This is a genomic window from Streptomyces sp. NBC_00667 (genome assembly GCF_036226825.1).
GTDB lineage: Bacteria > Actinomycetota > Actinomycetes > Streptomycetales > Streptomycetaceae > Streptomyces.
The window spans coordinates 1,348,800-1,462,780 of sequence record NZ_CP109022.1 but is presented as its reverse complement, the minus strand read 5'-3'; the positions used below and the strand labels follow the sequence as shown (position 1 = coordinate 1,462,780).

General features: G+C 72.0%; 108 protein-coding genes, 7 tRNA genes and 1 pseudogene (2 of these 116 cut by a window edge). 88 read left to right on the top strand and 28 right to left on the bottom strand.

Features of this window, described 5'->3' with window-relative positions:
- Both OHA81_RS07060 and OHA81_RS07055 read left to right on the top strand, forming a co-directional pair.
- Positions 1-999, top strand: the 3' portion of a protein-coding gene (locus OHA81_RS07060) for a transcriptional regulator (RefSeq protein WP_329193819.1). It extends 339 nt beyond the left edge of the window; only the last 999 of its 1,338 coding nucleotides appear in the window; the start codon falls outside the window, past its left edge; its stop codon occupies positions 997-999.
- Positions 1,000-1,052: 53 nt separating this feature from the next.
- Positions 1,053-1,583, top strand: coding sequence for an NUDIX hydrolase (locus OHA81_RS07055; RefSeq protein WP_329193817.1), 531 nt, complete (start codon positions 1,053-1,055; stop codon positions 1,581-1,583).
- A gap of 4 nt (positions 1,584-1,587) precedes the next feature.
- Here OHA81_RS07055 and OHA81_RS07050 read toward each other — a convergent pair whose 3' ends face one another.
- Positions 1,588-2,481 (bottom strand): 3-hydroxybutyryl-CoA dehydrogenase, encoded by an 894-nt coding sequence (locus tag OHA81_RS07050; RefSeq protein WP_329193815.1) that lies wholly within the window; start codon positions 2,479-2,481, stop codon positions 1,588-1,590.
- 154 nt (positions 2,482-2,635) lie between these two features.
- Here OHA81_RS07050 and OHA81_RS07045 point away from each other — a divergent pair, with 154 nt between their 5' ends.
- Complete coding sequence (locus OHA81_RS07045; RefSeq protein WP_329193814.1) at positions 2,636-3,907, top strand: glycoside hydrolase family 10 protein; 1,272 nt, start codon at positions 2,636-2,638, stop codon at positions 3,905-3,907.
- Between the two features lie 59 nt (positions 3,908-3,966).
- Here OHA81_RS07045 and OHA81_RS07040 read toward each other — a convergent pair whose 3' ends face one another.
- Positions 3,967-4,164 carry a DUF1918 domain-containing protein gene (locus tag OHA81_RS07040; protein WP_329193812.1) on the bottom strand — a complete coding sequence of 66 codons (198 nt, stop codon included), beginning with the start codon at positions 4,162-4,164 and terminating at the stop codon, positions 3,967-3,969.
- A gap of 56 nt (positions 4,165-4,220) precedes the next feature.
- Positions 4,221-5,126 carry a DMT family transporter gene (locus tag OHA81_RS07035; protein ID WP_329193810.1) on the bottom strand — a complete coding sequence of 302 codons (906 nt, stop codon included), beginning with the start codon at positions 5,124-5,126 and terminating at the stop codon, positions 4,221-4,223.
- Here OHA81_RS07035 and OHA81_RS07030 point away from each other — a divergent pair.
- Positions 5,125-6,585: an aminotransferase-like domain-containing protein gene (locus tag OHA81_RS07030; RefSeq protein WP_329193808.1), complete on the top strand. Its 1,461-nt coding sequence runs from the start codon at positions 5,125-5,127 to the stop codon at positions 6,583-6,585. The two genes, OHA81_RS07035 and OHA81_RS07030, sit on opposite strands and share 2 nt — an antisense overlap.
- A gap of 40 nt (positions 6,586-6,625) precedes the next feature.
- Positions 6,626-7,372, top strand: coding sequence for an N-acetyltransferase (locus tag OHA81_RS07025; RefSeq protein WP_329193807.1), 747 nt, complete (start codon positions 6,626-6,628; stop codon positions 7,370-7,372).
- A 6-nt stretch (positions 7,373-7,378) separates the two neighbouring features.
- On the opposite strand, the gene OHA81_RS07020 is transcribed toward OHA81_RS07025, so the two are convergent.
- Together OHA81_RS07020 and OHA81_RS07015 are read right to left on the bottom strand one after the other, a co-directional pair.
- Complete coding sequence (locus OHA81_RS07020; RefSeq protein WP_329193805.1) at positions 7,379-7,513, bottom strand: hypothetical protein; 135 nt, start codon at positions 7,511-7,513, stop codon at positions 7,379-7,381.
- Positions 7,514-7,628: 115 nt separating this feature from the next.
- Complete coding sequence (locus tag OHA81_RS07015) at positions 7,629-8,882, bottom strand: MFS transporter (protein ID WP_329193803.1); 1,254 nt, start codon at positions 8,880-8,882, stop codon at positions 7,629-7,631.
- Positions 8,883-8,964: 82 nt separating this feature from the next.
- Between OHA81_RS07015 and OHA81_RS07010 the strand changes: the two genes are divergently transcribed.
- The 6 genes from OHA81_RS07010 (at position 8,965) to OHA81_RS06985 (ending at position 14,597) form a co-directional block, all read left to right on the top strand.
- Positions 8,965-9,534 carry a CGNR zinc finger domain-containing protein gene (locus tag OHA81_RS07010; RefSeq protein ID WP_329193802.1) on the top strand — a complete coding sequence of 190 codons (570 nt, stop codon included), beginning with the start codon at positions 8,965-8,967 and terminating at the stop codon, positions 9,532-9,534.
- Between the two features lie 71 nt (positions 9,535-9,605).
- A complete protein-coding gene (argC, locus tag OHA81_RS07005) occupies positions 9,606-10,634 on the top strand; it encodes an N-acetyl-gamma-glutamyl-phosphate reductase (protein WP_329193800.1) in 1,029 nt (342 codons plus the stop codon).
- 43 nt (positions 10,635-10,677) lie between these two features.
- Positions 10,678-11,850: a bifunctional glutamate N-acetyltransferase/amino-acid acetyltransferase ArgJ gene (gene argJ, locus OHA81_RS07000; RefSeq protein WP_329193798.1), complete on the top strand. Its 1,173-nt coding sequence runs from the start codon at positions 10,678-10,680 to the stop codon at positions 11,848-11,850.
- The gene (gene argB, locus OHA81_RS06995) at positions 11,847-12,785 is read left to right on the top strand and encodes an acetylglutamate kinase (RefSeq protein ID WP_329193796.1); all 939 of its coding nucleotides are present in this window, start codon (positions 11,847-11,849) and stop codon (positions 12,783-12,785) included. The genes argJ and argB overlap by 4 nt, the downstream gene beginning before the upstream one ends.
- Positions 12,782-14,050 carry an acetylornithine transaminase gene (locus tag OHA81_RS06990; protein WP_329193794.1) on the top strand — a complete coding sequence of 423 codons (1,269 nt, stop codon included), beginning with the start codon at positions 12,782-12,784 and terminating at the stop codon, positions 14,048-14,050. The genes argB and OHA81_RS06990 overlap by 4 nt, the downstream gene beginning before the upstream one ends.
- A 7-nt stretch (positions 14,051-14,057) precedes the next feature.
- Positions 14,058-14,597: an arginine repressor gene (locus OHA81_RS06985; protein WP_329193792.1), complete on the top strand. Its 540-nt coding sequence runs from the start codon at positions 14,058-14,060 to the stop codon at positions 14,595-14,597.
- Positions 14,598-14,661: 64 nt separating this feature from the next.
- Here the strand turns inward: OHA81_RS06985 and OHA81_RS06980 are convergent, their stop codons facing one another.
- Together OHA81_RS06980 and OHA81_RS06975 are read right to left on the bottom strand one after the other, a co-directional pair.
- Positions 14,662-15,348 carry a L,D-transpeptidase family protein gene (locus OHA81_RS06980; RefSeq protein WP_329202049.1) on the bottom strand — a complete coding sequence of 229 codons (687 nt, stop codon included), beginning with the start codon at positions 15,346-15,348 and terminating at the stop codon, positions 14,662-14,664.
- Positions 15,349-15,354: 6 nt separating this feature from the next.
- Positions 15,355-16,764 carry a HEAT repeat domain-containing protein gene (locus OHA81_RS06975; RefSeq protein WP_329193790.1) on the bottom strand — a complete coding sequence of 470 codons (1,410 nt, stop codon included), beginning with the start codon at positions 16,762-16,764 and terminating at the stop codon, positions 15,355-15,357.
- 181 nt (positions 16,765-16,945) lie between these two features.
- Between OHA81_RS06975 and OHA81_RS06970 the strand changes: the two genes are divergently transcribed.
- Together OHA81_RS06970 and argH are read left to right on the top strand one after the other, a co-directional pair.
- Entirely contained in the window at positions 16,946-18,139 is a 1,194-nt protein-coding gene (locus OHA81_RS06970) for an argininosuccinate synthase (RefSeq protein ID WP_329193788.1), read from the top strand.
- A 121-nt stretch (positions 18,140-18,260) separates the two neighbouring features.
- A complete protein-coding gene (gene argH / locus OHA81_RS06965) occupies positions 18,261-19,688 on the top strand; it encodes an argininosuccinate lyase (RefSeq protein WP_329193787.1) in 1,428 nt (475 codons plus the stop codon).
- 54 nt (positions 19,689-19,742) lie between these two features.
- Here the strand turns inward: argH and OHA81_RS06960 are convergent, their stop codons facing one another.
- Entirely contained in the window at positions 19,743-20,246 is a 504-nt protein-coding gene (locus OHA81_RS06960) for a hypothetical protein (RefSeq protein ID WP_329193785.1), read from the bottom strand.
- Between the two features lie 91 nt (positions 20,247-20,337).
- On the opposite strand from OHA81_RS06960, the gene OHA81_RS06955 reads away from it, so the two are divergent.
- From OHA81_RS06955 to OHA81_RS06945, 3 genes are all read left to right on the top strand, one after another.
- Positions 20,338-20,889 carry a TetR/AcrR family transcriptional regulator gene (locus OHA81_RS06955; RefSeq protein ID WP_329193783.1) on the top strand — a complete coding sequence of 184 codons (552 nt, stop codon included), beginning with the start codon at positions 20,338-20,340 and terminating at the stop codon, positions 20,887-20,889.
- Entirely contained in the window at positions 20,886-22,430 is a 1,545-nt protein-coding gene (locus OHA81_RS06950; protein WP_329193781.1) for an MFS transporter, read from the top strand. Before OHA81_RS06955 ends, OHA81_RS06950 begins: the two co-directional genes overlap by 4 nt.
- Before the next feature lie 68 nt (positions 22,431-22,498).
- Entirely contained in the window at positions 22,499-23,974 is a 1,476-nt protein-coding gene (locus OHA81_RS06945; protein ID WP_329193779.1) for a membrane-associated oxidoreductase, read from the top strand.
- On the opposite strand, the gene OHA81_RS06940 is transcribed toward OHA81_RS06945, so the two are convergent.
- Positions 23,975-24,622 (bottom strand): lysophospholipid acyltransferase family protein, encoded by a 648-nt coding sequence (locus OHA81_RS06940; RefSeq protein WP_329193777.1) that lies wholly within the window; start codon positions 24,620-24,622, stop codon positions 23,975-23,977.
- A 295-nt stretch (positions 24,623-24,917) separates the two neighbouring features.
- Between OHA81_RS06940 and OHA81_RS06935 the strand changes: the two genes are divergently transcribed.
- From OHA81_RS06935 to OHA81_RS06925, 3 genes are all read left to right on the top strand, one after another.
- A complete protein-coding gene (locus OHA81_RS06935) occupies positions 24,918-26,072 on the top strand; it encodes a glycerophosphodiester phosphodiesterase (protein WP_329193775.1) in 1,155 nt (384 codons plus the stop codon).
- A 146-nt stretch (positions 26,073-26,218) separates the two neighbouring features.
- Positions 26,219-26,767, top strand: a complete 549-nt coding sequence (locus tag OHA81_RS06930) for a sigma-70 family RNA polymerase sigma factor (protein WP_443056751.1) — start codon at positions 26,219-26,221, stop codon at positions 26,765-26,767.
- Between the two features lie 37 nt (positions 26,768-26,804).
- Positions 26,805-27,311: a GNAT family N-acetyltransferase gene (locus OHA81_RS06925; protein WP_329193773.1), complete on the top strand. Its 507-nt coding sequence runs from the start codon at positions 26,805-26,807 to the stop codon at positions 27,309-27,311.
- A 24-nt stretch (positions 27,312-27,335) separates the two neighbouring features.
- On the opposite strand, the gene OHA81_RS06920 is transcribed toward OHA81_RS06925, so the two are convergent.
- On the bottom strand, positions 27,336-27,770 hold the full coding sequence (locus OHA81_RS06920) for a hypothetical protein (RefSeq protein ID WP_329202046.1): 435 nt from the start codon (positions 27,768-27,770) through the stop codon (positions 27,336-27,338).
- Between the two features lies 1 nt (position 27,771).
- Positions 27,772-28,140, bottom strand: coding sequence for a hypothetical protein (locus tag OHA81_RS06915; RefSeq protein ID WP_329193772.1), 369 nt, complete (start codon positions 28,138-28,140; stop codon positions 27,772-27,774).
- A gap of 465 nt (positions 28,141-28,605) precedes the next feature.
- Here OHA81_RS06915 and OHA81_RS06910 point away from each other — a divergent pair, with 465 nt between their 5' ends.
- The 8 genes from OHA81_RS06910 to OHA81_RS06875 all read left to right on the top strand — a co-directional run bounded on the left by OHA81_RS06910 (position 28,606) and on the right by OHA81_RS06875 (position 39,390).
- Entirely contained in the window at positions 28,606-29,691 is a 1,086-nt protein-coding gene (locus OHA81_RS06910; RefSeq protein ID WP_329193770.1) for a methionine ABC transporter ATP-binding protein, read from the top strand.
- Positions 29,688-30,356 (top strand): methionine ABC transporter permease, encoded by a 669-nt coding sequence (locus OHA81_RS06905; protein ID WP_329193769.1) that lies wholly within the window; start codon positions 29,688-29,690, stop codon positions 30,354-30,356. Before OHA81_RS06910 ends, OHA81_RS06905 begins: the two co-directional genes overlap by 4 nt.
- Positions 30,357-30,472: 116 nt before the next feature.
- On the top strand, positions 30,473-31,336 hold the full coding sequence (locus OHA81_RS06900; RefSeq protein WP_329193767.1) for a MetQ/NlpA family ABC transporter substrate-binding protein: 864 nt from the start codon (positions 30,473-30,475) through the stop codon (positions 31,334-31,336).
- Between the two features lie 179 nt (positions 31,337-31,515).
- The gene (locus OHA81_RS06895; protein ID WP_329193765.1) at positions 31,516-32,217 is read left to right on the top strand and encodes a GNAT family N-acetyltransferase; all 702 of its coding nucleotides are present in this window, start codon (positions 31,516-31,518) and stop codon (positions 32,215-32,217) included.
- A gap of 79 nt (positions 32,218-32,296) precedes the next feature.
- Positions 32,297-33,529: a precorrin-6y C5,15-methyltransferase (decarboxylating) subunit CbiE gene (gene cbiE, locus OHA81_RS06890; protein WP_329193764.1), complete on the top strand. Its 1,233-nt coding sequence runs from the start codon at positions 32,297-32,299 to the stop codon at positions 33,527-33,529.
- Positions 33,530-33,759: 230 nt separating this feature from the next.
- Complete coding sequence (gene cobT, locus OHA81_RS06885; protein WP_329193763.1) at positions 33,760-36,972, top strand: nicotinate-nucleotide--dimethylbenzimidazole phosphoribosyltransferase; 3,213 nt, start codon at positions 33,760-33,762, stop codon at positions 36,970-36,972.
- A gap of 321 nt (positions 36,973-37,293) precedes the next feature.
- A complete protein-coding gene (gene cobA, locus OHA81_RS06880) occupies positions 37,294-38,505 on the top strand; it encodes a uroporphyrinogen-III C-methyltransferase (protein WP_329193762.1) in 1,212 nt (403 codons plus the stop codon).
- A gap of 63 nt (positions 38,506-38,568) precedes the next feature.
- Positions 38,569-39,390 carry a TrmH family RNA methyltransferase gene (locus tag OHA81_RS06875; RefSeq protein WP_329193761.1) on the top strand — a complete coding sequence of 274 codons (822 nt, stop codon included), beginning with the start codon at positions 38,569-38,571 and terminating at the stop codon, positions 39,388-39,390.
- Between the two features lie 34 nt (positions 39,391-39,424).
- Here OHA81_RS06875 and OHA81_RS06870 read toward each other — a convergent pair whose 3' ends face one another.
- A complete protein-coding gene (locus OHA81_RS06870) occupies positions 39,425-40,603 on the bottom strand; it encodes a serine/threonine-protein kinase (RefSeq protein WP_443056458.1) in 1,179 nt (392 codons plus the stop codon).
- Between the two features lie 552 nt (positions 40,604-41,155).
- Between OHA81_RS06870 and OHA81_RS06865 the strand changes: the two genes are divergently transcribed.
- Complete coding sequence (locus OHA81_RS06865) at positions 41,156-41,341, top strand: hypothetical protein (RefSeq protein ID WP_329193759.1); 186 nt, start codon at positions 41,156-41,158, stop codon at positions 41,339-41,341.
- A 273-nt stretch (positions 41,342-41,614) separates the two neighbouring features.
- On the opposite strand, the gene OHA81_RS06860 is transcribed toward OHA81_RS06865, so the two are convergent.
- The 5 genes from OHA81_RS06860 to OHA81_RS06840 form a co-directional block, all read right to left on the bottom strand.
- Positions 41,615-41,686: transfer RNA gene (locus OHA81_RS06860), tRNA-Val, on the bottom strand.
- A gap of 50 nt (positions 41,687-41,736) precedes the next feature.
- Positions 41,737-41,808 (bottom strand) — tRNA-Val (locus OHA81_RS06855).
- Positions 41,809-41,828: 20 nt separating this feature from the next.
- A tRNA-Val gene (locus OHA81_RS06850) sits at positions 41,829-41,900 on the bottom strand.
- 1 nt (position 41,901) lies between these two features.
- Positions 41,902-41,975: transfer RNA gene (locus tag OHA81_RS06845), tRNA-Cys, on the bottom strand.
- Positions 41,976-42,013: 38 nt separating this feature from the next.
- Positions 42,014-42,086, bottom strand: a tRNA-Gly gene (locus tag OHA81_RS06840).
- A 179-nt stretch (positions 42,087-42,265) separates the two neighbouring features.
- Here OHA81_RS06840 and OHA81_RS06835 point away from each other — a divergent pair.
- The 3 genes from OHA81_RS06835 to OHA81_RS06825 all read left to right on the top strand — a co-directional run bounded on the left by OHA81_RS06835 (position 42,266) and on the right by OHA81_RS06825 (position 45,075).
- Positions 42,266-43,360, top strand: coding sequence for a chorismate-binding protein (locus tag OHA81_RS06835; RefSeq protein ID WP_329193757.1), 1,095 nt, complete (start codon positions 42,266-42,268; stop codon positions 43,358-43,360).
- A complete protein-coding gene (locus OHA81_RS06830) occupies positions 43,357-44,178 on the top strand; it encodes an aminotransferase class IV (RefSeq protein ID WP_329193755.1) in 822 nt (273 codons plus the stop codon). The genes OHA81_RS06835 and OHA81_RS06830 overlap by 4 nt, the downstream gene beginning before the upstream one ends.
- A gap of 72 nt (positions 44,179-44,250) precedes the next feature.
- Positions 44,251-45,075 (top strand): GNAT family N-acetyltransferase, encoded by an 825-nt coding sequence (locus OHA81_RS06825; protein WP_329193754.1) that lies wholly within the window; start codon positions 44,251-44,253, stop codon positions 45,073-45,075.
- Positions 45,076-45,093: 18 nt separating this feature from the next.
- Here OHA81_RS06825 and OHA81_RS06820 read toward each other — a convergent pair whose 3' ends face one another.
- Positions 45,094-45,624: a DsbA family protein gene (locus OHA81_RS06820; RefSeq protein WP_329193752.1), complete on the bottom strand. Its 531-nt coding sequence runs from the start codon at positions 45,622-45,624 to the stop codon at positions 45,094-45,096.
- Positions 45,625-45,812: 188 nt separating this feature from the next.
- On the opposite strand from OHA81_RS06820, the gene OHA81_RS06815 reads away from it, so the two are divergent.
- The gene (locus tag OHA81_RS06815; protein ID WP_329193751.1) at positions 45,813-46,259 is read left to right on the top strand and encodes a hypothetical protein; all 447 of its coding nucleotides are present in this window, start codon (positions 45,813-45,815) and stop codon (positions 46,257-46,259) included.
- A gap of 226 nt (positions 46,260-46,485) precedes the next feature.
- Here OHA81_RS06815 and OHA81_RS06810 read toward each other — a convergent pair whose 3' ends face one another.
- Both OHA81_RS06810 and OHA81_RS06805 read right to left on the bottom strand, forming a co-directional pair.
- Positions 46,486-47,106, bottom strand: coding sequence for a CGNR zinc finger domain-containing protein (locus OHA81_RS06810; protein WP_329193750.1), 621 nt, complete (start codon positions 47,104-47,106; stop codon positions 46,486-46,488).
- A gap of 250 nt (positions 47,107-47,356) precedes the next feature.
- Positions 47,357-47,770: an SsgA family sporulation/cell division regulator gene (locus OHA81_RS06805; RefSeq protein ID WP_030011909.1), complete on the bottom strand. Its 414-nt coding sequence runs from the start codon at positions 47,768-47,770 to the stop codon at positions 47,357-47,359.
- Positions 47,771-47,958: 188 nt separating this feature from the next.
- On the opposite strand from OHA81_RS06805, the gene OHA81_RS06800 reads away from it, so the two are divergent.
- The 4 genes from OHA81_RS06800 (at position 47,959) to OHA81_RS06785 (ending at position 49,341) form a co-directional block, all read left to right on the top strand.
- Positions 47,959-48,396, top strand: a complete 438-nt coding sequence (locus tag OHA81_RS06800; protein WP_329193747.1) for a TIGR02611 family protein — start codon at positions 47,959-47,961, stop codon at positions 48,394-48,396.
- 56 nt (positions 48,397-48,452) lie between these two features.
- Positions 48,453-48,524, top strand: a tRNA-Val gene (locus OHA81_RS06795).
- Positions 48,525-48,742: 218 nt separating this feature from the next.
- On the top strand, positions 48,743-49,231 hold the full coding sequence (locus tag OHA81_RS06790; RefSeq protein WP_329193745.1) for an SRPBCC family protein: 489 nt from the start codon (positions 48,743-48,745) through the stop codon (positions 49,229-49,231).
- A 38-nt stretch (positions 49,232-49,269) separates the two neighbouring features.
- Positions 49,270-49,341 (top strand) — tRNA-Val (locus OHA81_RS06785).
- 67 nt (positions 49,342-49,408) lie between these two features.
- Here OHA81_RS06785 and OHA81_RS06780 read toward each other — a convergent pair.
- Positions 49,409-50,134 carry a 3'-5' exonuclease gene (locus OHA81_RS06780; protein ID WP_329193743.1) on the bottom strand — a complete coding sequence of 242 codons (726 nt, stop codon included), beginning with the start codon at positions 50,132-50,134 and terminating at the stop codon, positions 49,409-49,411.
- A gap of 211 nt (positions 50,135-50,345) precedes the next feature.
- Here OHA81_RS06780 and OHA81_RS06775 point away from each other — a divergent pair, with 211 nt between their 5' ends.
- Positions 50,346-50,936 (top strand): DUF4365 domain-containing protein, encoded by a 591-nt coding sequence (locus OHA81_RS06775; RefSeq protein WP_329193741.1) that lies wholly within the window; start codon positions 50,346-50,348, stop codon positions 50,934-50,936.
- Positions 50,936-52,141, top strand: coding sequence for a hypothetical protein (locus tag OHA81_RS06770; RefSeq protein WP_329193739.1), 1,206 nt, complete (start codon positions 50,936-50,938; stop codon positions 52,139-52,141). The genes OHA81_RS06775 and OHA81_RS06770 overlap by 1 nt, the downstream gene beginning before the upstream one ends.
- A 75-nt stretch (positions 52,142-52,216) precedes the next feature.
- On the opposite strand, the gene OHA81_RS06765 is transcribed toward OHA81_RS06770, so the two are convergent.
- On the bottom strand, positions 52,217-52,693 hold the full coding sequence (locus OHA81_RS06765; protein WP_329193737.1) for a GNAT family N-acetyltransferase: 477 nt from the start codon (positions 52,691-52,693) through the stop codon (positions 52,217-52,219).
- A gap of 238 nt (positions 52,694-52,931) precedes the next feature.
- On the opposite strand from OHA81_RS06765, the gene thrS reads away from it, so the two are divergent.
- Positions 52,932-54,908, top strand: a complete 1,977-nt coding sequence (gene thrS, locus OHA81_RS06760) for a threonine--tRNA ligase (RefSeq protein WP_329193734.1) — start codon at positions 52,932-52,934, stop codon at positions 54,906-54,908.
- Between the two features lie 12 nt (positions 54,909-54,920).
- Here thrS and OHA81_RS06755 read toward each other — a convergent pair whose 3' ends face one another.
- On the bottom strand, positions 54,921-55,607 hold the full coding sequence (locus OHA81_RS06755; protein WP_329193731.1) for a potassium channel family protein: 687 nt from the start codon (positions 55,605-55,607) through the stop codon (positions 54,921-54,923).
- A gap of 67 nt (positions 55,608-55,674) precedes the next feature.
- Between OHA81_RS06755 and OHA81_RS06750 the strand changes: the two genes are divergently transcribed.
- Positions 55,675-56,235: an HIT family protein gene (locus tag OHA81_RS06750; RefSeq protein WP_329193729.1), complete on the top strand. Its 561-nt coding sequence runs from the start codon at positions 55,675-55,677 to the stop codon at positions 56,233-56,235.
- Positions 56,236-56,392: 157 nt separating this feature from the next.
- On the opposite strand, the gene OHA81_RS06745 is transcribed toward OHA81_RS06750, so the two are convergent.
- Positions 56,393-58,042 (bottom strand): hypothetical protein, encoded by a 1,650-nt coding sequence (locus tag OHA81_RS06745; RefSeq protein WP_329193728.1) that lies wholly within the window; start codon positions 58,040-58,042, stop codon positions 56,393-56,395.
- A gap of 177 nt (positions 58,043-58,219) precedes the next feature.
- On the bottom strand, positions 58,220-60,415 hold the full coding sequence (locus OHA81_RS06740) for an elongation factor G-like protein EF-G2 (RefSeq protein ID WP_329193727.1): 2,196 nt from the start codon (positions 60,413-60,415) through the stop codon (positions 58,220-58,222).
- A 242-nt stretch (positions 60,416-60,657) separates the two neighbouring features.
- Between OHA81_RS06740 and pgsA the strand changes: the two genes are divergently transcribed.
- The 18 genes and pseudogenes from pgsA (at position 60,658) to OHA81_RS06650 (ending at position 80,357) form a co-directional block, all read left to right on the top strand.
- Positions 60,658-61,323, top strand: a complete 666-nt coding sequence (gene pgsA / locus OHA81_RS06735) for a phosphatidylinositol phosphate synthase (RefSeq protein WP_329193725.1) — start codon at positions 60,658-60,660, stop codon at positions 61,321-61,323.
- Positions 61,323-62,225, top strand: a complete 903-nt coding sequence (locus OHA81_RS06730; protein ID WP_329193723.1) for a phosphatidylinositol mannoside acyltransferase — start codon at positions 61,323-61,325, stop codon at positions 62,223-62,225. Before pgsA ends, OHA81_RS06730 begins: the two co-directional genes overlap by 1 nt.
- Positions 62,225-63,385, top strand: a complete 1,161-nt coding sequence (locus tag OHA81_RS06725; RefSeq protein WP_329193721.1) for a glycosyltransferase family 4 protein — start codon at positions 62,225-62,227, stop codon at positions 63,383-63,385. The genes OHA81_RS06730 and OHA81_RS06725 overlap by 1 nt, the downstream gene beginning before the upstream one ends.
- A 115-nt stretch (positions 63,386-63,500) precedes the next feature.
- Positions 63,501-65,999 carry a hypothetical protein gene (locus OHA81_RS06720; RefSeq protein WP_329193719.1) on the top strand — a complete coding sequence of 833 codons (2,499 nt, stop codon included), beginning with the start codon at positions 63,501-63,503 and terminating at the stop codon, positions 65,997-65,999.
- Positions 65,996-66,985: a phosphotransferase family protein gene (locus tag OHA81_RS06715; protein ID WP_329193717.1), complete on the top strand. Its 990-nt coding sequence runs from the start codon at positions 65,996-65,998 to the stop codon at positions 66,983-66,985. The genes OHA81_RS06720 and OHA81_RS06715 overlap by 4 nt, the downstream gene beginning before the upstream one ends.
- Positions 66,986-66,987: 2 nt before the next feature.
- Entirely contained in the window at positions 66,988-67,989 is a 1,002-nt protein-coding gene (locus tag OHA81_RS06710; RefSeq protein ID WP_329193715.1) for an aminoglycoside phosphotransferase family protein, read from the top strand.
- A gap of 61 nt (positions 67,990-68,050) precedes the next feature.
- Positions 68,051-68,590, top strand: coding sequence for a hypothetical protein (locus OHA81_RS06705; protein ID WP_329193713.1), 540 nt, complete (start codon positions 68,051-68,053; stop codon positions 68,588-68,590).
- A 158-nt stretch (positions 68,591-68,748) separates the two neighbouring features.
- Entirely contained in the window at positions 68,749-69,666 is a 918-nt protein-coding gene (gene pdxS, locus OHA81_RS06700) for a pyridoxal 5'-phosphate synthase lyase subunit PdxS (RefSeq protein ID WP_030157377.1), read from the top strand.
- Positions 69,666-70,256, top strand: a complete 591-nt coding sequence (pdxT, locus tag OHA81_RS06695) for a pyridoxal 5'-phosphate synthase glutaminase subunit PdxT (RefSeq protein WP_329193710.1) — start codon at positions 69,666-69,668, stop codon at positions 70,254-70,256. Before pdxS ends, pdxT begins: the two co-directional genes overlap by 1 nt.
- Before the next feature lie 57 nt (positions 70,257-70,313).
- The gene (locus OHA81_RS06690; protein WP_329193708.1) at positions 70,314-71,066 is read left to right on the top strand and encodes a YebC/PmpR family DNA-binding transcriptional regulator; all 753 of its coding nucleotides are present in this window, start codon (positions 70,314-70,316) and stop codon (positions 71,064-71,066) included.
- A 125-nt stretch (positions 71,067-71,191) separates the two neighbouring features.
- Positions 71,192-71,728: a crossover junction endodeoxyribonuclease RuvC gene (gene ruvC, locus OHA81_RS06685; RefSeq protein ID WP_329193706.1), complete on the top strand. Its 537-nt coding sequence runs from the start codon at positions 71,192-71,194 to the stop codon at positions 71,726-71,728.
- On the top strand, positions 71,725-72,351 hold the full coding sequence (gene ruvA / locus OHA81_RS06680; RefSeq protein ID WP_329193704.1) for a Holliday junction branch migration protein RuvA: 627 nt from the start codon (positions 71,725-71,727) through the stop codon (positions 72,349-72,351). The genes ruvC and ruvA overlap by 4 nt, the downstream gene beginning before the upstream one ends.
- 62 nt (positions 72,352-72,413) lie before the next feature.
- Positions 72,414-73,484 carry a Holliday junction branch migration DNA helicase RuvB gene (ruvB, locus tag OHA81_RS06675; protein ID WP_329193702.1) on the top strand — a complete coding sequence of 357 codons (1,071 nt, stop codon included), beginning with the start codon at positions 72,414-72,416 and terminating at the stop codon, positions 73,482-73,484.
- 163 nt (positions 73,485-73,647) lie between these two features.
- Positions 73,648-74,130 (top strand): preprotein translocase subunit YajC, encoded by a 483-nt coding sequence (yajC, locus tag OHA81_RS06670; protein WP_329193700.1) that lies wholly within the window; start codon positions 73,648-73,650, stop codon positions 74,128-74,130.
- 153 nt (positions 74,131-74,283) lie between these two features.
- Positions 74,284-76,095: a protein translocase subunit SecD gene (secD, locus tag OHA81_RS06665; protein WP_329193698.1), complete on the top strand. Its 1,812-nt coding sequence runs from the start codon at positions 74,284-74,286 to the stop codon at positions 76,093-76,095.
- 1 nt (position 76,096) lies between these two features.
- Positions 76,097-77,152 (top strand): annotated as a pseudogene (gene secF, locus OHA81_RS06660) (protein translocase subunit SecF).
- Positions 77,149-77,700 carry an adenine phosphoribosyltransferase gene (locus tag OHA81_RS06655; protein ID WP_329193697.1) on the top strand — a complete coding sequence of 184 codons (552 nt, stop codon included), beginning with the start codon at positions 77,149-77,151 and terminating at the stop codon, positions 77,698-77,700. Before secF ends, OHA81_RS06655 begins: the two are co-directional and overlap by 4 nt.
- A gap of 200 nt (positions 77,701-77,900) precedes the next feature.
- A complete protein-coding gene (locus tag OHA81_RS06650; protein WP_329193695.1) occupies positions 77,901-80,357 on the top strand; it encodes a RelA/SpoT family protein in 2,457 nt (818 codons plus the stop codon).
- A 92-nt stretch (positions 80,358-80,449) separates the two neighbouring features.
- Here the strand turns inward: OHA81_RS06650 and OHA81_RS06645 are convergent, their stop codons facing one another.
- Together OHA81_RS06645 and OHA81_RS06640 are read right to left on the bottom strand one after the other, a co-directional pair.
- A complete protein-coding gene (locus tag OHA81_RS06645; protein WP_329193693.1) occupies positions 80,450-81,679 on the bottom strand; it encodes a DUF349 domain-containing protein in 1,230 nt (409 codons plus the stop codon).
- 195 nt (positions 81,680-81,874) lie between these two features.
- Positions 81,875-82,654: a peptidylprolyl isomerase gene (locus OHA81_RS06640; protein ID WP_329193691.1), complete on the bottom strand. Its 780-nt coding sequence runs from the start codon at positions 82,652-82,654 to the stop codon at positions 81,875-81,877.
- Between the two features lie 163 nt (positions 82,655-82,817).
- Here OHA81_RS06640 and OHA81_RS06635 point away from each other — a divergent pair, with 163 nt between their 5' ends.
- From OHA81_RS06635 to nusB, 19 genes are all read left to right on the top strand, one after another.
- Positions 82,818-83,528 (top strand): MBL fold metallo-hydrolase, encoded by a 711-nt coding sequence (locus tag OHA81_RS06635; RefSeq protein WP_329193689.1) that lies wholly within the window; start codon positions 82,818-82,820, stop codon positions 83,526-83,528.
- A 10-nt stretch (positions 83,529-83,538) separates the two neighbouring features.
- Complete coding sequence (gene hisS, locus OHA81_RS06630; RefSeq protein ID WP_329193687.1) at positions 83,539-84,798, top strand: histidine--tRNA ligase; 1,260 nt, start codon at positions 83,539-83,541, stop codon at positions 84,796-84,798.
- Positions 84,799-84,961: 163 nt separating this feature from the next.
- The gene (locus OHA81_RS06625) at positions 84,962-85,573 is read left to right on the top strand and encodes a vitamin K epoxide reductase family protein (protein ID WP_329193685.1); all 612 of its coding nucleotides are present in this window, start codon (positions 84,962-84,964) and stop codon (positions 85,571-85,573) included.
- 51 nt (positions 85,574-85,624) lie between these two features.
- Entirely contained in the window at positions 85,625-86,980 is a 1,356-nt protein-coding gene (locus OHA81_RS06620; protein WP_329193684.1) for a replication-associated recombination protein A, read from the top strand.
- Positions 86,981-87,459: 479 nt separating this feature from the next.
- Positions 87,460-88,071 (top strand): 30S ribosomal protein S4, encoded by a 612-nt coding sequence (gene rpsD / locus OHA81_RS06615; RefSeq protein ID WP_030026606.1) that lies wholly within the window; start codon positions 87,460-87,462, stop codon positions 88,069-88,071.
- Between the two features lie 181 nt (positions 88,072-88,252).
- Positions 88,253-88,681, top strand: a complete 429-nt coding sequence (locus OHA81_RS06610; protein WP_329193682.1) for a DUF948 domain-containing protein — start codon at positions 88,253-88,255, stop codon at positions 88,679-88,681.
- An 8-nt stretch (positions 88,682-88,689) separates the two neighbouring features.
- Positions 88,690-89,061 (top strand): DUF6167 family protein, encoded by a 372-nt coding sequence (locus OHA81_RS06605; RefSeq protein WP_329193679.1) that lies wholly within the window; start codon positions 88,690-88,692, stop codon positions 89,059-89,061.
- On the top strand, positions 89,061-91,730 hold the full coding sequence (gene alaS / locus OHA81_RS06600) for an alanine--tRNA ligase (protein ID WP_329193678.1): 2,670 nt from the start codon (positions 89,061-89,063) through the stop codon (positions 91,728-91,730). The genes OHA81_RS06605 and alaS overlap by 1 nt, the downstream gene beginning before the upstream one ends.
- A 2-nt stretch (positions 91,731-91,732) precedes the next feature.
- On the top strand, positions 91,733-92,203 hold the full coding sequence (gene ruvX / locus OHA81_RS06595; RefSeq protein WP_329193677.1) for a Holliday junction resolvase RuvX: 471 nt from the start codon (positions 91,733-91,735) through the stop codon (positions 92,201-92,203).
- Positions 92,204-92,328: 125 nt separating this feature from the next.
- Positions 92,329-94,074, top strand: a complete 1,746-nt coding sequence (gene mltG, locus OHA81_RS06590; protein WP_329193674.1) for an endolytic transglycosylase MltG — start codon at positions 92,329-92,331, stop codon at positions 94,072-94,074.
- 6 nt (positions 94,075-94,080) lie between these two features.
- The gene (locus OHA81_RS06585; RefSeq protein ID WP_329193673.1) at positions 94,081-94,905 is read left to right on the top strand and encodes a shikimate dehydrogenase; all 825 of its coding nucleotides are present in this window, start codon (positions 94,081-94,083) and stop codon (positions 94,903-94,905) included.
- A 134-nt stretch (positions 94,906-95,039) separates the two neighbouring features.
- Complete coding sequence (aroC, locus tag OHA81_RS06580; RefSeq protein ID WP_329193671.1) at positions 95,040-96,224, top strand: chorismate synthase; 1,185 nt, start codon at positions 95,040-95,042, stop codon at positions 96,222-96,224.
- The gene (locus OHA81_RS06575) at positions 96,221-96,739 is read left to right on the top strand and encodes a shikimate kinase (RefSeq protein ID WP_329193669.1); all 519 of its coding nucleotides are present in this window, start codon (positions 96,221-96,223) and stop codon (positions 96,737-96,739) included. The genes aroC and OHA81_RS06575 overlap by 4 nt, the downstream gene beginning before the upstream one ends.
- The gene (gene aroB, locus OHA81_RS06570; protein WP_329193667.1) at positions 96,736-97,827 is read left to right on the top strand and encodes a 3-dehydroquinate synthase; all 1,092 of its coding nucleotides are present in this window, start codon (positions 96,736-96,738) and stop codon (positions 97,825-97,827) included. The genes OHA81_RS06575 and aroB overlap by 4 nt, the downstream gene beginning before the upstream one ends.
- A complete protein-coding gene (gene aroQ, locus OHA81_RS06565) occupies positions 97,824-98,264 on the top strand; it encodes a type II 3-dehydroquinate dehydratase (RefSeq protein WP_329193665.1) in 441 nt (146 codons plus the stop codon). Before aroB ends, aroQ begins: the two co-directional genes overlap by 4 nt.
- A gap of 80 nt (positions 98,265-98,344) precedes the next feature.
- Entirely contained in the window at positions 98,345-99,154 is an 810-nt protein-coding gene (locus OHA81_RS06560) for an AAA family ATPase (RefSeq protein WP_329193663.1), read from the top strand.
- Positions 99,155-99,268: 114 nt separating this feature from the next.
- A complete protein-coding gene (locus OHA81_RS06555) occupies positions 99,269-100,375 on the top strand; it encodes an aminopeptidase P family protein (protein ID WP_329193661.1) in 1,107 nt (368 codons plus the stop codon).
- Positions 100,376-100,434: 59 nt separating this feature from the next.
- Positions 100,435-101,001: an elongation factor P gene (efp, locus tag OHA81_RS06550; RefSeq protein WP_329193659.1), complete on the top strand. Its 567-nt coding sequence runs from the start codon at positions 100,435-100,437 to the stop codon at positions 100,999-101,001.
- Between the two features lie 2 nt (positions 101,002-101,003).
- Positions 101,004-101,432 carry a transcription antitermination factor NusB gene (nusB, locus tag OHA81_RS06545; RefSeq protein WP_136210902.1) on the top strand — a complete coding sequence of 143 codons (429 nt, stop codon included), beginning with the start codon at positions 101,004-101,006 and terminating at the stop codon, positions 101,430-101,432.
- A 186-nt stretch (positions 101,433-101,618) separates the two neighbouring features.
- Here the strand turns inward: nusB and bldD are convergent, their stop codons facing one another.
- The gene (bldD, locus tag OHA81_RS06540) at positions 101,619-102,119 is read right to left on the bottom strand and encodes a transcriptional regulator BldD (RefSeq protein ID WP_030026184.1); all 501 of its coding nucleotides are present in this window, start codon (positions 102,117-102,119) and stop codon (positions 101,619-101,621) included.
- Between the two features lie 259 nt (positions 102,120-102,378).
- On the opposite strand from bldD, the gene pyrR reads away from it, so the two are divergent.
- From pyrR to rpoZ, 11 genes are all read left to right on the top strand, one after another.
- A complete protein-coding gene (gene pyrR, locus OHA81_RS06535) occupies positions 102,379-102,957 on the top strand; it encodes a bifunctional pyr operon transcriptional regulator/uracil phosphoribosyltransferase PyrR (protein ID WP_329193656.1) in 579 nt (192 codons plus the stop codon).
- A 108-nt stretch (positions 102,958-103,065) separates the two neighbouring features.
- Positions 103,066-104,055, top strand: coding sequence for an aspartate carbamoyltransferase catalytic subunit (locus OHA81_RS06530; protein ID WP_030294587.1), 990 nt, complete (start codon positions 103,066-103,068; stop codon positions 104,053-104,055).
- 2 nt (positions 104,056-104,057) lie between these two features.
- On the top strand, positions 104,058-105,344 hold the full coding sequence (locus tag OHA81_RS06525; protein WP_329193654.1) for a dihydroorotase: 1,287 nt from the start codon (positions 104,058-104,060) through the stop codon (positions 105,342-105,344).
- On the top strand, positions 105,341-105,922 hold the full coding sequence (locus OHA81_RS06520; protein ID WP_329193652.1) for a PH-like domain-containing protein: 582 nt from the start codon (positions 105,341-105,343) through the stop codon (positions 105,920-105,922). The genes OHA81_RS06525 and OHA81_RS06520 overlap by 4 nt, the downstream gene beginning before the upstream one ends.
- Positions 105,919-107,076, top strand: a complete 1,158-nt coding sequence (gene carA / locus OHA81_RS06515; RefSeq protein WP_329193651.1) for a glutamine-hydrolyzing carbamoyl-phosphate synthase small subunit — start codon at positions 105,919-105,921, stop codon at positions 107,074-107,076. The genes OHA81_RS06520 and carA overlap by 4 nt, the downstream gene beginning before the upstream one ends.
- Positions 107,069-110,377 carry a carbamoyl-phosphate synthase large subunit gene (carB, locus tag OHA81_RS06510; protein WP_329193650.1) on the top strand — a complete coding sequence of 1,103 codons (3,309 nt, stop codon included), beginning with the start codon at positions 107,069-107,071 and terminating at the stop codon, positions 110,375-110,377. The genes carA and carB overlap by 8 nt, the downstream gene beginning before the upstream one ends.
- Before the next feature lie 84 nt (positions 110,378-110,461).
- A complete protein-coding gene (locus OHA81_RS06505; protein WP_329193648.1) occupies positions 110,462-111,571 on the top strand; it encodes a quinone-dependent dihydroorotate dehydrogenase in 1,110 nt (369 codons plus the stop codon).
- 14 nt (positions 111,572-111,585) lie between these two features.
- Positions 111,586-112,422 (top strand): orotidine-5'-phosphate decarboxylase, encoded by an 837-nt coding sequence (gene pyrF, locus OHA81_RS06500; RefSeq protein ID WP_329202044.1) that lies wholly within the window; start codon positions 111,586-111,588, stop codon positions 112,420-112,422.
- A gap of 299 nt (positions 112,423-112,721) precedes the next feature.
- The gene (locus tag OHA81_RS06495; protein ID WP_030234009.1) at positions 112,722-113,045 is read left to right on the top strand and encodes an integration host factor; all 324 of its coding nucleotides are present in this window, start codon (positions 112,722-112,724) and stop codon (positions 113,043-113,045) included.
- 61 nt (positions 113,046-113,106) lie between these two features.
- Positions 113,107-113,670, top strand: a complete 564-nt coding sequence (gene gmk / locus OHA81_RS06490) for a guanylate kinase (RefSeq protein ID WP_329193643.1) — start codon at positions 113,107-113,109, stop codon at positions 113,668-113,670.
- 61 nt (positions 113,671-113,731) lie between these two features.
- Positions 113,732-113,981: the 5' portion of a DNA-directed RNA polymerase subunit omega gene (gene rpoZ, locus OHA81_RS06485; RefSeq protein WP_030879741.1), read on the top strand. Its footprint extends 23 nt past the window's final position; only the first 250 of its 273 coding nucleotides appear in the window; its start codon is at positions 113,732-113,734; its stop codon lies beyond the right edge, outside the window.

Sequence of the window (113,981 nt, the reverse complement as noted above, 5' to 3'; positions counted from 1 at the left end):
GCGGCCGTGGCGGCGCTCACGGGGACGCCCGCGGTGATCCCGGTCTGGGAGTGGGAGAACCCGCCCGAGGACTGCGACGTGTCCCGCGAGGGCCCCCAGCGCATCGGCCCCGAGCACATCGAGATCCTCGGTGCCGCCCGCGCCCACTACGAGCTGATGTACCGCCGCTCGGGCGGCCTCGCCACCCGTTCCCGCATCGTGCGCTTCCTCGGCAGCGAGACCGCGCCCATGCTGCGCGGGAGCTACCCCGACGCCCTCGGGCGGCAGTTGCACCGGGCGACCGGGTCGCTGGTGGCCGTTGCGGGAATTTGCGCGTACGACTCGGACGCCCACGGCCTCGCGCAGCGGTACTTCCACCAGGCGCTGCGGCTCGCGAAGGCCAGCGGTGATCGGGGGCTCGGGGCGTACGTGATCGCGCTGCTCGTCAACCAGTCGCTGCACCTGCGGGACCACCGGCAGGCCGTCGCCTTCGCCGAGGCCGCGCTGCGCTCCGCCGGACGGCACACCACCCCGGCCCTGGCCGCCGATCTGTACGCGATGCAGGCCAAGGCCTACGCCCGGCTCGGCGACGGCGCGGCCGCGTTGGCCTGCATCCGGCACGCGGAGGCGGCAGCCGAGCGGATCCGCCCCGGCGCGGAGCCGGCCGAGACCGGATACGTACAGCCGGGGCTGGTCAACGTACAGGTGGCCGAGGCGCTGCTCAGCCTCGGCGACCTCGACGCCGCGCACGAGCAGGCGGCGGCGGCCGCCGGGACTCCGGCACACGAGCGCGGGCGCGTCCACCGGCTCGCCATGCTGTGCGAGATCCAGCTGCGGCAGGGGGAGGCGGACCGGGCGGTGGCGTCGGCGGCCGAAATGGCGGAGCGGGCCAAGGGGATGGAGTCGCTGCGGCTGCGCGACCGGTTGCGCGCGGTCCGCGAGCAGCTGCTGACCAGCGGCTGCTCGGGCGCCGAGGAGACCGCGGGCCTCATCGACGGGGCGCTGCGCGTTCCCCTGTGACGCCCCCGACTGCTGCCATGTTGCCACCCGTTCGAAAAGAAGGTGGCAAAGCCGTGCAGTGGACGAACCTGAGTGAGCAGACCGTGTACAAGAACCGCTGGTTCGATGTGAACCTCGCCGATGTGGAACTCCCCGACGGGCGGCACCTGGACCACTTCGTGATCCGGTTGCGGCCCGTCGCCGCGGCCACGGCCGTCAACGACGCGAACGAGGTGCTGCTGCTGTGGCGCCACCGTTTCATCACCGACAGCTGGGGCTGGGAACTGCCCGCGGGGGTGGTCGAGGACGGTGAGGACGTCGCGGCCGCGGCCGCCCGCGAAATGGAGGAGGAGTCGGGCTGGCGGCCCGGCCCCCTGCACCACCTGATGACGGTCGAGCCCTCCAACGGGCTGACCGACGCCCGCCACCACCTCTACTGGGCCGACGGAGCCACGTACACCGGCCACCCGGAGGACGGCTTCGAATCCTCGCGCCGCGCCTGGGTCCCGCTCAAACAGGTCCCCGACATGATCGCCCGGGGCGAGGTACCGGCCGCCAACATGGCGGCCGGCCTGCTCCTGCTGCGCCACCTGCGCCTGGGGTGAGCGGTCAGCCGTACGGGTAGAAGCCCGCGCCCGTCTTGCGGCCGAGGCGGCCGGCGTCGACCATCCGCTGGAGCAGCGGGGGAGCGGCGTACAGCGGCTCCTTGAACTCGGCGTACATGCTGTCCGCGACCGAGGCGACGGTGTCCAGGCCGATCAGGTCCGCCAGCTTCAGCGGGCCCATCGGGTGGGCGCAGCCCAGCTCCATGCCGTTGTCGATGTCCTCGCGGCTGGCGATGCCGGACTCGAACATCCGGATGGCCGACAGCAGGTACGGGATGAGCAGCGCGTTGACCACGAAGCCGGACCGGTCCTGGGCGCGGATCGCGTGCTTGCCGAGCACGTCCCGCACCAGGGCCTCGGCCCGCTTGACGGTCTCCTCGCCCGTGGTCAGCGCGGGGATCAGCTCGACCAGCTGCTGCACGGGGGCCGGGTTGAAGAAGTGGATGCCGATCACCTGGTCGGGCCGCGAGGTCGAGACGGCCAGCTTGACCAGCGGGATCGAGGAGGTGTTGGACGCCAAGATCGCGTCCGGGCGGGTGACGACCTGGTCCAGGACCTGGAAGATCTCCGTCTTGACCTGCTCGTTCTCCACGACGGCCTCGATGACGAGGTCACGGTCGGCGAATTCGCCGAGGTCGGTGGTGAAAGTGAGGCGGGCCAGGGTGGCGTCCCGCTCCTCCTCGCTGATCTTGCCGCGTTCGGCGGCCTTGGTCAGGGAGTTGTACAGCCGGGTACGTCCGATCTCCAGGGCCTCGCCCGTGGTCTCGGCGACCTTGACCTCAAGGCCACTGCGGGCGCACACCTCGGCGATACCCGCGCCCATCTGGCCACAGCCCACTACGCCGACTCGAACGATGTCGGAAGGGAGGTCAGTCACTTCGTGCCTTTCGCTGCTCATCCGTCGGCGGGTCCCCCGTGCTCGGCAGTGGTAACTGCTGCCCGGCGCCCGCCACGCCCCACGACGTTACCCCCGACCTTCCACCGGGTGGCGGCCCGGGGCGGGCATGCTGGGCGAACGCGAGCGATGTCACAGAACGGAACGGAGCCGTCACATGGCGCACATCGGACGACGCAGGCTACTGGCGGGAGCGGCGGGCCTGCTGGCCGCGCAGGCGGCGGCGGGCCCCGCACGGGCCGCACGGGCCGCACGGGCCGCACGGGCCGCGCGGGCGGCCGCGGGCGGGCGCCGCGGGGCCGGCCCGGCGGAGTTCCGGGCCATGTGGATCGCCTCCGTGGAGAACGTCGACTGGCCCTCGAAGGCCGGCCTGTCCGCCGACCGGCAGCGCGCGGAGCTGCTGTCCCTGCTGGACACCGCCGTGGAGCGCCGGCTGAACGCCGTGATCCTCCAGGTCAGGCCCGCGGCGGACGCCATGTGGCCCTCGCCCCCGGAGCCCTGGTCACAGTGGCTGACCGGGACCCAGGGCCGCGACCCCGGCTGGGACCCGCTGGGTACGGCGGTCGCCGCCGCGCACGAGCGGGGGCTGGAACTGCACGCCTGGTTCAACCCCTACCGGGTGGCCAACCACACCGACCCCGACCGGCTCGCCGACACCCACCCGGCCCGCCGCAACCCCGAGTGGGTGGTCCCGTACGGGGGGAAGCTGTACTACAACCCCGGGATGCCCGAGGTGCGGGCGTTCGTGCAGGACGCCATGGCCGACGCCGTGGCCCGCTACCCGGTGGACGGGGTGCACTGGGACGACTACTTCTACCCGTACCCCGCCGAGGGCGAGGAGTTCGACGACGACGCCGCGTTCGAGGAGTACGGCGGCTCGTTCGACTCCCGCGGGGACTGGCGCCGGGACAACACCGACACCCTGGTCCGGGAGATGTCCGAGCGGCTGCGCCGGATCCGGCCGGCGGCCCGGTTCGGGGTGAGTCCGTTCGCCGTCTGGCGCAACGACGACGTGGACCCGCTGGGCTCACGCACCCGCGCGGGAGTCAGTACGTACGACGACCTGTACGCGGACACCCGCAAGTGGGTGAAAGAGGGCTGGCTCGACTACATCGTGCCGCAGGCCTACTGGCAGCTCGGGCACCCGACCGCCGACTACGCCGAGATCGTGCCGTGGTGGGCCCGTACGGTCGCGGGGACGGGGGTGAGCCTGTACGTGGGGGAGGCGCTGTACCGCTGCGACGCCGACAGTCCGACCGAGGCCTGGCGGGATCCGGCGGAGCTGTCGCGGCACGTGAGCTTCGCCAAGGGCTGCCCCGAGGTCCGCGGCCACGTCTACTTCTCGGCGAAGCAGGTGGTCGCGGACCCCAACGGGGCGATGGCCCGGGTGGTCGCCGATCACTATCCGACGCCGGTGCCGCCGCGCTGACCCGGCTGCGGACGGGCTCGGGCTCAGCAGGGTCTTTCAGGAGACGGGGGAAGGAGGGGTCACTGGGTGGTTTCGGTCGGGTGCTTGACCACGCAGTCGGGGCCCGGGGACATCACGGCCTCGTGTCCGTCCTGGAAGCGGACGCGGTAGGGAGGTGTGCCGTTCTCCCCCAGGACCTGCGTGATCTCTCCGACCTTGTCGTGCTGGCCCACGATCCTGCCGTGCTGCACCAGCTGGTCGCCCTCGGTCGCGCGCATAGCTGACCTCCTCGGTGGCGGTCCGATCCGTGCTAGCAGTTTAGGCCGACAGGTACCTATTTGACCCGTTGGGTCACTGCGATGCAGACCAGGACCGCGCAGGCGGCGACCGGCGCGGCCGGCGACAGCCGCTCGCCCAGCAGCGCCACCGACCAGACCAGGGTCAGCAGCGGCTGGGCGAGCTGGAGCTGGCTGGCCCGGACGGCGCCGATCTCCGCCATGCCCCGGTACCAGACGTACAGGCCGAAGAAGGACGACCCCGCCGCCACCCAGACCAGCCCGGCCAGCCCGTGCCAGTTCAGGTGCACCGGCTCGTGGGCGAGCCCGACCGCCGAACCCACCAGTGCGAGGGGCAGGCACACGACCAGCGCCCAGCCGATCACCTGCCAGCCGGGCAGCACGCGCGCCAGCCGGCCGCCCTCCGTGTAACCGGCCGCGCACACCAGCAGTGCGCCGAACAGGTACACGTCGCCGGTCGACAGGGAGCCGCCGCTCTGCCCGAGGGTGAAGGCGAGGACGACCACCGCTCCGGTGACGGCCGCGGCCCAGAAGCGGCCCGACGGCCGGGCGCCGGTGCGCAGCGAGGACACCACCGCGGTGGTCAGCGGCAGCAGACCCACGACGACGGCGGCGTGCGAGGTGGTGGAGGTCTGGAGCGCGAGGGTGGTCAGCAGCGGGAAGCCGACCACGACCCCGCCAGCGACCACCAGCAGCCCGCCCCAGTGCTCCCGCGCGGGAAGCGGCACGCGCAGGGCGAGCAGGAAGCCGCCCGCCACCAGCGCCGCCAGGACGCCGCGCAGGGCGACGAGCGACCAGGGGCCGAAGCTCTCCAGGCCCCAGGCGGTGCCGGGGAAGGTCAGGGAGAAGGCGGTGACGCCGAGCGCCGCCAGTGCGGTTCCGCCCCTCACCGATCCCCGGACCGCTATCGGAGAGGCGAGAGTAGCGCTATTCTGTGCTGTCATGTACGAGCGTAGCAGTGTGGCGGCCTTGGCAGAATCCCTGCGAGCCGAGCTGAACCGCTACTCGATAGGGGGAAAGCTCCCGTCGAGTCGGGCCTTGGTGGAGCGCTACCGGGTCAGCCCCGTCACCGTCTCCCGGGCCCTCGCCCAGCTCGCCGCCGAAGGGCTGGTCGTCACCCGGCCCGGCGCCGGGGTGTTCCGCGCGCCGCCCCGTACGTCGGCCCCCGCACCCGGGGACACCTCGTGGCAGGAGGTCACCCTCACTGCCGAGGGCGCCGGGGACGTCGTACCCCGCTCCGTCGACGCCTCCGGGGTGCTGGTGACCCTGGCTGCGCCGCCGCCCGGGGTGATCGAGCTGCACAGCGGCTACCTGCACCCCTCGCTCCAGCCCGAGCGGGCCATGGCGGCGGCCCTGGCCCGGGCGGGGCGCAGGCCGGGCGCGTGGGGGCGGCCGCCCGTGGAGGGGCTGCCCGAGCTGCGCGACTGGTTCGCCCGGGAGATCGGCGGCGCGGCCCGCGTCCTCACCGCGGCCGACGTCCTGATCACCGCGGGCGGCCAGAGCGCGCTGACCACCGCCCTGCGGGCGCTGGCGCCGCCCGGGGCCCCGATCCTCGTGGAGTCGCCGACCTACCCCGGCCTGCTGGCGATCGCCCGCGCCTCGGGGTGCCGGCCCGTGCCGGTCCCCGTCGACTCCGAGGGGGTCCGGCCGGAGCTGCTCGCCGCCGCCTTCGAAGCGACGGGCTCGCAGGTGTTCGTGTGCCAGCCGCTGTTCCAGAACCCGACCGGCGCGGTGCTGACGGAGGCCCGGCGCCGCGAGGTGCTCCGGATCGCGCGGGCCGCCGGGGCCTTCGTGGTCGAGGACGACTACGCCCGGGCGCTGGCCCACGAGGACGCCGGAGCGCTGCCCCCTGCGCTCGCCGCCGAGGACGAGGACGGGGTGGTGGTCCACGTACGGTCCCTGACCAAGGTCACCTCGCCCAGCATGCGGGTGGGGGCGCTGGCCGCCCGGGGCCCGGTGCTGGACCGGCTGCGCGCCATCCAGGTCGTGGACAGCTTCTTCGTGCCCCGGCCGCTCCAGGAAGCCGCCCTCGAACTGGTCGGCGCACCCGCCTGGCCGCGCCACCTGCGCGCCGTCGCCGCCGAGCTGCGCCACCGCCGGGAGGTGCTCGCGGGCGCGCTGCGCCGGGAGCTGCCCGCCCTGGAGGTGCCCCACCTGCCGCGCGGCGGCTACCAGTTGTGGGCCCGGCCGGGCGAGGGCGTCGACGACACCGCCTTCGCGGCGGCCGCGCTGCGGGCCGGTGTGGCCGTCGCCCCCGGCCGGCCCTACTTCTGCGCCGAGCCGCCCGGCCCGTACGTCCGCCTCAGCTTCGCCGGGGTCGCGGCCGCGGCGGAGCTGACCGAGGCGGTGCGGCGGCTGCGCGACGGCTCGGGGACGGCGGGCCCGAACGGCAGCGGGGCGTAAAGCGCTTGAGGGGGACACGGGTGCGTCCTAGCCTGCGGGCATGACCGGCATCCTGATCACCACCCTCGCGCAGCGGCCCGAACTGACCGGCCGCCTCTGGGACATGGCCAACCCCTGGCCGGAGTTCGCCCGTCAAGACCCCGTCTCCTCGCTGCTGTACCCGTGGATGGTGGCCGAGCTGAACGAGTACGTGTTCATCGCCACGGACGGCGACGAGGTGGTCGCCCGCGCGTTCAGCGTGCCCTTCGCCCTGCACGCGGACGGCCGTGGGGCGCTGCCCGTGCGGGGCTGGGACCAGGTTCTCATGTGGGCCTGCGCGGACCGGCGGGACGGGACCCGGCCCGACACGGTCAGCGCCATCGAGATAACGGTCGCCCCCGGCCGGCAGGGCCAGGGCCTCTCCCCCCTGATGCTCGCCGCGATGCGGGACAACGCCCGCGCGCACGGTTTCGCGGAGGTGGTGGCGCCCGTCCGGCCGAACGGGAAACCGGCCGAGCCGGACACCCCGATGGAGGAGTACGCGTTCCGCACCCGCGAGGACGGATTGCCCTGCGACCCGTGGCTGCGGGTGCACGTGCGGGCGGGTGCCGTCATCGACTCGGTGGCTCCGCTGTCCATGACGATCAGCGGCTCGCTCGCGCAGTGGCGGGAGTGGACGGGCCTGCCGTTCGACGCGCCGGGACCGGTGCGGGTGCCCGGAGCGCTCGTCCCGGTCCACTGCGAACCGCAGCACGACCACGCGGTGTACGTCGAGCCGAACGTGTGGGTCCGCCACCCGCTCGGGTAGCGCGCCTCAGGCCTCGGACGCCTGCTCTGCGGTCACCTCGACGGGTTCGGGGTCCGGCCCGGAGAGCAGGTCTTCGAACGCGCCCATCCCGATCAGGAACAGCATCATCAGAACCGGTACGCACAGGGCTGCGAAGAGCACGAGAGCCTCCCCATGGGAACCCGAAGGAACTCCGCCCGGCTGGGCCGGCCACTGCGGCGGGGCCATGCCCAGTGTGCGTCCGAACGGGGTGCCCTGCATCTCGGCGGCCCCGCGCTCATCCCCGGGGGCCGGAGCGGGCCCGTGCGGTCGCCTTCGCCGCCGGTCGGCGGGGTGGTTGCGGGCGGCTGACGAGCGGGCCGACAACGAGGAGTTGGACGACCGCCAGCGCCAGGCACAGGCCCGCGGTGCCGGCCCACAAGGCGGCGGCCCCGGCGTGGGCGAGGAGCTGGGTGGCGGTGACCGGGGCGGCGGTCGTGGCGATGCCCCAACTGGTCCCGTACACCGCGAGGTAGCGGTCCGTTGCGCCCGGCGGCGCCAGGTCCGCCACGACGCTGAACGCCCGGCCCATGACGAGCACCTCGCCCAGGCTCCACACGACGGTGGCCGCCAGGAGCGCGGGCAGCGTGTGCGCCACCGCGTAGCCGGCCAGGCCGGCCGCCATCAGCGTGTAGCCGAGGGCGAGGGCCGCCGAGGCGGGCAGCGCGGCCGGACGCCGCAGGCGCAGCACCGGCTGGGCGGCGACGGCGGTCACGGCCGAGGCGGTGAACAGCAGCCCCGCGTCGGCCGGGGCAAGGCCGATGCGGGGCAGGGTGAGCGGCAGCGCGACCACGATCTGCAGGCAGACCAGCGCGAAGACGGTGCCGGCCGCCGACACGGCCCACAGCGCCCGGTCCCGCCACGGCCGGACCGGCTCCGGCTCCCGCCCCGGCTCCGGCTCCCGCCCCGGCTCCCCGCTCCGGCCGGTCCGGGCGGACGCGCGGCGGGGGCGGTCGGCGGGCAGGGCGATGCGCAGGAGCAGTGCGCAGGCCAGGCAGGTGAGGGCGTCGGCGACGAACAGCCAGCGCAGGTCCCACCGGCCCAGGGCCGTGGCGATCAGTCCGGCGCCGGTGCCGCCCGCGGCGAGCGCGGCGTTCAGCAGGCCGAACGCGCGCACCCGCTCGGCGGGCCCGACGGCGTCGGCGATCAAGCCCTGGCTCGGCGGCTCGTACAGCTCGAAGGCCAGGCCGAGCAGGATCGCGAAGGCCGCCACGGCGGCCAGGGAGCCGGCGGCCGCGATCCCCAGCTGCGCGAGGGCGCACCCCGTCAGGCCGAGCACGATCGTGCGGCGGCGCCCGAGGCGGGCCGCCAGGCGGCCGCCGGCCAGCCGGGAGGGAATGGTCGCGAGGCCGAAGGCGGCGCAGAGCAGGCCGGCGGTGGTGGCGCCGGCGCCGAATTCCGCGCTGATCAGGACGGTCAGGAAGGGCAGGGAGAAGGCGCCGAGCCGGTTGATCGCCCGCGCCGCCACCAGCAGCCATACGGTCCGCGGCACGCCGCCACCCCTCGCGTAACTGTCGAATCGGCTAATGTCAGTCACAGGAACGCTAGCCAGGGAAGGAGTGACTGGTCAAGTGATGTTCGACAGTCACGTGGCGGTACTGCTGGAGCAGGCCGTGTCGCTCGTGAACACGCTGACCGACGGGGAATCGCGCGGCCGCCCCTACGCCGCGCCCCGCGGAGCGGAACTGCCGCAGGCGATCGACGCCGCCGTATCGCGCCACGCCGCCTCGCTGCCGCGTGACATCGACTCCGCGCAGGCGCAGTACATGGCCGAAGCGGCCGGGCGGATGCGCGAGGTCTTCCGGGCCATGCAGGACGCGGAGCCGGACGCCGCCGCACGGGCCGTGAACGCCCTGCTGCGCGACACCGCTGCCCGGCCCCGGCTGGACCGCGCCGAAGGCGGGCCCTGGCAGGTGCACTTCCACGGCGCGAACGACTCCTTCGCCGCGGGATGCAGCGCCAGTTGCGCGACCGCCCTGGCCCTGGCGGTGGGCGGCGGTCTCGCGGGCCGCCTCGGCGTCTGCCGCGCCGACCGCTGTGACCGCGTGTACGTCGACACCTCCCGCAACGCGGCCCGCCAGTTCTGCTCCACCGCCTGCCAGAACCGCACGAAGGCCGCCGCCTTCCGTGCCCGCAAGGGATAGCCGACCGCGGCAGACGGCTTTGCATAAAACTGCGGTGAACCGTATAGTCATGCCATCGAGGAGGAGGTCCGATGGTGGTACGTGTAGCGGTGGCCGGGGCGAGTGGGTACGCGGGCGGGGAAGTGCTGCGCCTGCTGCTCGCGCACCCCGAGGTGGAGATCGGCGCGCTGACCGGGAACACCAACGCCGGGCAGCCGCTCGGTGCGCTGCAGCCGCACCTCGTCCCCCTCGCCGGGCGGACGCTGGAGGCGACCACCCCCGACGTGCTCGCCGGGCACGACGTCGTGTTCCTCGCGCTGCCGCACGGGCAGTCCGCCGCCGTCGCCGCGCAGCTCGGTGAGGACGTGCTCGTCGTCGACATGGGCGCCGACCACCGGCTCAAGGACGCCGCCGACTGGGACGCCTTCTACGGGGCGCCGCACGCCGGCACCTGGCCCTACGGTCTCCCCGAACTCCCGGGCGCCCGCGCAGCGCTGGAGGGGACCAAGCGGATCGCCGTCCCCGGCTGCTTCCCCACCGCCGTCTCCCTCGCGCTCTTCCCGGCGTACGCGGCCGGCCTCGCCGAGCCCGAAGCCGTGGTCGTCGCCGCCACCGGTACCTCCGGCGCGGGCAAGGCGCTCAAGCCGCACCTGCTGGGCTCCGAGGTCATGGGCTCCGTGAGCCCCTACGGGGTGGGCGGCGGCCACCGGCACACGCCCGAGATGGTGCAGAACCTGAGCCCGCTCGCGGGGCGGCGGGTGTCCGTCTCCTTCACCCCGACCCTGGTACCCATGGCCCGCGGCATCCTCGCCACCTGCTCCGCGAAGGCCCTCCCCGGCACCACCGCCGACGCGGTCCGCGCCGCGTACGAGAAGGCGTACGCCGACGAGCCCTTCGTCCACCTCCTGCCCGAGGGGCAGTGGCCGGCCACCCAGTCGGTCTACGGATCCAACGCCGCGCAGATCCAAGTCGCCTACGACGGCTCCGCACAGCGGATCATCGCGATCAGCGCCATCGACAACCTCACCAAGGGCACCGCCGGCGGTGCGGTGCAGAGCATGAACATCGCCCTCGGGCTGCCCGAGCAGCTCGGGCTCTCGGCGATCGGAGTCGCTCCGTGAACACCGCCGGCCGGAAAGCAGCCACCACGAAGAAGGAGATGCAGTGAGCGTCACGGCAGCACAGGGATTCACGGCGGCGGGAATCGCCGCCGGGATCAAGGCGAACGGAAACCCGGACCTGGCCCTCGTGGTCAACAACGGGCCGCGTCTGGCCGCCGCGGGCGTCTTCACCTCCAACCGCGTCAAGGCCGCGCCCGTCCACTGGTCCGAGCAGGTCCTGCGCGGCGGCGCCGTCAGTGCCGTGGTCCTCAACTCGGGCGGCGCGAACGCCTGCACCGGCCCCAAGGGCTTCCAGGACACCCACGCCACCGCCGAAAAGGTGGCGGCCACGCTGAACGGGCTCCGTCCCGGCGCGGAACACAACGCCGGCGAGATCGCCGTGGCCTCCACCGGGCTGATCGGCGTCCTGCTCCCCATGGACAAGCTGCTCCCGGGCATCGACACGGCGGCGGCCGCCCTCTGCGCCGACGGCGGCGAGGCCGCCGCCATCGCCATCAAGACCACCGACACCGTCCACAAGACGGCCGTCGTCACGGGGGGAGGCTGGACGGTCGGCGGCATGGCCAAGGGCGCGGGCATGCTCGCCCCGGGCCTCGCCACCATGCTGGTCGTCCTCACCACCGACGCCGACCTGGACAGCGCCACCCTCGACAAGGCGCTGCGCGCCGCCACCCGCACCACCTTCGACCGGATCGACTCCGACGGCTGCATGTCCACCAACGACACGGTGCTGCTGCTCGCCTCCGGCGCGTCCGGCCAGGTGCCCGCGTACGGGGAGTTCGCGGAGGCCGTACGGGCCGTGTGCGACGACCTCGCCCGCCAGCTGATCGGCGACGCCGAGGGCGCGAGCAAGGACATCCGCATCGAAGTCATCGGCGCGGTGAACGAGGACGACGCGGTCGAGGTCGGCCGGTCCATCGCCCGCAACAACCTCCTCAAGTGCGCCATCCACGGCGAGGACCCCAACTGGGGCCGGGTGCTCTCCGCGATCGGCACCACCAAGGCCTCCTTCGACCCGGACCGGCTCAACGTCGCCATCAACGGCATCTGGGTCTGCAAGAACGGCAGCGTCGGCCAGGACCGCGACCTGGTCTCGATGAAGGACCGCGAGGTCCGCATCACCGCCGACCTGGCCTCCGGTTCCGAGTCCGCGGTGATCTGGGCCAACGACCTGACCGCCGAGTACGTCCACGAGAACAGCGCGTACAGCTCATGAGCGCCGACAAGGCCGGGCAGCCCGGCACCGGAACCGCGCGCAAGCACACCGCGCTGCCCAAGGCGCAGATCCTCATCGAGGCGCTGCCCTGGCTCACCCGGCACAACGGCAAGGTCGTCGTCATCAAGTTCGGCGGCAACGCCATGATCGACGAGGACCTCAAGGCGGCCTTCGCCCAAGACGTCGTCTTCCTGCGCCAGGCCGGGCTGAGGCCCGTCGTGGTGCACGGCGGCGGCCCCCAGATCAACGCCCAGCTCGACAAGCAGGGCCTGGTCAGCGAGTTCAAGGCGGGCCTGCGCGTCACCACCCCGGAGGCGATGGACGTCGTACGGATGGTGCTGGCGGGGCAGGTCCAGCGCGAGCTGGTCGGGCTGCTCAACCAGCACGGGCCGCTCGCCGTCGGCATGACCGGCGAGGACGCCCACACCATCACCGCCACCAAGCACAGCCCGCAGATCGACGGCGAACGCGTCGACATCGGACGGGTCGGCGAGATCACCGCCATCGACACCGGCGCGATCGAGGCCCTGCTGGCGGACGGCCGGATCCCGGTCATCTCCTCCATCGCGCGCAGCGCCGACGACCACCACGTGTACAACGTCAACGCCGACACGGCGGCCGCCGCGCTCGCCGCGGCGCTCGGCGCCGAGACGCTGATGGTCCTCACGGACGTCGAGGGCCTGTACGCGGACTGGCCCAACAGCGACGAGGTCATCAGCCGGCTGACGGTGAGCCAGCTGGAGAAGCTGCTGCCCGAGCTGTCCAGCGGCATGGTGCCCAAGATGGAGGGCTGCCTGCACGCCGTCCGCGGCGGTGTCAGCACCGCCCGCGTGATCGACGGGCGGGTCCCGCACTCGATCCTGCTGGAGATCTTCACGGACGAGGGCATCGGCACCATGGTCGTGCCCGACGCACAGGGAGGGGAACCCGAATGACCGGCACGTCCGGCGCGACCGGCAACCAGGAGTACGCGGCCCGCTGGCGGGGGGCGCTGACCGACAACTACGGCACGCCCGCGCTGGCCCTCGTACGCGGCCACGGCGCGCAGGTCTGGGACGCGGACGGCAAGCAGTACACCGACTTCGTCGGCGGCATCGCCGTCAACGCCCTCGGGCACGCGCACCCGGCGGTCGTCGCGGCGGTGACCGCGCAGGTCTCCACCCTCGGCCACGTCTCCAACCTGTACGCCTCCGAACCGGTGCTCGCGCTCGGCGAGCGGCTGCTCCAGCTCTTCGGCCGTCCCGGCCGCGTTTTCTTCTGCAACTCCGGCGCCGAGGCCGCCGAGGCCGCGTTCAAGATCGGCCGGCTCACCGGGCGCACCCACATGGTCGCCACCGACGGCGGCTTCCACGGCCGGACCATGGGCGCGCTCGCGCTCACCGGCCAGCCCGCGAAGCAGACGCCCTTCCTGCCCCTGCCGGGCGACGTCACCCACGTCCCCTACGGCGACGTGGAGGCCCTGCGGGCCGCCGTCACCGAGGAGACGGCGCTGGTGGTCATCGAACCGATCCAGGGCGAGAACGGAGTGGTGGTACCGCCGGCCGGGTACCTGAGGGCCGCCCGCGAGATCACCCGGGCGACCGGGACCCTGCTCGTCCTCGACGAGGTGCAGACCGGCATCGGGCGCTGCGGACAGTGGTTCGAGCACCAGGCCCACGAGGGCGTCGAGCCCGACCTCGTCACGCTCGCGAAGGGCCTCGGCGGCGGGCTGCCGATCGGCGCGGTGGCAGCCTTCGGCCCGGCCGCCGACCTGCTCCGGCCCGGCCAGCACGGCACCACCTTCGGCGGCAACCCGGTCGCCTGCGCCGCCGGCCTCGCCGTGATCGACACCATCGCCACGGACGGGCTGCTGGACCAGGTCAAGGCGCGGGGGGAACGGCTGCGCTCCGCAATCGAGGGCCTGTGCGGCGGGAAGGGCCACCCGTTGGTCTCCCATGTCCGTGGCGCGGGCCTTTTGCTGGGTATCGTGCTGACCGGGCCGCTCGCACCGCAGGTGCAGAAGGCGGCCCAGGACGCCGGCTTCCTGGTCAACGCGCCCGCCCCCGATGTCGTACGGCTCATGCCGCCGTTCGTACTGACCGAGGCCGAGGCGGACGCGTTCGTCCGGGCGCTGCCCGGCGTCCTCGACGCGGCCCAGGCCGCGGCGAACGCGGCCGATGGGGCCGACGAGGCCGATGGGGACGGACGAACCGGGGAATGAGACGACGATGAGTCAGGCGCAGGAACACGAGCAGAACGGCAGCCAGTCCGTCCCGCAGACCCGCACCGCCCGCCACCGCCGGATCGTGGACATCCTCAACCGGCAGCCGGTCCGCTCGCAGAGCCAGCTGGCCAAACTGCTCGCCGACGACGGGCTGAGCGTCACCCAGGCGACGCTCTCCCGCGACCTCGACGAGCTGGGCGCGGTGAAGATCCGCAACACCGGCGGCGAGCTGATCTACGCGGTTCCCAGCGAGGGCGGCTTCCGCACCCCGCAGGCCCCGCTCGGCGAGTCGGCGAAGGAGGAGCGCATGCGGCGCCTCTCCGGGGAACTGCTGATCTCGGCGGAGGCCTCCGCGAACCTCGTGGTCCTGCGCACCCCGCCCGGCGCGGCCCAGTTCCTCGCCTCGGCGATCGACCAGGCCGAACTCCGGTCGATCCTCGGCACGATCGCCGGGGACGACACGTTGATGCTGATCAGCCGGGACCCCTCGGGCGGCCAGGCCCTGGCGGACCACCTGCTGAGGCTGGCGCAGAAGGAAAGCTGACAGGGCCGGGGCCGGGCCCTCTGCTGCGGATCCCGCCCGACCGACGGCCCAGGGTCCGGACGGGCTAGTAGCGGGTCACGGCCAGGGCCCCGGACTCCGTACCGACCACGATGTGCGGGTGCCTGCGCGGGTTCGCCCAGCGCAGGACCGCCCGCATGGCGCGCTTCGGGACGGACACGCAACCGGCCGTCGCGCCCTTGCCGTTGACGTGCAGGAAGATGCCCGCGCCCCGGCCGCGCACCGGCCGGTCGTAGTTGAAGCCGATGACCATGGCGTGCGCGTACTGCTGCCCGTAGGCGGCCAGGTGCTCCGCCTCGCCCGGAGCGCAGTCGGCGGGCAGGGACTCCACCCAGCGGTTGTAGCTCCCCGAGGCGTTGTCCTGGCACCACCAGGAGCGGTCCGACACCCTGCGGTACGGGTACTCCGTGGCCGCCGGGGCGTGCGCGAGGCCGAAGGCGTACGGGAGGTCGTACAGCCCGGCCGGGGTGGTGTTCGTGCCCTGGACCCGGCTCGCCCCCTCGGCCAGCCCGTTCGCCCCGAACCGGGCGGGAGCCCGCCCCTCCTCGTACCACCGCCCCGCGCGCCGGTCCCACCAGGTCAGCCACCCGGAGCTGGAGCCCGCCGTGGGCGCGACGGCCACGATGAGCTGGCTGCCCCCGCCGGTGTCGGCGAGCCGGTCCGGCAGCGGCGGACCGGCCTGGGGGAGCAGGGTGGTGACGACCAGTGGGGCGGCGAGGAGCGCGGTACGCAGCACGTGTCAGACGGTACGGGGCGCAAGGGGCGCGGGCGGTGGAGGCAGGCCGGGGGAGCGCGGACCGTGCACCCGCTGGGCGGCGGCCCGGCGCAACCGCGGGTCGGCGTCCGCCAGCAGCTGCACGGAGGCGCGCAGCGCGAGGGCGCCGCCGCGGGAGCGCAGCACCCGGTAGGCGGCCCGGCGGGTGTGCACGGGGCGGCCGGGCGCGATCCGCTCCAGCAGCCAGTCGGCGGGCAGCCGCTCGGCGATCAGGGCCAGGCTGAGGGACGCCTCCCGCGCGACGGCGGCCGACGGGTCGTCGAGCAGGGGCCGCAGCAGGTCCGCGTCGACGGTGTCCAGCGTGCGCAGCCCGGCGACGGCGGCGGCCCGTACCGCGTCGACGGGGTGGTCCAGCAGTCCGCGCAGCAGCGGCGCGTCCGCCCGCCGGGCGCACTCGGCGAAACCGGCGACGGCGTACCGGCTCACCCGCTCCGGGTCCGCGACCAGGGCGCGGCAGTGGGCGTACGGGTCGGCCCCGGCCTGCTTGAGCAGCCAGCGGGCGCAGGCCCGGACCAGCGCGGAGCGGTCGGCCAGGTGGCCGGCCGCCTCGGCGCAGCGCCCGGCCCGGCGCAGGGCGGTGACCCCGCCCGCCCGCACCGTCGGGAGGTGACCGCCGAGCAGGGCGTCGACCGCCTCGTCGTCCGGGCCGTCGGCCGCCAGGGCGGCCAGGGCGGCATCCGCCCAGAGCCGGGCCGTCGCGGGATCCCGCTCCCCGGCCGCCCGCCGGGCCAGCTCCCGTCCGTCGAACAGTCCGGCGGCGAGCGTGATGCGGGCGGCGAACCGGCGGGTCGGCAGGTCGCCGCTGCGCCGCAGCCAGCCGAGGACCGTGTCGGGCTGCTCGCCGGTCATCGTGCGCGCGGCCCGCGCCGGGCGCCACCACCGCCCGGGACGCTCGGGGCGCCACCACGGGGCGAGGACCGGGTCCCCGGCGCCGAGGGCTCCTTCGAAGAGGTCGCGCGCCCAGCGGCCCCGTTCACGCCGGGCGAGCAGCAGGACCAGCGGGGTGAGGTCGACCAGCGTGCGCGCGGGATCGGCGGCCAGCGCCTGCGCGAGCACCTGCCGGGCCCGCTCGCGTACCGCCGGGACCCAGTCGGCGCACCGGATCGCGACGAGCGGGAGCGGGGGACGCGGGTCGTCGAGCGCGGAGAGGCGGATCCGGCCGTCGGGGTGGCAGAGGCGGACCTCGATCCTGGAGGCGGCGCCGGGTTCCGGGCACCATGCGAAGCGGCCGCGCCGGATCTCCGTGTCGAAGGCGGTCCAGCTGCGCGGCAGGCAAGGGCGGCGGACGCCCCCGATCCCGAGGCGTCCGCCGCGCAGCACGGCCGCCGCCGCGGCCCGGCCCGCTGCCGCCTGCTGCTGCGTCCCCACTCCCATGTGCCCTCCCCATCCGGTGTGGACCGCCGATCGTATGCGCGGGCCGGGACCGGCGCCCCTGATATTCGCGCTGGTCAGCCGCGCGCAACAGCGGTCGATTGACGAAACATACGGAGCAGTGCATAGTTATGCCTGTCATCGATCGCATCGTCCCGCCCGTAACCACCGTGAGGAGAAACCCGTGACCGAGCGCGTCGTACTCGCCTACTCGGGCGGCCTTGACACCTCCGTCGCCATCGGCTGGATCGCCGAGGAGACGGGCGCCGAGGTCATCGCCGTCGCGGTGGACGTCGGCCAGGGCGGCGAAGACCTGGACGTCATCCGCAAGCGCGCGCTCGCCTGCGGCGCCGTCGAGGCCGAGGTCGCGGACGCCAAGGACGAATTCGCCGACGAGTACTGCCTCCCGGCGATCAAGGCCAACGCCCTCTACATGGACCGCTACCCGCTGGTCTCGGCGCTCTCCCGGCCCGCGATCGTCAAGCACCTCGTCGCCGCCGCGAAGAAGCACGGCGCGACGACCGTCGCCCATGGCTGCACCGGCAAGGGCAACGACCAGGTCCGCTTCGAGGCCGGCATCGCCGCACTGGGGCCCGGCCTCAAGTGCATCGCCCCGGTCCGGGACTACGCGATGACCCGCGACAAGGCCATCGCCTTCTGCGAGCAGAAGGACCTGCCGATCGCGACCACCAAGAAGTCCCCGTACTCCATCGACCAGAACGTCTTCGGGCGCGCCGTCGAGACGGGCTTCCTGGAGGACATCTGGAACGCCCCGATCGAGGACATCTACGAGTACACCGCGAACCCGGCCACCCCGCGCGAGGCCGACGAGGTCGTCATCTCCTTCAAGGAGGGCGTCCCGGTCGCCGTCGACGGCAAGCCCGTCACCGTGCTCCAGGCCATCCAGCAGCTCAACGAGCGCGCCGGCGCCCAGGGCGTCGGCCGCATCGACATGGTCGAGGACCGCCTCGTCGGCATCAAGTCCCGCGAGGTGTACGAGGCCCCGGGTGCGATCGCGCTGATCACCGCCCACCAGGAGCTGGAGAACGTCACCGTCGAACGCGAACTGGCCCGCTACAAGCGGCAGGTCGAGCAGCGCTGGGGCGAGTTGGTCTACGACGGGCTGTGGTTCTCCCCGCTCAAGCGCGCGCTGGACGGCTTCGTCGACGAGGCCAGCCGGCACGTCACCGGTGACGTCCGGATGACCCTGCACGGCGGTCGCGCCGTCGTCACCGGCCGCAAGTCCGACGAGTCGCTGTACGACTTCAACCTGGCGACCTACGACTCGGGCGACACCTTCGACCAGTCCAAGGCCCAGGGCTTCATCGAGATCTTCGGCCTGTCCTCGAAGATCGCCGCGCGCCGCGACCTCGCCTGAGCCGGGCGCGCGCCGCGACCTCGCCCGAGCCGAGTCGTTCCATGCAGTACGAAGGCCGGCTCCCCGTTCCCTCCGCGACGGGGAGCCGGTCGCACACCCACCCTCTTGAGGAGCAGTAGCTGTGAGCAGCAACAACGGTGACGTCCGGCTCTGGGGCGGCCGGTTCGCCGACGGTCCGGCCGAGGCCCTGGCCAAGCTGTCCGCGTCCGTCCACTTCGACTGGCGCCTCGCGCCGTACGACATCGCCGGCTCCCGCGCCCACGCGCGGGTGCTCGCCAAAGCGGGCCTGCTCACGGCCGACGAGCTCGACCGCATGATCGCGGGCCTGGACCGGCTCGAAGCCGACGTGGCCGACGGCTCCTTCACCGGCACCATCGCCGACGAGGACGTGCACACCGCCCTGGAGCGGGGCCTGCTGGAGCGGCTCGGCGCCGACCTCGGCGGCAAGCTGCGGGCCGGCCGGTCCCGCAACGACCAGGTGGCCACCCTCTTCCGCATGTACCTGCGCGACCACGCCCGGATCATCGGCGGGCTGCTCGCCGGCCTCCAGGACGCGCTCGTCGGCCTCGCCGAGGCGCACGCCGACGTGGCCATGCCGGGCCGCACGCACCTCCAGCACGCGCAGCCGGTGCTCTTCGCCCACCACGTGCTGGCCCACGTCCAGTCCCTGTCCCGGGACGCGGAGCGGCTGCGCCAGTGGGACACCCGCACCGCGGTCTCCCCGTACGGCTCCGGCGCCCTCGCCGGCTCCTCGCTGGGCCTGGACCCGGAGGCGGTCGCCGCGGACCTCGGCTTCGAGCGCGGCTCGGTCGGCAACTCCATCGACGGCACGGCCTCGCGCGACTTCGTCGCCGAGTTCGCGTTCATCACCGCGATGATCGGGATCAACCTGTCCCGGATCGCGGAGGAGATCATCATCTGGAACACGAAGGAGTTCTCCTTCGTGACGCTGCACGACGCCTTCTCCACCGGGTCGTCGATCATGCCGCAGAAGAAGAACCCGGACATCGCGGAGCTGGCGCGCGGCAAGTCCGGCCGCCTCATCGGCAACCTGACCGGGCTGCTCGCCACCCTCAAGGCCCTCCCGCTCGCGTACAACCGCGACCTCCAGGAGGACAAGGAGCCGGTGTTCGACTCCTGCGACACCCTTGAGGTCCTGCTGCCCGCCTTCACGGGCATGATGGCGACCCTCACGGTCAACCGCGAGCGGATGGAGGAGCTGGCTCCGGCGGGCTTCTCGCTCGCGACGGACATCGCGGAGTGGCTGGTCAAGCAGGGCGTGCCGTTCCGGGTCGCGCACGAGGTGGCCGGCGAGTGCGTCAAGGAGTGCGAGACGCTCGGCATCGAGCTGGAGGAGCTCACGGACGAGCAGTTCTCGAAGATCTCGGAGCACCTGACGCCGGAGGTCCGTACGGTCCTCAACGTCAAGGGCGCCCTCGCCTCCCGCAACGGCCGCGGCGGCACCGCGCCGTCGGCGGTGGCCACCCAGCTGACCGAACTCAAGGCGGACCTGGTCATCCAGCACGCCTGGGCCGCGCACAAGCAGTAGCCGCGTCCCCGTGAGGGGCGGCCGGAGCACCCGCTCCGGCCGCCCCTGCGTCGTCTACGCCGCCCACGCCGCCAGCGCCTGGAAGTCCGCCCCCACGAGGCCGGTCCGCTCGTCGATCCGCAGCAGCAGTGCCCGAGCGGGGTGGCGCCGGTCGACGTACTCCCGGTCCCCGTCCGTGATGTCGTCGTCGATCCACGCGAAGGGCCGGTTCCCCGCGTACTCCAGGACGTACTGGGTCTTCCAGAAGGTGCCGAGCGGCGCCCGCCCGTGCATCTGCGGCCAGTCGATGTACGGCAGCCGGGGCAGACCCAGCCCTATCCAGTCGTTGGCCTCGTCCTTCCAGGTGGTCGCCCAGACCGGTTCGTAGGAGTGGGCCAGCGCGAGCAGCTCCACGCCGTGGCCGGGGTGCAGCCACACCCGCAAGGGCTTGCGGCTCTCGGCCGCGGTCCAGCCCGTCGGGCGCACGCGGTGCGTCGTGTAGCCCTCCGGCCGGCGCTGGGGCTGGGCCGCATAGGGGTTCAGCGGTCCGTCGACGTCGATCAGCAGCAGTGGCTTCATGGGCACCGATCATCCGTTCCGGTGACCCGTCGGGCAGCTCATTTACCGGTTCGGTGAGACAGTGATGTCTCATTCGGGTTATGCTTGTCTCATGGCCATGGATCGTGACCAGGTGCTCCGCGCTGCGGCGGCCCTGCTTTCCCGCAAGTCGACCGCGACGATGGACGAGGTCGCGCGCGCCGCCGGAATCGGGCGGGCGACGCTGCACCGCCACTTCGCGGGGCGGGACGCTCTCGTGCGGGCCCTGGAGGAGATGGGAATCCGTGAGTTCGAGGTGGCGTTCGACAACGCCCGCCTCGACGAGGGCACGGCGGTCGAGGCGCTCGCCCGACTCGTCGCCGAGAGCGAGCCCAACGCGCAGCTCCTGGCCTTCCTCGTCACGGAGAACCAGCTCTTCGAGGGCGATCAGGTCCACGAGGGGTGGGCCCGCCTCGACGCCCGCGTCAGCGCCCTGTTCCGGCGCGGCCAGGAAGAGGGGGCCATCCGGATCGACCTGAGCCCCGCCTGGCTCACCGAGGCCCTCTACGGCCTCATCGGCACCTGCGCGTGGGCCGTCATGGACGGCCGGGTCGCGGCCAAGGACTTCCAGTACATGATCATCGAGCTGCTGCTCGGTGGCGCACGACGGAGTGTGGAGAAATGACCCGTACCGAACAGCTCAAGCGGCAGAAGGGGGCGGAGGAGAGCAGCAGCGGCCGTTGGCTCGCGCTCTGCGTACTCGTCCTGGCCGTCCTGCTGGTCGCGGTCGACGCCACCGTACTCGGTCTCGCCACCCCCTCCCTCAGTGAGGACCTCGAGCCGTCCGGCACCCAGCTGCTGTGGATCGGCGACATCTATTCCTTCGTCATCGCCGGTTGCCTCGTCTCCATGGGCTCGCTCGGCGACCGGATCGGCCGCAAGAAGCTGCTCCTCCTGGGTGCCACCGCCTTCGGCGCCGTCTCCGTGCTGAACGCCTACGCGACCAGCCCCGAGATGATGATCGCCGCCCGGGCGCTGCTCGGCGTGGCGGGCGCGACCCTCATGCCGTCCACCCTCGCGCTGATCCGCAACATCTTCCACGACCCGCGCGAGCGCAGCCTCGCCATCGGGATCTGGGGCGCCACCGCCTCGGCTGGCGCCGCCGTCGGGCCCGTCGTCGGCGGAGCCCTGCTCCAGCACTTCTACTGGGGCTCGGTCTTCCTCATCAACCTGCCCGTGATGGCCGTGCTCGTCGTCGTCGGCATCAAGCTGCTGCCCGAGTCGAAGAACCCCGTCGCCGGTCCCTGGGACCTGCTCAGCGTCGCCCTCTCCCTCGTCGGCGTCATCGGCGTGGTCTACGCCGTCAAGGAAGCCGCCACCCACGGCGTCAACGGGGAGGCCGGGGCGGCCGCCGTCCTCGGCGCCGGCGCCCTGTACGCCTTCGTGAGGCGCCAGTTCACGCTGAGCGCCCCGCTGCTCGACATGCGGCTGTTCAAGCACCGCGGCTTCTCCGGCGCGGTCCTCGCCGACCTGCTCACCGTCTTCGGGCTGTCCGGACTCGTCTTCTTCCTGTCCCAGTTCCTCCAGCTCGTGCAGGGCCGCGATCCGCTGGAAGCGGGTCTGGCCGAACTGCCCGCGGCCATGGGCGCCGTCGCCACCGGACTGGTGGCCGGCCGCTACGCCCGCCGCTACTCGGTGCGCGTGATGGTCAGCGGCGGTCTCGCCGCCATAGGGCTGGCCCTGGGCGCGCTCACCCTGATCCACAAGGAGAGCGCCTACCCGCTGCTCGGCGCGGCCCTGCTCGTCGTCGGTCTCGGCGCCGGTTTCTCCTTCACGGTCACCGCCGACGTGATCCTCTCCAGCGTGCCCAAGGAGCAGGCCGGTTCGGCCTCCGCCGTCTCCGAGACGGCCTACGAGCTGGGCGCCGCCCTCGGCATCGCCCTGCTCGGCTCCATCGTGACCGGCGTCTACCAGGGCTTCACCGCCCCGGCCTCGGTACCCACCGCCGTCGCGGACTCCGCGCACGAATCGCTGGGCGGCGCCGTCGAAGCGGGCCGGATGCTGGACCCGCAGACCGCGCAGACGATGGTCGGCGCGGCCCAGGAGGCCTTCGTGGACGGGCTCCGGTTCGCCTCGGGCGTCGGCGCGGCCGTCCTGCTCGCCACCGCCGCGGCCGCCTGGTTCCTGCTGCGCGGCCAGGAGCTCCAGGACGGCACCGAGCACTGAGCCACCCCAAGGGATGGTTTCCCGGACGGAGTTGACACCCCGTCGATCGCCGGGACACCATCCCGGCGATGGAGATCAACGATCTGACGGCCGCCGAACGCCGCGTCTGGGACGCCTTCCCGCGCGGCGAGGGCGTCGACTTCCGCGAGGAGCCCGAGGACAGCTCCGTCGACGGGGCCGGCTGGGGACCGGGCCGCACCCTCCGTGCGGAGGTGCTCCGGGCCCTCCTGCTCGGCGCCGGGCCGGCCGAAGAGGGCCAGGTCCCCGGGCTCAAGGTCAAGGGCGCCCGGATCACCGGCGCACTCGACCTCAGGTACGCCGTCGTCGACCACCCGATCCGGTTGCGGGACTGCTGGTTCGAGCGCAAACCGCTCCTGTACGGGGCCCAGTTGAAGGCGCTCGTCCTCGGCTACTCGACGCTGCCCGGCCTGACCGCCGCCACCGTGCGCGTCGAGGTGGTCCTGCGGCTCTCCTGCTGTCGCATCACCGGGCCCGTCCGCCTCCAGGGCGCCCGGGTCGCCGGAGGCCTCTTCGTCCAGGGGGCCGTCATCGAACCGGCCCCCGGTGAGGAGGCGGGCGAGGCCGCGCTCCAGCTCAACCACGCCGAGATCGGTACCGACATCATCGCCAACGATCTCACCGTCCACGGCCAGCTGCGCCTGAACGGCGCCACGGTGGGCGGACAGGTCCAGCTCGACGGGGCGCGCCTGCTGAACCCCGGGGGGATAGCCCTGCACGCCGAAACCCTCACCGTCGGCACCGACCTGCGCGCGCACCGGCTGCACGCCCGCGGCACGGTCAACCTCACCGGCTCCCGCATCCCGGGCCAGGCCAACCTCACCCGGGCGGACCTCGCGAACCCCGCAGGGACGGCCCTGCGCGCCTCCAGCTGCGCCATAGGCGAGCTGTGGCTGCGCCGCTGCCCGCCGGTCCGGGGTGATGTGAACCTTCGCCGGTCCACCGTCGACATGCTCCACATCGAGCCGCAGACCTGGCCGCAGCGGATCGCCGTCGACGGCCTCACCTACCGCACCCTCGCCCCGCACCTGCCCGCCGGGGAACGCCTGCCCGCACTGGAGCGGGAGGAGTCGGGATACCTCCCGTACGCCTACGAGCAGCTCGCCGCGGCCTACCGCACCGCCGGGGACGAGGCGGCGGCGCGGACCGTGCAGCTCGCCAAACTCCGCCGGCACCGCCGTACCCTGCCCCGGTACGCCAGGCTCTGGGGGCTGCTCCAGGACGCCACCGTCGGCTACGGCTTCCGGCCGCTGCGCGCCACGCTCTGGCTGCTGGCCCTGCTGGTGACGGGCTCGCTCGCCTTCGCCCTCCACCATCCGAGGGAGCTCAAGCAAGGGGAGGCTCCGGACTTCAATCCGGTGTTCTACACGATCGACCTGATGCTGCCGATCATCGGCTTCGGCCAGGAGGAGGCCTTCGCGCCGGGCGGCTGGTACCAGTGGCTGTCGTACCTGCTGGTCGTGACCGGCTGGGTCCTCGCCACTACGACCGCGGCGGGCGTCAGCCGGTCACTGCGACGCCAGTAGCTACGCGGCTTCGGCGACGCCGGCTTCCTTGGCCTTCGTGGCGTACATGTCCACGTACTCCTGACCCGACAGCCGCATGACCTCCGCCATCACCGAGTCGGTGACGGCGCGCAGCACGTAGCGGTCCCGGTCCATGCCCTCGTAGCGGGAGAACTCCATCGGCTCGCCGAAACGGATGGTCACCCGGCCCGGGCGGGGCATGCCCTTGCCGCCCGGCTGGAGCTTGTCCGTGCCGATCACCGCGAACGGCACGACGGGCGCACCGGTCATCAGGGTGAGGCGGGCGATGCCGGTGCGGCCGCGGTAGAGCCGGCCGTCGGGGGAGCGGGTGCCCTCGGGGTAGATGCCGAAGATCTTTCCCTCTTCGAGGATGCGGCGGCCGGTCATCAGGGCCGCGACTCCGCCGTTCGCGCCGTCGCGGTCGACGGGGATCATGCCGGAGCCGGTGAAGAACCACGCCATCAGGCGGCCCTTGAGGCCCTTGCCGGTCACGTACTCGTCCTTGCCGATGAAGTGGACCGTGCGGTCGCAGACGAGCGGCAGGATCATCGAGTCGATGAAGGTGAGGTGATTGCCCGCGAGGATCACGGGACCGGTGCCCGGGATGCTCTCGATGCCCTCCACCCGGGTGCGGATGATCAGCCGCATGACCGGTCCTACGGTGGCTTTGATGAGCGCGGTACGGAACAACGTGAGCCCTCCGGCATCGAAAAGCGGCTTCGCACGACACGGTGGTAGTGCAGGTGAGGACGATACTCGCGGGTCAACCCTGATCGCACATCGGGTTCACGTGTCGGATACGCAGTGTTGACGCGTGTTTGCGCCATGTTCCCCCCGCAACCCCCTCCGCGCCACCGTTCGCCGCCTACCATCGGCGGGCCGGGCAGGCCTCGTGACCTGGGGATCCTCGGGCAGGCGGCCCTCAGACACAGGGAGTGCACTCATGACGCAGGGCGGGGCAGCACGGCGTACGGTCCTGGGGGCCGCGGTCCTGGCGGCGGGCACCGGGATCACCGGACTGGCGGCAGGCCCGGCCGCCGCGGCCGGCGGCCACGAGGGCGGCTACCGGGACCTCCCCGTCCCCCTGATCGTCGGTCACCGCGGGTCCAGCGGCTACCGGCCCGAGCACACCCTGGGCTCCTACCAACTGGCCCTCGACCTCGGGGCCGACGTCATCGAGCAGGACCTCGTGCCCACCAAGGACGGTCATCTGGTCTGCCGTCACGAGAACGAGATCGGCGGCACCACGGACGTCGCCGACCATCCCGGCTTCGCCTCCCGGCGGACCACCAAGTCCGTCGACGGGGTCTTGGTCACCGGCTGGTTCACCGAGGACTTCACCCTCGCCGAACTCAAGACCCTGCGCGCGAAGGAACGTATCCCCGCCGTCCGCCAGCGCAACACGCTTTACGACGGCCGGTGGGACGTGCCCACCTTCGAGGAGGTGCTGCGCTGGGCCGACCAGGAGGGCCGCAGGCGCGGCAAGCGGGTCTGGCTGCACGTCGAGACCAAGCACCCGAGCTACTTCCGGGCACTGGGCCTCGGTCTGGAGGAACCCCTCGCCAAGCTGCTGCGCCGCTACGGCCGCGACGGGAAGAACGCGCCGCTGTTCCTCCAGTCCTTCGAGCCGTCCAGCATCCAGCGGCTCTCCCGGCTGGTCTCCGCGCCCCGCGTGGTGCTGCTCGGGGCCGCCAACACCCGCCCCTGGGACTTCGAGCTGGCCAAGGACCCGCGCACCGTCGCCGACCTCGTCACGCCCGAGGGCCTCAAGTGGATCGCCGGCTTCGCCCAGGGCATCGGCCCCACCCTCGACCTGATCGTGCCGCGCGACGCGGACGGCAAGCTGGGCACCCCGACGGCCCTGGTGCGCGACGCCCACGCGCAGCGGCTGGTCCTGCACCCCTACACCGCGCGCAACGAGAACAGCTTCCTGCCGGCCGAGTACCGCAAGGGCACCGACCCGACCGCCTACGGGGACGCCTTCGGAGCCTTCCGCCGCTACTTCGAGCTCGGCATCGACGGCATCTTCACCGACAACCCGGACACCGGGCTGCTGGCCGCCGAGGCCTTCCGGCCCGGGCGGGGCTCGCGCCCGTAGCCCCACGCCCCGCCCATGGGCCCGCCCGTGGGCCGTGTCCCGCCCGCGGAGCCGACGCGGCGTCAACGAGCGGCCGCTGTTCCTCGTACGAGTGTGCTGTGCCCGGCGGGGAAACCGCCGGGCACGGCCGTCGCGTCCCGCCCGGCATGGACGCGATGAAGGACACCGACCTCTTCGACGAGCTGGGCCCGCTGCTCTCCGCCGAAGCCGCCGCGGAGGCCCCGGCCGCCGGGGTCGACGCCGCCGACCTGGAACAGGCCGTCTGGGTCAGGCTGCTCGAACGCGGCCCCGCCGCCCCGGGTCCGGCCGGCGCCGCGGCGGACGCCTCCGCCGAACGGGCCCGCTGGCTGCGCCGGGCGGTGCGCGCGGAGGCCCGCCGGGCCAGGCGGCGGGCGCTGCGCGAGGTGCCGTACGGGGCGCGGCCCGGCTGCGCCGGCGCCGACCCGGAGGACGCGGTGCTGCACGGGGAGCAGCGGCGGGTCCTCCGGTCGGCGGTCGCCCGGTTGCCCGGACGGTGCCCGGAACTCATAGGAGCACTTTTGTCGCCGAGGGACCTCACGTACCGTGAAATCGCAGGAGAGTTGGGTATCTCACAAGGAAGTTTGGGGCCGGTGCGTTCCCGTTGCCTGGGATGTCTGCGCAGAATGCTGGCTGCAGAGGTTGCGGCTCCACGCCTGCGGGGAATGGAGCGGTAGACCAACGGGCTACCAGGTGAGCTGGAGGCATGCGCACATGGGTATGAGCGTGACCATTTCGGCGGCGGCCGCCGAGGACGTCGAGCAGATCTTCAAGCTCCAGTACCTGGCGTTCCAGCGCGAGGCCGAGCTGTACGGCAACTACCGCATCCAGCCGCTCACCCAGACCCTCGACTCCCTCAAGTCGGAGCTCGCGACCGACACCGTGCTCGTGGCCCGGCTCGGCGACGAGGTCGTCGGCACGGTGCGGGGCAACGTGGACGAGGACGGCACCGGCAAGATCGCCAAGCTGTGCGTCCACCCCCGGCTCCAGGGCCACGGGCTCGGCGCCCGGCTGCTGCGCGCGGTGGAGGAAGCCCTCGCGGGCAACAGCGGCACCAGCCGGTTCCGGCTGCACACCGGCCACAAGAGCGAGTCCAACCTGCGGCTCTACCGCAAGGCGGGCTACGTACGGGTCGGCGACCGGACCGCCTCCGACGGGGTCCACCTCGTCGTCCTGGAGAAGGAAGCGAAGGACGCGGCCGACTTCGCGGTCAGCGCCTGAGCCCCTGTCAGGCCCTCTCGCGCGTCAGCGCTTCGCGCGCAGCCAGAGCATCCCGGTGACCGGCAGGATCACCGGGATGAACAGGTAGCCCATGCCGAACTGCGACCACACGGTCGCGTCGGGGAACGCCTCGGGCCGCACCACGGTCCAGGTCCCGACGACGAGCACGCCGGTCAGCTCGGCGGCGCAGCACACCCGCGCCGCCTTGCGGGCCGTCTCCCCGCCCCGCACCAGCGAGTACGTGATGAAGACGTACACGAGCGCGGCCACCGCCGACAGCGAGTAGGGCAGCGGAGCCCGGTCGAACTCGGTGGAGATCTGGTACGCCGAGCGCGACACCGCGCCCACCGTGATCACCCCGTACAGCCACACCAGCAGCAGCCCCGGCCCGGAGACCAGCCGCTCGCGTCGCGCGGGCGCCCCGGCGGTGTCGGCCGCGGCGGTATCGGTGTCGGGCAGGTCAGGCACCGGCGGTTCCCCAGATGTCGTAGAGGCGTACTTCGAGGACGGCGAGGACGACCGCACCGGCCGCCACCGTCACCGAGCCCCACTTCGTGCGTTCGGTGAGCGAGAGCAGCCCGGCCGCCGGGACCGCCGCGAAGGCGCCGAGCAGGTAGGCGACGAACAGCACCGTGCCCTGCTCCGGCTTCTCGCCCGAGCCCAGCTCGACCAGGCCGACCACCAGCTGGGCCAGGACCAGGACGGTCACCACGGCCATGCCGATGAAGTGCCAGTCCTTGGTCGGCTGGTTCCGCAGGGCGGCGAAACCGCACCAGGCGGCGAGGGCGAGGGCGGCCGCGCCGAGGGCGACCGTCAGGGCGTCGAGCATGCTGCGAGGGTATTACGGGGCGGATGATCCGCTGCGCGCGCCCCTGTGGGGGACCCCGCTGAACGCTCGGTGCCCGCCCCGCCCTCCCGCTGTCCGTCCGGCATGCGACCCGATGGCGTCCGCTATGCGGACAGAATGGAACGCTGAGCCGATCGGTCTGGTTTACTGGGGCCCATGACCACGACGAGCAGCCGCACCCTTGCGACCGAGGCGACGATGACGCCCGGTGCTCGTTGTATGTGTCGAATGTGCGCCTTCTGAGGGCCCCTTCCCCGCAGTCTCGCGCCCCGAAGCGAGACCGGCCGAGCCCCGTGGACACCCTCGTGTGACACCCGGAAACGCTCCCGCCCCGCGCATGCGCCCGCCTCACCCTTTTGTGACGGTGTGACCCGTATCGCGTGCCAGATGTTTGCCCCGTGCCGGCACACCCCGCTGCGCCGCGCACTCGACAGCGACGGAAATCCTGTGATCACCACATCGGGCCTCACGAAGGTCTACCAGTCCCGTGGCCGCGAGGTCACCGCCCTGGACGGCGTCGACCTCCACGTAAAGGAGGGAGAGGTGTACGGGGTCATCGGCCAGAGCGGCGCCGGCAAGTCCTCCCTCATCCGCTGCGTGAACCTGCTGGAGCGCCCCACCAGCGGCACGGTGACCGTCGACGGCGTCGACCTCACCGCGCTCGCCGGTCGCGGCCGCCGCGCCGGCAAGGAGCTCCGCCAGGCCCGCAGCCGCATCGGCATGGTCTTCCAGCACTTCAACCTGCTGTCCTCGCGCACCGTCCAGGGCAACATCGAGCTGCCCCTGGAGATCCTCGGCGTCTCCGGCCGCGAACGCTCCCGCAAGGCCGCCGAACTCCTCGACCTGGTCGGCCTCGCCGACAAGGCGAAGGCCTACCCCGGCCAGCTCTCCGGCGGCCAGAAGCAGCGCGTCGGGATCGCCCGCGCCCTGGCCGGCGACCCCAAGGTGCTCCTGTCCGACGAGGCCACCAGCGCCCTCGACCCCGAGACCACCCGCTCCATCCTCCAGCTGCTGCGCGACCTGAACCGCCAGCTCGGCCTGACCGTGCTGCTGATCACGCACGAGATGGACGTGGTCAAGGCCGTCTGCGACTCCGCCGCGCTGATGAAGGGCGGCCGGATCATCGAGTCCGGCACCGTCCCGGAACTGCTGGCCACCCCCGGCTCCGAACTCGCCGGCGAACTCTTCCCCGTCAGCGGCGCCGCCACCGGCCCCGACCGCACGGTCATCGACGTCACCTTCCACGGCGAGGCCGCGACCCGGCCGGTCATCTCCCAGCTCGCCCGGACGTACAACATCGACATCTCGATCCTGGGCGCGGCGATGGACACCGTCGCCGGCAAGCAGATCGGCCGGATGCGCATCGAGCTGCCCGGCCGCTACGAGGAGAACGTCGTCCCCGTCGGCTTCCTGCGCGAGCAGGGCCTCCAGGTCGACGTGGTCGAAGAGGACGCGGACGCGGCGCGGGACGTGGACGAAGACGTGATCGCAGACGCCGAGCTCGCCGAGCTCGTCAAGGACGGTGCCAAGTGACCTGGTCGGAAATGCAGCCCCTGCTCACCCAGGGCACCTACGACACCCTCTACATGGTGCTGTGGTCGACGCTGGTCACCGTCGCCGGCGGACTGCCCATCGGCATCCTCCTCGTCCTCACCGACCGCGGCGGCCTGCTCCAGAACCAGCCGCTCAACAAGGCGCTCGGCGTGATCGTGAACATAGGCCGGTCGCTGCCGTTCATCATCCTGCTGATCGCGCTGATCCCCGTCACCACCGCCGTCGTCGGCACGTTCATCGGCCCCACCGCCATGATCGTGCCGCTCGCCATCGGCGCCGTCCCCTTCTTCGCCCGGCTCGTCGAGACGGCCGTCCGCGAGGTGGACCACGGCCTCGTCGAAGCCGTCGAGTCCATGGGCGGCGGTGTCCCGACCCTGGTCGGCAAGGTCCTGCTGCCGCAGGCCCTGCCCTCCCTGATCGCCGGCGTCACCACCACCGTCATCACCCTCGTCGGCTACTCGGCGATGGCGGGCGCGGTCGGCGGCGAAGGACTCGGCTCCAAGGCCATCACCTACGGCTTCCAGCGCTTCGAGACCGGGTTCATGGTCGCCACCGTCGTCGTGCTGATCGCACTCGTCACCGTGATCCAGCTGATCGGCGACGGCGTCGTACGTCTCCTCGCCCGCCGCGGCCGCACCACCTGAGCCGTCACGGCCCCCCAGACCCACCCCCACAGAGCCCGCACTTGTCGTGCTTGGGCCACCACCCCGCAAGTCCTGCGCACGATCCGCGCACTTGCAAGCAAGGAAAGGCACTCTTCGTGCGTAAGAACATCAAGCTCACCGCCTTCGCCGCCGCCTCCGCCGCGCTCGCCCTCGGCCTCACCGCCTGCGGCAGCTCCTCGGACCCGTCCTCCACCAAGGCCGACGGCGGCAAGGTCGACGCGAGCAAGCCGCTCGTCATCGCGGCCTCCCCGAGCCCCCACGCCGACATCCTGAACTTCGTCAAGGACAAGCTGGCGGCCAAGGACGGGCTCAAGCTGGAGGTGAAGGAGTTCACCGACTACGTCCTGCCCAACACCGCCACCGAGCAGGGCCAGGTCGACGGCAACTACTTCCAGCACAAGCCGTACCTCGACGACTTCAACAAGAAGAACGGCACCCACATCGTGCCCGTCGTCAACGTGCACCTGGAACCCCTCGGCCTCTACTCCAAGAAGGTCAAGGCCATCGGTGACATCAAGGCCGGCCAGACGATCGCCGTCCCCAACGACACCACCAACGAGGGCCGCGCGCTCCAGCTGCTCGCCGCCAACAACCTGATCGCCCTCAAGGAGGGTGTCGGCACCGGCGCCAAGCTGTCCGACATCACCGACAAGAAGGGCCTGGAGTTCAAGGAGCTGGAGGCCGCCACGGTCCCGCGCGCCCTGAACGACGTCGACGCCGCCGTCATCAACGGCAACTACGCCCTGGAAGCCAAGCTCGCGCCCGCCAAGGACGCCCTGATCCTGGAGAAGGCCGACGGCAACCCCTACGCCAACTTCCTCGCGGTCAAGGACGGCAACCAGAGCGACCCGCGCATCCAGAAGCTCGCCAAGCTCCTGAACTCCGACGAGGTCAAGAAGTTCATCGAGGACAAGTACCAGGGCTCGGTCACCCCGGCCTTCGGCGCTCCCGCGGCCTGACCCGCCGGGGCTCGCGGCCCCGCCCGCCCCCACCGGGCGGGCGGGGCCGGCGCCTGCCCGCATCCGGGCAGCCCGGCCCTGCACATCACCCTGCCGATGCTGCATGCTGTGGCCTACGACCCGCACGAACGGTCCCCCCGCACCACGGTCGCACCACGGTCTCAGGCATGGAGCTGCGCATGACTACCACCTTCCCGGACGTCACCATCAGCACGGACCGGCTGGTGCTGCGCCCCTTCGAGGAAGAGGACGTCACCGCGCTCGCCGAGATGATGAACGACGAGCAGGTCATCGCGTGGACCTCCGCCCCCCACCCCTACACCCGGGCCGACGCCCACGACTGGGCCACCCGGCGTTCGCACGCCGAACGCACCGAGGGGCGCGGCATCGTCCTCGCCGTCACCGAGTTCCTCACCCACCGCCTCGTCGGCGCCGTGCACCTGCGCAACACCGACTGGCGCACCCGCAGCACCGAGGTCGGCTACCTCACCGCCCCCTGGGCCCGCGGCGAGGGCTACGCCAGCGAGTCCGTCCTCGCGGTCGCCCAGTGGCTGTTCAGCGACCGCCACTTCGAGCGCCTCGAACTGCGCACCGCCGCCGACAACGCCGCCTCCCAGCAAGTGGCCCAGAAGATCGGCTGCATCAGCGAGGGCGTCCTGCGCAGCGCGTGCATAGTGCGCACCCAGACCGCGGACGGCTCCTGGGCCGAAACCCGCAGCGACCTCATCGTGTGGGGCCTGGTCCCCGAGGACCTCGACGAAGCCGGCGACTACGACGACCCCGGATACGGCGAGCGGTACGAGTTCCGGGAGCGGGCCGAAGTGAGCGGCCACACGGCCGGCGCCGACCGGCGGCGGTCCTGGGCGCCGGAGGCGCTGTGAACCGATGACCAGGTAGTCTCACCGTGCCCGCCCCGCCCGGCGAAGCTCCGCCTGCCCCCACCCCAGGAGACTGACGACGATGGCCGACCGGGTCACGGTGATCGGCTGGGACGGCTCCGCGCTGACCGCGGCCGCCCGGTCCGCGCTCTCCGCCGCCACCCTGGTGGCCGGCGCCGCCCACCACCTCGCCCTGCCCGAGGTACCGCCCGCCGCCGAACGCATCCGCCTCGGCAGCGTCGGCCTCGCCGCCCGCCGGATCGCCGGCCACCGCGGCACCGCCGTCGTCTTCGCCGACGGCGACCCCGGCTTCTTCGGAGTCGTGCGCACCCTGCGCGCCCCCGAGTACGGCCTCGAAGTCGAGGTGGTCCCCGCCGTCTCCTCGGTCGCAGCCGCCTTCGCCCGCGCCGGGATGCCCTGGGACGACGCCCAGGTGGTCGTCGCCCACCCCCGGACCCTGCGCCGCGCCGTCAACGTCTGCCGCGCCCACCCCAAGGTCGCCGTCCTCACCTCGCCCGGCGCCGGGCCGGCCGAACTCGCCCTGCTCCTCGGCCCGGTCCACCGCACCTTCGTCATCTGCGAGGAACTGGGCACCACCAGGGAACGGGTCACCGTCCTCACCTCCGACAAGGCGGCCGACCACAGCTGGCGCGACCCCAACGTCGTCATCGTCATCGGCGGCCAGGCCTCCGCCGCGGCCGAACCCGCCTGGCTGCTCGGCCAGAACGCGGCCCGCACCGCCGGACGCGGCTGGGCCCGGCCGCAGCCCGGCACCGGCGAAGGCGAGTCCGCCCCGCTGCGCGCCGCGCAGCTCGCCCGCCTCGGCCCCCGCCCCGGCGACCTCGTCTGGGACATCGGCGCCGGCTCCGGCGCACTCGCCGTGGACGCCGCCGCGTTCGGCGCCGCCGTCATCGCCGTCGACGCCGACCCCGGCGCGTGCGAACGCGTAACTGCCCTCGCCCGCACGCGCGGAGTGCTGGTCCAGGTCGTCGCCGGACGGGCACCCCTCGTACTCGAAGACCTGCCCGAACCCGACGTCGTACGCGTCGGCGCCGGGGGAGCGGAGGTGGTCTCCGCCGTCGCCGACCGCCGGCCCGAACGGATCGTCAGCCACGCCTCCACCCGCGACGAGGCGGAGGCCATCGGCCGCGCCCTCACCGAACACGGGTACGCCGTCGAATGCGCGCTGCTCCAGTCCGTCGGGCTCGACACCCGCACCTGGGACGAACAGGACCGTTCCGTCGTGTTTCTCCTGGCAGCCGAACGACCCCGAACTGCCCCGGCAGGCCCCGGCTCCGCCACCGGGGTAGGCTGACCGATCGTCGTACTGCCCTGGCAGGACGTGGGACGTGGCGCAGTCCACAGCGGACCGTGCTGGTTTATGGCCCACACGGCGGCTGACGAGCGCGACAATGCTCAGTAGTTGTCGTGCGGGCGCACCCGAGGCGAACGCGGCTGACGGCAACCCCGCACGGCAACTCCGCGCGGCGGCCCTGTGGGCGACCGGGCGATCGAAGAGGCAACACCGATGGGCGAGGGGTACGCATGACTGACACCGGCCAGGTCCCGGGCGAGGGTCACCCGGACAACGCGGGCATGGTGGACCAGCAGGGCATCCCCGCTCAGGCCCCGCCCCTTCCCCCCGTCCCCCCGCAGGCTCCCGCGGGCTACGCCTTCCAGGACCTCGTGGACGACTCCGCCGAGGGCGAGGACGAGGAGCTCCTGCTGATGCCGAGCGGCCAGGGCGCCTGGAGCGACCCGCAGCCCGTCCCGCCGGCCCCCGTCTTCCCGGTCGAGCCGCAGCAGGCGTACCCCGACTACCCGCAGCCGCTGTACACGGAGCAGACCGGCGGCGTCTACGCCGAGACCCCGTACGCGCAGACCCCGTACGCCGAGACCCCCGCCGCGGACAACGGCCACCCCGGACTCCCGCAGGACGCTCACCCCGCGCCCGCGCAGCCCGAGCCCGCCTACAGCGCCGGCGCGCACGAGGCGGGCGGCCGGGACTCCGGGGCGCTCGGCCTCGGCGGCCTCGTGGTCCCGCCGCCGGCCGCCGCGTCCGCGGCTCCCGCCGCCACGGCCCGGCGCCCGCTGCACATGGGCCCGGCCGTGCCGGAGGCCGGTGGCCTCGTACGGTCCCTCGCGGACCGGGGCCCCGCCACCGCCCCGGCCGCGGCCGCGCCGGTGACGCCGATCCCCGTGCGCCGGTCGGGTCCGCCCACCACGGGCCCGGAGTACCTGGACGTCCCGCAGCCGGAGGAGGCCCCCGAGGCCGCCGTTCCCCCGGCCGTACCGCAGCAGGCCGACGTCCCGCCGCAGGCCGGCACGCCGTGGACGGCGGAGCCGGAGGCCGGGGCCGCCGCCCCGGAGGCCGTTGCCGTGGCCGAGTCGGCGCCCGTCGTGGAGCCCGCGCCCGTCGCGGAGCCGGAGCCCGTGGCCGATCCGGCGCCCGGCGCCGGGGCCGCGCCCGTGGCCGATCCGGCGCCCGTCGCCGAGCCCGCCGGGGAACCGGCCGCCGCCGTGGAGCCCGCGCCGGAGCCCAGCACCGTGGCCGCGCCGGAGCCGGTCGCCGCCGAGGCGGAGCCGCAGCCCGCGCCGGAGCCCGCGGCCCCGCTTGAGCCGGCCGCCGCGGCGGAGCCGGCGCCGGTTGCCGCCGAGGCCGCGCCTGCACCTGCCGCGGAGCCCGCGCAGGTGGAGCCCGCGCAGGTGGACGCCGTCCAGGAGCCCGAGCCGCAGCCCCATCCCGCGCCGGCCGACGTGGCCGCCGCGGAGCCCGCCGAGGCCGCGGCCGCCCCCGAGACACCCGAGCCCCCCGTCGCCGAAGAGGCCGCACCGGCCGGGGCGGAGCCGCTCCCCGCCGAGGCCGCGCCCGTGGCGGAGCCCGCCGCCGAGCCGCAGGAGCAGGCGCAGGTCCCCGTAGCGGTGGCCGCCGAGCCCCTCCCGGCCGTGGACGAAGCCCCCGCGCCGGCCGGGACCCCGGAGCTCCCCGAGGGCCCCGAGCTGCTCGCTCCCGCCGTCGCCCCGGGCGAGCCGGCCCCCGCCTACGCCGACGCCGACCGCGAGGCCATCCAGCGCGTCATGCGCGAGCGCCGCGACATCCGCAAGGGCTTCCGCCCCGACCCGATCCCGCACGACGTCCTGCTCCGGGTCCTCGAAGCCGCGCACACCGCGCCCAGCGTCGGCCACTCCCAGCCCTGGGACTTCGTCGTCATCCGTTCGGCCGAGACCCGCCGGACCATGCACGAACTCGCCCAGCGCCAGCGCGAGGCCTACGCCAAGTCGCTGCCCAAGGGCCGGGCGAAGCAGTTCAAGGAACTCAAGATCGAGGCCATCCTCGACACCCCGGTGAACATCGTCGTCACCGCCGACCCCACCCGCGGCGGCCGCCACACCCTCGGCCGGCACACCCAGCCGCAGATGGCCCCGTACTCCTCGGCCCTCGCCGTCGAGAACCTCTGGCTCGCCGCCCGCGCCGAAGGCATCGGCGTCGGCTGGGTCAGCTTCTTCGACGAGCGCGAGATGGTCCGCGAGCTGGGGCTCCCCGAGCACCTGGAAGTCGTCGCGTACCTGTGCGTCGGTTACGTCGACGAGTTCCCCGAGGAGCCCGAGCTGGCGCAGGCCGGCTGGTCGCAGCGCCGACCGCTGGCCTGGGTCGTGCACGAGGAGACGTACGGGCGCCGCGCGCTGCCCGGCGAGGAGCCGCACGACCTGCTCTCCGAGACGGTCGCCGGCATCCGCCCGCTCGACGCGAAGGCGCTCGGCGAGGCCTGGGAGCGGCAGAAGCGCATGACGAAGCCGGCGGGCGCGCTCGGCATGCTGGAGATCATCTCCGCCCAGCTGGCGGGTCTGTCCCGGGTCTGCCCGCCCCCGATCCCGGAGCCGGCAGCCGTCGCGATCTTCGCCGGTGACCACGGGGTGCACGCCCAGGGCGTCACCCCCTGGCCCCAGGAGGTCACCACCCAGATGGTGGCCAACTTCCTGGGAGGCGGAGCCGTCTGCAACGCGTTCGCCAACCAGGTGGGCGCCGAGGTGTGCGTGATCGACGTCGGCGTCGCCGGGGACCTCCCGGCCACGCCCGGCCTCCTTCCCCGCAAGGTCCGCCCGGGCACGGCCGACCTCTCGACCGGCCCGGCGATGACCCGCGAAGAGGCCGTCCAGGCCATCGAGGTGGGCATCGAGACCGCCCGCGACCTGGTCGCGGCGGGCAACAAGGCCCTGCTCACGGGCGAGATGGGCATCGCGAACACCACGGTGTCGGCGGCGCTGATCTCCGTGTTCACCGGAGTGGACCCGGCCGAGGTCACCGGCCGCGGTACGGGCATCAACGACGAGACGCACGCCCGCAAGGTCGAGGTCGTCCGCCGCGCCCTGGAGCTCCACCAGCCGGACCCGGCGGACCCGATCGGCGTCCTCGCGGCCATCGGCGGCCTGGAGCACGCGGCGATCGTGGGCCTCCTGCTGGGCGGCGCGTCCCTGCGCACCCCGGTGATCCTGGACGGCGTCAGCGCCGGCGCGGCCGCGCTCGTGGCCCGGGCCATCGCCCCCGAGTCCCTGTCGGCGTGCATCGCGGGCCACCGCAGCGCGGAGCCGGGGCACGTGGCGGCCCTGAACAAGCTCGGCCTGCGGCCGCTGGTGGACCTGGACCTGCGCCTCGGCGAGGGCACGGGCGCGCTGCTGGCCCTGCCGCTGGTGCAGAGCGCGGCCCGCGCGATGCACGAGGTCGCCACCTTCGACTCGGCCGGCGTCACCGAGAAGTAGCCGCCGGAACCGCTGCGCGGGGCGGTAGCCCCTCCCCGCCCCTTCCCGAACCGGGACTCCGCCCCGGACCCCGCGCCTCAATCGCCGGCGGGGCTGGGATCTGCTGCGCAGATCCAGCCCGCGCGGCGATCGAGCGCACGGGCGCGGAGCGCACGTACCGGAGGTCCGGGGGCTCGCCCCAGGTTCCGGGAAGGGGCGGGGAGGGGCAACGGCCCCGCGCAGCGGCGGACGCCACGGGTCGTATCGTGGACCCGCACACCCCGACCAGCCGCTCCAGCGCAGCAGCGGCAGACACACCGCCGTATCAGGAGCCGCACCGCCATGGCCGAACACCCCGCGTACCCCGTCGGTCTGCGCCTCGCCGGCCGCCGCGTCGTCGTCATCGGCGGCGGCCAGGTCGCCCAGCGCCGCCTGCCCGCGCTGATCGCGGCCGGGGCCGACGTCCTGCTGGTCTCGCCCTCGGCCACCCCCTCCGTGGACGCCATGGCCGAGACCGGCGAGATCCGCTGGGAGCGCCGCCGCTACGAGGACGGCGACCTGGCCGGCGCCTGGTACGCCCTCATCGCCACCCGGGACCGCGAGGCCAACGACCGCGCCTCCGCCGAGGCCGAGAGCAACCGCGTGTGGTGCGTACGCGCCGACGACGCCGAGGCGGCCACCGCCTGGACCCCGGCCACCGGCCGCGTCGAGGGGGTCACCGTCGCCGTCCTGAGCGGCAACGACCCCCGCCGCTCGGCCGCGGTCCGTGACGCGGTCGTGGAGGGGCTGCGCGACGGCTCCCTCACCGGGGCCCGCACCCGCACCCCCGGCGTGTCCCTCGTCGGCGGCGGCCCCGGCGACCCCGACCTGATCACCGTCCGCGGCCGCCGCCTGCTCGCCGAGGCGGACGTCGTCATCGCCGACCGGCTCGGCCCCCGGGACCTCCTGGACGAACTCCCGCCGCACGTCGAGGTCATCGACGCCGCGAAGATCCCGTACGGCCGTTTCATGGCCCAGGAGGCCATCAACAACGCCCTCATCGAGCACGCCAAGGCCGGCAAGGCCGTGGTCCGGCTCAAGGGCGGGGACCCGTACGTCTTCGGCCGCGGCATGGAGGAGCTCCAGGCCCTCGCGGAAGCCGGGATCCCCTGCACCGTGGTGCCCGGCATCTCCAGCTCCATCTCGGTGCCCGGCGCGGCCGGCATCCCGGTCACCCACCGGGGCGTCGCCCACGAGTTCACCGTCGTCAGCGGCCACGTCGGCCCCGACGACCCGCGGTCCCTCGTGGACTGGGCCTCCCTCGCCAAGCTGACGGGCACCCTCGTCATCCTGATGGGCGTGGACAAGATCGGCCTGATCGCCGAGGCGCTGGTGCGCCACGGCCGCCCCCACGACACCCCCGTCGCCGTCGTCCAGGAAGGCACCACCGCGACCCAGCGGCGCGTGGACGCCACCTTGGCCACGGTCGGGGAGACGGTGCGAGCGGAGGAGATCCGCCCGCCGGCCGTCATCGTCATCGGCGCGGTCGTCGCCGTCAACGCCCCCAAGGCCTGACCACCGTCGCCGGCGCCTGACCGGGCCGTTGGCACCACACCCAGGACAAGGCAGTATCACCCTGTGGCTGATCTCATCACCGTCGAAGACCCCGACGACCCGCGTCTGCGCGACTACACGGGCCTGACCGACGTCGAACTGCGGCGCCGGCGCGAGCCCGCCGAAGGGCTCTTCATCGCCGAGGGCGAGAAGGTCATCAGACGGGCCAAGGACGCCGGCTACGAGATGCGCTCGATGCTGCTGTCCGCGAAGTGGGTCGACGTCATGCGCGACGTCATCGACGAACTCCCGGCCCCCGTCTACGCCGTCACCCCCGAGCTCGCCGAACGGGTCACCGGCTACCACGTGCACCGCGGCGCCCTCGCGTCGATGCAGCGCAAGCCCCTTCCGGCGCCGGACGAACTGCTGGCCGACGAGTCCGAGGGGCGCCGCATAGGTGTCTTCGAGGGCTTCGTGGACCACGCCAACCTGGGCGCCGCGTTCCGCAGCGCGGCGGCGCTCGGCATCAGCGCGATACTGCTCTCGCCGGACTGCGCGGACCCCCTGTACCGGCGCGCCATCAAGGTCTCGATGGGCTCGGTCTTCTCCGTCCCCTACGCGCGCCTCGACCAGTGGCCGGCCGACCTGGAGAAGGTCCGCGAGGCCGGCTACCGGATCCTCGCCATGACGCCCAGCCCCAAGGCGACCCCTCTGGACCAGGTCCCGCCGGCGCGCTTCGCACGCTCGGCGATCATGCTGGGCTCCGAGGGCCACGGCCTGTCGACGTACGCCCTGCGGGCCGCCGACGAGTGGGTCCGCATCCCCATGGCGGAGGGCATCGACTCCCTGAACGTCGCCGCGGCCTCCGCGGTGGCCTTCTACGCGACCCGGCCGCCGTCGGCGTAGCCCCGGTCCGCCCTCGGGCCGCCCTCCCCGGCCCTCAGAGCTTCTGCGCGGCGGCGATGCCCAGGGCGACGATCAGCGTCACCACGACGAACACGATCAGCCGCTGCCGCATCAGTCTCGGGTCGGGCCGGGAGGGCCGGCGGCCCGTCCCCGTCGTCCGGGGCGCCGGGCGGCCCCCCGTACGCCCGCCGGTGGAGCCGGGGTTGCGCGGCGACGAGGGGCGCGAATGGGGGCCGCTGTGCGGGCCCTGCGGCCGCGGGGTGGCACCGCCCGCGGCGCCTCCCCCTCCCGTGCGCCGCTCCGTGTGCTGCTCGGGGTACTGCTCGGTCAGCCGGCCCGTGGGCCGCTCGGTACGGGCGCGCTGCGCCGGAGGCCGGACCTCGCCCAGCCCCTGCGCCTCGCGGGCCGCGATCTCCTTGAGCCGCATCGACAGCTGGAGCGTGCTCGGCCGGTCCTCGGGGTCCTTGGCCAGGCAGGCCCGCACGAGGGGCGCGAGGGCGTCCGGGACCCCTTGCAAGTGGGGCTCCTCGTGCACCACGCGGTACAGCATCACCTCGGAACTGCCGTGCCCGAAGGGCGAGTCGGCGGTCGCCGCGTAGGCGAGGGTGGCGCCGAGGGCGAACACGTCGGTCGCGGGGGTCACGGCCGCGCCGCGCACCTGTTCGGGGGCGAGGAACCCGGGGGAGCCGACCGCCGTACCCACATGGGTCAGCGTGCTCGCCCCGGTGGCCCAGGCGATGCCGAAGTCGATGATCCGCGGACCCTTGGGGGAAAGCAGGATGTTCGAGGGCTTGAGGTCGCGGTGGACGACCCCGGCCTCGTGGACGGCGACCAGACCCTCCGACAGCGCGGCCCCGATCGCGGCGATCTGCGCTGCCGTCAGCGGGCCCTCCTCGGCCACCTTGTCGTGCAGGGAGGGACCGGGCACGTACTGGGTCGCGAACCACGGCCGCTCGGCCTCCAGATCGGCGGCGACCAGCCGGGCCGTGCAGCCCCCGCGGATCCGGCGCGCGGCGGACACCTCGCGCGCGAAGCGCGAGCGGAACTCCTGGTCCTCCGCCAGGTCCGGCCGGATCACCTTCAGCGCGACCCGTTGCCCCCGCCGGTCGGATCCCAGGTAGACGACGCCCATGCCGCCCGCCCCCAGCCGCCGGTGCAGCCTGAACGAGCCGACGACACGCGGGTCCTCGCGCCGGAGCCGCATCATCGCCATGTCCACCCCGCTGCCCGGTCGTCCTGTTGACGTGCCACAGCTTACGGACCATCCGGCACGTGCGCTCAGAGGCCGCGCCCTCGCCGGGGCAATCGATCGTCAGTGCGGAGCACGCCACTTGAGGGTGGCTCAGATGGTTCGCCCGGTTTTCGCACCACACCACCCGACACCTCCAAACGGCCCCCGCACCAAGGCGATTGGCCCCTCGGACGGTTCCCGCGGTGCTCCGCGGGCGAACGGCCGGCCCCGCGGCCGCCCCCGCATGCGCGCACATCTCGTAGGAAGACACGCGTGTGCGGGGAGTGACGGAAGTGAGCGAAGTCACTACCCTCCGGTCATCCCTTCCGGGGAGACCCTCATACCGGGGGAGTGATCTCCACCCTGGGGAGTACACGGGAGGGTGGTCCCTCATCCTCCCGGAGGCCCGGCAAGGGGTACGAGGGCATGAGGCCAGGGCCCCCCGGCCCGCCTAGTGTTGAGCACAAGCGGCGGGCGGCACACTCGTCCCCCGAGGTCACGAGCCCGCCGCTGCCAGACGACAGGGAGAGGACCATGGCGGACTCCGCACGGCAGGGGCGCAAGGCATTCGCGTTCAACAGCCACGAGTCCGGGACGCGCCACCCCTTGGTGGCCGCGGCCATGGTGCTCCCCCTGGCCGTCCTCCTGCTCTTCGTCTTCGGAGGCTTCGATCAGGTGGCGGCACAGGCGTCGTCCGTGGGCGCGATGCTGGGGCGCTGAGCGGCGCTCCAGGCCCGGAAGAGCGGTCCGGGCCGGGACATCGCCCTGTCGTACCCCGTGGGGACGGGGGCGCGACGGACGGCAGGTGAAGGGTGCTGCCCGTACGACTGGGGAGTCGGACGGGCAGCACCCTTTTTCGCGCCCACTTCACTCCTCGCGCCCGCTCTGCCCCGCGCGACGCCCCGCTTCCCCGCACGGCGCCGCTTCTTCGCGCCCGGCGCCGACGGCAACGCGAAAGCCCCGGCCGTTGATACGGCCGGGGCTTTCAGGCGGTGCGCGATACTGGGATTGAACCAGTGACCTCTTCCGTGTCAGGGAAGCGCTCTCCCGCTGAGCTAATCGCGCGGGATCACGGCTCTGGAGCCGCAGGTGGAGCAGGTGTTACGGATGCTGCGTGCGCGATACTGGGATTGAACCAGTGACCTCTTCCGTGTCAGGGAAGCGCTCTCCCGCTGAGCTAATCGCGCGGGTGGTCCTCGCGGACCAGTGGACGATACTGGGATTGAACCAGTGACCTCTTCCGTGTCAGGGAAGCGCTCTCCCGCTGAGCTAATCGTCCTTGGAGGTGGAGACGGGATTTGAACCCGTGTAGACGGCTTTGCAGGCCGTTGCCTCGCCTCTCGGCCACTCCACCAGGAGCTGCGGGGGTTCTCGGGAAGACCCCCCACTTCGAGCGGACGACGAGACTCGAACTCGCGACATCCACCTTGGCAAGGTGGTGCTCTACCAACTGAGCTACGTCCGCAGGTCACCATGTTCGCTCCGGGGTGTTCCCCTTCGCTCCCTGGCGACGTGTTGAACTCTAGCGGATTCCCGGGCCAGCTCAAAAACGCGTTTCCGCAGCGTGCTGCCGCTCGATCACCGTCGGTCACCCCGCCGTCACCTCTCCGGCGCCATCCCGTCACCGGTCATAGACTCGCAGCCGTGCACGACCTGCCTCCCCTGGCCCGCTTCGGCGGCCGCCTCGCGACCGACCTCCGCGACGTCACCAGCGACCCCTGCGCCCTCGACTCCACCGGCTTCTGGGCGGTGACCGCAGACTTCGAGGGCCGTCTGGTGTGCGCGCGCTTCGGGGACGTACGCCCCGACCCCGTTCCCGCGCCCGTCCCCGGTGCCTGGCACGGGCCCGCCGCCGACCAGTGGACCTCCTCGCTCGACCGCGGCGCCTACGTGGCGGGCGTCCGCCGCATCCGCGAGCACATCGCCCGCGGCGAGGTCTACCAGGCCAACCTCTGCCGCGTGCTGTCCGCGCCGCTGCCCGACCCGGTCCGGGCAGACGTCGACGCCCTCACCGCCCTGCTCGCGCGCGGCAACCCCGCGCCCTATGCAGGAACGATTCGGCTCCCGGCCCACGGCGTCGAGATCGCCACCGCCTCCCCCGAACTGTTCCTGCGCCGCAGCGGCCGGCACGTGGAGTCCGGGCCCATCAAGGGAACCGGCCGTACCGTCGCGGACCTGCTCCCCAAGGACCACGCCGAGAACGTGATGATCGTGGACCTGGTGCGCAACGACCTGGGCCGCGTCTGCGTGCCGGGCTCGGTCACCGTCCCCGAGCTGTGCGCCGTCGAGGAACACCCCGGCCTGGTCCACCTGGTCTCCACCGTCAGCGGGGAGCTGGCCGAGAGCGCCGGCTGGCCGCAGCTGCTCAGGGCCTCCTTCCCGCCCGGCTCCGTCACCGGCGCCCCCAAATCCTCGGCCCTGCGGATCATCGAGGCCCTGGAGACGGCCCCGCGCGGCCCCTACTGCGGGGGCATCGGCTGGGTCGACGCCGACCGGGGCACCGCCGAGCTCGCCGTCGGCATCCGCACCTTCTGGATCGACCGCGAGGTGCCCGGCGGCGCCCGCCTGCGGTTCGGCACCGGCGCGGGGATCACCTGGGGCTCGGACCCGGAGAGGGAGTGGGCCGAGACCGAACTGAAAGCGGCCCGGCTGCTCGCGGTAGCGTCAGGTACGCACGAGACGCGCGAGCCGCATGAGGCACGCGATGCGCATGGGCTGAGTGAAGGGACCGTTCGGTGAGGATCTGGCTCAACGGAGAGCTGCGGGACGCTGACGCGGCGAAGGTGTCCGTACTGGACCACGGGCTGACCGTGGGCGACGGCCTCTTCGAGACGCTCAAGGCGCAGAACGGGACCGTGTTCGCGCTCACCCGCCACCTCGACCGGCTGACCCGCTCGGCCCGCGGCCTCGGGCTGCCCGACCCCGACCTGGACGAGGTGCGCCGCGCCTGCGCCGCCGTGCTCGAAGCCAACCCGATGCCGCTCGGCCGGCTGCGCATCACCTACACCGGCGGCGTCTCCCCGCTGGGCTCCGAGCGCGGCAAGACCGGTCCCACCCTGGTCGTCGCGGTCGGCGAGACCACCCGGCGTCCCGACACCACCGCCGTGGTCACCGTGCCCTGGGTCCGCAACGAGCGTTCGGCGCTGACCGGCCTCAAGACCACCTCGTACGCCGAGAACGTGGTCGCGCTCGCCCGCGCCCACGCGGCGGGGGCCTCCGAGGCCCTCTTCGCCAACACCGTGGGGCAGCTCTGCGAGGGCACCGGCTCCAACGTGTTCGTCGTACTCGACGGGGAACTGCACACCCCGCCGGTCGCCTCCGGCTGCCTCGCGGGCATCACGCGGGCCCTCGCGGTGGAGTGGACCGGCGCCAAGGAGGCCGACCTGCCCCTGGACGTACTGGAGCGCGCCGACGAGGTCTTCCTCACCTCGACCCTGCGCGACGTCCAGGCGGTCCACCGCGTCGACGGCCGCGACCTGACGGCCGCCCCGGGGCCCGTCACCGCCAAGGCCATGCGGATCTTCGACGAGCGCGCGGGCTCCGACCTCGATCCGTAGGGCCCGCCCCGCGGGAACGCCCGCCGCCCGCACGCCCTGTCGCGGCGGGCGTGCGGAGGGTAGAACTCGACGATGACCACCACACTGCGGCCGAGCGGGCCGCTCCAGCACGGCGAAGGGGGCGCGCGCTCGCGCCCGTACGAGGTACGCGTCAACAGCAGGCGCGTCGGCGAGCTGCTGATCCGCGCCGGAACCGCGTTCGGGCCGCAGGTCGGCGAAATCGGGGATCTGGTCATCGACCCGCCGGACCGCCGCCGGGGCCGCGCCACCGTCGCCTCGCTCGCCGCCGAGGAGGTGCTGCGCGGCTGGGGCTGCCGGCGGGTCCGGGTCTCGGTCCCGGCGGGATCCCCGGGCGGCCTGCGGCTGGCCGAAGCCCTCGGGTACACCGAGTACAGCCGCTACCTGGCCAAGCAGCTCCCGTCCGGGCCGCCCGCCCTGCCGCAGCAGCTCACCTCCCGCCCGATGACGGAGGAGGAGTACGCCGCCTGGTCCGCGGTGGCTCCGGCCGGCTACGCGGCGGAACTGGCCGAGCGCGGCATGCCGGAGCACGACGCGCACGCGAGGGCGGTCGCCGACCACGCGGCCCGGTTCCCCGAGGGCCGGGACACCCCGGGCGTCACCCTCGCCGTCCTGGAAGCCGCCGGCGCCCCCGTGGGCCACCTCTGGCTCGCCGCGCACGGCCAGGACGCGTACGTCTTCCAGGTCGAGGTCTGCGAGGGGCACCGGGGCCGCGGCTACGGCCGCGCGCTGATGCTGCTCGCGGAACGCGAGGCCCTCGCCGCGGGCCACCGGACGGTCGCCCTCCAGGTCTTCACCACGAACACCCCGGCGCTGCGCCTGTACGAGTCCCTCGGCTACCGGCCCACGGCCCTGAACTACGCCAAGGACCTGCTGTAGCCGCCCGCCCGCGGCTCCTCAGCCCGCGAGCAGCCGGTCGGCGATCTCCTCGATGCGGGCGCGCAGGCCCTCCTGGCTCTTGCCGCCGTCGAGGCGCTCGCCGCCGATCACGTACGTGGGGGTGCCGGTCACGCCGATCGCCTTGCCCTCGGCCTGGTCGGCGTCGACGACCAGGATGTGCCGCCCGTCGACCAGGGCGGTGTCGAACTCCTCCACGTCCAGACCGAGTTCACGTGCCACATCGAGCAGCACCGCCTCCCCGCGCTCACCCAGCTCGGCGGTGCGGGCCAGTACGGCCTCGGCGTACGGCCAGCCCTGCCCCTGCTCCGCGGCTTCCTCGGCGGCCTGGGCCGCGGCGAAGGCGTGCTTGTGCTTCTCCAGCGGGAAGTGCCGCAGCACGACGTCCAGCCGGTCGCCGTAGCGGGCGCGCAGGGCGCGTACGTCCTCCAGCGCGCCGTGGCAGTCCGGGCACTGGAGCTCGCACCACACCTCCAGGACGACGGGCGCGGCGGGTGCGGTGACGGAGTCGGGGGAGTGGGAATCGGTCATGCGCACAGTCTCCCAGCTCGCCGTCGGCCGCACCGACCGGCACCTGCGGAGGAGGCCCGACCCCGAGATCTCCCGGAGATCGGTCCGGGGGCCGCCCGGGACGTGGCCCCCGCGCCGGTGGGCGGTGCACGATGGACGGGGGCGGACCACCGCCGCCCGCCCGACCGCGTCGGCTCCTGGAGGACAGCATGCTCGCCGAGACCATTTGTTCCGCGGTGTCCGCGGCGGGCCTGGGGATCGCCGCGGTGACCGCGTACCGCAGGCGTTTCCTCGCCGCGGCGCGCATCGCCGCTTACGCGCTGGTGCCGGTCGCGCTGGTACTGACCGGTTTCGTGGAGTGGGTCGCGGGGATGGTGTTCGCGCCGTCCGTCTGGATCGGCTTCGGGCTGCTGGGCGTGGCGTGGGTGCTGTTGCTGACCACCCGGGCCGTCGAGCGCCGCGCGCTCGGCCGGCCCGCGAAGCAGAAGGAGCCGAAGGCGGCCGGGGGACGTCCCGGCCGGGAGGCCGTCGCCCCCGACGCCTCCGCTCCCTCCCTCGCCGCAGGTTCCCGGTCCCGTTCGGCGCCGGAGCGGGCCGCCGCCCCGGCGGACGACTTCTCCGACATCGAGGCGATCCTCAAGAAGCACGGCATCTGACGGCCTCTGACGGCGGAGGCCGGCGGCCGCGCGCCGCCCGCCCCGTCACGGGAAAGGGCGAACTCCCGCCATGCCGCTGGCGTGTTGAGGGACGGATCGGGGTCCACTGGGCGATCATCGGCCCGACATGCCGGACACATCACCTGGTGAGCCGCCGGCTCACACCCCCGCCGAAGAACCCCGCGGCTGTCTCTTCGCGCTGTCCCAGCCGCCCCTGATGATCTTCCTAGCGGTGATCGGAACCCTGCTGCTGCTCGCCGCCGTACACGACCTCTTCCTGCTCTGAGCCGTGCGTGTCCGCCTCCTTGCGGCGCGCCCGGTAGGCGGCCACGTGGAGCCGGTTCCCGCAGGTCCGGCTGTCGCAGTAGCGCCTTGAGCGGTTGCGGGAGAGGTCGACGAAGGCCCGTCGGCAGTCGGGGGCCTCGCAACGCCGCAGCCGCTCCTGCTCTCCCGAGACCACGATGAACGCCAGCGCCATGCCGCCGTCCGCCGCCAGGTGGTCGCCCACCGAGGCGCCCGGCGCGAAGTAGTGCACGTGCCAGTCGTAGCCGTCGTGATCGGTCAGCCGCGGCGTGGTGCCGGCCGTGGCCACCAGCTCGTTGATCAGTGCGGCAGCCGCGCGGGGGTTCGGGGCGGCGAAGGTCTGCGCGAACTTCTCGCGGACGGTGCGCACCCCGGCGAGGTCGCGGGCGCCGAGCTCGCCCACGTCGCTGATCGCGTACTCCTGGACGAAAGCGCGCAGGGCGCCCACGTCGGACAGTCCGTCGGGCCTGCCGGGCTCGGCCGCGGTGTTCACCAGCGCGACGACGACGTCGAGCGCGCGACGGGTGTCGTGGGGGATCTGCACGGGGTCTCCCTGGGGGCCGGGCCTGCGGCGATCGGTCACTGCCGCGTGGGGGGCCGACTCTAGTCGCCCCCGGCCGCCGCCGGGAGGTGCGGCCGCTCCCGCGACGCACCGCGGCGCCGCTCCCGCGGTTGGCTTCCGCGAGAACAGCGCCGGCACTGCCACATGTGATTGTTCCTCCCGCACCGTCGCCCCGAGTCGGACGGTGTCGGGTGGCCCCCCGGCCGCTGCCGGGAGGAGCGCTCGTCCTGGGTCAGCTTTCGGCCAGGATGTGGGAGAGCTCCTTGTCGAGGTCGAAGTGCCGGTGTTCGGTCCCGGGTGGGACCGCGGCGTCCGTCCGCTTGAGGAATGACTCAAGGGCTCGGGCGGGTGCTTCGAGCAGTGCTTCTCCTTCCGGAGAGCTGAGGGCGATGCAGACGACTCCCTGACCGTGGCTGCGGGACGGCCAGACGCGGACGTCGCCGGTGCCGGTGGGTCGGTGGAGACCCTCTGCGAGGAGGTCGCGGGCGAATACCCATTCGACCGTCTCCTCGGCGCCGGTGTGGAAGGTGGCGTGCACGGCGTAGGGATCGGCCGTGTCATACCGCAGGCCCGCGGGAACAGGCAGTGAGGACTCGCTCGACACAACGAGGCGCAGGTGCAGCTCGCAGCTGACCGTGGTGTTCATAAGCGCCAGGGCCTTTCGCTCAGTGTGCGCTCGGGGATTCGCACGTCGGCGAAATCGACATGCCACCTACGGTGGCGTTGTAAACCCCTCTGACCGTTTTGCGGACCTCTGGGTCCCTCGTACGGCGGATCCAAACGACCGATCGCGTGTGCTTCCGGCCCGCGTTTCACCTCCGGTAGATTCGACCCATGAATACGGGGAGTGACCGCGAGACCAACGAGTCCGCGCAGGGCGGAACGGATTCCGCAGCCGAGCCGCACGTGTCGAAGGCGCCCGCCTTCGTCAAGGCCAACCGCAGCCTCCACCTGAGCTGGCAGGTCGGGGTGTTCATCGTCGGTCTTGCCGTGATAGCCGCGGGCGTCGCGATGCTGGTCCTGCCGGGCCCGGGCTGGGTCGCGATCTTCGCGGGCCTGTTCATCTGGGGGACCGAGTTCGCCTGGGCCCAGGTGGTGCTGCGCTGGACGAAGCGCAAGGTCGCCGAGGCCGCCCAGAAGGCCATGGACCCCCGGGTGCGCCGCCGCAACCTCATCCTGACCGGCGTGGGCCTCACCGTGGCGGGCGCGCTGATCGGCTTCTACCTGTGGAAGTACGGCCTCGTGCTGCCGTGGAACATCAAGGACCAGTGATCGGCACCTGATGGCGTAGAGCGCCGCTGACATGCGGTAATGTTTGCGGTGCGTCCGGGCGATTAGCTCAGTGGGAGAGCACTTCGTTCACACCGAAGGGGTCACTGGTTCGAACCCAGTATCGCCCACCGGACCGAAGGCCCGGAGACTCGTGAAGAGTCTCCGGGCCTTCGTCGTGCGCGGCCACCGCGGGCGTTCTCGCGCCCTCGTGGCTGGCCGCCGGTCCCGTGCGCCGACCGGGAACCGCGCGGGCGCCAGGGGGCCCCTGGGGCCGCGCCGGGGGGCATCGGGCGGCGGGCGGACGCGCACCGGGATAGCCCGCTCGCGCCCGGGGCAGGCTCGGGGCATGGACCGCAGCCCCTCGCGCCGACCGAATCGCTCCCGTTTCCGTTTCCGCAGCGTGTGGGACCTCGACGCCCCGCCGTCGGCCGTCTACCGCGCCCTGGAACAAGCCGGCGACTACCCGCTCTGGTGGCCCCAGGTCCGCCGCTTCGAGTCCGACGGCGCCGACGGCCGCGCCGGCACCGCCGTCATCCGCTCCGTACTCCCGTACGCGCTGCGCGTCACCGCGACCGAGCTGCTGCGCGACCCCGCCCGCGGCGTGCTGGAGGTCGCCCTGGGCGGGGACCTCGAAGGATGGGCGCGGTGGACGGTACGCCCGCGCGGGGCGCGGACGCGCGCCCTGTACGAACAGGAGGCCGAGGTGTGCCGGCCGTTGCTGCGCTTCCTCGCGGTGCCCGGACGGCCCCTGTTCCGGCTCAACCACGCCCTGATGATGCGCGCCGGGCAGCGTGCCCTCGCGGCGCGGCTGGCGGCCCTGCCGGAAGCGGTTTGAACAGAACCCCGGGGCTCTTGTATTGTTCAACCCGTTCCGGGCGATTAGCTCAGCGGGAGAGCACTTCGTTCACACCGAAGGGGTCACTGGTTCGATCCCAGTATCGCCCACCGGGACAGGCCGGTCCGTCGCAAGACGGACCGGCCTTCCGCGTTCTCGGGTGTCCGCAGGCGCCGTTCACGCGGCGGCCGGGACCTCCGGACGCAGCGGCCAGTGCGGGTCCACGGCTTCCGGGGTGCCCTGCCGGGCGAACCAGGCCTGCAGTCCCCGCGCCTGCGCCGCGTGCCACACCGCCTGGAGCGTGTGCAGTTCCGCCGGTGTCAGCCGCTCCAGCCGGCCCGCGAACCGGCGCCCGAGCGCCCGTACGAGCTCCAGCGAGGCCAGCGCGTCCGCCGCCGCGTCGTGCGCCCCCTCCAGCTCTATCCCGTAGTGCGCGCACAGGTCGCCCAGGGTGCGGCGGCCCTTGCGGTAGCGGTCCAGGTGCTTGTCCAGCACCCGCGGGTCCAGCACCGTCAGCGGCCGGTCGTCCAGGTACCGCGCCAGCGAGGACGCCCGGTGCCTGCGCAACTCCCGGTCCAGCAGCGTCAGGTCGAACGGCGCGTTCATCACCACCAGCGGCCGGCCCGCCAGGCGCTGCTCACCGAGCGAACGGGCTATCTCCTCCACCACCGGCGCCGGCCAACGGCCGTTGCGCTGGAGGTGTTCGTCGGTCAGGCCGTGCACTTCCGTGGCGCCCCGGGGCACCGGGATACCCGGATTGACCAGCCAGCGGGTGGTGCGGACCCGGCCGCCCGCACACTCCTGCACGACGAGCGCGGCGGACACGATCCGGTCCTGCTCGACGTCCACCCCGGTCGTCTCCGTGTCGAATGCGGCCAGCGGGCCCTCGTACCAGCGTGTCATGGCGAACTCCTCGTCCCCGATCGGCAGATGGGGCGCGACGGGAACTCGCCACCCCCTTGCCCGAATCGGTGATACCCGGGCTGTTTGCCCCGTACGCCGTTTGCCGCACCTCTGCTGCGGAGACAACCTCCTTGGGGGACCGCACACCTGATCTGCCATCACCCCCATCACCCCTCACGAGGCAGAGCCCACAAGGCATGGGGAGCCGGCCATGGCGCTCGCGCAGCCCGAACCGGGCGGGGTGCTGCAAGGGCGGATCGGACCGCGGACGGACGCGGGGACCGGACCGCTGCGCGGCTCACTCGCCACCACCGCCTGCATGGAGACCCTCCAGGTGGGCTACCTGCACGCCGTCGCCGCCGCGGCCGGCTGCTCGCTGTCCCAGCCCTTTCCCGACAACGGCATCGACTGGCACGTCAGTCACGGCGCGGCCGAGCACGTCGTCGACGACGAGGTCACCATCAAGGTGCAGTTGAAGGCGACCTACCAGGTACCGCCGCGGCCGGCCGGCGCGACCTTCGGCTTCACCCTCGACAACGAGCACCTCGTGAAGCTGGCCCGCACGCCGGTCGCCGTCCACAAGATCCTCGTGGTGATGCTCGTCCCACGGGAGCGCGGGCAGTGGCTGAGCGCCGGGCACGACCGGCTCGACCTGAGGCACTGCTGCTACTGGACCAATCTCGCCGGGCACCCGGTGACCGGCCGCCGCCGGACCACCGTACGGATCCCCACCACACGGATCTTCGACGACCGGGCGCTCTGCGAGATCATGACCCGGGTCGGGTCGGGAGGGACACCCTGATGAACTGGCACCCGCCGCGCCTCGAACCGCTCTCGTCCCCGCAGTTCACGCCGGACGCGCCCGACGCCGCGCACGTCGACCCGGCCGTGCTCGGCGCGCTCCTGCACCGCCACGGCTGGCTGCGGCGGGGCGGCGCCGCCGGACGGTACGGGCGCTGGACCCCGCCGGGACAGGAGGGCACGAGCCTGCTCGTGCCGGAGAGCCGGGCCTTCCCCGACTGCGCCGACCTCCTGGAGGAGGCGCTGAGCGCCCTCTCGCGCGGCGGGCTGCCCTCGGCGAAGGAAGTGCTGCTCGGGCTGAGCGTGCCGAGCGACGAGATCCGCTGGGAGCGGGAGTTCCCGGAGGGCGCGTACGCGACCGGACGGGCGGAGGCCTGGCCCGTGCAGGAACAGCTCCGCTCGGCCGCCCGGCAGCTGCTGCTGGCCGGGGCCCTCGCCGCCCGCGCCCGCGCCGGATACTTCGGCGCACGGCACCGCGCGCAGGCCGGGCGGTCCCTGGACGGCGTGCTCGTGGGCCCCTCGCCGGGCGGCCGCCGGCTGACCGCGTACCTCCCGGTGGACGGGGGCCGGGAGGTGGTCACCCGGCTGCACCACGCCCTGCACGCGGCGCGCGAAGCGGTGGACTACCGGCGGGCCACCGGCGGCATGGACGCCTTCGACGCGGCGGTGGGGGCCGGGGTCAGCCGGGAGCTCGCGGACGCGCTGATCGCGCTCGTACGGGGTTCCGAAGGGGCCCGCGTCTCGCTTGCCTGGGCCCCGGCGGCCGGGGCCCCCGCCGGATGCGCGGCAAGGCCGGAGCCGGTGGAGTTCTCCCCGGGCGACCTGCCGGTGCTGCGGGAGGCGGCGGCCCGGTACACCCGGGACGAGCCGGCGCCGGCGGTGCGCCTGGCCGGGGCGGTGGTCCGGATGCGGCGCTCGGCCCCCGGGGGCGGCGGGACGGTCCGGCTGCGGGTGCTGGCGGGGGCGGAGGTGCCCTACGTACGGGCCGAGCTCGACGAGGAGGCGTACCGGGTCGCGGGTCACGCGCACCTGGTGGGCCTGCCGGTCCGGGTGAGCGGCCGGCTCCAGCGCCGGGGCGGCTTCCGCCGGCTGACCGACGCCACCGACGTCACCCCCGTCCCGCTGGACGAGGTGGAGCGGGACCGCCTGATGAAATCGCTGGACGAGTCCTTCGACCCGGCGGACGCCCTGCCCGCCGACGACTAGGCACTGTCCGGCCCAGGCCGTCTCTTCCGGATCTTGCCTGGCCCGCGCCGCCCGACAGGATCCGGAAGAGACGGCTTAGACGCCCGGCCCGCGGGTGAAGGAGGCCATCAGCAGGCCCGGCGCGGGGGAGAAGTCCTCGCCGCGCACGAAGCCCAGGCGGTCGTAGAGCCCCACCGCGGGGACGTTGGCGGCGCCCGTGGTGACCTCGACCGGGCGGCCCGGGAAGAGCTCGGTCAGCGCGTGGCGCAGCAGCAGGGAGGCGATGCCCAGACGGAACCGGGCCGGCGCCACGCAGAGCCGGTCGATGCATACACCGCCGTCGGCCCGGTCCTCCCAGGCCAGGAACCCGGTGAGCTCCCCGGACCCGGAGACGGCGCCGACCCAGTGGAGGTCCTGCGCCCGCATCTCGGGGAGGCTCTCGCGCAGTGCCGGGATGCCGTCGAAGCCGATCAGCTCGGCCTCCACCGCGTAGGAGTCGCGCCCGATCCGGAACACGGCGGCCGCGGTGGCCTCGTCGGCCAGGTCCAGCGGCCGGATCTGCGGGTTCGCCATACGGTCCCTCCGGTGGAGTCGGGCGGTCGGCCCACACTACCGGGCCCCTCGGCCCGCCGGCGCCCGCGCCCGGCACCGCGCCGGCCCGCGCCCGGAGGGCCCGGAGGGGGAGGGCAGCCGGGCGGGGGCCTGCGCGGGGCGGCCCCGGCGATAACCGTTTAGCGGCGCGGCCACAACGCTCGGTACGATTCAGGCGCGCAGTGTTCCCTCGCGCACCCCCAGAGTTCAGGAGAGACCGGTGTCAGACGTCCGTGTGATCATCCAACGCGATTCCGAGCGGGACGAGCGCGTGGTGGCCACGGGCACTACGGCGGCCGAGCTCTTCGCCGGCGAGCGCACCGTCGTGGCCGCGCGCGTCGCGGGCGAGCTCAAGGACCTCTCGTACGAGCTGAGGGACGGCGAGTCCGTCGAGCCGGTGGAGATCTCCTCCGAGGACGGCCTGAACATCCTGCGCCACTCGACCGCGCACGTCATGGCACAGGCCGTGCAGGAGCTGTTCCCCGAGGCCAAGCTGGGCATCGGCCCGCCGGTCCAGAACGGCTTCTACTACGACTTCGACGTCGCCAAGCCCTTCACTCCCGATGACCTCAAGGCCATCGAGAAGAAGATGCAGGAGATCCAGAAGCGCGGCCAGAGGTTCTCCCGCCGCGTCGTCACCGACGAGGCGGCCCGCGAGGAGCTCGCCGACGAGCCGTACAAGCTGGAGCTCATCGGCATCAAGGGCTCCGCCTCGTCCGACGACGGTGCGGACGTCGAGGTGGGCGGCGGCGAGCTGACCATCTACGACAACCTGGACGCGAAGACCGGCGAACTGTGCTGGAAGGACCTCTGCCGCGGTCCCCACCTGCCCACCACCCGCAACATCCCCGCGTTCAAGCTGATGCGCAACGCCGCCGCGTACTGGCGCGGCAGCGAGAAGAACCCGATGCTCCAGCGCATCTACGGCACCGCCTGGCCCTCGAAGGACGAGCTCAAGGCCCACCTCGACTTCCTCGCCGAGGCCGAGAAGCGCGACCACCGCAAGCTCGGCAGCGAGCTCGACCTCTTCTCCATCCCGGACGAGATCGGCTCCGGCCTGGCCGTCTTCCACCCGCGCGGCGGCATCATCCGCCGGACCATGGAGGACTACTCGCGCAAGCGGCACGAGGAGGAGGGCTACGAGTTCGTCTACTCCCCGCACGCCACCAAGGGCGCGCTCTTCGAGAAGAGCGGTCACCTGGACTGGTACGCGGAGGGGATGTACCCCCCCATGCAGCTCGACGGTGGTACCGACTACTACCTCAAGCCCATGAACTGCCCGATGCACAACCTGATCTTCGACGCGCGCGGCCGCTCCTACCGCGAACTGCCCCTGCGCCTCTTCGAGTTCGGCACCGTGTACCGGTACGAGAAGTCGGGTGTCGTCCACGGCCTGACCCGCGCCCGCGGCTTCACCCAGGACGACGCGCACATCTACTGCACCCGCGAGCAGATGGCCGAGGAGCTCGACACCACCCTCACCTTCGTCCTCGGCCTGCTGCGCGACTACGGTCTGACCGACTTCTACCTGGAGCTGTCCACCAAGGACCCGGAGAAGTTCGTCGGCTCGGACGAGGCCTGGGAGGAGGCGACCGCCGTCCTCACGCAGGTCGCCGAGAAGCAGGGTCTCCCGCTGGTCCCGGACCCGGGCGGCGCCGCGTTCTACGGCCCGAAGATCTCGGTCCAGTGCAAGGACGCCATCGGCCGCACCTGGCAGATGTCGACGGTCCAGCTCGACTTCAACCTGCCGGAGCGGTTCAACCTGGAGTACACCGCCCCCGACGGCTCCCGCCAGCGGCCGGTCATGATCCACCGCGCGCTGTTCGGCTCCATCGAGCGGTTCTTCGCGGTGCTGCTGGAGCACTACGCGGGCGCCATGCCGCCGTGGCTGGCCCCGGTCCAGGCGGTCGGCATCCCGATCGGCGACGGGCACGTGGAGTACCTGCGGGAGTTCGCCGCCGCGGCGAAGAAGAAGGGGCTGCGCGTCGAGGTCGACGCCTCCTCCGACCGCATGCAGAAGAAGATCAGGAACCACCAGAAGCTCAAGGTCCCGTTCATGATCATCGTCGGTGACGAGGACATGGCCGCGGGCACCGTCTCCTTCCGCTACCGCGACGGTTCGCAGGAGAACGGCATCGCCAAGGACGAGGCGCTGGCCAAGCTGGCCAAGGTCGTCGAGGACCGCGTCCAGGTCTGACCGGCACCGCCCTCAAGGAGCCCCCGGGGAACTTCGGTCCCCCGGGGGCTCCTCCTCGTCCTCCCGCCGGAAGACCTGGATCAGCCAGGACGAGAAGCTGCCCGTCACCGCGCCCAGCAGGGCCAGCCCGCAGACCATCAGCCCGACCGCGATCAGCCGGCCCGCCGGGGTCACCGGGGCCACGTCGCCGTAGCCCACCGTCGTCAGCGTTTCGCACACACACCACACCGCGTCCCAGAAGGTGCGGATGGCGGACCGCGGGTCCCGGTGCTCGTGGTAGTAGAGGCCGAGGGCACCGGAGAAGCCGAGCAGGACCGCCGAGAGACCGGCGTACGTGATCACGCGCTGGTGCAGCCCCCGGCGCGGGCGCTCCCGGCGGGCCTGGATGGCGTCGTGGACCTTGACCATGCGCAGCGGCCGCAGGGTGGGCAACAGCACGATCAGCGTGTCCAGCCAGTGCCGGCGGACGAACCGCAGCGGCCGGCGGCCGCTGAGCACCATGCGCACCACGTAGTCGCCGATGAAGCACAGCCAGGTCAGCAGGACCACGATCCCGGCGCCGTCCCGCCACAGGTGATCCGTGGGGGAGGCGAGCACGCGCACCGCGTACCCGGCGATGAACAGCAGCGAGGCGTAGAACAGCGGCAGCTCCGTACGGCGCTCCCAGGTCTCCTCGCGGGTCGTCGGGTCGTGGCGCATCCGCCCAGCATCGCCGGTCCCGGGGCGGTGTCCGCCCCGGCGACACGCCCGGCGGGGGCAAGGTCATATGCTGCATCCCATGACGAGTGAGCCGGAGCAGCAGATCGGTGTGGGTACGCAGGACGCGTTCCAGCGTCTGTGGACGCCCCACCGGATGGCCTACATCCAGGGCGAGAACAAGCCGACCGGCCCGGAGGCCGGGGACGGCTGTCCCTTCTGCGGGATTCCGGAGATGTCCGACGAGGACGGCCTGGTCGTGGCCCGCGGCAAGCACGTGTACGCCGTGCTGAACCTCTACCCGTACAACGGCGGCCACCTGATGGTCGTCCCGTACCGGCACGTCGCCGACTACACCGAGCTGGACGGCCCCGAGACGGCCGAGCTCGCCGAGCTCACCAAGCGGGCCATGAGCGCGCTGCGCAAGGCCTCGGGGGCGCACGGCTTCAACATCGGCATGAACCAGGGTGCGGCGGCGGGAGCCGGTATCGCCGCACACCTGCACCAGCACATCGTGCCCCGCTGGGGCGGGGACACGAACTTCATGCCGGTGGTCGGCCACACCAAGGTGCTGCCGCAACTCCTCGCGGACACCCGCCGGATGCTCGCGGAGGCCTGGCCGAACGACTGACCGGGCCTGCCGGCCGGACGACCGGCCGCGCCGGACGACCGGGCCTGCCGGCCGAACGACCGACCGGGCCGAACGACCGACCGGGCCGAACGACCGGCCCGGTCCGGGCCTACGCGTCGGGCCCGGTCCGGGCCTACGCGTCGGGCCCGGTCCGGGCCTACGCGTCGTAGACGTCCGCCTTGCGCGGGGCGGGCTCCTGGATGAGGCCGCTCATGATGGACGAGCGGTTCGTGAAGCGCTCGGTGTCCACGCCGTTCTCCTCCAGCACCCGGAACGCGGCGGCGTGCACCGCCCGCAGCACCGGCGTCACCGTGCGCAGCGCGTCGTCGGCCATGAACCGGTGGCGCCACATGGAGCCCGCCCAGACGTGGCGTACGCCGAAGGGCTCCGGCAGGATCAGCTTGCCGCCCAGGTAGTCCAGCAGCGGCGGGTACCAGGTCAGCGGGGCGCGCACGGCCAGGCGTACCACCTCGTCGGCGTCCACCAGCGGCAGCCGGCGCTCGACCGTCTCCCAGAACCGGAGGGACTTGGCGACCTCGACGGTCTTGGGCGCGGACTTCGTGGTGAACAGGCCGTGCACGGGACCGAGCGCGTGGGCCGTGACGTCCACCCGGAGGGTCTTGTACAGCACCGTGACGGTCACCATCATCGTGATCACCAGCTGGCCGTCCCAGAGCGGGTACTGGATGCCCAGGTAGTGCCGGTTGCCGGCGCTGAACTGCTGCTCGTTGCAGATCCGGGTGATCTCGTGCGGCTTCACGAGGAAGGTGTCGACGTCCTCGCCGGTGGGGCGGGCCACTTCGGTGGCGCCCTCGCCGATCGGCGTGACGATCCAGTGCTGGATCGAGGCGGCCGGGAAGCCGCCGGTGTGCAGGGGGCCGCGCTCCAGCTTGCGCAGCTCGGCGTCGACCGCGCGTATGACGTCCCAGCTGCGGAACGGGTGGATCTCGGCGCCGTCCGTCTTCGGGACCAGTTCCTCCGCCATCTGCCAGCTGCCCCAGCGGGTGCCCATGCCGAGGATGCCCTTGGGACCGGCGTAGAAGACGGAGTTGCTGCGGTCCTCGGCGGTCAGCTTCGCCAGCTGGCGGCGCAGGTCCTCGCGGGCCTTCTCGTCGGGGTTGCCGGGCACCGCCTCGGGGATCTTCGCGGCGACCCCGCCGCCGCCGAGCAGCCCGTCCCAGCGGGAGCGCATGTCGGCGGCGGTGGCCTCGCAGAGCCGGCGGGCCAGGAACCAGCCCGCGGCCGGGGCGATGACCATGGCGCGCAGGTAGAGGCCGAAGAAGCCGGTGAACGGCAACCGGAACATCAGCACGGCGATGACGATGCCGACGCCGACCAGGAGCGCGGTGCCCGCCCAGGACCCCCGCTTGCCCTTGGCGAGCCACTTGCGGAGCTGGAACAGGCCGAGCCAGAGCATCAGCCCGGGCAGGAACACCACCCCGCACACCAGGGTGATCAGGCGCAGCTTGCGGTCGCGTTCCTTGCGGATGCGGGACGCGGCCAGGCAGTGCTCCACGACGGTCTGCGGGTCGGCGCCGAACGACTGGATCAGGGGTTTGCGGGCGGGGCCCAGGGTGCGGGCCTCCACGGCCCGGCAGAAGGCCTCGCCGAGGTTGGGTTCGAGCAGGGAGATCTTGCCCGGCTTGACCTTCGACTCGTGGTACTCGTTGTTGGCCTTGAGGATCTCGTCGACCTTGCCGTCGCGGTAGGCGGCGGAGGCGAGCGCGTTGGTCGCGGCGGTCTGCCCCCCGCCCCCCTGCAGCGGAATCTGCGCGCCGGGCCTGAAGTCGAATCCGTCGTCCGCCACCGTTGCCCCCATCGACGTGCCGTCATACGTGCTGCTCCGCCTGCGGTTCGCCCGCCGGCGTGGTGTGTCCGCCCCGCCGAAGAGCCTATCGGCGGAGCCCACCCCGTGGTCATGGGACAGGGAAATACCGCCCACCGCAACAAGGTTGAGTAGGCGGCATCCCGTGTGCTATGTGGATTAACTTCCCTTCTCGGCCTGTTCGCGAACCTTGTCCGCCAGCTGCGGGGGCATCGCCTCGTGCCGGGCGTACGTACGGCTGAACCCGCCCGTGCCGTGCGATACGGAACGCAGCTCCACCGCGTACCGGCCGATCTCGATCTCGGGGATCTCGGCGCGCACCCGGGTCCGCCCGGAACCGGCCTGGTCTGTGCCGACGACGCGGCCGCGGCGGCCCGCGAGGTCGCTCATGACGGGGCCCACGTACTCGTCCGGGACCAGGACGTCGAGTTCCGCGACGGGCTCCAGCAGGTGGATCGGGGCCTCGGCGGCGGCTTCGCGCAGGGCGAGGGCGCCCGCGGTCTGGAACGCGGCGTCGGAGGAGTCGACCGAGTGCGCCTTGCCGTCGAGCAGGGTGACGCGGACGTCGACCAGCGGATAGCCGGCCGCCACGCCCCGGGCGGCCTGGGCGCGCACGCCCTTCTCCACGGACGGGATGAACTGCCGCGGCACGGATCCGCCGACGACCTTGTCCACGAACTCGATGCCGCTGCCCGCCGGGAGGGGTTCCACCTCGATCTCGCAGATGGCGAACTGTCCGTGCCCGCCGGACTGCTTGACGTGCCGCCCGCGCCCGGCGGCCTTGGCGCCGAAGGTCTCGCGCAGGCTCACCTTGTGGGGGACGGGGTCGACCTGCACCCCGTAGCGGGTGCGCAGCCGCTCCAGGGCGACGTCCTGGTGGGCTTCCCCCAGGCACCACAGCACGAGCTGGCCGGTGTGCGGGTTCTGTTCCAGCCGCATGGTCGGGTCCTCGGCGACGAGCCGGGCCAGGCCCTGGGAGAGCTTGTCCTCGTCGGCCTTGCTGTGGGCCTCGATGGCGAGGGGCAGGAGGGGTTCGGGCATCGGCCAGGGCTCCATGAGGAGCGGGCCGTCCTTGGCCGAGAGGGTGTCGCCGGTCTCGGCCCGGCCCAGCTTCGCCACGCAGGCGAGGTCACCAGCGACGACGTGCGTGAGGGTGCGCTGCTGTTTGCCGAAGGGGGAGGTCAGGGCGCCGATCCGCTCGTCGACGTCGTGGTCCTCGTGGCCCCTGTCGGACAGGCCGTGCCCGCTGACGTGCACGGTCTCCTCCGGGCGCAGGGTGCCCGAGAAGACGCGGACGAGGGAGACGCGGCCCACGTAGGGGTCGGAGGAGGTCTTGACCACCTCGGCGAGGAGCGGCCCGTCCGGGTCGCAGGTGACCTCGGGGCGGGCGGCGCCGTCGGGGGCGGTGACGGTGAGGGGGGCGCGTTCCAGCGGGGTGGGGAAGCCGCCGGTGACCAGTTCGAGGAGTTCGACGGTGCCCAGGCCCTGGCGGGCCCCTTCGGCGGCGGGCGCGGCCATCAGGACGGGGTGGAAGGTGCCGCGGGCGATGGCCCGCTCCAGGTCGTCGATCAGGGTCTTGAGGTCGATGTCCTCGCCGCCGAGGTAGCGGTCCATGAGGGTCTCGTCCTCGCTCTCCGCGATGATCCCCTCGATCAGGCGGGAGCGGGCCTCGGAGATCAGCGCGAGCTCGGCGGGGTCGGGATCGCGCTCGGTGCGCTCGCCGGAGGTGTAGTCGTAAACCCGCTGGGACAGCAGCCCGAGCAGGCCGGTGACGGGTGCGTGCCCGTCGGGCCCGGCGGGGCCGTGCAGGGGCAGGTAGAGCGGGATGACGGCGTCCGGGTCGTCGCCGCCGAAGATCTCGCCACAGACCGTGGTCATCTGCGTGTAATCCGCCCGGGCTGCCTCCAAATGGGTGACGACGATGGCCCGCGGCATGCCCACCGCCTCGCATTCGTCCCAGACCATGCGGGTGGCCCCGTCGATCCCGTCGGCGGCCGAGACGACGAAGAGGGCCGCGTCCGCGGCGCGTAGACCGGCCCTGAGTTCCCCGACGAAGTCGGCGTATCCGGGGGTATCGAGCAGATTGATCTTGATTCCGCCCCATTCGACGGGGACGAGGGAGAGCTGGATGGAGCGCTGGCGGCGTTGTTCGATCTCGTCGTAGTCGGAGACGGTGCCGCCGTCCTCGACCCTTCCGGCCCTGTTGACGGCCCCTGCGGTCAGGGCCAGGGCTTCGACCAGCGTGGTCTTCCCGGCGCCGCTGTGGCCGACCAGCACGACGTTCCGTACGGATGCGGGGCGGTCGGCCGTCAGTGCCCTGCCGGCGGCCCCGGCTTGGTGTGATGTGGCTCCCATGGTGATCGTGCCTCCCGGTGTCGCGGTGAGGAGGGTGACTGGGGTTCTTCGAGCTTTGCACCGCCGTCACACTGCGTCCATACGTCGTACCGGGTGCTGTCCGGAGCGTGACGCGGGGGTTGCGCGGGGATTGTCCGGCGCGAACCGGTGGGTGCGGGGCGGTGGGGGTCCGGGGCGCTGGCTACGATGGGCCAGCCGGTGGCCGATGGGGCCGTGCGGCCCAGCGACCCTCCGGGAAGGCCATGCTGAACAAGTACGCGCGTGCATTCTTCACGCGTGTTCTCACGCCATTCGCCGCTTTTCTCCTCCGTCGGGGGGTGAGCCCGGACGCGGTCACGCTGATCGGCACGGCCGGAGTGGTGGCGGGAGCGTTGGTCTTCTTCCCCAGGGGCGAGTTCTTCTGGGGCACGATCACCATCACCCTGTTCGTGTTCTCGGACCTGGTGGACGGGAACATGGCCCGCCAGGCCGGGGTCTCCAGCCGCTGGGGCGCGTTCCTCGACTCCACCCTCGACCGGGTGGCGGATGCGGCGATCTTCGGGGGGCTCGCACTCTGGTACGCGGGCTCCGGCCACGACAACGTGCTGTGCGCGGTGGCGATCTTCTGCCTGGCCAGCGGGCAGGTGGTCTCGTACACCAAGGCCCGCGGCGAGGCGATCGGTCTTCCGGTCGCCGTCAACGGGCTCGTCGAGCGCGCCGAGCGGCTTGTGATCTCGCTGGTCGCGGCCGGTCTCTCCGGGCTGCAGACCTTCGGGGCGCCGCCTTGGATCGGCGTGCTGCTGCCGGTCGCGCTGTGGGTGGTGGCGGCGGGCTCGCTCGTCACGCTGATCCAGCGCGTGGTGACCGTGCGGCGCGAGGCGGCGGAAGCCGACGCCGAGGCGCACCTGTCCGAAGGCGGCGCGGCCTGATGGGCAAGGCGCAGGACCGGCTCGTCGACGGGCTCTACGGGCTCGGCTGGGCGGCCGTCAAAAAGCTGCCGGAGCCGACCGCGGTGGCCCTGGGCCGCCGGATAGCCGACACGGCGTGGAAGCGGCGCGGCAAGAGCGTGCTGCGGCTGGAGTCGAACCTGGCCAGGGTCGTTCCCGACGCGGGCCCGGACCGGCTGCGGGAGCTGTCCCGGGCGGGCATGCGCTCGTACATGCGGTACTGGATGGAGTCCTTCCGGCTGCCGGCGATGGACGCGCGGCGGTTCTCGGCCGACGTGGAGATGGCCGACGAGCACATCCTGCGCGAGGCCATCGCCTCCGGGCGGGGGGTCGTCGTGGCCCTGCCGCACCTGGCGAACTGGGACCTGGCCGGGGCCTGGGCGACCAGCCACCTCGGCATCCCGTTCACCACGGTCGCCGAACGGCTCAAGCCGGAGTCCCTGTACGACCGGTTCGTGGCCTACCGCGAGAGCCTGGGCATGGAGGTACTGCCGCACAGCGGCGGGGCCGCCTTCGGCACGCTCGCGCGCCGGCTGCGCTCCGGCGGCCTGGTCTGTCTGGTCGCCGACCGGGACCTGTCCGCCTCCGGGGTCGAGGTGGACTTCTTCGGCGCGACGGCACGGATGCCGGCCGGGCCCGCGCTGCTGGCGCAGCAGACCGGGGCGGCGCTGCTGCCCGTGACGCTGCACTACGGCGAGACCCCGCGGATGTACGGGCGGATCCACCCCGAGGTGCCGGTGCCGGCGGCCGGGACGCGGACCGAGAAGACCGCCGTCATGACGCAGGCGGTCGCCGACGCGTTCGCGGCGGGGATCGCCGCACACCCCGAGGACTGGCACATGTTGCAGCGGCTGTGGCTGGACGACCTGGAGGAGCGCGCCTAGTGAAGATCGGCATCGTGTGCCCGTACTCGTGGGACGTGCCGGGCGGCGTCCAGTTCCACATCCGGGACCTGGCGGAACACCTGATCCGCCTCGGCCACGAGGTGTCGGTCCTCGCCCCCGCGGACGACGAGACCCCGCTGCCGCCGTACGTGGTCTCGGCGGGGCGGGCGGTGCCGGTGCCCTACAACGGGTCCGTCGCCCGGCTGAACTTCGGCTTCCTGTCGGCGGCGCGGGTACGGCGCTGGCTCCACGACGGGGTCTTCGACGTGATCCACATCCACGAACCGGCCTCCCCGTCGCTGGGCCTGCTGTCCTGCTGGGCGGCGCAGGGCCCGATCGTGGCCACCTTCCACACCTCCAACCCGCGCTCGCGGGCGATGATCGCGGCCTACCCAATCCTCCAGCCGGCCCTGGAGAAGATCAGCGCCCGGATCGCGGTGAGCGAGTACGCGCGGCGCACGCTGGTGGAGCACCTGGGCGGGGACGCGGTGGTCATCCCGAACGGGGTGGACGTGGACTTCTTCGCCTCCGCCTCGCCCAAGGCGGAGTGGGGCGGCAAGACCCTCGGCTTCATCGGCCGGATCGACGAGCCGCGCAAGGGCCTGCCCGTGCTGATGGCGGCGTTCCCGCGGATCGTCGAGGAGTGCCCCGACGTACGCCTCCTGGTGGCCGGCCGCGGCGACGAGGAGGAGGCTGTGGCCTCCCTCCCGGCCGGCCTGCGCTCGCGGGTCGAGTTCCTGGGCATGGTCTCCGACGAGGACAAGGCCCGGCTGCTGCGCAGCGTCGACGTGTACGTCGCCCCGAACACGGGCGGGGAGAGCTTCGGGATCATCCTGGTCGAGGCACTGTCGGCGGGGGCGGCCGTCCTGGCCTCGGACCTGGACGCGTTCGCCCAGGTCCTGGACCAGGGCCGGGCGGGCGACCTCTTCGCGAACGAGGACTCCGACGCCCTGGCCGCGGCCGCGGTCCGCCTCCTCCACGACCCGGCCCGCCGCGCGGAACTCAGCGCCCGCGGCTCCGCGCACGTACGCCGCTTCGACTGGTCGACGGTCGGCGCGGACATCCTGGCCGTCTACGAAACGGTCACGGACGGCGCCGCCGCCGTGGCCACGGACGAACGCATCCCCCTCCGCACCCGCCTGGGCCTCTCCCGGGACTGACGGGGCGAACGGACGTACGGGACAACCTCGTTCGGGTGTATCTCAACCGGGGTGAGCCGTGTTGTGGTGTGGGTAGTCTCGCCTTCGTGCCGCAGGGGTGCGAGGGGGAGTCTTCATGTCCATCAGGCCGCGTTACCGACGGGTTTCCGCATTACAGAGGCAATTCTTCAATCGCGAGGGGTTGCTCGCGGTGTACGACGAGGAGCTACAGGCGATCTCGGAACGCCCCAGGGTCCTCAACATCGTGGGTGTCGGAGGCATCGGGAAGTCCCGTCTGTTGCAGGAGTTACGGCTCCGCACGCCCGAACGCCACCGCACGGCCCGGCTGGACCTCCAACTGCCGACCTTGCGGCAGCAGGAGGACGCCCTGGCCGTGCTCCGCACCGAATACGGTGCCCAGGGAGTGAAGTTCGACCGGTTCGACATCGCCTACGCGGTCCTGTGGCAGCGGGTGCACCCGCAACTGCAGATGGACCGGAAGAACACCCCCTTCGCCGAGGAGAGCGAGGTGCTCTCGAAGATCCTGGACGATGCCATGGGGTTGCCGGTCTTCGGCACCGCGGCGGGCCTGGTGAGGCTCACCGGCCGGGCGGTCGCCAATCGCCAGCGCAGGCAGCGCATCGAAGCGGACCCCACGCTGCGGGAACTCGACGGCCTCTCCAATGCGGAACTGGGTCACGCCGTGACCTACCTGTTCGCCGAGGATCTGCGGCAGTCGGCTCGGGAGCAGCCGTTCGTGCTGTACGTCGACGCTTACGAAGCGATGGTGCCCGCACCGCTCCCGGGCGGCCGCAGCTTCGCCTCGGACGCCTGGCTTCGCGATCTGCTGGGGCAGTTGCACGGTGGTCTCACCGTGCTGGCGAGCCGCGAGCCGCTCGCATGGGCGGCGTACGACAAGGACTGGGACGCGGTGATCCGCCGGGTGCGGGTGGAAGGCCTGCCGATGGACGCCCGGCTCGACTTGTTGCGTCAGGCGGGGATCACGGAGCTCCCGAGGCAACGGTCGATCGCCGAGGCCAGCGCCGGTGTCCCGTTCTACCTCCACCTGGCAGTGGACACACATGTCCAGCATCCCGGGCGTACGGAGGACGCCGGAACGTCTGAGGAGATCGTCCAGCGCTTCCTGCAGCACGTGGCCCCTGACGAGGTCAGGATTCTCGAACTGCTCAGCGTCGCCAGAACCTTCGACCTCGACGTGTTCCGCACCGTCGGGCGACACTTCGACCTGCCCGCCAACTTGCTGACCTGGGAATCCCTCACGGCGTACTCCTTCGCGTACCCGTTGCCCGAAGGCTGGTACCGGCTGCATCAGCTGATGGTCTCCGCGCTGCAAGGGCACCTGTCGCCCGCGGTGAAACGCGAGGTGCACGCGGTGCTGGCTACACATTGGGAAGGGCTCGCGGACCGTATCGAGCGGGGAGCGGAAAGGACGGGCGTGGCCCGGTCGTCCCCCCTCAGGGAGGCGGTGTACCACGGGCTGCGCGCCGGCAACCTGTCGCCGGACGAGATTCTCAGGCACGCCGACCGCGCCCTCGGGATGAGCAGCCGACAGGCCGTGGACGGAATGGTCAAGGACCTGAGGGACCACCTGGCATCCGCGGACCCTCAGCAGGACCGGTCGTCCGTGGCAGTCGTCCGTGACGTCGCCGACTGTCTGGAAGCGGAATCCCGGTTGGAGCTGGGGGACACCGGCGCGGCGATCGCGCTGACACCTGTGCGCGAGACGCCCGCACGGTCGATGGTCGCGGCCAGGCTGGCGCTCGCCGGGGCCAATGCCCGGCGGATCGCCGGCGAGAGCGGACTGGCCTCCACGATCTTCGAACGGGTCTGGCAGGACCACGCGGGCGAGGCTCGGACCTCGGCCGGCTTCTGCGTCGCGGACATCCGCATGTGGCAGGGCGACTTCCAAGGGGCCTTCGCCCTCGCCGAGGAAGTCCACGCCATCTGTTCTCCCCGGGAGCGGGCCGTCCGAGGTGACCTCAAGAGACTGATGCACCTGGGCCATCGGTTCTTGATGGACTTCGCGAGCGCCGAGGACCTGCTGGAGCAGGCGGAAGAGGACTATCGCGCGGTCGACTCGGTGATCGGTATGGCCAACGTCCGGACGAACCGGGCGGAGCTCCTCGCCTTCACCGATCCTGAGGCCGCCGTCGCCGAAGCGGGTGCCGCTCTCGACGTGCAGCGGGAGCTCGGCGCGCAGCATGAGATCGGCAAGGTTTACACCGCCATGGCCCTTGCGCAGATCCGGCTGGGACAACTGGAACGCGCCGAGTTGTCTTTCCGCAACGCCAATGCGGCCCTCGACCGGGCGGGCTACCGCTCTGGCCGGGCGCGCGCCGACATGTTCCGCTCCTTCCTGCTCCTGCGCCGAGGGGAGCGGGATGCGGCGGGAGCGCTGCTGCGTCACGCGACTCGTGAGTTCGAGGTGTGCCAGGTCTATCCCTCACTGATCCTCGCCATCCACCGGGCGACCGAGTTGATCGGTTTAGAGGACGCGTACATCACGGCGGCGGCCGACCGGGCGCGCCCCGCTATCCGACCCCTGGGGGCGGCGCGAGAGCTGGAAGAACGCACGGAGTACGTCCTGTCGATGTTCGTCGAGGTGGACTCATGACCTGGTTGGGCCTTTTCGGGCAGGCACAGAAGGCGGAGGGGGCCGCAGCCGGCTACTACAACCGCAACGTAGGGGTTCGGACTGCCGACGGGAAGGTCAACGTGCGTATTCCGCTGGCGGCCGCCGACACCATGGATCTGCGGCTGTGGCGTGAGGAAGACGTTCTGACCTGCATCGAACCGTACGTCGTGCGGGTGCCGGAGCTGCGCCACGTTTCCGAGGAGCCCCGCTTCCAGGTGCACCACTTCATCGAGGGGCGCGTCCTCGACGTCTTCTCGCCACGGGGTGCAGCGGTTCCCCCGCACGTGATCGGTGATGTGGTCGTGCTGTTGGACCAGCTCCGCCGTATCCCGGCGGAGAAGACACCACCACTGCCGGAGCACTGGCCCGCCTCCGGTGACAGCAGCGGATTCGCACGCCTGTTGACCCGGCTCACCCGTCAGGTCCACACGACGTACCGCGACGAGTACCGGGAGGTTTTCGCCGGGCTCGGCATCCCGGATGATCCCCTGGAAGTCGTGGAGACCCGCTGGGACTCCCTCACGCCGCGGCCGTTCTCGGTGCTCCACGCCGACCTCCACCGGAAGAACATGATCGTGGCGGACGGAGCCACCTGGTTCCTCGACTGGGAGCTCGCCCTGTGGGGTGACCCGTTGTACGAAATTGCCATCCACCTCCACAAGATGGACTATCCGGACGAGCAGCGGACCGAGGTCCTGAGGTTGTGGCGAGAGACCCTTCCGGAGCGGTCCACCGTCGGTCCGTCCGATGACCTCGACCTGTACGCGGCACACGAGCGGATCAAGTCGGCGATCGTGGACACCGTCCGCTACTCGAAGCAACTGGCGGGCTCCACCCAGAAGGAGAGGGACTTCCTCATCGAGCGTCTGACGAAGAAGACCAATGCCGCACGCCAGGTGTGGGCCTTGCTGCCCGACCTGACACCCCGGCGGGTCGGCTCCCTCCTCGCTCCCTGGAAGAAGTGACCATGGACCCGATCGCCCTGTACAAGGAAGCCTGCGAGCGGGGTGCGGCCCTGTCGGGGCACTACCACCGCAACGTCAGGGTGGAGGCGGACAGCGGACCGGTCGTCGTACGCATCCGCACGGGCAAGTCCGAGCCCATGGACCTGACCTTGTGGCCGGAGGCGGAGGTGCTGGCGGCGATCGCCCCCTGGGTGCCGTCGGCTCCGCGACTGCTGTACGAGGGCGCCGATCCCGCGTTCCAGATCCACCGGTTCGTCGCCGGGCGCCGCGTCGACGAGCTGGTGCCCGAGGGCAAGCCGTTGCCCGAGACCGTGGCGAGGGGCATCGTGGGCCTTTTCGGCGAGCTGTCCCGGGTGCCTCGGTCCGCGCTGCCCACCACCCCGCCGGACTGGCCGGCGGACGGCGATGCGCGTGGTTTCGCCGAGCGTCTGCTGGAGCTGGTAGGGGTGATCCGCGGGCGGGCGGACGATCGAGTCGAAGGGCTCTACCGGGCCCTCGGGGTCCCGGCGGACCCCTGTCGGACGCTGCGCGACAGGGTGCGCGATCTGAGGGGACGCCGCTTCGGGCTCCTGCACGCGGACATCCACCGACAGAACATGATCGTCACCGAGGACGGCGGAATCGCACTCCTGGACTGGGAGCTCGCTCTGTGGGGTGACCCCGTGTACGAACTGGCCGATCACCTGCACAAGATGGCTTACGGACCGGCCGAGCGGCGCGCGGTGGCACAGGGGTGGGAGCGGCAGGTTCCCGACGGGTACCGCCAGGGCTGGAGGGCCGATCTCGAGTACTACCTTGCCTACGAGGCGGTGAAGTCCGCTGTGGTGGACACCGTGCGCTGGGGGCGGCGGATCGCCGGGGAGCAGGATGCCGCGGTCAGGCTGGAGCTCTCGCGGCAGCTCGCGGACAAGCTGGCCGCAGCGGCCCCGCACTGGGGCGAGCACGCGTCTGCAGTGCTTCACCCCGGCGAGATCGAGGCGGCAGTGTGCCGTCAAGCGGCCTGAGAAGAGCCTCGAGCCGGAGGCCGGGCATGCGTAGTGTGGCCGGGCGGTAGGCTCGCGGTCCGTGATCGAAACCCTTGTCTGGATCGTCCTCGCGCTCGGTGTCGTCGGCGTGTACCTGAGCTGGACCGCCGGGCGGCTCGACCGGCTGCATTCGCGGATGGACGCCGCGCGGGCCGCGCTCGACGCGCAGTTGGTCCGGCGGGCCTCCGTGGTGCTGGAGGTGGCCACCTCCGGGGTGCTCGACCCCGCGTCCTCGCTGGTGCTGTACGAAGCGGCGCACGCGGCGCGGCAGGCCGAGGAGGAGCAGCGCGAGGTGGCCGAGAGCGAGCTGAGCCAGGCGCTGCGCGCGGTGTTCGCCGACGCGGACCAGGTCGATGCGGTGAAGGCGGCGCCCGGTGGGGTGGCGGCCGCGGAGGAGCTCGCGGCGGCCGTGCGCCGGGTGCCGATGGCCCGGCGCTTCCACAACGACGCCGTGCGGGCCGCCCGGGCCCTGCGCAGGCACCGCAAGGTGCGCTGGTTCCGCCTGGCGGGCCACGCCCCCTTCCCGCTCGCCTTCGAGATGGACGACGAGCCGCCCGCGGACCTCGCCGACCGCCCCTGAGGGCTGCCGGGGACCCGTCGGCGTGCGTACTTGTACCGGATGGCCAAATCGGAAGGAGCCACCGGCTCCTCATTGGCCCTTGCAGTGGACTGGACGCGGGGGGTTTCCTCAGTGCTGTAGTACCGCAGCACCCTTCTTCCTTCGAGTGAGGTCAATCCGTGAGCACGCTTCCCTCCACCCCGCAGTCCGCTGAGTCGGCTATCGGCACCTCCCGCGTCAAGCGCGGCATGGCCGAGCAGCTCAAGGGCGGCGTGATCATGGACGTGGTCAACGCCGAGCAGGCGAAGATCGCCGAAGACGCCGGCGCCGTCGCCGTCATGGCCCTGGAGCGGGTCCCGGCCGACATCCGCAAGGACGGCGGGGTCGCCCGCATGTCCGACCCGAACATGATCGAAGAGATCATCGAGGCCGTCTCGATCCCCGTCATGGCCAAGTCCCGCATCGGCCACTTCGTCGAGGCCCAGGTCCTGCAGTCCCTCGGCGTCGACTACATCGACGAGTCCGAGGTCCTCACCCCGGCCGACGAGGTCAACCACTCCGACAAGTGGGCGTTCACCACCCCCTTCGTCTGCGGTGCCACCAACCTCGGCGAGGCCCTGCGCCGCATCGCCGAGGGCGCGGCCATGATCCGCTCCAAGGGCGAGGCCGGTACCGGCAACGTCGTCGAGGCCGTCCGCCACCTGCGCCAGATCAAGAACGAGATCGCCAAGCTGCGCGGCTTCGACAACAACGAGCTGTACGCCGCCGCCAAGGAGCTGCGCGCCCCGTACGAGCTGGTCAAGGAAGTCGCCGAGCTCGGCAAGCTCCCCGTCGTGCTGTTCTCCGCCGGTGGCGTGGCCACCCCGGCCGACGCCGCCCTGATGCGTCAGCTCGGCGCCGAGGGCGTCTTCGTCGGTTCCGGCATCTTCAAGTCCGGCGACCCGGCCAAGCGCGCCGCCGCCATCGTGAAGGCCACCACCTTCTACGACGACCCGAAGATCATCGCGGACGCCTCCCGCAACCTGGGCGAGGCCATGGTCGGCATCAACTGCGACACCCTGCCCGAGGCCGAGCGTTACGCCAACCGGGGCTGGTAATGACGACTCCCACCATCGGTGTCCTGGCTCTGCAGGGCGACGTACGGGAGCACCTGATCGCCCTGGCCGCGGCGGACGCCGTGGCCAGGCCGGTCCGGCGTCCCGAGGAGCTGACCGAGGTCGACGCCCTGGTCATCCCCGGCGGCGAGTCCACGACCATGTCGAAGCTGGCCGTGCTGTTCGGCATGCTGGAGCCGCTGCGCGAGCGCGTGCGGGCCGGGATGCCGGTCTACGGCACCTGTGCGGGCATGATCATGCTCGCGGACAAGCTGCTGGACGGCCGTGAGGACCAGGAGACGCTCGGCGGCATCGACATGATCGTGCGCCGCAACGCCTTCGGGCGGCAGAACGAGTCCTTCGAGGCGAAGATCGACTTCGCGGGCATCGGGGGCGGCCCCGTCGAGGGCGTCTTCATCCGTGCCCCGTGGGTCGAGTCGGTCGGCGCGGCCGCCGAGGTGCTCGCCACGTACGACGGCCACACCGTCGCCGTGCGGCAGGGCAACGTGCTGGCCACCTCGTTCCACCCGGAACTCACCGGCGATGACCGCGTTCACGCGTACTTCGTCGACATGGTGCGCGCGGGGCTGTAATCAGGTCCCGGTAGGATCGGTGACGAACACTGTTGGTGACGCGAAGGAGACAGGCGGATGTCCGGCCACTCTAAATGGGCTACGACGAAGCACAAGAAGGCCGTGATCGATGCCAAGCGCGGCAAGCTCTTCGCGAAGCTGATCAAGAACATCGAGGTCGCGGCCCGGATGGGCGGCGCCGACATCGACGGCAACCCGACGCTCTTCGACGCCATTCAGAAGGCCAAGAAGAGCTCGGTCCCGAACAAGAACATCGACTCCGCGGTCAAGCGCGGCGGCGGCCTCGAGGCCGGCGGCGCCGACTACGAGACGATCATGTACGAGGGCTACGGCCCGAACGGTGTCGCGGTGCTCATCGAGTGCCTCACCGACAACCGCAACCGTGCCGCCTCCGACGTCCGCGTCGCCATGACCCGCAACGGCGGTTCGATGGCCGACCCGGGCTCGGTCTCGTACCTGTTCAACCGCAAGGGCGTCGTCCTGCTGCCCAAGGGCGAGCTCACCGAGGACGACGTCCTGGAGACGGTGCTCGAAGCCGGGGCCGAAGAGGTCAACGACAACGGCGACACCTTCGAGATCATCAGCGAGCCCACCGACATGGTCGCGGTCCGGACCGCGCTCCAGGAGGCGGGCATCGACTACGACTCGGCCGACTCCAGCTTCGTCCCGACCATGCAGGTCGAGCTCGACGAGGAGGGCGCGCGCAAGATCTTCAAGCTGATCGACGCGCTGGAGGACAGCGACGACGTGCAGAACGTCTTCGCCAACTTCGACGTCTCGGACGAGGTCATGGAGAAGGTCGACGCGTAGGACTTCGCTTCCGCCCAGCGTGTGGTGACGGGCCGACGGGGACACACCCCGTCGGCCCGTCGTCATGTCAGTGCGGCCCGATAGCCTGCACACGGACAGGCGAGCGAAAGAGGGGGGAGGGCGAGGTGCGCGTACTCGGTGTGGACCCGGGGCTGACGCGGTGCGGTGTCGGCGTGGTCGAGGGGGTCGCCGGCCGTCCCCTCACCATGCTCGGAGTGGGGGTCGTGCGGACGCCCGCCGACGCCGAGTTGGGGCTGCGGCTCGTCGCCGTCGAACGCGGCATGGAGGAGTGGCTGGACGAATACCGGCCCGAAGTCGTCGCCGTGGAGCGGGTCTTCAGCCAGCACAACGTCAGCACGGTGATGGGCACCGCCCAGGCCAGTGCCGTCGCCATGCTGTGCGCGGCCCGGCGCGGCCTGCCGGTCGCCCTGCACACCCCGAGCGAGGTCAAGGCCGCCGTCACCGGCTCCGGCCGGGCCGACAAGGCGCAGGTCGGGTCGATGGTGACCCGGCTGCTGCGGCTGAGCGCCCCGCCCAAACCGGCCGACGCCGCCGACGCCCTCGCGCTCGCCATCTGCCACATCTGGCGGGCCCCCGCCCAAAACCGCCTCCAGCAGGCGGTCGCCCTGCATGCCTCCGCCGTGAAAGGCCGCCCCTCATGATCGCGTTCGTCAGCGGCCCGGTCGCCGCCCTCGCCCCCGCCCTGGCCGTGATCGAGGTCGGGGGAGTGGGCATGGCCGTCCAGTGCACGCCGGCCACCATCGCCGGCCTGCGGCTGGGGGAGACGGCCAGGCTGGCCACGTCCCTGGTCGTACGGGAGGACTCGCTCACCCTGTACGGCTTCGCCGACGACGACGAACGTCAGGTCTTCGAGCTGCTCCAGACCGCGAGCGGGGTCGGTCCCCGGCTCGCCCAGGCCATGCTCGGCGTCCACAGCCCCGACGCCCTGCGCCTGGCCGTCTCCACGGGCGACGAGAAGGCCCTGATGGCGGTGCCGGGCATCGGCAAGAAGGGCGCGCAGAAGCTGCTGCTGGAGCTCAAGGACAAGCTGGGTGCGCCGCTGGGCGCCGTCGTGGGGGCCCAGCGGGCCGCCGCCACCGGCCCCGCGCCCTGGACGGAGCAGCTCTCCGCCGCCCTCATCGGCCTCGGCTACGCCTCCCGCGAGGCCGAGGAAGCCGTCACCGCCGTCACCCCGCAGGCCGAGGCCGCCCTCGCCGCGGGCGGCTCGGCGCCGGTCCCGCAGCTGCTGCGCGCCGCCCTGCAGTCCCTGAACCGGGCCCGCTGACCCGCACACCGCCGCGGGCGGGACGATGATCACCGTACGAACCGAGAAGGCAGACTGACACCGTGAACTGGGACGACGAGAGCGACCGCATTGTCGCGGCGGCGGCGGACGGCGAGGACACCGCCGTCGAGGCGGCCCTGCGCCCCAAGGACCTCGGGGAGTTCGTCGGCCAGGAGAAGGTCCGCCAGCAGCTGGACCTCGTCCTCAAGGCGGCCCGCCAGCGCGGCGCCACCGCCGACCACGTCCTGCTCTCCGGTGCGCCCGGCCTCGGCAAGACCACCCTGTCCATGATCATCGCGGCGGAGATGGGCGCGCCCATCCGGATCACCTCCGGCCCCGCCATCCAGCACGCCGGGGACCTCGCCGCGATCCTCTCCTCCCTGCAGGAGGGCGAGGTGCTCTTCCTGGACGAGATCCACCGCATGTCCCGGCCCGCCGAGGAGATGCTGTACATGGCCATGGAGGACTTCCGCGTCGACGTGATCGTCGGCAAGGGCCCGGGCGCGACCGCGATCCCCCTGGAGCTGCCGCCCTTCACCCTGGTCGGCGCGACCACCCGCGCCGGGCTGCTCCCGCCGCCGCTGCGGGACCGGTTCGGCTTCACCGGGCACATGGAGTTCTACGCCCCCGAGGAGCTGGAACGCGTCATCCACCGCTCCGCCCGCCTCCTCGACGTGGAGATCGACACCGCCGGGGCCGCCGAGATCGCCGGACGCTCGCGCGGCACCCCGCGCATCGCCAACCGCCTGCTGCGCCGGGTCCGGGACTACGCCCAGGTGCGGGCCGACGGAGTGATCACCCGGGAGATCGCCGGCACCGCCCTCCAGGTGTACGAGGTGGACGCGCGCGGCCTCGACCGGCTGGACCGGGCCGTGCTGGAGGCGCTGCTCAAGCTGTTCGGCGGCGGACCCGTAGGCCTGTCGACCCTCGCCGTCGCCGTCGGTGAGGAACGCGAGACCGTCGAGGAGGTCGCCGAGCCCTTCCTGGTCCGCGAGGGGCTGCTGGCGCGTACCCCGCGCGGGCGGGTCGCGACCCCCGCCGCATGGGCTCACCTGGGCCTTGTCCCGCCCGGGCAGGGAGCCGGTGGATCAAGCAGTGGATCAAGCGGACAACAGGGCTTGTTCGGGGCGTGACGGCGCGGAGGTTCGACCGCCCAGGAACCGCGGTGCCATGCTGGGCGTTGTTCCATCGGTGCGGACTCGCCTAGACTCCGCCGATGCCGACCCTTCGGGTCGGTATGCCCACCCCCGTAGAAAAGGCCGCCTCCCGCGCGGTCGTGCGAAGGATCTTCGTCCCGTGAATATCGGCATGCTCCTCCCATTCATCGTGCTCATCGGGGCGATGTTCCTGATGACCCGCTCCGCCAAGAAGAAGCAGCAGGCCGCCGCGCAGATGCGCGAGCACCTGACGCCCGGCACCGGCGTCCGCACCATCGGCGGCATGTACGCCACCGTCAAGGAGATCGGCGACGACACCCTCACCCTCGAGGTGGCCCCCGGTGTCCACGCGATCTACGCCAAGAACGCCATCGGCGCGGTCCTGGAGGACGCGGAGTACAACCGCATCGTCCACGGCATCACCGATGAGCCGGTCGGCGACGCGCCGGTCGTACCGGACGACGCCTCCTCGCTGACCGCGGGCGAGACGGACGAGCCGGTCAAGACCGACCTCTCCAAGGACCAGGACGAAGCTCCCAAGCTCGACCTGGGCAAGAAGGACGAGCCCAAGGGCGACGAGCCGAAGGACGGCAAGACCGACGGCGAGGCCGGCGCCAAGTAGCGACCGGCCGGGGACCGCGACGGCGCCTGACCGGCGGCCGGCGCGGTCCCCGTCAGCGACACTTCTGCGGGGGGCAGGGGTCCCCACCACACATTTCGTGGCCGTCCGCGCGCTGACCCGGCGCGGGGCGGTTGGACAGGGAGATACGACAAGGTGGCAGCACCGAAGAAGGGCCGGCGGCCCACGGGGGCTCAGGGGAGGCCGGGGCGCGCCCTGGCCATCATCCTGATCGCGATGGTGGCGCTCACCGCGGGGATGTTCCTCACGAAGCAGACGACGCCCCGGCTGGGCATCGACCTCGCGGGCGGCACGAGCATCACGCTCAAGGCCAAGAGCGAGCCCGGCAAGCCGGACGCGGTCAACGAGACCAACATGAACACGGCGGTCGGCATCATCGAGCGCCGCGTCAACGGTCTCGGCGTCTCGGAGGCCGAGGTCCAGACGCAGGGCCGCGACCACATCATCGTGAACATCCCCCGCGGGATGAACGAGCAGCAGGCGCGCGAGCAGGTCGGTACCACCGCCCAGCTGTACTTCCGCCCTGTCCTGGCCTTCGCCGACGGCGCCCCGATCACCCCGCAGGGGACGCCCAGCCCCTCCACGAGCGGTGCACCGAGCCCCTCCGCGAGCGGTTCCGGCGCCCCCAAGGCGGAGAACGGCAAGCCCGGCTCCTCGGCCACCCCGTCGTCCAGCGCCACTTCCCAGGGACGTGTGCTCAGCGAGGCCCTCAAGGCCCCGGGCGCCCCCTCTCCCTCGCCTTCGGCGAGCGAGTCGAAGAAGGCAGACGACAAGGCGCCGACCCCGGCCCCGACCCCGTCGGGCGCCGACGCCGCCGTCGCGGACCTGCAGGCGAAGTTCGCCGCGCTGGACTGCAACGACGAGAAGCAGCGCGCCACGGTGGGCAAGGACGTCAAGCCCGAGGACCCGACGCTCGCCTGCGGCAAGCGCGGTAACACCTGGGGCAAGTGGGTGCTCGGCCCGGCCGCCGTCAACGGCCAGGACGTGGACAACGCCAAGGGCGCGATCAACCCGCAGAGCGCCCAGTGGATCGTCACCATGCAGTTCACCGACAAGGGCGCCGACAAGTTCGCCAAGATCACCGGTGAGCTCGCCACCAAGCAGTCCCCGCAGAACCAGTTCGCCATCGTCCTCGACGGCGAGGTCATCTCCGACCCGTCCGTGAGCCAGGCGCTGACCGGCGGCAACGCCGAGATCTCGGGCGGCTTCACCCAGCAGTCCGCCCAGGACCTGGGCAACATGCTGTCGTACGGCGCGCTGCCGCTCTCCTTCCAGGAGGACAGCGTCACCACCGTCACGCCCGCGCTCGGCAGCGAGCAGCTCCAGGCCGGCCTCATCGCCGGCGCGATCGGCCTCGCGCTCGTCGTGATCTACCTGCTCGTGTACTACCGGGGTCTGGCCTTCATCGCCATCGTCAGCCTCCTGGTGTCCGCGCTGCTCACCTACACGATCATGGCGCTGCTCGGGAAGGGCATCGGGTTCGCGCTGAACCTGCCCGCCGTCTGCGGTGCCATCGTCGCGATCGGCATCACGGCGGACTCGTTCATCGTGTACTTCGAACGCATCCGCGACGAGATCCGCGAGGGCCGCACCCTGCGTCCGGCGGTGGAGCGTGCCTGGCCGCGGGCCCGGCGCACCATCCTGGTCTCCGACTTCGTGTCGTTCCTCGCCGCCGCGGTGCTGTTCATCGTCACCGTCGGCAAGGTGCAGGGCTTCGCCTTCACCCTGGGTCTGACCACCCTGCTCGACGTGGTCGTGGTGTTCCTCTTCACCAAGCCCGTCATGACCCTGCTGGCGCGGACGAAGTTCTTCTCCAGCGGCCACCCGTGGTCCGGGCTGGACCCCAAGCGCCTGGGCGCCAAGCCGCCGCTGCGCCGGTCCCGTCGTACCGCCGGCGGAGCGACCGCCACGGCCGTGCCCGCCCCCGTCGACGCAAAGGAGGCGTGAGATGTCGAAGCTGGGAGATCTCGGCGCCAGGCTGTACCGCGGTGAGGTCGGATACGACTTCGTCGGCAAGCGCTTTCTCTGGTACGGCGTTTCCATCCTGATCACCATCACGGCGATCGTGGCCCTGGCCGTTCAGGGCCTCAACATGGGCATCGAGTTCAAGGGCGGTGCCGTCTTCACCACCCCGAAGACGGCCGTCTCGGTCGCCCATGTGACCGAGGACGCCAAGAAGGCCTCCGGTCACGAGGCGATCGTCCAGGAGCTCGGCACCGGCGGCATGCGGATCCAGATCTCGGGTCTGGACACCGACGACGCGACCGGCGTGAAGAAGCAGCTCGCCACCGACCTCAAGGTCGACGCGAACCAGATCAACGCCGACCTCGTCGGCCCCAGCTGGGGCGAGTAGATCGCCAACAAGGCCTGGACGGGCCTCGGCATCTTCATGGTCCTCGTGGTGCTCTACCTCGCCATCGCCTTCGAATGGCGGATGGCGGTGGCCGCCCTGGTCGCGCTGATCCACGACCTCACCATCACCGTCGGCGTGTACGCGCTGGTCGGCTTCGAGGTCACGCCGGGCACCGTGATCGGTCTGCTGACGATCCTCGGTTACTCCCTCTACGACACCGTCGTCGTCTTCGACGGTCTCAAGGAGGGCTCGAAGGACATCACGAAGCAGACCCGCTACACGTTCAGCGAGGTCGCCAACCGCAGCATCAACGGCACGCTCGTCCGCTCGATCAACACCACGGTCGTGGCGCTGCTCCCGGTCGGCGCGCTGCTGTTCATCGGCGGCGGTTTCCTGGGCGCGGGCATGCTCAACGACATCTCGCTGTCGCTGTTCGTCGGTCTCGCGGCCGGCGCGTACTCCTCGATCTTCATCGCGACCCCGCTGGTCGTCGACCTCAAGGAGCGCGAGCCGGCTATGAAGGCGCTGCGCAAGCGGGTGCTCGCCAAGCGGGCGGCCGCGGCTGCCAAGGGAGAGTCCCCGGACGACGGGCCCGACGCCGAGGACGGCCCGCAGGTCGTCGCGCAGGGCCAGGGAAGGCGGCGCCGGTGACCGCGTGCACGCCCGAGGTGCGCGAGCTGCTCCTCAGCAGGATCAAGGACGTACCGGACTACCCCAAGCCGGGTGTGACGTTCAAGGACATCACCCCCCTGCTCGCCGACCCGAAGGCCTTCGCGGCGCTGACGGACGCGCTGGCGTCGCTGGCGCTGCGGTACGGCGCGACGAAGATCGTCGGGCTGGAGGCACGCGGGTTCATCCTGGCCGCGCCGGTGGCCGTGCAGGCCGGGATCGGCTTCGTGCCGGTGCGCAAGGCCGGCAAGCTGCCCGGTGCGACGCTGGGGCAGGCGTACGACCTGGAGTACGGGACCGCCGAGATCGAGGTCCACGCGGAGGACCTCGCGATCGGTGACCGGGTCATGGTCATCGACGACGTCCTGGCCACCGGCGGCACCGCGGAGGCTTCGCTCTCGCTGATCCGGCGGGCCGGAGCCGAGGTCGCGGGGGTGGCGGTCCTGATGGAGCTGTCCTTCCTGCCCGGACGCGCGAGGCTGGAGCCCGCCCTCGGCGGCGCCCCGCTGGACGCGCTGATCGTGGTCTGACGGCGCCGAGGCGCCGCGGCGGCGGGTACCCGGGATCTCCCGGGTACCCGCCGCTTTCGCGTACGCGACCGTTCCGCGAACCGGGAGGAGGCTCGGAGAACGGGGGGACGCAACCCTCGCTACCATGGGTTATCCGGACCTGACCGGGGCTCCGGATCCTCCTCCGGACTGCGTCCGGGGGGACCCCCAGAGGAGCGCTCTTGCCAGACGAGGTCCAGCCACTCTCCGCCGCTCAGCCCGACCCGCAGGCCGAGCAGGCCGCGGCGGCCGCCGCCACGCCCCCGCCCGCCCCGCCGGTCAGGCCCGCCCCGCCGGTCAAGCCGGTCCCGCCGGTCAAGCCCGCTCCGGCGAAGTCCGCCGGGTCGTCCAACCGCGTGCGCGCCCGCCTCGCCCGCCTCGGGGTCCAGCGTTCCAACCCGTACAACCCGGTACTGGAACCGCTGCTGCGCATAGTCCGCAGCAACGACCCGAAGATCGAGACGGCCACCCTGCGCCAGATCGAGCAGGCGTACCAGGTGGCCGAGCGCTGGCACCGCGGGCAGAAGCGCAAGAGCGGTGACCCGTACATCACCCACCCGCTCGCGGTGACGACGATCCTGGCCGAGCTCGGCATGGACCCGGCCACCCTGATGGCGGGCCTGCTGCACGACACCGTCGAGGACACCGAGTACGGCCTCGAACAGCTCAGACGCGACTTCGGCGATGCCGTCGCCCTGCTCGTCGACGGCGTCACCAAGCTGGACCGGGTCAAGTTCGGCGAGGCCGCGCAGGCCGAGACCGTGCGCAAGATGGTCGTGGCCATGGCCAAGGACCCCCGGGTGCTAGTGATCAAGCTCGCCGACCGCCTGCACAACATGCGCACCATGCGCTACCTCAAGCGGGAGAAACAGGAGAAGAAGGCCCGCGAGACCCTGGAGATCTACGCCCCGCTGGCGCATCGGCTGGGCATGAACACGATCAAGTGGGAACTCGAAGACCTGTCCTTCGCGATCCTGTACCCCAAGATGTACGACGAGATCGTGCGCCTGGTCGCCGAGCGGGCCCCCAAGCGGGACGAGTACCTCGCGATCGTCACCGACGAGGTCCAGGCCGACCTCCGGGCGGCCCGGATCAAGGCCACCGTCACCGGCCGGCCCAAGCACTACTACAGCGTCTACCAGAAGATGATCGTGCGGGGCCGCGATTTCGCCGAGATCTACGACCTGGTCGGCATCCGGGTCCTGGTGGACACCGTCCGGGACTGCTACGCGGCCCTCGGTACCGTGCACGCGCGCTGGAACCCGGTCCCCGGCCGGTTCAAGGACTACATCGCGATGCCGAAGTTCAACATGTACCAGTCGCTCCACACGACGGTCATCGGACCCAGCGGCAAGCCGGTCGAGCTCCAGATCCGCACCTTCGACATGCACCGCCGCGCCGAGTACGGCATCGCCGCGCACTGGAAGTACAAGCAGCAGACCGTCGCGGGCACCTCCAAGGTCCGCACCGACGTCCCGCAGGCGGCCAAGGGAAGCGCCGGCCAGGACACCGTCAACGACATGGCCTGGCTGCGCCAGCTGCTGGACTGGCAGAAGGAGACCGAGGACCCGGGCGAGTTCCTGGACTCACTGCGGTTCGACCTCTCCCGCAACGAGGTCTTCGTCTTCACGCCCAAGGGCGACGTCATCGCGCTGCCCGCCGGCGCCACCTCGGTGGACTTCGCGTACGCCGTCCACACCGAGGTCGGCCACCGCACCATAGGGGCGCGGGTCAACGGGCGGCTGGTACCGCTCGAATCGACCCTGGACAACGGCGACCTGGTCGAGGTGTTCACCTCCAAGGCCGAAGGCGCCGGGCCGTCCCGCGACTGGCTGGGCTTCGTCAAATCCCCGCGCGCCCGCAACAAGATCCGCGCCTGGTTCTCCAAGGAGCGCCGCGACGAGGCCATCGAGCACGGCAAGGACGCCATCGCCCGGGCCATGCGCAAGCAGAACCTGCCGATCCAGCGGATCCTTACGGGCGACTCCCTCGTCACCCTCGCGCACGAGATGCGCTACCCCGACATCTCCTCCCTGTACGCGGCGATCGGCGAGGGCCACGTGGCCGCGCAGGGCGTCGTGCAGAAGCTGGTCCAGGCCCTCGGCGGCGAGGACGCGGCCAACGAGGACATGGAGGAGAGCGTCCCGCCCTCGCGCGGACGCAAGCGCCGCGGCAGCGCCGACCCGGGTGTGGTCGTCAAGGGCGTCGACGACGTCTGGGTCAAGCTGGCCCGCTGCTGCACCCCGGTACCGGGCGACCCGATCATCGGGTTCGTCACGCGCGGCAGCGGCGTCTCGGTCCACCGCGCCGACTGCGTCAACGTGGACTCGCTCTCCCAGCAGCCCGAACGGATGCTGGAGGTCGAATGGGCGCCCACCCAGTCCTCCGTCTTCCTGGTCGCCATCCAGGTCGAGGCGCTGGACCGGTCCCGGTTGCTGTCGGACGTCACCCGCGTCCTGTCGGACCAGCACGTCAACATCCTCTCGGCGGCCGTGCAGACCTCCCGCGACCGGGTGGCCACCTCCCGGTTCACCTTCGAGATGGGCGACCCGAAGCACCTGGGACACGTCCTCAAGGCCGTGCGTGGCGTCGAGGGCGTCTACGACGTCTACCGCGTCACCTCGGCCCGCCGGCCGTAGGCTCGGTCGCACGGAAGGCGGCCCCGGTACGCGCGTACCGGGGCCAACTTCTTCCGCGCAGGCGCCTTCTTCCGCGCAGGAGGGCGGCGAGATCAGCCGCCGAACTCCTCAAGGCCCTTGAGCGCCTGGTCCAGCAGGGCCTGGCGGCCCTCCAGCTCCCGGGACAGCTTGTCGGCCTTCGCGTTGTTGCCCGTGGCGCGGGCCGCGTCGATCTGCTCGCGCAGCTTGTCGACGGCCGCCTGCAGCTGACCCGTCAGACCGGCCGCCCGGGCCCGCGCCTCCGGGTTCGTACGCCGCCACTCGCCTTCCTCGGCCTCCTGGATGGCCCGCTCCACCGCGTGCATCCGGCCCTCGACCTTGGGCCGCGCGTCACGCGGTACGTGGCCGATGGCCTCCCACCGCTCGTTGAGGGAGCGGAACGCGGCCCGGGCCGCCTTCAGGTCCGTCACCGGGACGAGCCTCTCGGCCTCCTCGGCCAGCTCCTCCTTGAGCCGCAGGTTCTCCACCTGCTCGGCGTCGCGCTCCGCGAAGACCTCGCTGCGGGCCGCGAAGAACACGTCCTGCGCACCGCGGAAGCGGTTCCACAGGTCGTCCTCCGCCTCCCGCTGCGCCCGGCCCGCCGCCTTCCAGCTCTCCATCAGCTCCCGGTAGCGGGCGGCCGTCGGACCCCAGTCCGTCGACTTCGACAGCGACTCGGCCTCGGCGACCAGCTTCTCCTTGGCCTTGCGGGCCTCCTCGCGCTGCGCGTCCAGCGAGGCGAAGTGCGCCTTGCGGCGCTTGGAGAACGCCGAGCGGGCGTGCGAGAAACGGTGCCACAGCTCGTCGTCCGACTTGCGGTCGAGCCGGGGCAGCCCCTTCCAGATGTCCACCAGGGCGCGCAGCCGCTCGCCCGCGCTGCGCCACTGGTCGCTCTGTGCCAGCTGCTCGGCCTCGGTGACCAGCGCGTCCTTGGCCGCCCGGGCCTCGTCCGCCTGCTTGGCCTTCTGGACCTTGCGCTCCTCGCGCCGCGACTCCACCGTCGCGACCAGCTTGTCCAGCCGGACGCGCAGCGCGTCGAGGTCACCCACGGCGTGGTGCTCGTCCACCTGCGTACGCAGGTGGTCGATCGCGGTCTGGGCGTCCTTGGCGGACAGATCGGTGGTCCGCACCCGCCGTTCGAGGAGGCCGATCTCGACCACCAGGCCCTCGTACTTGCGCTCGAAGTAGGCCAGGGCCTCCTCAGGGGTGCCCGCCTGCCAGGAGCCGACGACCTGCTCGCCCTCGGCAGTACGCACGTACACGGTGCCGGTCTCGTCGACTCGGCCCCACGGGTCGCTGCTCACAGCGCCTCCTCCACCTGATGCCTCGCGAGGGGTTCACCCCCGGGCATCGTCCACAGTTTCCTGGGGCGGGCCGCGCCCGCCCTGCACAACGCCAACATAGGCGACCGCCGGGCCGGCTGTCCGCATCCCGCACGACGCAATATCGACGTACGGGCGCCGGGCCGGCCGCGTCCGGCCGCCGCGTCCGAGTCCCGGTCAGTTCTTGGTGACGGTGCCCTTCTCGATGGTCACGGGGTTCTTCGGAGCGCCGTCCTGGGCCCCGTCGGCCGTCCCCGCCTTGGCGATGTCCTCCACGACCTTGAGTCCGGCCGCGTCGATCTTGCCGAAGGGCGTGTAGGAGGGCGCGAGCGGGCTGTCCTTGTACACGAGGAAGAACTGGCTGCCGCCGGTTCCGGGCTGGCCGGTGTTGGCCATCGCCACCGTGCCCGCCGGGTAGATCACCTGGCCCTGCGCGTTCGGCTTGCCCAGGGCGTCGAGGTTCTCGTCCGGGATGGTGTAGCCGGGGCCGCCCATGCCGGTGCCCTGGGGGTCACCGCACTGGAGCACGAAGATGCCGCTGGTGACCAGGCGGTGGCACTTGGTGTTGTCGAAGAAGCCCTTGTCGGCGAGCGACTTGAACGAGTTGACGGTCTGGGGGGTCTTCGCCGCGTCCATCTCGAACGTGACGTCGCCCGCGCTCGTCTTGAGGGCGAAGGTGTACTTCGCCTTGTCGTCGATCGCCATCGCCGGCGGCGACTGCTTGGGGGTCGGGGACGCGGAGGGCGAGGGGGTGCTGGACGCCTCGGTCTTCTCGTCCTTGCCGTCGAAGACGCCGCCCGCCACGAGGCCGACCAGCGTCGCGACCACCACGGCCGCGGCCGCGCCGACCACCGCCGCCCGGCGGCGCGCCTTGCGCCGGGCCTCTGCCCGCCGCTGCTGCTGGCGCTCGTACTTCTCCCTGGCGAGCTGTCGCCGACGCTGATCGCTGCTGACCACCGGTCGTCTCCTTGTACGTCTCTGGTACCGCTGTCCGGGCTGGGGCAGTCCGTACCGTATATGGGTTCGCTGTGTCATGAGCCGCCCCGGTAGGCTCTGATCAGCGGCATCGCGCCCCGTGCGCGCCGCCCGAGCTCACGCCGGACGACGATTGAGGACGAACGTGCTGATTGCCGGGTTCCCCGCAGGGGCCTGGGGGACCAACTGCTATGTGGTCGCCCCCGCCGCCGGTGAGGAGTGCGTCATCATCGACCCGGGCCACCAGGCCGCCCAGGGCGTCGAGGAGACGTTGAAGAAGCACCGGCTCAAGCCCGTCGCGGTCGTCCTCACCCATGGCCACATCGATCATGTGGCCTCGGTGGTCCCGGTGTGCGGAGCACACGACGTACCGGCCTGGATCCACCCGGAGGACCGCTACATGATGAGCGACCCGGAGAAGGCCCTCGGCCGCTCCATCGGGATGCCGCTCATGGGCGAGCTGACCGTCGGCGAACCGGACGACGTCCGCGAACTGACCGACGGAGCGGGCCTCAAGCTGGCCGGGATGGACTTCTCGGTGGCCCACGCGCCCGGACATACCAAGGGGTCGGTGACCTTCCGGACGCCGGAGACCGCGGACATCCCGTCCGTCTTCTTCTCCGGCGACCTGCTCTTCGCCGGCTCCATCGGACGCACCGACCTGCCCGGCGGCTCCCACGCCGAGATACTCCGCTCGCTGGCCCGCGTGTGCCTGCCGCTGGACGACTCGACGGTGGTGCTCTCCGGCCACGGTCCCCAGACCACCATCGGGCGCGAGCGCGCGACCAACCCGTACCTGCGGGACGTCGCCGCCGGCCTGGGGGACGGCGCAGCCGCCCCACGACGAGGAATGTGACGAGACTTCCGTGAGCACCTTCAAGGCCCCCAAGGGCACCTACGACCTGATCCCGCCGGTCTCCGTGAAGTTCCTGGCGGTACGTGAGGCCATCGCCGCACCGCTGAGGAACTCCGGCTACGGCTACATCGAGACGCCCGGTTTCGAGGACGTCGGCCTGTTCGCGCGCGGCGTCGGCGAGTCCACCGACATCGTCTCCAAGGAGATGTACGCCTTCGAGACCAAGGGCGGCGACCAGCTGGCGCTGCGTCCCGAGGGCACGGCCTCGGTGCTGCGCGCGGCACTCGAGGCGAGCCTGCACAAGAAGGGCAACCTGCCGGTCAAGCTCTGGTACTCGGGCTCCTACTACCGCTACGAGCGCCCGCAGGCGGGCCGGTACCGCCACTTCTCGCAGGTCGGCGCCGAGGCCATCGGTGCCGAGGACCCGGCCCTGGACGCCGAGCTGATCATCCTGGCCGACCAGGCGTACCGCTCGCTGGGCCTGCGCAACTTCCGCATCCTGCTGAACTCGCTCGGCGACAAGGAGTGCCGCCCGGTGTACCGGGAGGCGCTCCAGGCCTTCCTGAGCGGCCTCGACCTCGACGCGGAGACCGTGCGCCGGGCCGAGATCAACCCGCTGCGCGTCCTCGACGACAAGCGGGCCGACGTGCAGAAGCAGCTCGTCGGTGCCCCGGTGCTGCGGGACTACCTGTGCGACGCGTGCAAGCAGTACCACGAGGAGGTGCGGGCGCTGATCACGGCGGCCGGCGTCCCCTTCGAGGACGACGAGAAGCTGGTGCGCGGGCTGGACTACTACACGCGCACCACCTTCGAGTTCGTCCACGACGGTCTCGGCTCGCAGTCGGCGGTCGGCGGCGGTGGCCGCTACGACGGCCTGTCCGAGATGATCGGCGGCCCGGCGCTGCCGTCGGTGGGCTGGGCGCTGGGCGTGGACCGTACGGTGCTGGCGCTCGAGGCGGAGGGCGTCGAGCTGGACACCCCAGCGGCCACGTCGGTCTTCGCGGTGGCGCTCGGCGAGGCGAAGCCGGTGCTGTTCGGGCTGGTCACGGAGCTCCGCCGGGCCGGTGTCGCGGCGGACATCTCGTACGGCGGCAAGGGCCTCAAGGGGGCCATGAAGGACGCGAACCGCTCCGGCGCCCGCTTCGCGATCGTCGCGGGCGACCGGGACCTCGCCGAGGGCGTGGTGCAGCTCAAGGACCTGGAGTCCGGTGAGCAGAACCCGGTGGCCCTCGCCGAGGTGGTCGAGGTGCTGCGGGCGCAGCTGGCCTGACGGCCGGCGCCGGGGAGGGGCGGGCCGGGGGAGAGCCCCCGGCCCGCCCCTTCGCCGTGACCGGCCCCCGGGACCGTCCTTATCTCCATCGAACGGCCCCGGGGCTCCCGCGTGCGGCACAATGGCCGGTGCTTGATGACCTTGCAGATGTGGAGCGGGCGGGATGACGACAACAGGCTCTGACGCGGACACCGCCCGGACCTCCGGCGGCAGCCGGGCCCTGGCGCTGCTGCTGGTGATCACGGGCGCGGCCGGGCTGCTGGCCGCCTGGGTGATCACCATCGACAAGTTCAAGCTGCTGGAGGACCCGAACTTCACCCCGGGCTGCAGCCTGAACCCGATCGTCTCCTGCGGCAACATCATGAAGAGCGACCAGGCGGCCGTCTTCGGGTTCCCGAACCCGATGCTGGGGCTCGTGGCCTACGGGATGGTGATCTGCGTCGGCATGAGCCTGCTGGCGGGGGCGCGCGTGCGCCGCTGGTACTGGCTCACGTTCAACGCGGGCACCGCGTTCGGCGTCGGCTTCTGCACCTGGCTGATGTACCAGTCGTTGTACAACATCAACTCGCTGTGCCTGTGGTGCTGCCTCGCCTGGGTCGCCACGATCCTCATGTTCTGGTACGTGACCGCCCACAACGTGCGCACGCGCATGCTGCCGGCCCCCGGCTGGCTGCGGGGCTTCCTCGACGAGTTCACCTGGGTGCTGCCCGTCCTGCACATCGGGATCATCGGGATGCTGATCCTGACCCGCTGGTGGGACTTCTGGACCTCCTGACGGCCCCGTGAGGGCCCCCTGGCTGTCAGCGGCCTCGCTTAGGCTTCCGGTGTGGAACCAGATCTCTTCACCGCCGCCGCCGAGGACCGCCAGGAGAAGGACCCGTCCAGTTCTCCGCTCGCCGTCCGGATGCGCCCGCGCACCCTGGACGAGGTCGTGGGCCAGCAGCACCTGCTCAAACCCGGCGCGCCGCTCCGGCGGCTGGTGGGGGAAGGCGCCGGGGGACCGGCAGGCGCGTCCTCGGTGATCCTGTGGGGTCCTCCCGGCACCGGGAAGACCACCCTCGCCTACGTCGTCAGCCAGGCGACACAGAAACGGTTCGTGGAGCTGTCGGCGATCACCGCGGGCGTCAAGGAAGTGCGCGCCGTCATCGAGGGCGCCCGGCGGGCGGCCGGCGGGTACGGCAAGGAGACGGTCCTCTTCCTCGACGAGATCCACCGGTTCAGCAAGGCGCAGCAGGACTCGCTGCTCCCGGCAGTGGAGAACCGCTGGGTCACCCTCATCGCGGCGACCACCGAGAACCCGTACTTCTCGATCATCTCGCCGCTGCTCTCCCGCTCCCTGCTGCTGACGCTGGAGCCGCTGACGGACGACGACCTCAGCGCGCTGGTACGGCGCGCACTCACCGAGGAGCGGGGACTGGGCGGGGCCGTGACCCTGCCGGCCGACGCCGAGGCGCACCTGCTGCGCATCGCCGGGGGCGACGCCCGCCGGGCCCTGACGGCGCTGGAGGCGGGCGCCGGATCGGCGATCGCCAAGGGGGAGCCGGAGATCACCCTCCAGACGCTCGAGGAGTCGGTCGACCGCGCGGCCGTCAAGTACGACCGGGACGGCGACCAGCACTACGACGTGGCGAGCGCGCTGATCAAGTCGATCCGGGGCTCGGACGTGGACGCGGCCCTGCACTACCTGGCCCGGATGATCGAGGCGGGGGAGGACCCCCGGTTCATCGCGCGGCGCCTGATGATCTCCGCGAGCGAGGACATCGGACTGGCGGACCCGACGGCCCTGCCGCTCGCTGTCGCGGCGGCCCAGGCCGTGGCCATGATCGGCTTCCCGGAGGCGGCGCTGACCCTGTCGCACGTGACGATCGCGCTGGCGCTGGCCCCCAAGTCGAACACCGCGACGACGGCGATCGGCGCGGCCCTGGCCGACGTACGGGCGGGGCTGGCCGGCGCGGTCCCGGCGCACCTGCGGGACGGACACTACAAGGGCGCCGCCAAGCTCGGCCACGCGGTGGGGTACGTGTACCCGCACGACGTGCCGGGCGCGATCGCCGCACAGCAGTACGCACCCGACGAGATCCATGGCAAGCGGTACTACGAGCCGACGCGCTACGGCGCCGAGGCGCGGTACGCGGACGTGGTGGAGAAGGTCCGCGAACGGCTGCGCGGGGAGCGCGCCTGACCTGCCCGGGGGCCGCCCCGCGCCCGCCGCGGCCTCGGATACGATGGTCCACGGAAACCGGCGCCACATCCGTGATCTCGATCACGGGGTGAGGCCGGACCTGGACGTGAGCGGCGGCCCCTGCGGCCGCGGATTCCGCGGAAACACGGAGGATCGCGTCCCCGTCCGGGGTGACGGCCGAAAGCGGCCGGCCCCCCTGTCCCGCACCGCGGCGGCTCCTGGTGTCAGGAGCATCCGCCCACGTGGGGGATACTGAGGCGTTGGACTCTACGAGGGTTCGTACGCGTTCGGCTCCGGTGAGCTGCCGAACGCCTTCCCTGGGACGCGGCTGACCCTGCTTAACGTCGTCGAAAGCGGATTCCGTTTCGTTGGAACCCGAACTCCGATGCGCACTGGGCAGGGGGATCCCATGTGGTCGAGACATTACGTCCCCCTCGTTACCGGTAAGTCTCACCTGACTACATGGAGGTAGGTTCCACGTGAACCAGAAGCGACCCAAGGTCAAGAAGTCGCGTGCCCTCGGCATTGCGCTGACCCCGAAGGCCGTCAAGTACTTCGAGGCCCGCCCCTACCCGCCGGGCGAGCACGGCCGTGGCCGCAAGCAGAACTCGGACTACAAGGTTCGTCTGCTCGAGAAGCAGCGTCTGCGCGCCCAGTACGACATCTCTGAGCGTCAGATGGCCCGCGCCTACGACCGCGCCAAGAAGGCCGAAGGCAAGACGGGCGAGGCGCTGGTCGTCGAGCTCGAGCGTCGCCTCGACGCCCTGGTCCTGCGTTCGGGCATCGCCCGCACCATCTACCAGGCCCGCCAGATGGTGGTCCACGGCCACATCGAGGTCAACGGTGCCAAGGTCGACAAGCCGTCGTTCCGCGTCCGCCCGGACGACGTGATCACGGTTCGCGAGCGCAGCCGCGAGAAGGTTCCGTTCCAGGTTGCCCGTGAGGGTGGCTACGCAGGCGAGGGCGAGACCCCCCGTTACCTGCAGGTCAACCTGAAGGCCCTGGCCTTCCGCCTGGACCGCGACCCGAACCGCAAGGAAATCCCGGTCATCTGCGACGAGCAGCTCGTCGTCGAGTACTACGCCCGCTGATCTTCCGGCGGTCGTAGCCCCACAGGCTGGTCAGCCCGCCGGTTCCCCCTCGGGGGAGCCGGCGGGCTTCCTGTTTTCCGGGCCCGTGCCGGAATTCCGGTACGGCCGGGGATCTCCGGCGCGATAGGGTCGGAGAAGACTTTTCATACCCAGCGATCTATGTGCAGGAAGCGGTGCAAACGTGTCCGGTGGAGAGGTGGCCGGGATCCTCGTGGCCGTCTTCTGGGCCATCCTGGTCTCTTTCCTCGCCGTGGTGCTGGTGAGACTGGCCCAGGTGCTCAAGGCGACCACCAAGCTCGTGGCGGACGTGACCGAGCAGGCGGTTCCGCTGCTCGCCGACGCCTCCACCACCGTGCGCTCCGCACGCACCCAGCTCGACCGGGTCGACGCGATCGCGAGCGACGTCCAGGAGGTCACCTCCAACGCCTCCGCGCTGTCCTCGACCGTGGCCTCCACCTTCGGTGGTCCGCTGGTCAAGGTCGCGGCCTTCGGCTACGGGGTGCGCAAGGCCCTGGGCAGGACCGACGCCGAGCCCACCAAGACCCCCCGACGCACTGTGATCGTCGGCCGTACGGTGCCGGCCGCCCGGCGCCGGAAGCAGAAGGGCTGAGACCTCCGATGTTCCGCCGAGCCTTCTGGTTCACCGCAGGCGCCGCCGCCGGCGTGTGGGCCACCACCAAGGTCAACCGGCAGCTCAAGAAGCTGACGCCGGAGAGCCTCGCCGCACAGGCCGCCGACAAGGCCGTCGAGGCGGGCCACCGCCTCAAGGACTTCGCCCTGGACGTCAAGGCGGGAATGACGCAGCGCGAAGAAGAGCTGAACGACGCACTGGGCCTGCACCAGGACGCCGACAAGCCGGCCCTGGCCGACAACGTCACGGCCCTGCCCGGGCCCCGGCGGATGCGGGCCATCGCGCTCGACCCGTCCGACCAGACCACCCACCGCCCGAACATCTCGTACAACTCGTACAACCGGAATGAGGACCACTGATGGAGTCGGCTGAAATCCGCCGCCGCTGGCTGAGCTTCTTCGAGGAGCGCGGTCACACCGTTGTCCCTTCGGCGTCGCTCATCGCGGACGACCCGACTCTGCTGCTGGTACCCGCGGGCATGGTGCCGTTCAAGCCCTACTTCCTGGGCGAGGTCAAGCCGCCGGCCCCGAGGCTGACCAGCGTGCAGAAGTGCGTCCGCACCCCGGACATCGAAGAGGTCGGCAAGACCACCCGCCACGGCACGTTCTTCCAGATGTGCGGCAACTTCTCCTTCGGGGACTACTTCAAGGAAGGCGCCATCAAGTACGCCTGGGAGCTGCTCACCAGCTCCGTGGCGGACGGCGGCTACGGCCTCGAGCCCGAGAAGCTCTGGATCACCGTCTACCTCGACGACGACGAGGCCGAGCAGATCTGGCGCGACGTGATCGGCGTGCCCGCCGAGCGCATCCAGCGCCTGGGCAAGAAGGACAACTTCTGGTCCATGGGCGTCCCCGGCCCCTGCGGCCCCTGCTCCGAGATCAACTACGACCGCGGCCCCGAGTTCGGCGTCGAGGGCGGCCCGGCCGTCAACGACGAGCGGTACGTGGAGATCTGGAACCTGGTCTTCATGCAGTACGAGCGTGGCGCCGGCGACGGGAAGGAAGACTTCCCGATCCTCGGTGACCTGCCCTCGAAGAACATCGACACCGGCCTCGGTCTCGAACGCCTCGCCATGATCCTGCAGGGCGTGCAGAACATGTACGAGACCGACACCCTGCGCGTGGTCATGGACAAGGCCACCGAACTGACCGGCGTCCGCTACGGCGCCGCCCAGGGCACCGACGTCTCGCTGCGCGTGGTCGCCGACCACATCCGCACCTCGACGATGCTCATCGGCGACGGCGTCACCCCCGGCAACGAGGGCCGCGGCTACGTGCTGCGCCGCATCATGCGCCGCGCCATCCGCAACATGCGCCTCATGGGTGCCACCGGCCCGGTCGTCCAGGACCTCATCGGCGTCGTGATCGACACGATGGGACAGCAGTACCCGGAGCTCATCACCGACAGGAAGCGCATCGAGACCGTCGCGCTCGCCGAAGAGGCCGCCTTCCTCAAGGCCATCAAGGGCGGCACGAACATCCTCGACACCGCCGTGACCGAGACCAAGGCCACGGGCGGCACGGTCCTCTCCGGTGACAAGGCCTTCCTGCTCCACGACACCTGGGGCTTCCCGATCGACCTGACCCTGGAGATGGCCGCCGAGCAGGGCCTCTCCGTGGACGAGAGCGGCTTCCGCCGCCTCATGCAGGAGCAGCGCGACCGCGCCAAGGCCGACGCCAAGGCCAAGAAGACCGGCCACGCGGACATGTCCGCCTACCGGGAGATCGCCGACGGATCCGGCGCCACCGAGTTCACCGGCTACGCCACCAACCAGGGCGAGTCCACGATCGTCGGCCTCCTGGTCAACGGCGTCTCCGCGCCCGCCGCCTCCGAGGGCGACGAGGTCGAGGTCGTCCTCGACCGCACCCCCTTCTACGCCGAGGGCGGCGGCCAGCTCGCCGACCAGGGCCGGATCAAGCTCGACTCCGGCGCCGTCATCGAGGTCCGCGACGTCCAGCAGCCCGTCCCGGGCGTCTCCGTGCACAAGGGGTCGGTGCAGGTCGGCGAGGTGACCGTGGGCGCCTCCGCCTACGCCGCCATCGACGTCAAGCGCCGCCGGGCCATCGCCCGCGCCCACTCCGCCACGCACCTGACCCACCAGGCGCTGCGCGACGCGCTGGGCCCGACGGCCGCCCAGGCCGGTTCCGAGAACTCGCCCGGCCGCTTCCGCTTCGACTTCGGCTCGCCGAACGCCGTCCCCGGCACGGTCCTCACCGACGTCGAGCAGAAGATCAACGACGTGCTCGCCCGTGAGCTGGACGTCACCGCCGAGGTCATGAGCATCGACGAGGCGAAGAAGCAGGGCGCCATCGCCGAGTTCGGCGAGAAGTACGGCGAGCGCGTGCGCGTCGTGACCATCGGAGACTTCTCCAAGGAGCTGTGCGGCGGCACCCACGTCGGCAACACCAGCCAGCTCGGCCTGGTCAAGCTGCTCGGCGAGTCCTCCATCGGCTCCGGCGTACGCCGCGTCGAGGCCCTGGTGGGCGTGGACGCGTACAACTTCCTCGCCAAGGAGCACACGGTCGTCGCCCAGCTCCAGGAGCTGGTCAAGGGCCGTCCGGAGGAGCTGCCGGAGAAGATCGCCTCCATGCTCGGCAAGTTGAAGGACGCCGAGAAGGAGATCGAGAAGTTCCGCGCGGAGAAGGTCCTCCAGGCCGCCGCGGGGCTCGCCGAGAACGCCCAGGACATCCGCGGCGTGGCTCTCGTCGTGGGTCAGGTGCCCGACGGCACCGGCGCCGACGACCTGCGCAAGCTGGTCCTCGACGTGCGGGGCCGGATCCAGGGCGGCCGCCCGGTCGTCGTGGCCCTGTTCACCGTGGCGGGCGGCCGCCCGCTGACGGTCATCGCCACCAACGACGCCGCCCGCGAGCGCGGTCTCAAGGCCGGTGACCTGGTCCGCGCCGCCGCCAAGACCCTCGGCGGCGGCGGTGGCGGCAAGCCGGACGTGGCCCAGGGCGGCGGCCAGAACCCGGCCGCCGTGCCGGAGGCCATCGCCGCGGTCGAGCGCCTCGTCGCCGAGACGGCCTGACGATGACGCTGCGCCGCGGCCGCCGACTGGCCATCGACGTCGGGGACGCCCGGATCGGGGTCGCTTCCTGCGACCCCGACGGGGTGCTGGCCACACCGGTGGAAACCGTGCCGGGCCGGGACGTCCCGTTCGCCCACCGGCGGCTGCGGCAGCTCGTGCAGGAGTACGAGCCGCTCGAAGTCGTGGTCGGCCTCCCCCGCTCGCTCAGCGGGCGGGAGGGGCCGGCCGCGGCCAAGGTGCGCGCCTTCGCGGGCGAACTCGCCAAGGGCATCAAGCCGGTGACGGTCCGTCTGGTGGACGAGCGCATGACCACGGTCACCGCCGCACAGGGGCTGCGGGCCTCGGGCAGGAACGCCAAGAAGGGGCGGGCGGTCATCGACCAGGCCGCCGCCGTGGTGATCCTCCAGAACGCTCTTGAGACCGAACGGGTATCAGGTAATCCGCCCGGTGAGTGCGTCGAAGTGGTTGTCTGATCGCGATACGGTAACGTTCCGCGCGATGTGACGGCATTCGAACAGCCGTCGCCCACCACTTCAGAGGCGGAACCGGGTGCCGCGGCGACGAGCCGCTGCCTCCGTCTCGCGGCTCTAGGGGACCGATGACTGAGTATGGCCGGGGCCGCGCCCCCGAACCGTGGCACCCCGAGGACCCCTTGTACGGGGACCAGGGGTACGACGGGCATCCGGCCCAGCAGGGTCAGCTGCCTTACGCCGGTGACCAGCAGCAGTACGCGCAGGCGCCGCAGCACCAGGACCCCCAGTTCCAGGCCCCTCAGTTCCAGGACGGCCAGTTCCAGGACGGCCGGCAGTACCAGCAGCACCCGGAGCAGCTCCAGCAGCAGTACCAGCAGTACCCGCAGGAGGGTTTCCTCCCGCACCAGCAGTACCAGCAGAGCGACCAGCCGCAGCCGGCGTACGGGGGCCAGCCCTGGGACACCGGCCAGGGCCAGTACGCGGGCGCGCCCGCGCCGGCGGATCCGTACACGGGTGCGGGTGCCGACCCGTACGCGGGCGCCGAGCCGTACGCCCAGCAGACCGGCGCCGGTTTCCCCGGCGAGGCCCCCGACCTGTACGCGACCCCGGAGGCCTACCCGCCGCCGGTGCCCCCGAGCCGGCGCCACCTGGAACCGGAGCCGGGGAGCCAGGACACCGACCTCCTCACCGAGGACCCCGAGGAGGACCCCGAGCCCGCCGACGACGACGAGGGCCGCGGCGGCGGTGGCCGCCGCGGGGGCCGTTCGAAGAAGGCGAAGACGAAACCCAGACGCCGCGGCGTGTCCTGCCTGGTCGCGGCCGTGGTCGTCGCGGCCGTCCTCGGCGGTGGCGGCTACTACGGCTACACCTACCTCAAGGCCCGCTACGGCCCCGGCGAGGACTACGCCGGCCCCGGCCTCGAAGAGACCGTGGACGTCGAGATCCCCAAGAACGCCACCCTCGCCCAGATGGGCAGCATCCTGGAGAAGGCGGGCGTCGTCGCGAGCGCCAAGGCGTTCATCACCGCCGCGGACACCCCCAAGGGCAAGGGCATCCAGCCCGGCACCTACCCGCTGAAGAAGAAGATGTCCGCCGCCGCCGCCGTCGCGCTGATGACGGACCCCTCGAAGCTGAACGTCATCATCGTTCCCGAGGGCAAACGCAACGTCGACGTCTACGCCATGATCGACAACAAGCTCGGCAAGCCGCAGGGCACCACCCAGGACATCGCGAAGCGCGAGGCCAAGAACCTCGGCCTGCCGGCCTGGGCCGCCTCCAACCCGAAGGTCATGGACCCGCTCGAAGGGTTCCTGTACCCGACGCGCTACGACCTGGCCAAGGACATGGCCCCCGAGGTGCTGCTCAAGCAGATGGTCAAGAACGCGAGCGACAAGTACGCGTCGCTCGGCCTCGAAGCCAAGGCCAAGGACCTCGGACTGGAGAACCCGCTCCAGGTCGTCACGGTCGCCAGCCTCGTCAACGCGGAGGGCATGAACCACGACGACTTCCGCAAGATGTCCGACGTCATCTACAACCGACTCAAGAAGACGAACGACGTCACCAACCAGAAGCTCGAATTCGACTCCACGATCAACTACCTCAAGGGCACGAGCAACATCAACGTCTCGCGCGCCGAGACCAAGACGCTCGACCACCCGTACAACACCTACTTCTACAAGGGCCTGCCGCCGGGTCCCATCGGCAACCCCGGCTCCGACGCCCTGAACGCCTCGCTCAACCCCGACAGGGGCGGCTGGATGTTCTTCGTGTCGGTCGACGGCCAGAAGACGACCTTCACCAAGACGTTCGCGGAGCACGAGAAACTGGTGGCGGAGTTCAACGAGCGGCAGAAGCAGAAGAACGGCGGATAGCAACACATGTCACGCATACGGGCCGCGGTGCTGGGGTCGCCCATCGAGCACTCCCTCTCACCGGTGCTCCACCGCGCCGCGTACCGCGAGCTCGGCCTCGCCGACTGGACCTACGACCGGTTCGAGATCGACGAGGCTGCGCTGGCCGGGTTCCTGGCGGGACTCGGACCCGAGTGGGCGGGGCTGTCACTGACCATGCCGCTCAAGCGGGCGGTCATCCCACTGCTCGACGCAGTCAATGACACCGCAGCCTCCGTGGAGGCCGTCAACACCGTGGTCTTCACCGAGGACGGCCGCCGCCTCGGCGACAACACCGACATCCCCGGCATCGTCGCCGCGCTGCACGAGCAGGGCGTCGACAAGGTGCCGGCCGCCGCGATCCTCGGCGCCGGCGCCACCGCCTCCTCCGCGCTGGCCGCACTCGCACGGATCTGCACCGGCGAGGTCACCGCGTACGTGCGCTCCCGCGCCCGGGCGGACGAGATGCGGCAGTGGGGCGAGCGGCTCGGTGTCGAGGTCCGCACGGCCGACTGGTCGCGGGCGGCCGAGGCACTGGCCGCCCCCCTGGTCATCGCCACCACCCCGGCCGGCGCCACGGACGAGCTGGCCCCCGCCGTGCCCGCCGCCCCCGGCACCCTGTTCGACGTCCTGTACGACCCCTGGCCCACCGCCCTCGCCGCCGTCTGGTCCGCCCGCGGCGGCGCACTGGTCGGCGGCCTCGACCTGCTCGTGCACCAGGCCGTCCTCCAGGTCGAGCAGATGACCGGCCGCGCTCCCGGCCCGCTCGCCGCCATGCGGGCCGCCGGTGAGCGGGCGCTCGCCGCGCGTTAGGCGCACGGGCCGTCCGATAGCTGGACCGGAGCGTGGTGCACCGGCCCGGACGTGGGAGGATCGGGTACGGCGGATCCGGGCCGCGCACCCCGATCGCGCCGTGGCTGTACCAGGCGCGAGCATGAGGAGCATCGTTGAGCAGGTTGCGTTGGCTGACCGCAGGAGAGTCGCACGGACCGGCCCTGGTGGCGACGCTGGAGGGCCTCCCCGCCGGTGTCCCGGTCACCACCGAGCTGGTGGCGGACCACCTGGCCAGGCGCCGGCTCGGCTATGGCCGCGGTGCCCGGATGAAGTTCGAGCAGGACGAGATCACCTTCCTGGGCGGCGTCCGGCACGGGCTCTCCCTCGGATCCCCCATCGCGGTCATGGTGGGCAACACCGAGTGGCCCAAGTGGGAGACGGTCATGTCGGCCGACCCCGTGGACCCCTCCCTGCTCAAGGACACCGGCCGTAACGCGGCGCTGACCCGCCCCCGCCCCGGCCACGCCGACCTCGCCGGCATGCAGAAGTACGGCTTCGACGAGGCCCGCCCGATCCTGGAGCGCGCCAGCGCCCGGGAGACCGCCGCCCGTGTGGCCCTCGGCGCGATCGCCCGGTCCTTCATCAAGGAGACCGCCGGCATCGAGATCGTCTCCCACGTGGTCGAACTCGCCTCCGCCAAGGCCCCGTACGGCGTCTACCCGACCCCCGCCGACGTCGAGAAGCTCGACGCCGACCCGGTACGCTGCCTCGACGCCGACGCGTCGAAGGCGATGGTGGCCGAGATCGACCAGGCCCACAAGGACGGCGACACCCTCGGCGGCGTCGTGGAGGTGCTCGCGTACGGGGTCCCCGTCGGCCTCGGCTCGCACGTGCACTGGGACCGCCGCCTCGACGCGCGCCTCGCGGCCGCGCTCATGGGCATCCAGGCCATCAAGGGCGTCGAGGTCGGCGACGGCTTCGAGCTGGCCCGCGTGCCCGGCTCGCAGGCCCACGACGAGATCGTCTCCACCCCCGAGGGCCTCAGGCGCACCACCGGCCGCTCGGGCGGTACCGAGGGGGGCCTGACCACCGGCGAGCTGCTGCGCGTACGCGCCGCGATGAAGCCCATCGCGACCGTGCCGCGCGCCCTGGCCACCGTCGACGTCGCCACCGGCGAGGCGACCGTCGCCCACCACCAGCGCTCCGACGTCTGTGCCGTCCCGGCCGCGGGCATCGTCGCCGAGGCCATGGTCGCCCTCGTCCTCGCGGACGCCGTCGTGGAGAAGTTCGGCGGCGACTCCGTCCCCGAGACCCGCCGCAACGTCCGCGCGTACCTCGACAACCTGCAGATCCGGTGACCGGCGGGCCCCTGATCGTCCTCGTCGGACCCATGGGATCCGGCAAGTCCACGGTGGGCGGACTCCTCGCCGAGCGGCTCGGCGTCCCCTACCGGGACACGGACGCCGACATCGTCGCCGCCGAAGGCCGCGAGATCGCGGACCTCTTCGTCGACGAGGGCGAGCCGTACTTCCGCGAGCTGGAGCGCCGGGCCGTCGCGGCCGCCGTCGCCGAGCACACCGGAGTCCTCGCCCTCGGCGGCGGCGCCGTCCTCGACGCGGGCACCCGCGAGCTGCTCGCCGGCCTGCCCGTCGCCTACCTGTCGATGGACGTCGAGGAAGCGGTACGGCGCGTCGGCCTCGGCGCCGCGCGCCCGCTGCTCGCCGTCAACCCGCGCCGCCAGTGGCGCGAGCTGATGGACGCCCGCCGCCACCTGTACACCGAAGTCGCGCGCGTCGTGGTGGCCACCGACGACCGCACCCCCGAAGAGGTCGCCCAGGCGGTCCTCGACGCTCTGGAGTTGAAGGACGTATGACAGACCAGGTGACGCGCATCCAGGTCGGCGCGAGCGCGGGACACGAGGCGTACGACGTGCTGGTCGGCCGGCAGCTGCTCGGCGAGCTGGGCAGCCTGATCGGTACGCGGGCCCAGCGCGTGGCCGTGATCCACCCCGAGGCGCTGGCCTCGACGGGCGAGGCGCTGCGGGACGACCTGGCGGCGCAGGGCTACGAGGCCGTCGCCATCCAGGTGCCGAACGCCGAGGAGGCCAAGACCGTCGAGGTCGCGGCGTACTGCTGGAAGGCTCTCGGACAGTCCGGGTTCACCCGCACCGACGTGATCGTGGGCGTGGGCGGCGGAGCCACCACCGACCTCGCGGGCTTCGTCGCGGCGAGCTGGCTGCGCGGCGTGCGCTGGGTCGCGGTCCCGACCACCGTGCTGGCCATGGTGGACGCGGCCGTCGGCGGCAAGACCGGCATCAACACCGCCGAGGGCAAGAACCTCGTGGGCGCCTTCCACCCGCCCGCCGGCGTGCTGTGCGACCTCGCGGCCCTGGACTCGCTGCCGGTCCACGACTACGTCAGCGGCCTGGCGGAGATCATCAAGGCCGGGTTCATCTCGGACCCGGTCATCCTCGACCTGATCGAGGCGGACCCCGAAGCGGCCCGCACCCCCGCAGGCCCGCACACCGCCGAGCTCATCGTGCGGTCGATCCGGGTCAAGGCGGACGTGGTCTCCAGCGACCTCAAGGAATCGGGGCTGCGGGAGATCCTCAACTACGGCCACACGCTCGCGCACGCCATCGAGAAGAACGAGCGCTACAAGTGGCGCCACGGCGCGGCCGTCTCCGTCGGCATGGTCTTCGCCGCGGAACTCGGCCGGCTCGCGGGCCGGCTCGACGACGCGACCGCCGACCGCCACAAGGCGGTGCTCGCCTCCGTCGGGCTGCCGCTGACCTACCGGGGCGACCAGTGGCCCAAGCTGCTGGAGACCATGAAGCTCGACAAGAAGTCCCGGGGTGACCTGCTGCGCTTCATCGTGCTCGACGGGCTGGCCAAGCCCACCGTCCTGGAGGGACCGGACCCGGCGGTGCTGTTCGCCGCCTTCGGCGAGGTCGCCGCGTGAGCCGGCCCGTGCTGGTCCTCAACGGCCCGAACCTGGGCCGGCTCGGGTCGCGCGAGCCCGACGTGTACGGGGCCACCTCGTACGCCGGGCTGGTGGAGAGCTGCCGGGCGCTGGGAGCCGAACTCGGCTTCGACGTGGAGGTCCGCGAGACCAACGACGAGGGCGAGATGATCCGCTGGCTGCACGAGGCCGCGGACGGCAAGATCCCCGTGGTCATCAACCCGGGGGCCTTCACGCACTATTCGTACGGGATGCGCGACGCGGCGGCCCAGCGCACCGCGCCGCTCATCGAGGTGCACATCTCCAACCCGTACGCCCGCGAGGAGTTCCGGCACACGTCGGTCATCGCCTCCGTCGCCACGGGTACGGTGGCGGGCTTCGGCATCGGCTCCTACCGGCTGGCACTGCGCGCCCTGGCGGACGAAGTCACGCCCTGACGGTGCTGGTGGGCGGCTCGGGCTCCGCGGTCATATAACGTTCTCGCATCAGTCGCCGGAACGAGACGGAGTGGCAGCGGATGCAGCAAGGAGTGGGGAGCGGCGGCTGGGGGCAGCCGGGGCAGCATCCGCAGGCGCCCCCGCAGCCGCCCATGGCCCCGGCGCAGGGCTGGCCCCCTTCCGGGCAGCCGACGCCGCCCGGGCAGCCGACGCCGCACGACCGGTCCCCGGCGCAGGACAGCGGCGGATACGTTCCGCTGCCGCCCGCCCAGTCGCCGTCGCCCGAGCCCACCGGGCACATCCCGCTGCCGCCAGCGGTCGCCCCCGGCACCGGCGCGGCCACCCTCGCGGTGCTGCTGATCGGCCCGGCGGGCGCGGGCAAGACGACCGTGGCACGGCACTGGGCCGCCACCCGGCCGGTGCCGACCGCGCACGTCAGCCTGGACGACGTCCGCGAATGGGTCTGCTCGGGCTTCGCGGACCCCCAGGCGGGCTGGAACGACCACTCCGAGGCCCAGTACCGCCTGGCCCGCCGCACCTGCGGTTTCGCCGCCCGCAACTTCCTGGCGAACGGCATCTCCTGCATCCTGGACGACGCCGTCTTCCCCGACCGGCCCGTGGTGGGCCTGGGCGGCTGGAAACGGCACGTGGGCCCGGCCCTGCTGCCGGTCGTGCTGCTGCCCGGCCTGGAGGTCGTCCTGGAGCGCAACGCGGCCCGTTCCGGCAACCGCAGGCTCTCCGACGAGGAGGTCGCCCGGATCCACGGGCGGATGGCCGGCTGGTACGGGTCCGGCCTGCCGATCATCGACAACTCCCAGCTCGACGTCGAGGGCACGGCCCGCGCGCTGGACGAGACCCTGGCCCGCGTCATCGGCTCGCCCGCCTACTGAGGGCCGCCCGGCCACCGCGGCCCGCCCGCCCGCCGGGGCCCGCCCGCCCGCCGGCCGCCCCGTACGGCGGCTCTCGCCAGGCCGGATGGGCGGTGCGCTCGTACGCTCGAATACATGTCAGACGTGTACGCGGCCCGTCGGGCCCTGCTTCGCGACCGCTGCGCCGCCGCGGGCAACGCCGCCGCGCTGATCACGCGTCCGGCGAACGTCCGCTACCTCACGGGAGCCGCCCCGCCGGGCGCCGTCCTGCTGGTCGGTCCGGCGGAGGAGGTGCTGTTCTGCGGGGGCGCGCCGACCGGCGAGAACGACGAGGGCCGCCTGGACGAACGGCTGCGGGTCACCGTGCTGGACGCCCCGGGCGGGGATCCCGCCGTGGCGGCCGCCGATCTGGCCGCCTCGGTACGGGCCGAGTCCCTCGCGGTCGAGGAGCACCACATCACCGTCGGCCGTCACCGCGCCCTGCACTCCGTCGCGCCGAAGCTGCGCCTGGCGGACCTCGGGCTCGCCGTGGAACAGCAGCGCCTGGTCAAGGACGAGGAGGAGATCGCCTGCCTGCGCATCGCCGCCGAGATCGCCGACCAGGCCCTCGGCGAGCTGCTGGAGTCGATCCTCGTCGGCCGCACCGAACGCCACCTCGCGCTGGAGCTGGAGCGCCGCCTGGTCGACCACGGGGCGGACGGCCCCGCCTTCCCCACCTCCGTCGGTACCGGCCCCCACTCCGGCCGCTCCCGGCACCGGCCCTCCGACCGCCGGGTCGAGGAGGGCGACTTCCTCTCCGTGTGCCTCGGAGCGAACTACCGCGGCTACCGCTGCGAGATCGGCCGTACGTTCGTGATCGGCACCACCCCGGCCTCGTGGCAGATCGAGCTGTACGACCTCGTGTTCGCCGCCCAGCGGGCCGGCCGGGAGGCCCTCCTGCCGGGCGCCGCCTGCCGCGACGTCGACCACGCGGCGCGCTCCGTACTCGACTCGGCGGGGTACGGCGAGGCACTGGCCGCGTCCACCGGACACGGCGTCGGCCTCGAAATCGACGAGGACCCGCAGCTTGCACCTACGGCCATGGGTAAACTGGACGCTTGCGTGCCGGTCACCGTCGAACCGGGGGTTCACCTCCCGGGCCGGGGAGGTGTCCGGATCGATGACACGCTCGTCGTACGCCCCGAGGCGGACGGCGGTCCAGAGCTACTCACCATTACGACCAAGGAGCTGCTCGCGCTCTAGCCCGCTCGGCCGGGCTGTGCGCGCACCCGTGGTCTTCCAGTGCAGGAGATTCCGCAACCGTGGCTTCCACGAACGACCTCAAGAACGGCATGGTGCTGAAGCTCGACGGGGGCCAGCTCTGGTCCGTCGTCGAGTTCCAGCACGTCAAGCCCGGCAAGGGCCCGGCCTTCGTGCGCACCAAGCTCAAGCACGTGCTCTCCGGCAAGGTCGTCGACAAGACGTTCAACGCCGGCACCAAGGTCGAGACGGCCACCATCGACCGCCGTGACATGCAGTTCTCGTACATGGACGGCGAATACTTCGTCTTCATGGACATGGAGACCTACGACCAGCTGATGGTCGACCGCAAGGTCGTCGGCGACGCCGCCAACTTCCTCATCGAGGGCTTCACCGCCTCCGTGGCCCGTCACGAGGGCGAGGTGCTCTACGTCGAGCTCCCGGCCGCGGTCGAACTGGTCATCGAGCACACCGACCCGGGCGTCCAGGGCGACCGCTCCACCGGTGGCACCAAGCCGGCGCGCCTGGAGACGGGCCACGAGATCCAGGTCCCGCTCTTCGTCACCACCGGCGAGAAGATCAAGGTCGACACCCGCACCAGCGACTACCTCGGCCGGGTGAACAGCTAACCGTGGCTGCCCGGAGCAACGCGCGAAAGCGCGCTTTCCAGATCCTCTTCGAGGCCGATCAGCGCGGTGTGCCCGTGCGCGAGGTCCTCGCGGACTGGATCCGCCACGCGCGGTCGGACGACCGGCAGCCGCCGGTCAACGCCTACACGATGGATCTCGTCGAGGGGTACGCCGACAAGGTGAACCGCATCGACGACCTGATCGTCACCTACGCCGTGGACTGGGACCTCGACCGCATGCCGGTCGTGGACCGGAACATCGTCCGTCTCGGCGCGTACGAGCTGATCTGGGTGGACGAGACCCCGGACGCCGTGGCGATCGACGAGGCCGTCCAACTGGCCAAGGAGTTCTCCACGGACGAGTCGCCCTCGTTCGTGAACGGGCTGCTGGGCCGGTTCAAGGACCTCAAGCCGAGCCTGCGCCGCGAGTAGTGGTCCCGCAGGACCGGTGACAACGGGAGGGCCCGCGGCGCATCACGGCGCCGCGGGCCCTCCCGTTGTGCGTGCTGCGTCATCGGCCCCGTGTCCTCGGGCCGGAACGCGAAACGGCGGGTGCCGGACCCCCTGGGGGATCCGGCACCCGCCGGTAACGTTTCTGCTGGTCCTGTGCCCGGGGGGCTAGACGTCCTCGTGGGCCACGGCGCGCCGGGCGTCCGCGTCCAGCACGCCCCAGCTGATGAGCTGCTCGGTCAGGACCGAGGGGGACTGGTCGTAGATGACCGCGAGGGTGCGCAGGTCGTCCTGGCGGATCGAGAGCACCTTGCCGTTGTAGTCGCCGCGCTGGCTCTGGATGGTGGCGGCGTAACGCTGGAGCGGGCCGGCCTTCTCGGCGGGCACGCCCGCCAGCCGCTCCAGGTCCAGGCGCAGCTTCGGCGGCGGCTCGGCCGCTCCGCCCGGGGTGGTGCCCGGCAGGAGTTCCTGGACCGGAACCCCGTAGAAGTCCGCCAGCTCGGCGAGGCGCTGGACGGTCACGGCGCGGTCCCCGCGCTCGTAGGAACCGACCACCACGGCCTTCCACCGGCCCTGGGACTTCTCCTCCACACCGTGGAGGGAAAGGCCCTGCTGGGTGCGGATGGCGCGGAGCTTGGCCCCGAGCTGTTTGGCGTATTCGCTGGACATAACGCTCCCGGACGCTGTGACGCTGTGACGACATGGACGGCATGACCACGAGCGGCTCCGCCGCGCGGCTGGTAACTCACTGTGAGGTTACGCAGCGTTACTTGGATGCGTCAAGCCGAATGCTCTTCAACCCCCACTTACGAGGGGTCCCGCCTCGTGCCCGGTGGACGGACCGGGCACATCGGCCTGCTACGGTGGAACGCGAACATCAGACGTCCTTTAAGGTCCGTCCCGTGAGGCGGAGAAGGAGGTCCTTTTCATGGACACCCAGCAGAGCTCCGATGTCATGCGTCCCGTGCTGGACGCCCAGGACATCGCGCGGGTCCTGACCCGCATCGCCCACGAGATCGTCGAACGCGCCAAGGGCGCCGATGACGTGGTGCTCCTCGGCATCCCCACCCGCGGCGTCTTCCTCGCCCGCCGGCTGGCCGCCAAACTCGAAGAGATCACCGGTACGAAGATCCCGGTCGGCTCCCTCGACATCACCATGTACCGCGACGACCTGCGGATGAAGCCGGCCCGCGCGATCGGCCGCACCGAGATCCCCGGCGACGACATCGAAGGCCGCCTGGTCATCCTCGTCGACGACGTGCTCTTCTCCGGCAGAACCATCCGCGCCGCCCTGGACGCCCTCGGCGACCTCGGCCGCCCCCGCGCCGTCCAGCTCGCGGTCCTCGTCGACCGCGGCCACCGCGAACTGCCGATCCGCGCCGACTACGTCGGCAAGAACCTCCCCACGTCGCTGCGGGAGACCGTCAAGGTCCAGCTCCAGGAGGAGGACGGCCGCGACGCCGTACTGCTCGGCCAGCGGACCGACCGGGCAGCCGGGCAGCAGTAGCCCGAACCGGTACGGGTCCCGCCACGGGTGCCCGGCCGCAGCATGCCCTGCGCGCGACACCAGCCAGACAGCCCGCCTGCCTGCCCTCCTGACCTACGGAGCACCCAGATGAAGCGCCACCTCATCTCGGCCGCCGACCTCACCCGCGACGACGCCGTCCTCATCCTCGACACCGCCGAGGAGATGGCCCGCGTCGCGGACCGGCCGATCAAGAAGCTGCCCACCCTGCGCGGCCTCACCGTCGTCAACCTCTTCTTCGAGGACTCGACCCGCACCCGGATCTCCTTCGAGGCGGCCGCCAAGCGGCTCTCCGCCGACGTCATCAACTTCTCCGCCAAGGGCTCCTCGGTTTCCAAGGGCGAATCCCTCAAGGACACCGCCCTGACCCTGGAGGCGATGGGCGCGGACGCCGTCGTCATCCGCCACCACGCCTCCGGCGCCCCCTACCGCCTCGCCACCTCCGGCTGGATCGACTCCGCCGTGGTCAACGCCGGTGACGGCACCCACGAGCACCCCACCCAGGCCCTGCTCGACGCCTTCACCATGCGCCGCCGCCTGGTCGGGCGCGACGCCGGCCTCGGCAAGGACCTGAACGGCCGCCGGATCACGATCGTCGGCGACGTCCTGCACAGCCGGGTCGCCCGGTCCAACGTCCAGCTGCTCCACACGCTGGGCGCGGAGGTCACCGTGGTGGCCCCGCCGACGCTGGTCCCGATCGGCGTCGAGAGCTGGCCCTGCGAGGTCTCGTACAACCTGGACGAGGTGCTGCCGAAGTCCGACGCGGTCATGATGCTTCGTGTGCAGCGCGAACGCATGAACGCCGCCTTCTTCCCCACCGAGCGCGAGTACTCCCGCCGGTACGGGCTCGACGGCGACCGCATGGCCAAGATGCCCGAACACGCCATCGTGATGCACCCCGGCCCGATGAACCGCGGCATGGAGATCACCGCCGAGGTCGCGGACTCCGACCGCTGCACGGCCGTGGAGCAGGTGGCCAACGGCGTCTCCACCCGGATGGCCGTCCTGTACCTGCTGCTCGGCGGTTCCGAGCCCGCCGTCACCACCACCAGCACGCCCCGCATCGAGGAGAGCAAGTAACCATGAGCAAGATCCTGATCCGTGGCGCGAAGGTACTCGGTGGCGAGGCGCAGGACGTCCTGATCGACGGCGAGACCATCGCCGAGGTCGGCCAGGAGCTGTCCGCAGAGGGCGCCCAGGTCATCGAGGCGGCCGGCCAGGTCCTCCTCCCGGGCCTCGTCGACCTGCACACCCACCTGCGCGAGCCCGGCCGCGAGGACTCCGAGACCGTGCTGACCGGCACCCGGGCCGCCGCCTCCGGCGGCTACACGGCCGTCTTCGCCATGGCGAACACCTTCCCGGTCGCCGACACCGCCGGCGTGGTGGAGCAGGTCTGGCGCCTGGGCAAGGAGTCCGGCTACTGCGACGTGCAGCCCATCGGCGCCGTCACCGTCGGCCTGGAGGGCAAGCAGCTCGCGGAGCTCGGCGCCATGCACGACTCCGCGGCCCGTGTCACCGTCTTCTCCGACGACGGCAAGTGCGTGGACGACGCGGTGATCATGCGCCGGGCCCTGGAGTACGTGAAGGCCTTCGGCGGCGTCGTCGCCCAGCACGCCCAGGAGCCCCGCCTCACCGAAGGCGCCCAGATGAACGAGGGCGTCGTCTCCGCCGAGCTGGGTCTGGGCGGCTGGCCCGCCGTCGCCGAAGAGTCGATCATCGCCCGCGACGTGCTCCTCGCCGAGCACGTTGGCTCCCGCGTGCACATCTGCCACCTCTCCACCGCCGGCTCCGTCGAGATCGTCCGCTGGGCCAAGTCCCGCGGCATCGACGTCACCGCCGAGGTCACCCCGCACCACCTGCTCCTCACCGACGAGCTGGTGCGCTCGTACAACGCGGTGTACAAGGTCAACCCGCCGCTGCGCACCGAGCGCGACGTGATGGCCCTGCGCGAGGCGCTCGCCGACGGCACGATCGACATCGTCGCCACCGACCACGCCCCGCACCCGCACGAGGACAAGGACTGCGAGTGGGCCGCCGCCGCCATGGGCATGGTGGGCCTGGAGACCGCGCTGTCCGTCGTCCAGCAGACGATGGTGGAGACCGGGCTGCTCGACTGGGCGGGCGTCGCCCAGCGCATGTCCTTCGCCCCGGCGCGCATCGGCGGCCTGGAGAACCACGGCCGGCCCGTCTCGGCAGGTGAACCCGCGAACCTGACCTTGGTCGATACCTCGTACCGTGGTGTCGTGGACCCCGCACACTTCGCCTCCCGCAGCCGCAACACGCCTTACGAGGGCCGTGAGCTGCCGGGGCGCGTCACTCACACCTTCCTGCGGGGCCGGGCAACGGTCGTGGACGGGACGCTGGCGTGACACCTGCAGTAATCCAACTGGCCGCCGAGGCCGCAGAACGACACTCGGCGGAGGTGACGGACTGGGGCGCCCGCATCGCGTGGGTGATCGGTCTGCTCGTCTTCGTCGCGTTCGTCTACTGGCTGATGCGGCAGGGCTGGAAATGGCGCGGCACCCTGCAGGGCGATCTGCCGGAGCTGCCCGCCGCCCCGGACGGTCTGCCCGCCCACCGGCTCGCCCTGACCGGCCGGTACCACGGGTCCACCACCGCCGGACAGTGGCTCGACCGGATCGTCGCCCACGGCCTGGGGGTGCGCAGCCGGGTCGAGCTCACGCTCACCGACGCGGGCCTCGACGTGGTCCGTCCGGGGGCCACCGACTTCTTCGTACCGGCCGCGCAGCTGCGCGGCGCCCGCCTCGACAAGGGAATCGCGGGCAAGGTACTCACCGAGGGCGGTCTGCTCGTCGTCACCTGGGCGCACGGCGACAAGCTGATCGACTCCGGATTCCGCTCCGACCGGGCGGCCGAACACGCCGCCTGGGTCGAAGCCCTCAACCTCATGAACCCAACCATCACGACGGAAGGCGCCGAACGATGACGACCTCCACCAGGGGAGCAGCCAAAGCTCCCGCCGTACTCGTCCTGGAGGACGGCCGGATCTTCCGCGGCCGCGCCTACGGCGCTGTGGGGGAGACCTTCGGCGAGGCCGTGTTCTCCACCGGCATGACCGGCTACCAGGAGACCCTGACCGACCCGTCCTACCACCGCCAGGTCGTCGTGATGACCGCCCCGCACGTCGGCAACACGGGTGTCAACGACGAGGACCCCGAATCCTCCCGGATCTGGGTGTCGGGCTACGTGGTGCGCGACCCCGCCCGCAAGCCCTCCAACTGGCGCTCGCAGCGTTCCCTGGACGAGGAGCTGACCGCCCAGGGCGTCGTCGGGATCTGCGGCATCGACACCCGGGCGCTGACCCGCCATCTGCGCGAGCGCGGCGCCATGCGCGTCGGCATCTTCTCCGGCGAGGCGGTGATGGACGACGCCGTGCTGCTGGCGAAGGTCCAGGACGCCCCCCAGATGAAGGGCGCGAACCTCTCCGCGGAGGTCGCCACCAAGGAGACCTACGTCGTCCCCGCCATCGGTGAGAAGAAGTTCACCGTGGCCGCCGTGGACCTCGGCATCAAGGGCATGACCCCCCACCGGATGGCCGAGCGCGGCATCGAGGTGCACGTGCTGCCCGCCACCGCCACCGTCGAGGACATCTACGCCGTCTCCCCGGACGGGGTGTTCTTCTCCAACGGCCCCGGCGACCCGGCCACCGCCGACCACGCGGTCTCGGTGATGCAGGGCGTCCTGGAGCGCAAGACCCCGCTCTTCGGCATCTGCTTCGGCAACCAGATCCTCGGCCGCGCGCTGGGCTTCGGCACGTACAAGCTCAAGTACGGCCACCGCGGCATCAACCAGCCGGTGCAGGACCGCACCACGGGCAAGGTGGAGGTCACCGCGCACAACCACGGCTTCGCCGTGGACGCGCCCCTCGACAAGGTGTCCGAGACCCCCTTCGGCCGCGCCGAGGTCTCGCACGTCTGCCTCAACGACAACGTCGTGGAGGGCCTCCAGCTGCTCGACCAGCCGGCCTTCTCCGTCCAGTACCACCCCGAGGCGGCCGCGGGCCCGCACGACGCCGCGTACCTCTTCGACCGCTTCACGTCTTTGATGAGCACCACCCAGATGGAGGCCGAGCGTGCCTAAGCGCACCGATATCCAGTCCGTCCTGGTCATCGGCTCCGGCCCGATCGTCATCGGACAGGCCGCCGAGTTCGACTACTCCGGCACCCAGGCCTGCCGCATCCTCAAGGCCGAGGGCCTGCGGGTCATCCTGGTGAACTCCAACCCGGCGACGATCATGACCGACCCGGAGATCGCCGACGCCACGTACGTCGAGCCGATCACCCCCGAGTTCGTCGAGAAGATCATCGCCAAGGAGCGCCCCGACGCGCTCCTGCCCACCCTCGGTGGCCAGACCGCGCTGAACACCGCCATCTCCATGCACGAGCAGGGGGTGCTGGAGAAGTACGGCGTCGAGCTGATCGGCGCGAACGTCGAGGCCATCAACAAGGGCGAGGACCGCGACCTCTTCAAGGGCGTCGTCGAGGCCGTCAAGGCCAAGATCGGCTACGGCGAGTCCGCCCGCTCGGTCATCTGCCACTCGATGGACGACGTCATCAAGGGCGTCGAGACGCTCGGCGGCTACCCCGTCGTCGTCCGTCCCTCCTTCACCATGGGCGGCGCCGGCTCCGGCTTCGCCCACGACGAGGAAGAACTGCGCCGCATCGCCGGCCAGGGCCTGACGCTCTCCCCGACCACCGAGGTGCTCCTGGAGGAGTCCATCCTCGGCTGGAAGGAGTACGAGCTGGAGCTCATGCGCGACACCAAGGACAACGTGGTCGTCGTCTGCTCCATCGAGAACTTCGACCCGATGGGCGTGCACACCGGCGACTCCATCACCGTCGCCCCGGCGATGACGCTGACCGACCGCGAGTACCAGCGCCTGCGCGACATCGGCATCGCGATCATCCGCGAGGTCGGCGTCGACACCGGCGGCTGCAACATCCAGTTCGCGATCGACCCGGTCGACGGCCGCGTCATCGTGATCGAGATGAACCCGCGCGTCTCCCGCTCGTCCGCGCTCGCCTCGAAGGCCACCGGCTTCCCGATCGCCAAGATCGCCGCCAAGCTGGCGATCGGCTACACGCTCGACGAGGTCCCCAACGACATCACCGAGAAGACGCCGGCCTCCTTCGAGCCGTCCCTCGACTACGTCGTCGTCAAGGCCCCGCGCTTCGCCTTCGAGAAGTTCCCGGCCGCCGACGCCACCCTCACCACCACCATGAAGTCGGTGGGCGAGGCCATGGCCATCGGCCGCAACTTCACCGAGGCGCTGCAGAAGGCCCTGCGCTCCCTGGAGAAGAAGGGCTCGCAGTTCACCTTCGTCGGCGAGCCCGGCGACAAGGCCGAGCTGCTCGCCACCGCCGTCCGCCCGACCGACGGCCGCATCAACACCGTCATGCAGGCCATCCGCGCTGGCGCCACCCAGGAAGAGGTCTTCGAGTCCACGAAGATCGACCCCTGGTTCGTCGACCAGCTCTTCCTCATCAAGGAGATCGCCGACGACCTGGCCGCCGCCGAGAAGCTCCACCCCGAGCTGCTCGCCGAGGCCAAGCGGCACGGCTTCTCCGACGCCCAGATCGCCGAGATCCGCGGCCTGCGCGAGGACGTCGTGCGCGAGGTCCGCCATGCCCTCGGCGTCCGCCCGGTCTACAAGACGGTCGACACCTGCGCCGCCGAGTTCGCCGCGAAGACCCCGTACTTCTACTCCTCCTACGACGAGGAGTCCGAGGTCGCGCCCCGCACCAAGCCCGCGGTCATCATCCTGGGCTCCGGCCCGAACCGCATCGGCCAGGGCATCGAGTTCGACTACTCCTGCGTCCACGCCTCCTTCGCCCTCAGCGACGCCGGCTACGAGACCGTGATGGTCAACTGCAACCCGGAGACCGTCTCCACGGACTACGACACCTCCGACCGCCTGTACTTCGAGCCGCTGACGCTCGAAGACGTGCTGGAGATCGTCCACGCCGAGTCGCTGGCCGGCCCGATCGCCGGCGTCGTCGTCCAGCTCGGCGGCCAGACCCCCCTCGGTCTCGCCCAGGCGCTCAAGGACAACGGCGTCCCCGTCGTCGGCACCTCCCCGGAGGCGATCCACGCCGCCGAGGACCGCGGCGCCTTCGGCCGGGTCCTCGCCGAGGCCGGCCTGCCGGCGCCCAAGCACGGCACCGCCACCACCTTCGCGGGTGCCAAGGCGATCGCCGACGAGATCGGCTATCCCGTCCTCGTCCGCCCGTCGTACGTGCTCGGCGGCCGCGGCATGGAGATCGTCTACGACGAGACCCGGCTGGAGTCGTACATCGCCGAGTCCACCGAGATCTCCCCGACCCGCCCCGTCCTGGTCGACCGGTTCCTCGACGACGCCATCGAGATCGACGTCGACGCCCTCTACGACGGCACCGAGCTCTACCTCGGCGGCGTCATGGAGCACATCGAGGAAGCCGGCATCCACTCCGGCGACTCGGCCTGCGCCCTGCCCCCGATCACCCTCGGCGGCTACGACATCAAGCGCCTGCGCGCCTCCACCGAGGCCATCGCCAAGGGCGTCGGCGTCCGCGGCCTGATCAACATCCAGTTCGCGATGGCGGGTGACATCCTCTACGTCCTGGAGGCCAACCCCCGCGCGTCCCGCACCGTCCCCTTCACCTCGAAGGCGACCGCGGTCCCGCTCGCGAAGGCCGCCGCCCGCATCTCGCTCGGCACCACCATCGCCGAGCTGCGCGCCGAGGGCATGCTCCCGAAGACCGGCGACGGCGGCACCCTGCCGCTGGACGCGCCGATCTCCGTCAAGGAGGCCGTCATGCCGTGGTCGCGCTTCCGCGACATCCACGGCCGCGGCGTCGACACCGTCCTCGGCCCGGAGATGCGCTCCACCGGCGAGGTCATGGGCATCGACACCGTCTTCGGCACCGCCTACGCCAAGTCGCAGGCCGGCGCCTACGGCCCGCTGCCCACCAAGGGCCGGGCGTTCATCTCCGTCGCCAACCGCGACAAGCGCTCGATGATCTTCCCGGCGCGCGAGCTGGTCGCCCACGGCTTCGAGCTCATGGCGACCTCCGGCACCGCGGAGGTGCTGCGCCGCAACGGCATCAACGCCACCATCGTGCGCAAGCTCAGCGAGGGCGAGGGCCCGGGCGGCGAGAAGACGATCGTCCAGCTGATCCACGACGGCCAGGTCGACCTGATCGTCAACACCCCCTACGGCACGGGTGGCCGCCTCGACGGTTACGAGATCCGTACCGCGGCGGTGGCGCGCAGCGTCCCGTGCCTGACGACGGTCCAGGCGCTCGCCGCCGCCGTCCAGGGCATCGACGCGCTCAACCGCGGCGACGTGGGCGTCCGCTCCCTCCAGGAGCACGCCGAGCACCTGACCGCGGCCCGCGACTAGCAGCCCGTACGAGGAGGGGGACACCGGATTCGCGACAGCGACGGGTGTCCCCCTCTTCATGAGCGCACAAGGATCCCCACGCCGATGTACAAACTCTTCTTCAACCTCGTCTTCAAGCGGATGGACCCGGAGCAGGCCCACTACACGGCCTTCCGCTGGATCCGCCTCGCGGCCCGCACCCCGGGCCTGCGCGTCTTCGTCGCGGCCGTCCTCGCCCCCCGGTACGAGGCGCTGCGCACCGAGGCGCTGGGCCTGCGCATGCACGGCCCCTTCGGGCTCGCGGCCGGCTTCGACAAGAACGCCGTCGCCATCGACGGCATGTCGATGCTCGGCTTCGACCACGTCGAGATCGGCACGGTCACGGCCCGGCCACAGCCGGGCAACCCGAAGAAGCGGCTGTTCCGCCTCGTCCCCGACCGGGCGCTGATCAACCGGATGGGCTTCAACAACGAGGGCTCGGCGGCCGTCGCCCAGCGCCTGGCGGCCCGCAAGGCGGTCTTCAAGACGGTCGTGGGCGTCAACCTCGGCAAGACGAAGGTCGTGCCGGAGGAGGAGGCGGTGGCCGACTACGTCGCCTCCACCGAGCGCCTGGCCCGCCACGCCGACTACCTCGTCGTCAACGTCTCCTCGCCGAACACCCCGGGCCTGCGCAACCTCCAGGCCACCGAGTCCCTGCGCCCGCTGCTGAGCGCCGTACGGGAGGCCGCCGACCGGGTGGTGACCGACCGCCGGGTCCCGCTGCTGGTCAAGATCGCCCCCGACCTCGCCGACGAGGACGTCGACGCCGTCGCCGACCTCGCCCTGGAGCTCGGCCTGGACGGCATCATCGCGACGAACACCACCATCGCCCGCGAGGGCCTGGGCCTGCGGTCCGAGCCCGCCCTGGTCAAGGAGACCGGCGGACTGTCCGGCGCCCCCGTCAAGGCGCGCTCCCTGGAGGTGCTGCGCCGCCTGTACGCCCGTGTGGGGGACCGGCTGGTCCTGGTCGGGGTCGGCGGCATCGAGAACGCGGAGGACGCCTGGCAGCGCATCCTGGCGGGCGCCACGCTCATCCAGGGCTACAGCGCCTTCATCTACGAGGGCCCCGGCTACGCCCGCGCGATCCACAAGGGCCTGGCCGTGCGCCTGGCCGACAGCCCGTACGAGACGCTCGCCGACGCGGTGGGCGCCGAGACCCGGAAGGCCTCCCAGTGACCTCTGCGACCCCTGTGACCCCCTTCGGCGCCCGTCTGAGGGCGGCGATGGACTCCCGCGGTCCGCTGTGCGTCGGGATCGACCCGCACGCCGCCCTGCTCGCGTCGTGGGGTCTGAACGACGACGTCGCCGGGCTGGAGACCTTCTCCCGCACGGTCGTCGAGGCCCTCGCGGACTCGGTCGCCGTCTTCAAGCCGCAGGCCGCCTTCTTCGAGCGGTTCGGCTCGCGGGGCATCGCGGTGCTGGAGCGCACCGTGGCCGACGCCCGCGCGGCCGGGACGCTGGTCGTGATGGACGCCAAGCGCGGGGACATCGGCTCCACGATGGCCGCCTACGCCGAGACGTTCCTCTCCCCGGACTCGCCGCTGTTCTCCGACGCCCTGACCGTCTCCCCGTACCTCGGCTACGGCTCGCTCGCCCCGGCGGTGGACCTGGCGCGCCGCTCGGGCGCCGGCCTCTTCGTCCTGGCCCTCACCTCCAACCCCGAGGGGGCCGAGGTCCAGCGGGCCGTGCGCTCCGACGGCCGCTCGATCGGCGCGACGATGCTGGCCCACCTGGCGGCGGAGAACGAGGGGGCCGAGCCGATGGGCTCCTTCGGGGCCGTCGTCGGCGCGACGCTCGGCGACCTCTCCTCCTTCGACCTGGACATCAACGGCCCGCTCCTGGCGCCCGGCATCGGCGCGCAGGGTGCCACGGCCGCCGATCTGCCGCAGGTCTTCGGTGCGGCCGTCGGCAACGTCGTCCCGAACGTCTCCCGGGGCGTCCTGGGTCACGGTCCGGACGTCGCAGCCCTGCGGGCCGCGGCGGCCGGCTTCGCGGCCGAGATCCGCGCGGCGGTCCCCTCCGCCTGACCGGTGCGGTGAGCTGCGACGGGCTCCGCAGGGGGTGTCCGTCGCACTGCTTGACGAAAACCGAGCGCCCTCGACCGGACAAAACCGGGGTAATTTGTCCGTGATGTACGTTTCAACGGAGGCTGACCAGGACTTTTCGTCCGTTCTCGCTGACTGGAGCGGCCCAGGCCGCTAGTCTCCGAGCAGAGTCAACGAACAGCGGACGAGTATCACCGCCGTTCGGGAGCTCGCCTGGTGTGGTGCCTCCTGGCTCCGCGCCGGTCCGTATCCGACAGTTCGACATCCGAGGTGACGTAGGCGTGGCTCTTCCGCCCCTTACCCCTGAACAGCGCGCAGCAGCGCTCGAAAAGGCCGCCGCGGCTCGCCGGGAGCGGGCCGAGGTGAAGAATCGACTCAAGCATTCCGGCGCCTCACTCCACGACGTCATCAAGACGGGACAGGAGAACGACGTCATCGGCAAGATGAAGGTCTCCGCCCTCCTTGAGTCGCTGCCCGGCGTGGGCAAGGTCCGCGCCAAGCAGATCATGGAGCGCCTCGGCATCTCCGAATCCCGGCGTGTGCGAGGTCTCGGCTCCAACCAGATCGCCTCTCTGGAGCGTGAGTTCGGCGGTAGCGGCGCCTGAGGCGTCGCCCGAAGTTCTCCCGGCGTTCTCAGGCAGTCCCTGGAACCTGGATAATCGCTCTATGGCAGCAGAGGTTCGTCCGCGGCTGACCGTGCTCTCCGGCCCCTCAGGGGTCGGCAAGAGCACGGTCGTCGCGCATATGCGCAAGGTCCACCCCGAGGTATGGCTCTCGGTGTCGGCCACCACCCGCAAGCCGCGGCCCGGTGAGCGACACGGTGTCCACTACTTCTTCGTCGGCGACGACGAGTTCGACAAGCTGATCGCCAACGGCGAGCTGCTGGAGTGGGCCGAGTTCGCGGGCAACCGCTACGGCACTCCGCGCGGCGCGGTACTGGAGCGCCTGGAGAACGGCGAGCCGGTCCTGCTGGAGATCGACCTCCAGGGCGCCCGACTGGTGCGCCAGTCGATGCCGGAGGCCCAGCTGGTCTTCCTGGCGCCGCCGAGCTGGGACGAGCTGGTCCGCCGCCTCACCGGCCGCGGTACCGAGTCGGCCGAGGTCATCGAGCGCCGCCTGGCAGCCGCCAAGATCGAACTTGCTGCCGAGCCCGAGTTCGACACCACCCTGGTCAACACCTCCGTCGAGGACGTGGCGCGCGAGCTGCTAGCCTTGATGGACGTTGTCTGATCGTTGTCCGGTATTTGTCCGGATGACGCAAGATCTTTCACCCATCTTCGGAAGGTAGAGCGTGTCCTCTTCCATGACTGCGCCCGAGGGCATCATCAACCCGCCGATCGACGAGCTGCTCGAGGCCACGGACTCGAAGTACAGCCTCGTGATCTACGCGGCCAAGCGCGCGCGTCAGATCAACGCGTACTACTCGCAGCTCGGTGAGGGCCTGCTCGAGTACGTCGGCCCGCTGGTGGACACCCACGTCCACGAGAAGCCGCTTTCGATCGCGCTGCGCGAGATCAACGCGGGTCTGCTGACCTCCGAGG

Bases quoted from the DNA above. Each gene is read 5' to 3' on its own strand.
- OHA81_RS07050 (WP_329193815.1), bottom strand. From the start codon at position 2,481: ATGAGCAGCGAAAGGCACGAAGTGACTGACCTCCCTTCCGACATCGTT.
- OHA81_RS06935 (WP_329193775.1), top strand. From the start codon at position 24,918: ATGACGCAGGGCGGGGCAGCACGGCGTACGGTCCTGGGGGCCGCGGTC.
- OHA81_RS07010 (WP_329193802.1), top strand. From the start codon at position 8,965: ATGTTCGACAGTCACGTGGCGGTACTGCTGGAGCAGGCCGTGTCGCTC.
- OHA81_RS06825 (WP_329193754.1), top strand. From the start codon at position 44,251: ATGACCACCACACTGCGGCCGAGCGGGCCGCTCCAGCACGGCGAAGGG.
- OHA81_RS06800 (WP_329193747.1), top strand. From the start codon at position 47,959: ATGAATACGGGGAGTGACCGCGAGACCAACGAGTCCGCGCAGGGCGGA.
- OHA81_RS07030 (WP_329193808.1), top strand. From the start codon at position 5,125: ATGTACGAGCGTAGCAGTGTGGCGGCCTTGGCAGAATCCCTGCGAGCC.
- argC (WP_329193800.1), top strand. From the start codon at position 9,606: ATGGTGGTACGTGTAGCGGTGGCCGGGGCGAGTGGGTACGCGGGCGGG.
- OHA81_RS06790 (WP_329193745.1), top strand. From the start codon at position 48,743: ATGGACCGCAGCCCCTCGCGCCGACCGAATCGCTCCCGTTTCCGTTTC.
- OHA81_RS06715 (WP_329193717.1), top strand. From the start codon at position 65,996: ATGACCTGGTTGGGCCTTTTCGGGCAGGCACAGAAGGCGGAGGGGGCC.
- gmk (WP_329193643.1), top strand. From the start codon at position 113,107: ATGGCAGCAGAGGTTCGTCCGCGGCTGACCGTGCTCTCCGGCCCCTCA.
- OHA81_RS06925 (WP_329193773.1), top strand. From the start codon at position 26,805: ATGGGTATGAGCGTGACCATTTCGGCGGCGGCCGCCGAGGACGTCGAG.
- OHA81_RS06530 (WP_030294587.1), top strand. From the start codon at position 103,066: ATGAAGCGCCACCTCATCTCGGCCGCCGACCTCACCCGCGACGACGCC.
- OHA81_RS06750 (WP_329193729.1), top strand. From the start codon at position 55,675: ATGCTGCATCCCATGACGAGTGAGCCGGAGCAGCAGATCGGTGTGGGT.
- OHA81_RS06585 (WP_329193673.1), top strand. From the start codon at position 94,081: ATGTCACGCATACGGGCCGCGGTGCTGGGGTCGCCCATCGAGCACTCC.
- OHA81_RS06975 (WP_329193790.1), bottom strand. From the start codon at position 16,764: ATGGGAGTGGGGACGCAGCAGCAGGCGGCAGCGGGCCGGGCCGCGGCG.
- OHA81_RS07045 (WP_329193814.1), top strand. From the start codon at position 2,636: ATGGCGCACATCGGACGACGCAGGCTACTGGCGGGAGCGGCGGGCCTG.
- OHA81_RS06805 (WP_030011909.1), bottom strand. From the start codon at position 47,770: ATGAACACCACGGTCAGCTGCGAGCTGCACCTGCGCCTCGTTGTGTCG.
- pdxT (WP_329193710.1), top strand. From the start codon at position 69,666: ATGACGACTCCCACCATCGGTGTCCTGGCTCTGCAGGGCGACGTACGG.
- bldD (WP_030026184.1), bottom strand. From the start codon at position 102,119: ATGTCCAGCGAATACGCCAAACAGCTCGGGGCCAAGCTCCGCGCCATC.
- pyrR (WP_329193656.1), top strand. From the start codon at position 102,379: ATGGACACCCAGCAGAGCTCCGATGTCATGCGTCCCGTGCTGGACGCC.
- OHA81_RS06605 (WP_329193679.1), top strand. From the start codon at position 88,690: ATGTTCCGCCGAGCCTTCTGGTTCACCGCAGGCGCCGCCGCCGGCGTG.
- OHA81_RS06960 (WP_329193785.1), bottom strand. From the start codon at position 20,246: ATGAAGCCACTGCTGCTGATCGACGTCGACGGACCGCTGAACCCCTAT.
- OHA81_RS06740 (WP_329193727.1), bottom strand. From the start codon at position 60,415: ATGGGAGCCACATCACACCAAGCCGGGGCCGCCGGCAGGGCACTGACG.
- OHA81_RS06505 (WP_329193648.1), top strand. From the start codon at position 110,462: ATGTACAAACTCTTCTTCAACCTCGTCTTCAAGCGGATGGACCCGGAG.
- OHA81_RS06985 (WP_329193792.1), top strand. From the start codon at position 14,058: ATGAGTCAGGCGCAGGAACACGAGCAGAACGGCAGCCAGTCCGTCCCG.
- OHA81_RS06945 (WP_329193779.1), top strand. From the start codon at position 22,499: ATGGAGATCAACGATCTGACGGCCGCCGAACGCCGCGTCTGGGACGCC.
- OHA81_RS06780 (WP_329193743.1), bottom strand. From the start codon at position 50,134: ATGACACGCTGGTACGAGGGCCCGCTGGCCGCATTCGACACGGAGACG.
- OHA81_RS06525 (WP_329193654.1), top strand. From the start codon at position 104,058: ATGAGCAAGATCCTGATCCGTGGCGCGAAGGTACTCGGTGGCGAGGCG.
- carA (WP_329193651.1), top strand. From the start codon at position 105,919: ATGACGACCTCCACCAGGGGAGCAGCCAAAGCTCCCGCCGTACTCGTC.
- OHA81_RS06775 (WP_329193741.1), top strand. From the start codon at position 50,346: ATGGCGCTCGCGCAGCCCGAACCGGGCGGGGTGCTGCAAGGGCGGATC.
- OHA81_RS06815 (WP_329193751.1), top strand. From the start codon at position 45,813: ATGCTCGCCGAGACCATTTGTTCCGCGGTGTCCGCGGCGGGCCTGGGG.
- OHA81_RS06950 (WP_329193781.1), top strand. From the start codon at position 20,886: ATGACCCGTACCGAACAGCTCAAGCGGCAGAAGGGGGCGGAGGAGAGC.
- OHA81_RS06820 (WP_329193752.1), bottom strand. From the start codon at position 45,624: ATGACCGATTCCCACTCCCCCGACTCCGTCACCGCACCCGCCGCGCCC.
- cbiE (WP_329193764.1), top strand. From the start codon at position 32,297: ATGGCCGACCGGGTCACGGTGATCGGCTGGGACGGCTCCGCGCTGACC.
- ruvA (WP_329193704.1), top strand. From the start codon at position 71,725: ATGATCGCGTTCGTCAGCGGCCCGGTCGCCGCCCTCGCCCCCGCCCTG.
- argB (WP_329193796.1), top strand. From the start codon at position 11,847: ATGAGCGCCGACAAGGCCGGGCAGCCCGGCACCGGAACCGCGCGCAAG.
- OHA81_RS06870 (WP_443056458.1), bottom strand. From the start codon at position 40,603: ATGGCGATGATGCGGCTCCGGCGCGAGGACCCGCGTGTCGTCGGCTCG.
- OHA81_RS06690 (WP_329193708.1), top strand. From the start codon at position 70,314: ATGTCCGGCCACTCTAAATGGGCTACGACGAAGCACAAGAAGGCCGTG.
- alaS (WP_329193678.1), top strand. From the start codon at position 89,061: ATGGAGTCGGCTGAAATCCGCCGCCGCTGGCTGAGCTTCTTCGAGGAG.
- OHA81_RS06730 (WP_329193723.1), top strand. From the start codon at position 61,323: ATGGGCAAGGCGCAGGACCGGCTCGTCGACGGGCTCTACGGGCTCGGC.
- OHA81_RS06865 (WP_329193759.1), top strand. From the start codon at position 41,156: ATGGCGGACTCCGCACGGCAGGGGCGCAAGGCATTCGCGTTCAACAGC.
- OHA81_RS06765 (WP_329193737.1), bottom strand. From the start codon at position 52,693: ATGGCGAACCCGCAGATCCGGCCGCTGGACCTGGCCGACGAGGCCACC.
- mltG (WP_329193674.1), top strand. From the start codon at position 92,329: ATGACTGAGTATGGCCGGGGCCGCGCCCCCGAACCGTGGCACCCCGAG.
- OHA81_RS07025 (WP_329193807.1), top strand. From the start codon at position 6,626: ATGACCGGCATCCTGATCACCACCCTCGCGCAGCGGCCCGAACTGACC.
- OHA81_RS06560 (WP_329193663.1), top strand. From the start codon at position 98,345: ATGCAGCAAGGAGTGGGGAGCGGCGGCTGGGGGCAGCCGGGGCAGCAT.
- OHA81_RS06555 (WP_329193661.1), top strand. From the start codon at position 99,269: ATGTCAGACGTGTACGCGGCCCGTCGGGCCCTGCTTCGCGACCGCTGC.
- OHA81_RS06755 (WP_329193731.1), bottom strand. From the start codon at position 55,607: ATGCGCCACGACCCGACGACCCGCGAGGAGACCTGGGAGCGCCGTACG.
- cobA (WP_329193762.1), top strand. From the start codon at position 37,294: ATGGCCGAACACCCCGCGTACCCCGTCGGTCTGCGCCTCGCCGGCCGC.
- OHA81_RS06770 (WP_329193739.1), top strand. From the start codon at position 50,936: ATGAACTGGCACCCGCCGCGCCTCGAACCGCTCTCGTCCCCGCAGTTC.
- cobT (WP_329193763.1), top strand. From the start codon at position 33,760: ATGACTGACACCGGCCAGGTCCCGGGCGAGGGTCACCCGGACAACGCG.
- OHA81_RS06895 (WP_329193765.1), top strand. From the start codon at position 31,516: ATGACTACCACCTTCCCGGACGTCACCATCAGCACGGACCGGCTGGTG.
- OHA81_RS06930 (WP_443056751.1), top strand. From the start codon at position 26,219: ATGGACGCGATGAAGGACACCGACCTCTTCGACGAGCTGGGCCCGCTG.
- OHA81_RS06955 (WP_329193783.1), top strand. From the start codon at position 20,338: ATGGCCATGGATCGTGACCAGGTGCTCCGCGCTGCGGCGGCCCTGCTT.
- OHA81_RS06990 (WP_329193794.1), top strand. From the start codon at position 12,782: ATGACCGGCACGTCCGGCGCGACCGGCAACCAGGAGTACGCGGCCCGC.
- OHA81_RS07035 (WP_329193810.1), bottom strand. From the start codon at position 5,126: ATGACAGCACAGAATAGCGCTACTCTCGCCTCTCCGATAGCGGTCCGG.
- aroB (WP_329193667.1), top strand. From the start codon at position 96,736: ATGACAGACCAGGTGACGCGCATCCAGGTCGGCGCGAGCGCGGGACAC.
- OHA81_RS06915 (WP_329193772.1), bottom strand. From the start codon at position 28,140: ATGCTCGACGCCCTGACGGTCGCCCTCGGCGCGGCCGCCCTCGCCCTC.
- OHA81_RS06710 (WP_329193715.1), top strand. From the start codon at position 66,988: ATGGACCCGATCGCCCTGTACAAGGAAGCCTGCGAGCGGGGTGCGGCC.
- OHA81_RS07040 (WP_329193812.1), bottom strand. From the start codon at position 4,164: ATGCGCGCGACCGAGGGCGACCAGCTGGTGCAGCACGGCAGGATCGTG.
- pgsA (WP_329193725.1), top strand. From the start codon at position 60,658: ATGCTGAACAAGTACGCGCGTGCATTCTTCACGCGTGTTCTCACGCCA.
- OHA81_RS06625 (WP_329193685.1), top strand. From the start codon at position 84,962: ATGACGACAACAGGCTCTGACGCGGACACCGCCCGGACCTCCGGCGGC.
- ruvX (WP_329193677.1), top strand. From the start codon at position 91,733: ATGACGCTGCGCCGCGGCCGCCGACTGGCCATCGACGTCGGGGACGCC.
- OHA81_RS06720 (WP_329193719.1), top strand. From the start codon at position 63,501: ATGTCCATCAGGCCGCGTTACCGACGGGTTTCCGCATTACAGAGGCAA.
- OHA81_RS06940 (WP_329193777.1), bottom strand. From the start codon at position 24,622: ATGCGGCTGATCATCCGCACCCGGGTGGAGGGCATCGAGAGCATCCCG.